We start from the raw sequence: 115,343 nt of genomic DNA, 5'->3' as shown, positions 1-115,343 counted from the left end.
CATGATCCCGATCTGCTTCGCGTCCGTGGTGCGCAGCAGCCGCGCGATTGCCGACCCCTTGACCGGCTCTCGGACCGGCCAGGGCCGGGTCACGACCGGCTTGGGTGCGACGGTGGTCACGAGTGGCCTCCGGTTCTGGGTTGTCCCGCTCGGCACGCCCTGGTTATCTGCGAGCCGTCATCCGCAAGGAGGATAGTCCCCGGCAGGTGGGGGTGCCGCGTGGGGTGGCCGGCTACGATCACGCCCCGTTCGCGCGCGCTCGCGCCGGCGCGACCGACCGTCCCGCGCGCCCGTCGTCGGCGTCAGGGCCGATGCGGCGGGCGGCCGACACGCGGGCGCGACCGACCGCCGCGCGCGCCGGGGCGACCGACGACCCCGCTCACACCGGCTTGACCAGCAGCCCGTAGTGCGCGCCGAAGATCTCCGCCCCGCGCCGGCGCAGGAACGGGTCGCGCAGGGCCGGCGGCACGTCGCGGGTGCGGTTGCGGTCCCGGGTCCGGTCCCGCACCCACTGGGTACGCGGGCGACGGCGGCTCTCGTACGCGACCAGGGCCTCCTCGACGGTGTCGGTGGAGGTCAGCGACTCGGCCAGCACCACGGCGTCCTCCAGGGCCATGGCGGTGCCCTGGGACAGGGTCGGCGCGGTGGCGTGCGCGGCGTCGCCGACGAGCAGCACCCGCCCCCGGGACCACCGGCCCAGCTCGACCTCCTCGGTGACGCCGACGTGCACCTGCTCCAGCGCGTCGAGGACCTCGGGCACCGGGCCGGCGTACGCGCCGAACAGCTCGGTCAGCCGCGCGACGGGGTCGGCGGGGGCGACGGTGCCCACCTCGTCGGCGTAGCAGTAGAGCCGGCCGGCCCCGAGCGGCACGACGAGGAAGCCGGCCTGCTGGCCGAGCAGCGCGGTCCACTCGTCGACCGGCGGGCCGCCCCGGACGACGCCCCGGTAGACGACGTGCCCGGCCGGGCGGGGCGCCCCGCCGAGCGCGGCCAGGGCGCGCACGGCCGAGCGGGGGCCGTCGGCGCCGATCACCAGGTCGTACTCGGCGGTGGCGCCGTCGGCGAAGGTGATGCCGACGGCGGCCGGCAGCAGCTCGACCTCCCGCACCTCGACGCAGTGGCGGACCTCGCCGCCGGCGCCGGTGAGCAGCACCCGGTGCAGTTCCGACCAGGGCAGCGCGCGGCACTCGCCGACGTCCGCCCAGAGCGACCCCAGGTCGACCTCGCAGAGCGGGTCGCCGGCGGCGTCGAGGAAGCACTGCCGGCGGATGACCTGCCCGAGGGGGCGCACGGGGCCGTCGAGGTCGAGCCCGCGCAGGGCGCGGGCCGCGTTGCCGGGCAGGTAGAGGCCGGTGTCGACGAGGGCCGACGCGGGCAGGCGCTCGGTGACGTCGGGCCGGAGACCCACCCTCCGCAGTGCCCGGGCCACGGCCAGACCGGCGATGCCCGCGCCGACGACGAGGATGCGCAGGGGGGAGCCACCCATCGTGGTGTACGCCTCCGGGGGGTAGCGGCACGCGTTGGAGGCAAGACACTACTCGGTGCGATCGACGCACGCCAGGGCCGTTCGTCTCGGGCGGGTCGACCCTCGACGGGTTGCGTCGATCGCCGGGGGACGCCCCACGGGCCGGCCGGGCGGGCGAAAAAGTTGTTCCGCGAGGTGAACTCCGTTCCACCGGTGGGCCGATCCATCGACGACCGCTAAAGTGTTCCGGGTGACGGCGGGCGACGCGCACCGGGCGGTGAAGTCGGCCGGCCGCGCGCTCGACGTGCTGGAGGCCCTCGCGGCGGCCGGCGGCCCGCGCCCGCTGGGCGAGCTGAGCCGGGCGCTCGGCATCCCCAAGAGCAGCCTGCACGCGCTCCTGCGCACCCTGCTGGCGCGGGGGTGGGTGGAGACGGACGACGGCGGCGGCCGGTTCGCGCTCGGCCTGCGGGCCCTGGAGGTCGGTGCGGCCTACCTGGGGCGCGACGGCGCGACGGGCCTGCTGGGCGGCGTGCTCGACCGCCTGACGGCCCGGTTCGCCGAGACCGCCCAGCTGTTCCGCCTCGACGGCGGGTCGGTGGTGCTGCTGGCCCGGCGGGAGTCGCCGCACGCGCTGCGCGCGTACCACCCGGTCGGCTGCCGGCTGCCGGCGCACGCCACGGCGGCGGGCCGGGCGCTGCTGGCCCAGCGGCCGGACGACGCGGTGGACCGGCTACTGAGCTGGCCGCTGCCGGCCCGGACGGCGAGCACGGCGACGGGACCGGCGTGGCTGCGCGCCGAGCTGGCGGCGGTACGCGAGCGGGGCTGGGCGGCGGAGGCGCAGGAGTGCGACCCGGGGCTGGCGGCGGTCGCGGTGGCGGTGCCGCTGCGGCGGCCGGCGACGGAGGCGATCGCGCTCTGCGCGCCGGTGGCGCGGCTGGGGCCGCAGACCCGGGCGCAGATGGCCGCCGCGCTGGTCGAGGCGGCCGGACGGGTGGGCGCGGGGCGCTGGCTGCTGGCCGGGGATTCGTGGCCGCCGTTCGACGGGCCGAACGCCGACTCCCCGCTAGCTTAACCGTTTCATTTGCGCAACGGTTTCAAACATGTAAATGTGTCGGCGGAGCGTGGGAGCGCTCCCGCACCCCCGACCACACCGCACCCCCGACCCGTCCCGAGCGTTTCGCCGTCGCAGCAAGGAGCATCATGAAACGTCCACTCCGCGCCCTCGCGGCCGCCGGCCTCCTCGCGGCCGCCTCGATCGTCGCCGTCGCCGTCGGCGGCACCGCCTCCGCCGACACCCAGATCTGCGAGCAGTTCGGCTCGACGGTCATCGGCGGCAAGTACGTCGTGCAGAACAACCGCTGGGGCACCACCGCCCAGCAGTGCATCAACGCCACCAGCACGGGCTTCGAGATCACCACCCTCAACGGCAGCAGCCCGACCAACGGCGCGCCGACCGCGTACCCGTCGATCTTCGTCGGCTGCCACTACACGAACTGCTCGCCGGGGACCAACCTGCCGGTGCAGGTCAGCCAGATCAGCAGCGCCCCCGGCAGCATCAACTACCGCTACGTCAGCGGGGCCATCTACAACGCCTCGTACGACATCTGGCTCGACCCGAGTCCCAAGCGGGACGGGGTGAACCAGATGGAGATCATGATCTGGCTCAACCGGCAGGGCCCGATCCAGCCGATCGGCTCCCCGGTGGGCAACGCCAACATCGCCGGCCGCAACTGGGAGGTCTGGCGCGGCAACAACGGCGGCAACAACGTGATCTCCTACGTCGCGTCGTCGGCGATCCCCAGCCTGAGCTTCGACGTGCTGCACTTCATCAACGACACCCGCAACCGCGGGGCGATCACCAACTCCTGGTACCTGACCAGCATCCAGGCCGGCTTCGAGCCCTGGCAGGGCGGCGCCGGGCTGGCCGTGACGAACTTCTCGCAGAGCGTCAACACCGGCGGCACCCCGCCCACCACCAACCCGACCCCGCCCCCGGGCACCGGCGCCTGCGCGGTGAAGTACACGGCCAACTCGTGGAACAACGGCTTCACCGCCGACGTGCAGATCACCAACACGGGCACGGCGACGCTCAACGGCTGGACGCTGAACTACAACCTGCCGGGCGGCCAGCAGATCACCGGCTCGTGGAACGCCACCGTGTCCCAGAGCGGCTCGGCCGTGACGGCGCGCAACATCAGCCACAACGGCACGCTCGCCCCGGGCGGCACGGCCAGCTTCGGCTACCAGGGCACGCTGAGCGGCGCGTACTCGTCGCCGAGCAGCTTCACCCTCAACGGCATGACCTGCACCCGCTCCTGACCACCACCGCAGGCGCGGGGGCGGCCCGGTTCCGGGCCGCCCCCGCGCCGTGTGCCGCCCCCACCCCGCGTGGACGTCAGCCGCCGAGGGCGTCGATGTCGTGCATCTCCTCGGCGGTCAGCGAGAAGCCCCAGATGTCGGCGTTGGCGCGGATCCGCTCCGGGGTGACCGACTTCGGGATCACCACGATCCCGTGGTCGACGTGCCAGCGCAGCACCACCTGGGCCGGCGACACGTCGTGCGCGGCGGCGATCCGGGTCAGCACCGGGTCGGACAGGTCGGTGGACTTGAACGGGCTGTACCCCTCCAGCACCACGCCCCGGTCCCGGTGCTCGGCGTGCCGCCGCCGGTCGTACAGCGCGGGACCCCAGCGGATCTGGTTGACCGCCGGGACCTCCCCGGTGGCCTGGATCAGCTCGTCGAGCTGGCCGGTGCCGTAGTTGCTCACCCCGACGGCGCGGGTCAGGCCCTCGTCCCGCGCGGCGAGCAGCTCCCGCCACACCGGGATGCTGTCCGACGCCGCCGACGGCGGCCAGTGGATCAGCCAGAGGTCGACGTGGTCGAGGCCGAGGGCCCGCAGGCTGGCCTCGATCGTCTCGCGCTCCCGGCCCACCCGGTCGGGCGGCAGCTTCGTGGTGACGAAGACGTCCTCCCGGCGCAGTCCGCTGTCGCGGACCGCCCGGCCCACCTCCGCCTCGTTGCCGTACATGGTGGCGGTGTCGACGTGCCGGTAGCCGGCGTCGAGGGCCGCGAGCACCGCCGCGTGCCCGGCCTCGCCGGTGGCCTGCCAGGTGCCGAAGCCGAGCAGCGGCATCCGCACGTCGCCGGGGAGCAGCACGGTGGGCTGGTCGAGAGTGTCCATGGCCGCTGTCGTACCCCTGATCGCGCCGGCCATGCCCGCCGCGGCACGCACGGCGCCCGCCTGCGCGACCGCCCGGTTCGGCGCAGAATGCGGGGGTGGCCGACCGCCTGGCGGAGCACCGCCGCCCTCCACCTCCGCGCCGGCGCGGCCACGACCACCGGCGTGACCTGAGAGCTCCGAGCCGAGGGCGGGAGGACGCACCGTGTACCTGACGCACCTGGAGTGCCCGCGCTGCGGGCGGGCGTACCCGGCCGCGGAGCCGCAGAACCTGTGCGCCTGCGGGTCACCCCTGCTGGCCCGCCACGACCTCGCGGCCGTGGCCGCCGCGGTCACCCCGGAGCGGCTCGCGCTGCGCCCGGCCGACCTGTGGCGCTACCGGAAGCTGCTGCCGTGGCCGACCCCCGGCACGTCACCACGCTGGGCGAGGGCTGGACGCCGCTGCTGCGCGCCCCGGCGTACGGGGCCCGGATCGGCATCCCCGACCTGATCGTCAAGGACGAGGGGCTCACCCCGACGGGGTCGTTCAAGGCGCGCGGCGCGGCGGTCGGCGTGAGCCGGGCCCGGGAGCTGGGCGTCCGGCGGATCGCCCTGCCGACCAACGGCAACGCGGGCGCGGCCTGGGCGACGTACGCCGCCCGTGCCGGTCTCGCCGCGACCGTCGTGATGCCGGTGGACGCGCCGGCCATCTGCCGACGGGAGGTGCTGGCCGCCGGGGGCGACCTGCGGCTGGTCGACGGGCTGATCGGCGACGCCGGGCGGCACGTGGCCGCGCTCGTGGCGGCGGCCGGCGGCGCGGTCTTCGACGCCGGCACGCTGCGCGAGCCCTACCGGCTGGAGGGCAGGAAGACCATGGGGTACGAGATCGTCGAGCAGCTCGGCTGGCAGGTGCCGGACGTGATCGTCTACCCGACGGGCGGCGGGGTGGGGCTGATCGGCATCCACAAGGCCATGCAGGAGCTGCACGGGCTGGGCTGGCTCACCGACCGGCCGCCCCGGCTGGTCGCCGTGCAGTCGACCGGCTGCGCGCCGATTGTGCGCGCCTTCGCCGCCGGGGAGGACCGGGCGCGACCGTGGTGCAAGGAAGGGCCCCTTGTTAACGCTTTCGGTAGAGGAAGGGCCCCTTCCTAACACGCCGCAGCCGGGCGGCCGACCCGCCGGGCGCGGCGGGTCAGCTCGTCGTCGGGTCGGTCAGCCGCCACGCGGCGTTGACCAGCCCGATGTGCGACAGCGCCTGCGGCGTGTTGCCGAGGTGGAGGCCGCTGCCCGGGTCGATCTGCTCGGGCAGCAGCCCCACGTCGTTGGCGTGCCCGAGGAGCCGTTCGAACAGCCGCCGGGCCCGGTCCCGCTCGCCGGTCAGCACCCGGCACTCCACCAGCCAGAACGAGCACAGCAGGAAGCCGGCGGGGTCCGTGGACCAGCGCCGCACCAGGCCGTCGCCGGCGCCCAGCTCGCGCTCGACCGCCTCGATGGTGGCGCGCATCCGGGGCTCGGTCGCGTCGGCGAAGCGCACCAGGGGCAGCAGCAGCGCCGAGGCGTCCAGCTCCGGCGAGCCGAAGGCCCCCGTGTACGCGCCGACCCGGTCGTTCCAGCCCTCCCGGAGCACAGCCGCGCGGATCTCGTCGCGGGTCGCCGCCCAGCGGCGCGGATCGGCCCGCCCGCCGAGCTGCGGGGCCAGCGCCACCGCCCGGTTCAGCGCCACCCAGCAGAGCACCTTTGACGACAGGTAGTGCCGGTCGGCGTCCCGGGTCTCCCACATCCCCCGGTCGGGCAGCCGCCACGTCGCGGCCACCTGGTCGGCGAGGCCGACCACCATCTCCGCCAGCTCGTCGGCGAGCGTGTCGCCGAGCTGCTCGTGCAGCCGCCAGACCGCCGAGATCACCTCGCCCGGCACGTCGAGCTGCCGCTGCCGCCAGGCGTCGTTGCCGAGGCGGACGGGCCGGCTGTCGGCGTATCCCCGCAGGTGGGGGCAGTCGTGCTCGGAGAGGTCCCGCTCCCCCTCCAGCCCGAACAGCACGGGCACCGGCGCGTCGCCGATGCGGCCGATCGAGCGGGCCGCCCAGGCGAACAGCCGGGACGCCTCCTCCGGGCAGGCCGCCACCCAGAGGGCGCGCATCGTCGAGGCGAAGTCGCGCAGCCAGGAGAACCGGTAGTCGTAGTTGCGGTCGCCGCCGAGGCGTTCCGGCAGCGACGTGGTCAGGGCCGCGGCGACCGCGCCGCTGCGGGCGTACGTGAGGCCGGTGAGCACCACCGCGCTGTGCCGCACCTGCGGGACGTACTCCCCCTCGTAGTGGTGGGACTCGCGGAACGCCTGCCACGCCCGGGTGGTGTCGGTGAGCGCGGCGACCGGGTCGAGGCGCACCGGCGGGCCGCCGTACGCCGGGGCGTACGCGAGGGTGAAGCCGACGGTCTCACCGGCCGCGACCGTGAACTCCTGCCGGACCCGGTCGCGGTCCGCGCGCAGGGCGGGCCCGGTGCCGGCCAGCACCAGCACCGCGGGGCCGGCGGCGGCCAGCACGCTGCCGTCGGCCTGCTCGTGCAGGTACGGCGTGAGCAGGCCGTGCTCCGGCCGGGGCGCGAGGTCCAGGCCCATCCGGACCCGGCCGGTGAGCCCCTCGACGACCCGCAGCAGCACGGCCGGGGAATTCATGCCCAGCTCGTGACCGCGCGCGCCGGACTCGGCGGCGAGCGCGTCGGTGACCGCGACGCTGCCGGCGGGCGTGTGGTGGACGGTGCGCAGCACCAGGGTGTCCGGCCGGTACGCCCGCTCGACCCGCGACGGCGCGAGCGGGGCGAGCCGCCAGTGCCCGGCCGCCGGGTCGAGCACCCGGCCGAGGACGGCGGCCCCGTCGAACCGGTCCGGGCACCACCAGTCGATCGAGCCGTCCCGGCCCACCAGCGCGCCGGAGCGGCAGTCGGACAGGAACGCGTAGTCGGAGATGGGCGGCTGGTCCACCCGCCCGGGGTACCCGCGCCGGCCCCGATCAGACAGCGGCCCCGGTCAGACAGCCGGCCCCCGACCAGGCAGCCGGCCTCGACCGGGCGGCGTGCCCCGGGCGGCGTGCCCCGGGCGGCAGCCCACGGCGGCGTGCCCCGGGCCGCCGCGCGGGCGGGCGGGCCCGGGCCGCGCGCCCGCCGGCCTCAGGCGGTGGGCGGCTCGTCCTCGCCGGCCGCCTCCGCCGCGTCGGCCTCCGCCTTGGTGTGGTGGACGGCCTGGTCGGCGTGCTCGGGCGGGCCGTAGACGGTGTAGAGCACCAGCGGGTTGGGGCCGGTGTTGACGAAGTTGTGCTTGGTGCCGGCGGGCACCACCACCAGGTCGCCCTGGGCGACCTCCTTCGTCTCGCCGGCGACCCGGGCCTCCCCGGTGCCGCTGACGAAGGTGAGGATCTGGTCGATGCCCTCGTGGACCTCCTCGCCGATCTCACCGCCCGGCGGGATCGTCATGATCACCAGTTGGGTGTGGTCACCGGTCCACAGCACGCGGCGGAAGTCCGGGCTCTTCTCGGCGACTGTCGCGATCGTGAAATGCTCCATGGCCCGCACATACCCGGTCCCGCCGCGCGTCACGCCGGGAACGACGGATGGTGCGATTTCCCACTGATCCGAGGTTTGGACCCGGGCGGACCGGGCATCGACACCTCGACCGGCGCACCCGCCCGGTCGAGCCAGGTCCCCGCCGGCGTACCGCCGTACGGCTGCGGTGGCGGGAGACGGCCGGAGCGCGGCGACGTTACGACCCCCGGGTCGCAGCGGCGCCGTGCGCTCCTGTCCGGGGCCGGCGACCGGTGCGCGGGGCGGGCGGCGGACGGCCCCCGCCGCGGGCTGCGACGGGGGCCGGGGTGCAGCGGCGCACGGGACGCCGGTGCGGGCGCGTCAGGACGCGATGGCGAGGTGGAACGCCCGGTCGGCGGGCGCCCCCGCCGAGGTGAACGTCTGCACGAACACCCCGTTGGGCACGCCGGCGCGGCCGACGACGGCGATCTCGCCGCTGGGCGAGGCGCCGACGCTGCCGGGCAGGCCGATGGTCCCGAGGTACGCGGACCGGGTCAGGTCGTGGGAGAAGACGACCTGGTAGGTCCCGACGCCGAGGCGGGTCGCCGAAACCGTGCCGAAGCCCCGGATCAGCGTCCCGTTGGCGTCGACCACCGCGAAGAAGATCTGCGCTGTCGGGGGCATCCCGTACAGCGTGGCGGGGACGGACAGCGCGGCCACCTCGGCGAGGGTCTCGGGGCTGGCGGCGGGCTGGTCGGCGGTCTTCTTGGACTCGGACATGATGACTCCTTCGCGGCCGCCCGGGCGGCGGACGGCCAAATAGAGGGATGTAGTGAAAAGTAGTGATCAGCACAGAAAGTAAGGTTTCACGCTGATCAATACCTTTTACGAGTAGAACGGTAGCCCCGCCACCCGCCGGCCAGCCATCCCCGCCGACTGTCCAATCATGGACAGCCGGCTATTTGATCATAACCCTGAGCTGGGCAGACTCTGTCCAATCACGGACTCCCGCCGCCCGCGTGGCCGCCCGGCCCGGTCAGCCGTCGCGGTGCAGCCAGGCCAGCAGGTCCGGCGGGGCGAGGGCGGCGCTCCGCGCCCGGTAGCGGGCCAGCGTCGCCGCGTCGAGCAGTTCCCGCCCCTGCCCCGAACGGCCGCGCCGGAAGAACGCGTGCCGGTTCCTCAGCACCCCCGCCGGATCCGGGACCAGCAGGTCCGCCCGCTCGCGCATCCGGTCGAAGGTGGCCGCCTCGACCAGCTCCGGCCAGCGCGGCTGTGCCACCTCGACGCCGAGCCGGCCGGCCAGCGCGCGCATCTGCCCCGCCAGGTCGGCCACCAGGTCGTCGTAGTGCACGAGGGTCACGTTGGGCCGGTCGCGACGCCGCCAGGCGTCGCCCAGGTGCCACCACACCCCCTGGAGCGAGTCCAGCTCCGCGCGCGGGTCGACCTCGCGGTCCACCCACCGCCGCAACGACTCCACCAACGGGGTACGCGGGGCGGGCGGCCCCGCCGGGGCGGGCCGGCCGGTCAGCTCCGCCAGCCGCGCCCGGTCCAGGTTGCCGCTCTGGTGCCAGAGCGACACCGCCATGTCCAGCGGGTGCCGGGCCACCACCACGTAGTGCGCCCGGCCGTCCAGCGGCACCCCGTCGAGCGGCGTGTGGGTCTTGACGAACCGGCGGTGCCGCTGGGCGGCGAGCCGGGCGTACACCTCGGCGCGGGGCTCGGCCAGCCAGTCCAGCCAGGGTGAGAGCCGCGACAGCGGGGCCGGCAGGTCGGGCGTGCCGAACACCAGCAGGGCACAGATCATCTGCATCCAGGTGGTGCCGCTCTTGGACCGGGTGCTGATGACGATGTCGCCGTCGCGGAACGGGAATCCGGCCCAGCGGGCGCTGTCTTCTTCGGACGATCGGTAGCGAAAGGGCGCGTCGGGCATCCGGGGATCGTACGAGCGCCCCCCGGCCGGACGCCCGGCATTTGCCGCAAGCCCTGTGACGAGGGCCGATGTGTCGCTACATTGAGGTATGGTGCCCGCCCACGGGGGCCGGGCGGCGGAACCGGTCTACCACCCCATCCTCGCCTGCCACCGCGGCGAACTGGAGGCGCTCCGCCACCTCGACAGCGCCACGGCCGCCCTGGTCGCCCCGGTCCTCGACGTGTCCATCGTGGACCGCGCCCTCGCGGAGGCGTTCACGCGGCTCCCGCCCGGGCTGTTGCCGGCGGTCGACGTCACCGCCCTGCCCGACGGACCGGACGCCGAGCTGGCCCGGTGGAACGTGCCGCTGGTGCCGGTGGCCGGGCTCGCGGACAGCGACGTGCGGCTGGCCGCGCACGGCGTGGCGGCCCGGGCGTACGCCGGGCGGTTGGTGGTGCGGCTGCGGGCCCGCAGCGACCGGTATGGCCCGGACGCCGCGACGGCCTCGGCGGAACGGATCTGGCGGCTCACCCGGCTCGTGCCCGAGCAGTGCGAACTCCTCGTCGACGCCGGGGACGTCTGCTGCCCCGCGGACGTCCGGCTGGCCGAGCCGCGCGTCCGGCGGCTGGTGGACTGGGCGCGGCGGCACGCCTGGCGGTCGGTGACGGTGGCGGCCGGTGGGCTGCCGCCGACCGGGTCCGGGTTCCCCACCGACGAGCCGGTCCGCCTGGAACGCTGGGACTGGCTGCTCTGGCTTCGGCTGGCCGATCTCGGCGTCCGGTACGGCGACTACGCGGTCGGCTGCGCGGTGCCCGGCGGCGAGCCGCTCTCCGACCGCCTGCCCACGGTCCGCTACACCACCGACCGCGAGTGGTGGCTCTACCGCTGGTCGCGGCGGGGCGGCCGGGGCGACGAGCGGGTGGCCGACCTGTGCCGGACGCTGGTGTCGGCGGCGCACTGGCCGGCGGGCGGGGCGACCTTCTCGTGGGGTGACCACGAGATCCTGCGTCGGGCCCGGCGGGTGGCCGGGGCCGGCTCGACGACGAACTGGGCGGCCTGGAGCACCTCGCACCACCTGGCCCACGTGCTGCACCAGCTCCGGCACGGCGGCGAACGCCGCCCCACCGCACGGCCCGCACGCGCGACGGGCCGGCGCGGCGAGGGGCCGGCTACTTCTCGGTGAAGCCGAACTGCACGATCCCCTCGTCGTCGACGGTGGCGTCGACCGAGGTGTCGGTGAGCAGGTCGGCGGCGTCGGAGTCGAGGAAGATCCGGGCGCCCTGGTGGTCGACCACCTGATCGCCCTGGACGGGCTCGGGCACCAGTTCGATGGTGAGCGAGCCCGCGTCGGTGTCGGCGGCGATGCGCAGGCCACCGCCCTCGGCGACGTCCTCCTGGGCGGCCAGGTCGCGGATCACCAGCACGGCGTTGTCGGTCATGGTCAGCATGGGGCACTCCTCGTGGATTCTCGGTGGCACCCGGGTGCGGACCGGGCTCGGCCCGCGGACGGTCACACGGGGGAGCTCGGGTGACGGCGGGGCCGTCACCGGGCGGAACGGGGCTGCTCGGCACGCGCCCCTGCACCCACCGTGCCCGCTGCGGTGGCATCCGTCAAATGGAACGAGTTCGATCGGGCCTTGCGACGGAACCGGCTCCGGGCTGCCCGGATGCTCCCTACGCTGGAGCCCATGGACGACGCGAGGCGGTACGCGGCCGAGTTCGTCGGCACCCTGCTGCTGGTCTTCTTCGGCGTGGGCAGCGCGGTCTTCGCCCAGGTCCAGGGCGGCGTGGTGGTGGTCGCGCTGGCCTTCGGCTTCATCCTGGTGGGGCTGGTCTACACCATCGGCCCGCTCTCGGGCTGCCACGTCAACCCGGCGGTGACCCTGGGGGTGCTGCTCTCGGGCAAGATCTCCCCGGTCGGCGCGGCGGCGTACTGGATCACGCAGTTCGCCGGGGCGACGGTGGCCGCGCTGCTCATCTGGGGGCTCACCCGCTGGGGTGGCGTGGCGGACCAGACCGGGGTGCTCGGCACCAACGGCTACGGCGCGCACATCAACCTGGGCGGCACTGCCGTGCTGGAGACGGTGCTGAGCTTCCTGTTCGTCCTCGTCGTGCTGGTGGTGACCAGCCGGGCCGAGCACGCCGGGTTCGCCGGGCTGGCGATCGGGCTGAGCCTGGCCGCCTGCCTCCTGGTCGGCCTGACCCTCGACGGCGTCTCGATCAACCCGGCCCGGTCGTTCGGCCCGGCGGTGTTCGAGGGCGGCACGGCCCTGCGGCAGCTCTGGGTGTTCGTCGTCTTCCCGCTGCTCGGCGGCGCGCTGGCCGCCCTCGCGGCGCCCCTCGTGGTGCGGCGCGACCCGCGCTACCGCGCCGATCCGGAGGCCCCCACCGGCCCCGCGCCCGGGACCGCCTGACGCGAGCCGGCGGGCCGGGGGACGGGGCCGGACCGGTCCGTCGGCGGGCCGGGGGACGGGGGCGGACCGGCCCGTCGGCCCGCCGCGGACCCCGGAACGCCGCCCGATCCGGCACTAACCTTCGCTCCATGGGCTTGGCCGGCAGAATTCTCCATGGCAGCATCAGCGCATGCAGCGTTGCGCCGCAGGCCCCGAGCGGGTGGAGGCGTCACCTGTCAGACCGGCCCGGGCCCCTTCCGGGTGCGGAGGAAGGGGCCCGGGCCCACGGGCGTCCCAGGGGCCGACGGGCGCGTCACGCGCCGGGGCGGTCCGGCGGGCGCACCGTGGCGGCCGGGTCGCCCCGTTCGATCAGCAGGTCTATCTCGGCGGCCCGCAGGCCGCGCAGGGCGAGCACGCGCCGGCCCCAGCGGTGCAGCCGGCAGGGGTGCGGGCTGGCGTCGTTGCGGCAGACCATTCCGCCGGACCAGCGCCGGGGCGCGTGCACGACGACCGCCCGCACCGCGAACTGGGCGTCCTCCCCCGTGACGTACGGCGGCAGCGGAATGTCCCACAGCCCCTCCCCGGACTCCTCTCGGGCGCCGGGGACGACGGCGGAACGGACGGCACGGGTGGGGGTGGCGGTGCGGCTCATCGGGCATGCCTCCACAGAGGACGGACGGACCAGGTAGGCGGACAACCTACGACCGTCCGGAGGCGGCCCGACGGACAAACTGTCCCGACCGGCAGGCGGGCCCGACCGCCCGCACCGGCTCAACGCAGCGCCACGGCCTGCAGGTTGACGTTGCCGCACCCGCCGAAGGTGGCCTCGACGGTCCAGGTGAGCAGCAGCTTCGTCCCCTTCGGGGCCCGGAACCGCACGGTGAACTCGGTGGTGTGCGTGGTGTGCGGGTCCTCCAGCCGGCGGACGGCCGTCCCGCCGCCGTCGGACAGCCGCGCCTCCAGCCGGCCGCGCGCCATCCACAGGCCGGCGTAGAGGCGCACGGTGCGGGCCTCGCCCCCACCGTCCACGGCGAGCGCGAAGCCGCTGCCGACGCCACAGGCGGAGACGCCTGTCGTGGTCGCCGTGGACGACGTCACCGGGGCACCGTCGCGCCAGCTGAACGTCTCCGGGCTGACGTCGTGGCCCACCCGGTCGCCGCGGCCGCCCTCGTCGGCGATCTCCCCCGAACCGTCACGCTTGCGGACCGTCGAGTCGGGGCCGCGCAGTCCCCAGTGGACCCAGTCCCGGGTGCCCGCCGCGGTCAGGTCGACGGCGGCCGGCACGTCGGCCTGGGCGACGTCGAGGTGGACCGCCGCCGGCTGCGGCGCCACCGGGCTCGACGGCGACGGCGGCGGCGGGGCGGTCGGGGTCCGCTGCCGGGGGCGCAGGCCGGGCGTGGCCGCGTCGGCGGGCGAGCCCGGCCGGTCCGCCACCGGGAACCCGCCGCTGGGCCGGCCCGCCGGGGCCGGCAGCACCGCCTCGTCGTCCGGGCCGGCGGCCGGGCCGTCCGGGGCGGCGGCATACACCCCGAGGGCGACGAGACAGGCGACGACCACCAGGCCCTCCACCGCCCACCGCCGGCGCTGCCGGGCCCGGGCCAGCCGGCGCTGCTCCGAGCGCGTCCGGCCGTCGACCGGCTCCCCGGCCCGGCGCAGCGGGCCGGACACCCCCCGCCCACCAGGATCGACGTCCCGCGTGAGGTCTTCCTGCGCCACCTGGCCTCCACTCCCCACCCGGTGTCCCGGTCCCGGCGACCGCCGCGCACCGGCGTGAGCCGTATCACGTTGGCACCACCCCCGGCCGGACGCCAGGGGTGTCCCGCCGGGCGTTTCCACTTCGTTACCGTCCGGTAGGAGCCGGCGCGCGACCGGCTCCCCAGCGACCGGGGCGGGCTGCGCCACGGCGCCGGGTCACCGGACGGGCGCGGGAACGTCGGCGGGGGTCAGCCGGGCGGGCGCCGACGTCGCGGCGAGACAGGCAGGGCGCACCGCGACGCGCCGAGGCGGTGGTGGCGCCGCCGGCTGCGCTGAGCGTACTGGAGGTCACGTTAAGCGCGAAAGCGGCGAAGTCCACGAACCGGGGCGGGCCCCGATTGAGTCGCCGGTCAGCCCACCTGGAAGCCGAGGGCCTGCGCCAGCAGCACCGCCTGCCCGGCGTCGACCAGCGCCCCGGCCCGCCGCACCGTCGTCGGATCCAGCGCCGACAGGTCGCTGCCCCGCAGGTCGGCGCGCACGAGACAGGAGCCGTGCAGCTGGGCCCCGGAGAGGTCGACGCCGGTGACCGTGGCGCCGGTCAGATCGGCGCCGGTCAGGTCCGCCTCGCGCATCCGGACGTCGGTCAGGCACACCCCGCGCAGGTCGGCGGCGGGCAGCGCCACGAACGACCAGTCGCCGCCGTCGACCCGCAACGGCCGCAGGTCACACTGGTCGAAGCTGCTGCCGACCAGCTTGCAGCCGGTGAACTCGGCCTCGAACAGGTTGCACCGCTTGAACACGCAGCGGGTGAAGGCCGAGTCGACGTGCCGGGAGGCGTTGAACGCCACGTTGCCGAAGACGCACTCCGTGAAGACCGCGCCGCGGCTGACCGCCTCGGTCAGGTCGACGTGGAAGAACTCGCAGCGCACGAAGTGCCGGTCGGCCAGGTCCTCGGCATACCAGTCGTCGTGGCGGAAGGTCGCGTCCTCGGTGGGCTCCGGCACCCGGCCAGCCTAACGGCGGCCACCGACGTCTTCCGCGCGGCGCGTACCGGCTAGTAGGTTCGGTGGGTGAGCCTGGCCCCCCGCACCGACCCCGACCGCATCGGCTTCGACCCCGCGCGGCTGGCGCGCATCGACGAGCACTTCGGCAGGTACGTCGACGACGGCCGGCTCGCCGGCTGGCAGATCGTCGTCACCCGCCGGGGCGAGGTCGCCCACGCCAGCACCTACGGGATGCGCGACCGGGAGGCCGGGCTGCCGGTCGAGCCGGACACCATCTGGCGCATCTACTCGATGACCAAGCCGATCACCTCCGTCGCCGCGATGATGCTGTGGGAGGAGGGCCGCTTCGAGCTCACCGACCCGATCGGCCGCTGGCTGCCCGAGTTCGCCGACGTCCGGGTCTACGACAAGGGGCCGGTGACCAAGCCGCACACGGTGCCGGCGGTCGAGCCGATCCGGATCTGGCACCTGCTGACCCACATGTCCGGCCTGACGTACGGCTTCGCCCAGGTCTCCGTCGTCGACGGCCTCTACCGGGCGGCAGGCTTCGACCTCGGCGTGCCCGCCGGCGCCGACCTGGCCGCCGCCAGTCAGGGGCTGGCCCGGCTGCCGCTGCTGTTCCAGCCCGGCACCGGCTGGAACTACGGGGTCTCCACCGACGTGCTCGGCCGGCTGATCGAGGTCGTCTCCGGGCAGCGGCTCGACGAGTTCCTCGCCGCCCGGATCTTCCGGCCGCTGGGCATGACCGACACCGGCTGGTGGGTCGAGGAGGCCGACGCCAAGCGGCTCGCCGCGCTCTACTTCCCGCACCCCGCGACCGGGCAGGCCATCCGCGCCGACGCGCTCGGCCGGCTCGCGCTTGCCGCGCCCGACTTCCTCTCCGGGGGCGGCGGGCTGGTCTCCACCGCCGCCGACTACCACCGGTTCACCCAGCTCCTGCTGCGCGGCGGGGAGCTGGACGGCGTGCGCCTGCTCGGGCCCCGCACGGTGCGCTTCATGACCCGCAACCACCTGCCCGACGGCCGCGACCTGGCCTCATACTCCCCGACCGGCTTCGCCGAGACGGTGCTCGACGGCATCGGCTTCGGCCTCGGCTTCGCCGTGGTGCAGGACCCGGTCCCGTCCCGGGTGCCGAGCAGCGCCAGCGAATACTACTGGGGCGGGATGGCCAGCACCGCGTTCTGGGTCGACCCGGTGGAGGAGGTCACCGCGCTGCTGTTCACCCAGCTCATGCCGTCGAGCACCCACCCGCTGCGACCCCAGCTGCGCCAGCTCGTCTACTCCGCCCTGGTCGACTGAGCCGGCCGGTGGTCCCGCCGCCGGCGGCGTCGGGCACGGCCGCGCGGCGGTATCGCGGGCGGCCGCGCCGGCGGTATCCGGGGCGCCTCGTCGGCGACGCCGAGGAAGCGCGGCCGGGATCGCCGGAACGCCGCCGCCGGGCCCGGCCGGCTCCTAGCCTGGGGCCATGAGCAACGTCGTGGTGTTCGGCGCCGGGGGCACGGCGGGGTCGCGGATCACCGCCGAGGCGGTCGCCCGGGGCCACCGGGTGACCGCAGCCGTACGCCGCCCCGAGGCGACCGGCTACCTGCCGGCCGGGGTCGACCTGGTCACCGGGGACGTCACCTCGGCGCACAGCGTGCGGGAGCTGGCCCCGGCCGCCGACGTCATGGTCGTCGCCGTCGGCGGCGACGAGGGCCGGGCGCTGTGGCGCGACGCGGCCGAGAACCTCGTCACCGTGCTGCGGGACGTGCCGAACCCGCCCCGGATCATCCACGTCGGCGGCGGGGCGACCCTGCTGACGCCCCGCGGCACCCCGTACCTGGAGGAGCCGGACTTCCCGGAGGAATACCGGGAGCCCGCCCTGGGCCAGGCCGACGCCCTGGCCTGGTACCGCTCGGCGGCCGACGGGGTCACCTGGACGTACGTCTCCCCGCCGCCGCTGGAGTTCCACCCCGGGGAGCGCACCGGCCACTACCGCACCGGCCTCGACGAGCCGGTGACCGACGAGCGGGGGCGCGCGGCGCTGAGCTACGAGGACCTGGCCGTCGCCGTCGTCGACGAGATCGAGAACCCGCGCTTCGAGAACATGCGCTTCACCGCCGGCTACTGAGCCGGCCGGGGTGCCTGCTCAGTCGGCGAGGCGGGCCGGGAAGCCGCCGGTGGCGATCGGTCCCCAGTCGTCGATGGTGACCCGGATCAGCGACTTGCCCTGCCGGACCATCGCCGCCCGGTAATCGTCCCAGTCCGGGTGCTCGCCCGAGATGCTGCGGAAGTATGCCACCAGGGGCTCCAGCGCCTCGGGCAGGTCGAGCACCTCGGCGGTGCCGTCCACCTGCACCCAGGGCCCGTCCCAGTCGTCGGAGAGCACGCAGGCCGAGACGCGGGCGTCCCGCCGGATGTTGCGCGCCTTGGCCCGCTCCGGATAGGTGGAGATCACCAGCCGGCCCTCGGGGTCCACCCCGCACGCCACCGGGGAGGACTGGGGGCGGCCGTCGGAGCGGGTGGTCATCAGCAGGACCCGGTGCCGGGGACGGATGAAGTCGAGCAGGGCGGCCCGGTCGACCCGGGTGTTGCTCGCGATGCTGCGTGCCATACCCGTTTCTACCAGCAGCGCCGTCAGCGGGGCCGGGCGGTGTTCCGCCCCGCCGTGGGCTGGGCGGGCACCCGGGGCCGCACGGTGGGCCGCCACGCCCGGCCGTTGGCGTAGATCACCCGGAAGCCCAGGTACGCCGCCAGCGGCGCCCAGTGCGCCGAGCCCATCCGCAGCTCGGCGGCGTTGTGCCGCTGCCCGTTGGCCAGCACGTCGAGCAGCACGGTCTCGAACGCCGCCGACTCCACCCAGTCGACCTCCCGGGTGAACCCGCAGATCAGGGCCGCGCCGGTCTCGTCGAGGAAGTCGCGCAGCACGGCGTCGGACGCCCGCAGCACCGAGCAGCTGCCGAAGTAGAGGCGGCGGCCGTCGCAGCGGCCGGCCATCCGTTCGGCGACGTCGGAGAGGTCGACCGAGTCCCAGTCGGTGAGGCAGAGGCGGCTCGGCTCACCGTGCATGGCGAAGAAGCCCACCCGGTAGTCGGCGTACTGCTTGAGCAGCCAGCGGTCGAGGAAGTAGAACAGCTCGTCGCGGGTCGCCGCGTCCTTGTGGATGAACCGGATCTTGCCCAGCCGTTCGAGGAGCTCCAGGGTCGGCAGGACCGACCCGCGCTCGTTGAGGTCACGGTGCCACTGCCCCTCGACACAGAAGACACCACCGCGCGCCACCAGCCACCTCCCCGAGCCCCCGCTGACGTTACCGCCAGCCGCCGCCACCTCGGGGATCACCCTCCGCACGAGTCGGCTGCGAGCTCGCCCCGTCCCGGCGTCCCGGTGTCCCGGTGTCCCGGTGTCCCGGTGTCCCGGTGTCCCGGCGTCGCGGCGTCGCGGCGTCGCGGCGTCCCGGCGCAAGATCGCGCTCGATCACGGATCGAGTGGCCTCCTGCGCCCCGCGAGACCACTCGATCCGTGATCGAGCAGGGCCTTGCCCGCACGGCGTCGGCCCGGTCGCGAGATGCAACCCCCACTACCGGGCCGACGCAACGTTCCCGGTCAGCTCGCCCGAGGCCAGGGCGGCGCGGCGGCGTTGGGCGGCACCGGCCGGCTGGGCAGGCCGGGCCGGGCTACGGGCCGCCCGGTGGGCACGGAGACCCGCCCAGGCGCAGGGGGCACCCGCCCCGGCGGCGTCGGCACCCGCCCGCCGGACGCGGAGACCCGACCCGGGGGCGTCGGCACCCGCCCCGGCGGTATCGGCATGCGCCCCGGCGGCAGCGGCGTGCGCCCCGGCGGCAGCGGCACCCGTCCGCCGGAGGCGGAGACCCGGCCCGGCGGCATGGGCGCGCGCCCCGCCGGGTTGCCCGCCCGGCCCGGGGGCGTCGCGCCCCGCCCGGACTGTGTGACCGCCGGGTGGGCGGCGGGCCGGTCGGCGCGCGACGGACCGGTCGCCGTGAACGGGAACGGCACGTGCACGAACGGGTTTCCGTGCCTGATCAGGGCATCGATCTGCCGCCCGTTGAGGCCGTGGGCCTCCAGCACGCGCCGACCCCAGCGGTGCAGCCGGCAGGGGTACGACGCCCCGTCGTTGCGGCACAACGCCCCCGACGGCCACTCCTCGGCGGCGTGCACCACCACCGCCCGGACCGCGAGCCGGACGTCCTCGGGTGTCAGGGACGCCGGGACCGGCACCTCACCCAGCACTTGGTCGATGGGATCCGTCGACTGCTCACCAACTCGCACGGCAGGCCTCCCGCAGCTCGGCAGCGGTGCGGCCGACCCGCCGCACCACATCCTCGCGCAGTGGTACGGCGCGCGGGGGCGATGAGTTCAATCGCGGTAGGCGGTCAGGAGATCCTCCGCCGACAGCGCCCGCACCCCGTCCACGTCGACACCGGCGCGCGACACCGCGACCAGTTCCGTCCGCTCGTCCGCGCCGGGCAGCAGCGACCGGTGCAGCAGCAGCCGCCCGAGGTCGTGACCGTCGAACGCACGCCGCTCCAGCCACTTGATCGAGCCCACGAAGGTCACTCGCCGGGCCACCGGCTCCCGGTCCGCGCCGACGAGGTCGATCTCGGGGTTGTTTGTCCTGGTCCAGAACCCGCCGATGGCCGATGTTCCCTCCGGCAGCCGGTCGGCGGGCAGCCGGCGCAACGCCTCCCGGACGGCGGGTTCGATCGCCCGCCCCCGCCAGGATGTCCAGGAGGTGGTGATCCGGGCCAGCGTCAGGTCGCCACGCCCCCGTTCGATCTCGGGCAGGTAGGGCCCGAGGAAGGACAGCCAGAACCGCAGGTACGGTTCGGCGACGACGTACCGGGTCTCCCGCGACGGCTGGGTCGACAGCGGAACGAGTGCCTCGACGATCCGCTTGCCCGTGAGCAGCCGGAGCGCGCGGGTCAGGGAGGCCTGCGGAAGGTCGCCCGCCGCCCGGGCGATCAACGAGAAGGTCCGCTCACCGGAGCCGATCGCCCGGAGCACCAGATTCGCCTGGGACTGGGGCGGAAACTCGGCGGCCAGGGCTCGTTCCGCGCTCACCAGCAACGCGGACGTCGGGTCGACGACGGCGTCGGCGAGGTACTCCGTCGGAGAGGCCCCTGGGGGCCATTCGTCCAGGATCAGCGGCAGGCCGCCGGAGACGAGATAGGCGTCGAACGCCTCCGGCGCCGGCAGATCGAGCATCTCGGCGACGTCCGCCGGGTTCAGCGGTGGCACGACCATCTCGGTTGCCCGCTGGTGGAACGGCCGGCCGTAGTCGTTGAGCGCCTCCATCATCGCGAGGTCGGAGCCGACGCAGATCAGCAGGACCGGCCGCCGGGAGAACTCCCGGTCGAACACCTTCTGCAACGTCCCCTCAAAGCCCGGGTCCGTCGCGATCAGGTAGGGCATCTCGTCCAGGACGACCACAGCGGGTCGGTCGGCGGGCAGAGCTGCCGCCAGGAGAGTGAGGGCGGCGTCCCAGGTGGCGGGTTGTTGCGCGGTGAACAGACCTGCGCCGGGCAGGGAAGATGCTCGGGCGGCCTCGACGAACAGGGCTAGGTCTGCGGCGACAGTGGGTTGAGCCGAGGCGGTGAAGAACAGGTGAGGGACGCTGGCACGTTCGACGAACTCCTCCACCAGACGCGACTTGCCGACCCGGCGACGCCCCCGCATCAGCAGTGCCCGGCCGGGCCGACCCGCGCGACCGCCTCGGCTGACCCGTCCCAACATCCCGTCGAGCGCGGTGAGCTCCCGCTGCCTGCCGACGAATCCGTGCACCCCGCACCCCCAAGACACTCATCCGTGAAACAACCAAGTTTGAGGGTATCAGGGACGACACCAAGGCCATGGCGGTCAGGTGGCGACATCCGGGGCGGATGATCACGCGATGTCGCCGACATGGAGTCGATCAAGTGCGCGCGGCCGGGCTGGTCCCGACGCTGCGCCGCGAGGTGCCCTGAGGTGCGGCGGGCCCCAGGCACGCGGCCGTGGGCAGCGGTTTCACCCCCGTAAAGTTTCCCGGCGCTCTCCCGATGTTCACACCAGCGCCGATAGCATCGTCGACCATGAATACAAAGAGCGTCACCCGCTCGCGATCCGGGCGGCTGATCACGGCGTTCGCACTGGCCGTCACGATGGTGGCACCCGTCGTGGCGAGCACCTCCGCGTCGGCGGCGACCACGCTGACCGTGGCACAGGCGCTGGCCGCCCAGGACGGGCGCACGGCCACCGTCACCGGGTACGTCGTCGGGCAGCCGACGGCGACGAACACGGTGATCACCTCCGGCTACACGGCGGACACGGCGATCGCCATCGCCGACAGCGCCGCCGAGACCGGCACGGGCAGGATGCTCTACGTCCAGGTGACTGCCGCGTACCGCAGCACCTTCGGGCTGCTGACCAACCCGGGGCTGCGCGGCAGGCAGGTCACCGCCACCGGGGCGCTGACCGCGTACTTCAGCCACGGCGGGCTGAAGAACCCCACCGCGATGAGCCTCGGCGGCGGCACCCCGAACCCGACGCCGTCGCCCACCGCGTCGCCCAACCCGTCGCCCAGCCCGACCGGCGGCGGCGGCCCGTACGACTCCACGTACTACGCCAGCGCGATCGGCAAGACCGGCGCCGCGCTGCGCAGCTCCCTGCACGCCATCATCAGGACGCAGACGAAGCTCAACTACGACCAGGTGTGGGAGGCGTTGAAGGACACCGACCAGGACCCGGCCAACGCCAACAACGTGCTGCTGCTCTACAGCGGCCGCTCGCAGAGCAAGACCAGCAACGGCGGCGACGCCAACGACTGGAACCGCGAGCACGTCTGGGCCAAGTCGCACGGCGACTTCGGCACCGCCACCGGCCCGGGCACCGACGTGCACCACCTGCGCCCCGAGGACGTCTCGGTCAACTCGACGCGCGGCAACAAGGACTTCGACACCGGGGGCAGCGGGGTGTCCGAGTGCGCCGGCTGCTATTCCGACGCCGACTCGTTCGAGCCGCGCAACGCGGTCAAGGGCGACGTCGCCCGCATGATCATGTATATGGCGATCCGCTACGAGGGCGACGACGGCTGGCCGAACCTGGAGATCAACAACTCGGTGTCCAACGGCACGTCCCCGTACCACGGGAAGCTGTCGGTCCTGCTCGCCTGGAACCTGGCCGACCCGCCGGACGCGTTCGAGAAGCGCCGCAACCAGGTCATCTACGATCGCTGGCAGGGCAACCGCAACCCGTTCGTCGACCACCCGGAGTGGGCCACCGCCATCTGGGGCTGACCCCGCCCGGGGCCACCCGGTTGTCGCGGATCACCCCGCCCCGGTCGTGAGATGGCGACCGGGCGGGGTAGGACAACCGGGTGGCACGGCCCGGCCGCGCAGCCTCCGCGCGCCCGGGCCCCTGACGATGGGAGAGACTGCCGACATGGCGAACACGGTTCCCGACATCGCGCTCAACGACGGCAACACCATCCCCCAGCTCGGCTTCGGCGTCTATCTGATCCCGCCGGAGGAGACCGCCGAGGCCGTCGGCCGGGCCCTGGAGATCGGCTACCGGCACATCGACACCGCCGAGATGTACGGCAACGAGGCCGAGGTGGGCCAGGCGGTGCGCGCCTCCGGCCTGGCCCGGGACGAGGTCTTCGTCACCAGCAAGCTGAACAACAGCTTCCACCGCCCCGACGACGCCCGCCGCGCGTTCGACGCCACCCTCGCCGCGCTGAAGATGGACCACATCGATCTGTTCCTGATCCACTGGCCGCTGCCCACCCGCTACGACGGCGACTTCGTCTCCACCTGGAAGGTCCTGGAGGAGTTCCGGCGCGACGGCCGGGCCCGCTCGATCGGCGTGTCGAACTTCCAGGTGCCGCACCTGGAGCGGCTGGCCGCCGAGGCCGACGTGGTGCCGGCGGTCAACCAGATCGAGGTGCACCCCTACCTCGGCAACGAGGACGTGCGCGCGTACGGCCACGCGCACAACATCCTCACCGAGGCATGGTCGCCGATCGCCCAGGGCGCGGTGCTCGACGACCCGAACCTCGTCGACATCGCCGAGCAGATCGGGCGCACCGTGCCCCAGGTGGTGCTGCGCTGGCACGTGCAGCGCGGCGACATCGTCTTCCCCAAGTCGATCGACCCGAAGCGGATGGCGGAGAACTTCCAGATCTTCGACTTCGCGCTGGACGACGCGACGATGGAGCGGATCACCGGCCTCGACCGGGGCGAGGCGGGCCGGCAGGGCCCGCACCCCGACACCTTCGACTGGTTGCCCGACTGACGACCACGTGCCCGACTGACCACCACGTGCCCGGCTGACGACCATGTGCCCGGCTGAGCGGGCGACCCCGGCGGCGGGCCTGCCACGGCAGGCCCGCCGCCGGCGCGTCCGGGCCGTCAGCGTTCGAAGGTGTCCGGCAGGTGGATGCGGTCGGCGGGCACCCCGGCGGCGAGCAGCCGCAGCCGCGCGCCGGCCACCATCGGCGGCGGCCCGCACAGGTGCACCTCCTGGTCGCCCGCGTAATGGCGCAGGGCCACGGTGAGCGCGTCGCCCCGCTCGGCGGGGCTGGCCGCCGGGTCGTGGGAGTACGCGGGCGCCACCGTCAGCCACTCGTGGGCGGCCTCCAGCTCAACGAGGGTGGCCCGGTCGTAGAGGTCGGCCGGGGTGCGCGCCCCGGCGACCAGCGTCACCCGCCGGCCGTCCGGGGCGGCGGCGAGCTGCTCGACGAGGGCGCGCAGCGGCGCCAGGCCGGTGCCGCCGGCGACGAGCAGCAGGTCGTGCCAGGGGCTCGGGTCGAGCAGCAGGCTGATCCCGCAGGGCGGGCCGAGCAGGAGCGGCCCGCCGGGGCGTACCCCGTCGACGAGGGTGCCCGAGACGGCGCCGGCGGCGACGGCGCGCACGTGCAGCTCGACGGTGCCGTCGGGGCGGGGCGCGTTCGCCGGGGAGTACCACCGCCAGGCCCCGGGCCGGCGCGGGTCGCAGACGGGCACCGCCTGCCCCGGCCGGTACGGCAGCGGCCGGCGCGGGCGCACGGTGAGCACGGCCACTCCGTCGGCGGCCCGGTCGTGGGCGACCACCTCGGCCCGCCACCACGCCGGCCCGTCGCCGACCCGGGCGGCGGCCCGGCGCACGGCGGTGACCGCCCGGCGCAGCCCGCGCTCCCAGCCGGCGGCGAGGGCGGCCGTCCACCGGGCCCGGTTCTCCCGGGCGACGGCGGCGAGCAGGGCGTCGCCGAGCACGTCGGCGTGCTGCGGCAGCAGGCCGACGCCCCGGTGGGCCCGGGCCAGCACGGCCAGCGCGGCGGCGCGCCCGGCCGGGTCGTCGACGCCACCGGCCAGCCGGCCGAGCGTGGCGAAGACCACGACGTGGTCCCGCTCGGCCAGCAGCCCGGGTAGGCGGTCACTCACGGTGTCCAGGAAGGTCGTGGCGGCCCGGTCGACGGCGGCGGCGGTCGCCGCCCAGGACGGGCCGAGGTCGGCGCTCACCGCCCGGATCGTCTCCGCCACCCTGACCGTCGGCCCCGCTCGCAGCTCCGTCGTCTCCACGGCGATGGGTACGGACGGTGACCATCGATGGTTCACCCCGTTGACCGAGGGCGATCGGCCGGTGACCGTCAGGGCGCCCGCGGCTCCGCCGCCCCTGGACGGTCGGCCGGTCGCGTCGGGCCGGTCGGCCATATCCATCGATAGTCATCTACTAATAGGATGCCGGCCATGCGTGCCCGTCGCGTCACCGCCGCAGCCGCCGTCGCCGGCCTGCTGAGCCTGCTCGCCGTCACCGCCGCCCGCGCCGCCGACGACCCGGCCCTCACCACGCCCGGCGCGCCGGTCGTCGTGGCCAACGAGCCGCACCAGCTCACCCTCGCCTGGACGCCGTCGACGTGGGTGGGCGAGCCGGGCGGCACCGAACCCATCACGTACGAGGTGCTGGTGCCGCTGGGCCCCAACACGTACCGGGGGCTGGGCAGCACGCAGACGCCCTCGATCACGTTGGCCGCCCTGCCGCCGGGCACCGAATACCAGGTGGCCATCCAGGCCCACACCATCGGCGGATACTCCGCCACGTCGGCGACCACCGACCTGCGCACCGCGTACGGCCGGGCGAAGGTCAGCTACCTCAACCTCGACTGGACGCCCACCGACAACCAGGTCCACTTCGTCGCGCAGGTCGTCAACACCGGCACGCAGCCGCTCGACCTGCGCACCGTGCGGATGGACTATCACCTGACCTTCGAGGGCGGCAACACGTCCCTCGTGACGGAGTGCGACTGGGCGGCGCTGGGCTGCGACCGGATCCAGCGGCAGCTGTTCTTCTACCTGCCGCCCGCGCCGCCGCCCCCGCCGCCGGGCAGCAGCCCCACGCCCGTGCCCACCGCGACGCGGTACCCGGTGCCGGGCACGCCCGTCCCCGGCCACGTCCGGCTCACCTTCACCGGCGGGACCCTCGCCCCCGGCGAGTCGAGCGGGCCCATCCAGCTCCGCTTCCACCGGCAGAACTGGACCGCCGTCGACGAGCGGGACGACCCGAGCTGGCGGGCCGCCACCGGCGTCTGGGCAGACAACAGCCGGATCACCCTCGACGTCGACGGCGTCCGCGAGTTCGGCGACCAGTACGCCGGCTGAACCCGGCCGGAACAACCTTCAAGTAGGTTGTCGGGCCGCTGCGCGTATCCCCCTGATTCGCCCCGCGCTGAGGTAGCTTCTACTCCGCGCGCGACACCCTTCTTGGACGACGCAATCCCGATCGTCCACATTCACTTTCCCTCGTGAAGGGCCCGACGGCGGACATGGGCGAACCCCTCGAACCTTACGTACCCGACCCCACGCTCAGGGCGGCGCTGGAGGACTTCGGGCAGCAGTGCGACCGGGAGATCAGCGTCCCGCCGCAGACGCGCCTCGACCGGGGCTACGGAGGCGGCACACTCTTCGTCGCGAGGCTCACCGAGCCTGCGCCGCCGGGCCGGGAGCCCACCCGGAAGGTCTTCGTCAAGGTCCTGCCGGCCCGTTCGCGGCAGCGGGAGGTGCGCGGCCAGCAGCGGCCGCGGGCCGCCCTGGGCGACTTCGCCCGGCAGCACCTCGCCGAGCAGATCTTCCCGCCCATCGACCTGCGCGACGGTCGCCGGCTGATGTTCCAGGAGACCACCGACGACGACGCCCGGATGCGGGGCCTCGACGAACTCGACGGCGAGGACCTGCTCGCCGCGTTCCGGGCCGTGCTGGAGGCGGTGCTGCACGAGTGGAACAGCGCCGCACCGGCCCCCGGACGCGCCGGCCCGCCGCACCGCGAGACCACCCTCGGCCCCTACCTCGAACGGGAGCTGCGGGCCGCCGGCGCGTGGGAGAAGATCCATCACGCGCTGGGCATCTTCGGCTTCCACAGTGACGCCGAGTCGCTGGTCATCGACTCGCGGCCCCTGCCGAACCCGCTGCGGACCGTCGACCCGGCATCGCCCCACCACCGCCGACCGGTCCGCTTTCACGCCGGCTTCGCCCACGGCGACCTGCACGGCGGCAACGTGCTCGTGCCCTGCGGGCCCGACGGCCGGCCGTACCCCGAGCGGTTCTCGCTGGTCGGGTTGAGCGCCGTCGACGCGGAGGCCCCGCTGACCCGCGACGTCGCCGCCCTGCTGCTGGCCACCGTGCTCCGGTACGTCCCGAGCCTCGACCACGACGGGTCCGAGGCGCTGGTCGACTACCTGGTCCACCCGCAGCGGGGGCGACCGGGCGCGCTGGTCGGGCCCGTCGCGGAACTCGTCCGGATCGCCGACGAGGTCGGCACCGCGTACGCCCAGCCGCTCGCGGGGCCGGCGACCTGGCGCAGGCAGGCCCGCCTATCCCTGATCGCCCAGGCGCTGACCTGCACGACCTTCGAGGACCTGCGACCCGACCGGGGCCTGTGGTGCCTCCGGCTGGCGGCGCGCGCCATGCAGGCGCACCTCGAGGAGAGCCCCGTCGCGCCCGCCGCACCGGCCACCGCCGTGGGCAGGTGGCCGGTGCGCCACCCGGCGACCCCCGGCCCGGGCATCGACGCCGCGCACCCCCACCGGCCGCCGGCCGCCGGCCCACCCGACCCCGACCCGAAGCAGGGCGGCTCGCCGTCCCGGGTGCTCGTGTGGTGCCTGCTCGTGGCAGCGCTGCTCGCCCTGGCCGGCGTCGCGGCGTGGGCGCTGGCCCCCGGGTCGGGCACGACCTGACCGGTCACGGCCACCGGCGGCCGGCGGCCGGTCAGGGCCGGCGCGGGTGGTGCAGGTGGTCGAGGATCGCCTGGTTGGCCTGCCAGCCGTCGGGGAACTTCACCGGCACGTCGAGGTGCACCGGCTCGGTCGACGGGTGGGCGTCGAGCAGCTCCGCGATGCCCGCCCGCGCCACCACCACGCACGCGTGCCGGTGCCGGGACGTCAGCACGCACAGCCGCCCCGACTCCAGGTGGAAGGCGGTCGCGTCCCGCCGGCCCGACAGCGGGTGCAGCACGATCGTCACGTCGTACTCGCGGCCCTGGAGCCGGTTGGCGGTGTCCACCGTGACGCCCGCACCGGCCGCGCCCAGGTGCGCGCGGATGGCCGCGACCTGGTCGCGGTGCGCCGCCCCCACGGCGATCCGGTCGGCGGTGACCGGCGCGCCGGCCGGCGCGTGCTCGGAGACGGCGACCGCGCCGCGCGCCAGCACCCGCAGCGCCAGCGCGGCGCACGCGGCGGCGGCCTCGGCGTCGGTACGCGGGGCGTGCCGCTGCGGCAGCTCGTACAGCGCCCAGCCCGTCGACGCCGCCAGCTCCACCGCCGCGTCGACGGCGTCCCCCGGCCCGGCGTCGGTGAACGCGAGCACCCGGTCGGCGCGGCCGGTGCCGGCGCGGAACCCGGTGAACGGATAGAACGCCGCAGCGACCACCGGGGCCGCCGACGCCGGCAGCCGCCACGACACCGGCAGCCGGTGCACCGGCAACTGCGGGTTGTGCCGCAGCAGCACCGCCACCGCCGACTGCATCGGATCCCAGGTCAGGCCCGTCCAGCGCACCGTCTCGACCGTGGAGAACGGGTCGAGCTGCCCGGGATCCCCCACGAACAGGGCCCGCTCGAACCTGCCGGCCACGCGCAACAACGCGTCGGACCGCATCTGGTACGCCTCGTCGACGATCGCCCACGGCCAGCAGCCCTCGGTGACCATGGCCCACTTGGCGGCCGTACCGATGACGACGGCCGGCCCGCCGAGGTCGGCGACCTTCGCGGCCACCTTGACCGTCGGGTGGTCCTTCACCCGGTCCGTCGGCCGGTATTCCGTGGCGGAGAGCCGGCCGATGCGCAGCCCCGGGGCCTTGCGGGCGAGCCGGTCGATGAGGTCGTCGACCTGCTCGTTGGTCTGCGCGACGATGATCAGCGGCTCCCCGGCGGCGGCCAGCTCGACGGCGGCGCGGACGACGAGGGTCGACTTGCCGGCACCGGGCGGCGAGTCGACGACGACGCCCCGGTGGTCACCGGAACGCAGGTCGGCCAGCACCGCCGTGACGACCCGCTCCGCCTCGACGGACGGCGGCACCTCCAGCCCGAGCATCGACCTCTCCCCCCGTGGTCACCGGAGATTACGCCCGGTCAGGCCGCGCAGGAACGCCAGCCCCTCGACGGCGAGGGCGTCGGGGTCGGCGGCGAGGGGCCGCCACACGGACATCGGCACGGCCAATCCCTCGGCGGTGAACGACTCGATGTTCACCTGGCCGCCGTAGCCGATGTCGCACAGGGCGTCGAACATCCCCGGCCAGTCGAGGTGGTCGCCGCCGGGCGTCCCCCGGTCGTTGCCGCACACCTGGACGTGCGCGAGGTGATCGCCGGCCAGCCGGATCGCGGCCGGCAGGTCGCGTTCCTCGATGTTCAGGTGGAAGGTGTCCAGCGCCAGGCCCAGCCCGGGGACGCCGTCCACCACCTCCAGCCCTTGTTCGACGGTGTTGAGCAGGCTCGTCTCGAACCGGTTGAGCGGTTCGAGGGCGATCGTCACGCCCTGCCCGGCCGCCTCGTCGGCCAGCGGCCGCAGCCGCGCCACGAGGCGGGCGGTGGCGGCCCGCCGGGCGTCCGCGTCGAGCAGCCACCGCCGGCCGGCCGGGGCGTAGAGCGGGCCCGCCACCACGGCCGCGCCCACCCGCCCCGCGACCCGCACGCAGTGCCGGACGAACTCTTCCGTACGCCGCAGCACCTCCGCGTCGTCGGCGAGCAGGTCGTGCCCGGGCAGCAGACCCGCGCAGACGGCGGGGGCCAGCTCCAGCCCGGCGAGCAGGTCGGCCGCCGACCCGGGATCCCAGTCGCCGGGCGCCTGGACGGTCAACTCGATGGCGTCAAAGCCCCACGCCCTGATCCGGGGTGCCAGCCGGGCGAGCGCCCGGTCGGTCAGCGGAGCCGCCCACGCCCACGTGTTGATGCCGATGCGCATCCGTACCCTCTCGCCGTCGCGATCATCAAGATCATCGACTGTAGAGGAACTCCGGTCAGGCGGCGACGCCGCGCCGGCCCTGGGCCGCGTCGCCCGGCGTCGGCAGCTCCTCCACGTGCTGCCACTCCAGGTCGCCGTTCCCCCGCAGCGCCGCCTCGCCCCAGCACACGCGGAGCAGACCGGCCTCCGAGTTGCAGGCGTACCCGATCAGCAGAACCTTCGGCTCGACAGGAAGCCGATCGAGGGCCTCCCGCAGCTCCGACCGACCGTCGGCCTCCTGATCGGTGAGCGGCATGAGCGGCAGGGTGTCCTGCTGGTAGCGCGGCTCCGGGCCGCACAGGGCGAGCAGGCCGCGGGCGAAGCGGCTGAGGGTGCGCCCCGGCCGGGTCCGCGCGATGTCGACGTCGCCCCTGCTGGAGTAGTGCCAGGGCAGCAGCAGGTGCCCCGCGCAGACCGTGATCCTGAACTGGGCACCCGGTGGCCGCAGGTCCGTCACGTCGGGCAGCTCCCGGAGATGATGGTGCAGTTCCTCGTACTGCACGAGCCAGCGCACGGACCCGAACGCGTGGTCGCTCGTCATCTCGGACGCCTCCCGGGCGTCCATGGCGCGCTCCACCGCCCGCTTGAGGGCCGCCGGGACGCGCTTGCGCAGCGCCACCGCCTGAGCGAACCCGAACCTCTCGATCGACCATCGCGACGGCCCGTCGGCAACACCCACACCGATCACCCCCCGTGTCCTGTCGCACACGTTCCGACATAGACGGTCTCACGAAGGTCGATGTCGGGCCAGGGGTCTCAGCGCATCCCGGCCACCTCCCGCCGATGGACGCGCAGCGCGGCGGCATCCGGGTGGTCCGCCGCGCGGGCCGGTGGGCGCAGCTTCCCGCCGTGCCAGCCCGCGTAGTGTCCCGCCTCCGCCTTGACCCGGACACGGAAGTCCTCGTCGACCCAGATCAGGCCCCGGTCGAAGAGGTTGTGCACGTCGGCCCGGAGCAGCAGACCGTTGGTCACCCGGTTCGTGGTCGGCCCGTCGTAGGGCGAGATGTGGGCAGCCTGGAGGGCGGCCTCGGTGTCGCAGCCGGTGATCGCGCAGCGTCCCCCGTACGCCTCGATGAGCCTGCGCCGGAAGTCGGCCTGCCCCTGGCGGGCGGTGACCTCCGCGAGCCGGCGGCGACGCCCCTCCGGCAGCCCGTCGGGCTGGGGTGCCCTGATCGCCTCCAGCGCGTCCGCGAGCCGGTCGCGCTCGGCCGCGCTCATCGCCCGCACGCCCCGCGCCGACCCGGCCGGCACGACGGGCACGCCCCGCTCGTCGTCGAGGATCCGACGGGTCAGTTCGGTGTCCCACCGGACCGCCACCCACCACTCCAGCCCGTCTTCCGCCGCCCGTCGACAGGGGTCGTCCCAGGCGACGCCCGCCGCGACGAGACGGGCGGACGGCTCGGCGGCGTACACCCAGATCCGGTCTCCGGTGGCGATCCGGTGATAGCCGGCGGAGAGCTGCCAGTCGACCACCGCCTCGGTGGAGAAGCACTCCCAGACGTCGCGGCTCCTCCCCGAAGGGCTGTCACCCATGTGCACCGGGTAGATCCAGTCGATCGGTTCGCGCCGGCCCAGCACCACGTCCGCGAGTGGCTGACAGTGCCCACGCGCGTGCAGGGTCCGGGATCGCAGCAGCGGCTCGGTGAGGGCGCGGGCGGCGAGGACGATCCGCTCGTCCCCGAGCGCCGCGATCAGGTCCTCAACGTCACCGGCGAGACATTCCTGGTCGGGCCCCGCATCGACGTACTCCGACCGCCAGGTGGTGAGGGCGGGATGGGCCGCCCGGAAGCCTGCGGGCGTCCAGTGCCGGTCGAGCACCGACCTGCGGACGACCAGGAAGCCCTCGGCCCCGGCACCGGCACCCGGCTCGGCCGGTTCGTGCAGCACGAACGTCTCCATCGTCTTCATGGAGATCGCCGACAGCCGTGGCGGGTTCGTTCTGGTGCTGGGCAGGCAGGAGAGCGCCCAGCGGTCCCGCTCCGTGGAAGCCGCGTCCGGCACGACCGCGTCGAGGTAGGCGCGGTTGGCGGCCACCACGGAGCTGAAGTACGGGCCGTCCGCCAACCGCTCGAAGCGGCTCACGGGATCGGTGGACGCGCCCCGCTGCCCCGAGCCCAGCCGGTTGAACCGTGGCGTGACCACGGTGAGCAACGCATCCTTGAGCGCCTTCGGGTCGGCCGCCTCCCGCCACCTGATCTCGCACCGGCCGAGCCAGGCGGCGATCTCGTCGGTGCTCGCCTGCCGGCCGAACTCCTCGTCGAGCAGCTCACCGACCTGCTTGTGCAGCACCGACGAGCCCCGGCTGCCCCGCAGGTGGGCGCGGAGCCGCTCCCGAAGGCTCCGCCCCGTCTCACCCACGTAGACGATGCCGCCGTCGAGGACGACGACGTGCGTTCCGGGCGCGAGCGGCGCCTGGGCGACCGTCTCCCGGGTGAACGGCATCGGGTCGGTGAAGGCGGCGAGCAGACTGTCGAGAGTGGAGTCCGGCATCCCGCGAGGCTACGCCGTCTGCTGCGGCAGGCTCCTTGTCAGGGCCGCCGGGTCGGGCAGGTGGAGGCGGCCCTCGGGCACCCCGGCGAGGGGCAGCCAGCAGCGGGCGATGTCGACCATGGCGGGCGGCCCGCAGACGTACACCTGCTGGTGCGGCCAGGGGTGGCGGCGACCTGCTCGACCAGGGCGCGCAGTGGGGCCAGCCCCGTGCCGCCGGCCACCAGCAGCAGGTCGCCGTCGCGCAGGTGCAGGCCGGTGTCCCGGGCCGGGCCGAGGCGCAGCAGGTCGCCGGGACGTACGTCCTGGACGAGGCCGCCCGAGACGGTGCCGGCGGCCACCGCGCGGACGTGCAGCTCGACGGTGCCGTCGGGGCGGGGCGCGTTGGCCGGGGAATACCAGCGCCACCGCCCGGGATGGCGCGGGGTCTGGACGGGGACGGCCTGGCCGGGGCGGTGGGGCAGCCGCGCCCAGGGGCGCAGGGTCAGGACGGCGATGCCGGCGCACGGCCGGTCGTGGCCGATCACCCTGGCCGGCACGCCGTCACCGGCCCACACCTCGGCGGCGCTCATCGGGCCACCGCCCGGCGCGCCTGGGCAATCCGCTCGCCCGGCAGGTCGGCCGCCCAGCACACCCCGACCAGGTAGTCACCGATCCGCCGGCGCTGCGCCTCCGACAGGCCGAGCCCACCCCAGGCGTCCGCCGGCTCATCGGCGAGCGCGGCGGTCAGGCTCGCCGTCAGGTGCGCGGCGATCCGATCCAGATCCACCCCGACGAGGTACGGGGACAGCTCCGCGTCCGCCGCCACCAGCCGCAGCCACCGACGGACGATCTCGGCCGGCGGCACGCCGTGACGCCCGTCGCCTGGTGGCCCCGTGGGGAGGTCTGCTGCGGTGCTGCCCATGGTGTCTGCGCCCCTGGATGTCGTGCCGGATGGAGTGGGTGCCGGGGCGGGCGGGGACGAGGTCGCGTCGTTCGGGTCGACACGCCCCGGAACCCGGCACCCGCCCCGGGCCATGCGGTCGACGATCGACGCTGGCCAGGGGTTCCACCATGTACTGATGATCGTGAGAGTCATGCGCGCTGAGCATTTGGCCGATCACTCGCAGCCGCCGAGCGTCCGGACGTCCTCGATATGCGCGCTACGTATACCGAACCCCCACGGAGCGGGTTGACTGGATACGCTCGACTTCGGACTCAGCCGCCCGCGATTGGCGAGGTTCCCGGTGACACCTGCGAACTGTCCACGCTGCGGCGGGCGACTCGCCCGCGACAACGACAGCGGACGCTGCACGCCCTGCCAGGCCGCCGAGCGAGACCGGCTCGGCACGCCGCCGGTGGTGCCCGCTTCCTTCTGGGAGCACCAGCCGGTACGACAGGCGCTCGCCGAGCGGCACCTCGGGCGGGTGATCAGGGCGTACCGGTGCCATCCCTACCACGGGCGGCACCCGCTGCCGCAGACCGTGGTGGGGGGATGGCTGGGGATCACCCAGGCGCAGTTGAGCCGGGTGGAGAACGGCCCACCGCTGGTGCACCTGGACCGGCTGGCCCACTGGGCAGGGGTGTTCGGCATCCCTAGGGCCTACCTGTGGTTCACCCCGCCAGGCCGGAGCCACATGACGGGTGTCGCCGCCGAACGCGAGCCACAGCCCCCGGGGCCGGACGAGGGCCGGCGAGCGCTGTTGGCTGGCATCGCCGCCGTAGCGGCGGGCGCGGGCCTGACCAGCAGCACGGACATCATGCAGCCCCGACGCATCGGCGCTGCGGATGTCGCGCGCCTGAACGCCGTGCTGACGCTCTATCGATCGGTGGACCGGGAATGCGGGGGCGGCCTGCTGTATCAGGAGGTGGCCCGCTTCGCCGAGTCGGTGTACCGCATGCTCGACTGGATGCACCCAGCCGGGCTCACCCCACGGCTGGTGGCAGCGGTCGCGGCAGCCCGCCAGTTGGCCGGCTGGACGGCTTTCGACGCGGGCAGGCACGCTGACGCCCAGCGGCACTTCGTCGCTGGTGAACGGGCCGCCGTCACCGCTGGCGATGCGCCACTGGCTGCGATGATCCGCTATGCGCAGGCCAAGCAGCTTCAGCACCTGCGACACAACCGGGACGCCCTCGCGACGCTCCAGTTCGCGCACGCCCAACTCGGATCGCAGGCCACCCCGGCGGTCAAGGCCCTTTTCTGGGGCGCGGAAGCCGCCTCCGTTGCCGCGCTTGGCGATCATCAGACTGCGGTGACCACCTTGGGCAAGGCCAATGATCAGTTCGATCGCATCAGCCACGAACGTGAGCCTGGGTGGATGGGCTTCTACGACCGGGGTGAGCTGCTCGCCCAGTACGGCCGCGTCTACCGGGACGGGGCGCGGCAGGACAGCAGACACGCACCCGAGGCGGTGCGTTGGACCGAGGACGCCGTCGCGGCGTTCGACGTGGCCAACGTGCGCAGCACGGTGTTGAACGAGGTCGGATTGTGCAGCGCGCTCTTCCTCGCTGACGAGCCAGAGCGAGCCCTCGCCGTGGGTGCCCGGGTGCTGGAGCAGGCACGTGGGATCAGCTCCCGACGGGTGATCGATCGTGTCGTCAACCTGCGTCGAGATCTGTCGCGGCATCGGGAACTGCCGGAGGTTGCCGCCTTCGAGCGGGCGCTCACAGCCCGCGCTGTGGCCGCTGCATGAGTGGGCGGTTCTCGGAGCAGGTGATGACGGAGGCGATGCGAGATGTCGCAGGCATCTTGGGTGTTCCCTGCGGGGACGCACAGTTGCTGCGGTTGACCAACAACGCTGTCTTCGCCCTGCCGAGTTCGGGCGTCGTTATCCGGATCGCCCGTACGCACCGGCTCCGCGACCGGGTGACGAAGGTCGTGCAGCTCGCGCGCTGGTTCGCCGACATCGAGGCACCGACCATCCGCCTGACACCGGGCGTCGAGCAGCCGGTCGAGGTCGGCAACCTGGTCGCTTCGGTGTGGGAGTACGTCCCACCAGGATCGCCCGCCCCGACGGTGAAAGACCTCGGCCTTGTGCTGCGGGAGTTCCATTCGCTCGGCGTGCCACCGTTTCCGCTTCCTGCCTGGGACCCGGTAGATGACGCACGCAGACGATTGGCCGACGCCGACGGCCTTCGCGGGAGTGACCGTGAATTCCTGGTGCGGTGGTGCGACCGCCTGGAGCCACAGATAGCCGCCCTGTACCAGCGCGCGGAACGGAATCTCATCCACGGGGACGCTCATGTCGGCAACCTGCTCCGACAGCAGTCGGGCCGGGTGGTGATGTGTGACTTCGACGCCACCTGTGTTGGCCCATGGCAGGTTGATCTGGCGGCGGTCGCGGTGGGCGAGGAGCGATTCGCACGCTCGGGGGTACACGAGGCGTTGACCACTGCCTACGGCTGCGACGTGACCTCCGACCCCTCGTGGCGGCTGCTACGGGAGGCACGCGAGTTGAAGATGATCGTCGCCGCCGTGCCTCTTCTTACCGCATCCGAGGAGGTAGCCGCCGAATTCGACCGGCGTCTCCATTCTGTCCGCGAGGACGATCGTGGGACGCGCTGGACACCGTTCGCTGATCTCACCACGTCGACCAAGAATGCGGCACGACGATGACTGACGTACGGCTCGCGCGACCAACGGCAGCTTCTTCCCGGTCCGGCGACGCGCCCGCAGGACGCGGGGGCATCCGCCGCAGGCGCGTGCCGCCTGTATCCGGTCGTCGAGCAGTTCTTCGAATCGCAGTGGCAGCGGGGCAGCAAGTATGAGCGAATACCGGCACCTGCTTCCGGTCGCGGAGGCGGCGGTAGCTCGGGCGGCCGAGACGATGCGGCACCGATCCCCTGGCCCGCTCACCGCCAAGGGTGAACGGGACTTCGCGACCCAGCTCGACTACGAGATCGAGCGGGAGGTCCGCGCCTTCCTTCAGGCCGCCACTCCTGAGATCGGCTTCCTCGGCGAGGAGGACGGGGTCCACGCCACCGGCGAGATGCAGTGGGTCCTCGACCCGATCGACGGGACGGCTAACTTCGTGCGCCAGATTCCGTTGTGCGCGGTGTCGCTGGGGCTGCTGCACGGAGACGACGCGGTCCTCGGTGTCGTCGAGGCGCCCTTCCTGGGAAACCGGTACGCCGCCGCCCGCGGCAACGGCGCGACAGTCGACGGGAAGCCCATCCGGGTGAGCGACACCAGCAGGCTGAGCGACGCGGTGGTGGCGATCGGCGACTACGCCGTCGGGCCGGACGCCGCAGTCAAGAACCGGTCCCGGCTCGCCCTGACGGCCCGGCTGGCCGAGGCGGTGCAGCGGGTGCGGATGACCGGGACAGCCGCGCTCGACCTGGCGTGGCTGGCGGAGGGGCGGATCGACGCTACGTTGACGTTGTCCAATCACCCGTGGGACATGACTGGCGGAACGGCTATCGCCCTGGAGGCAGGTGCGATTCTGGTCGACCGGGACGGAAGCAACCACTGCGCTCGGTCGGCCATGACCCTCGGCATCGCGCCCGGCCTGACTGATGAGGTGCTGACGCTGGTGGGAGCGGCCCTGAGTGAGGACTGATCAGCGACGCTATCGATCGGCACAACATTCGCGCTCGAACGGCGGCAGATCCGGATACCCGAGTGCGAGTCAGGCCGGCTCGGGATTACCGTACCGTGATGACCTTCGACTTCGGTATTACCGGCTACCAGCCTGCCTGGCTGAACGGAGCTGCTGAGGTCGCCGGTCGTCACGCGCATCGGCTGCGGGGCCTCGTCGGCCGGCGGCTGACGTCCAGTTGGGTGGTGTGGGATGACGATGACGACACCTGGTTTGCCGACTGCCCGGTGGTGTTCGACTTCGACGACGAGCGCCTTGAGGTCAATCATCAGAAGTTTGATGATCTGTCGATCACGTATGGGTCGATCGACGTGACGCGGAAGCCGGTGTGGCCGACCTCGGACGCGTTTCGGCTCCGCTGGCGCAGCGATGCTCCCGCACTGTTGGCTGCTCGGCACGGGCAGAGGCTTGAGGCGGTGGAGGTTCTGGAGTGGGCCGGGGGTGGCCTGGCGGACGGTGCCGTGGCGTTGGGCCTGCGATTCGTGAGCGGCTGGTTGACGATCTACAACGCGCTGGACGAGAACGGGATTGAGGAGGGCGATCCCTCCCTGCGGTACCGCCGACACCGACTGGGGTGAGCGTGCAACTGCATGGCTCGACCGAGCCGTCGGCGGCATGAGCGGATGTCAGTTCGGGCGTGCCGGGGTCCTTCTGGTGCTCCGTCAGGGGGCCGATAGGCTGCGGCGGCCGTCCCGCCTTCAGACAGCGATGGGAAGTATCGATCATGGCCACGGTCTGTGTCGAAGTCGCCATCGACGTGCCCGCACAGCGCGTGTGGGAGGCCATCGCGGATGTCGGCGCGGTACACCGGCGACTGTTGCCCGGCCGGGTGGTCGATGCCCGGATCGAGGGTGACGTACGCATCCTGACAATGCCGGACGGGGCGCAGGTACGGGAACTCATCCTGGCGGTCGACCACACCATCCGCAGGATGGCGTACGCAGTGGTAGAGGGCCAACGGCTGCCACTGACCTACCACCACGCGGCGTTCCAGGTGCTTCAAGAGGGCGACCACAGCCGGCTCGTCTGGCTGACCGATGTCCTTCCGCATGCGATGGCCGATGCGGTGAGGGCCCGGCTCGAACGAGGGATCGAGGAGATCAGAGAGGTGCTGGAACTCAACGGATCCGAGCGGTAGTGCCGCTCCTGTCGAACAGCGGCAGGACCCCACCAACCGCTGAACGCCGCACTGCTGGTTCAGCCCCGATGGTGCGCGGTGTTGATCACGTTGCCGTCTGGTGCCCGGACAAAGAACCGGCGTGCACCCCATGGCTCTGTGGTCAGCGGATGCACAGTCTCGTATCCGCGTTTCTGCGCATTCTCATAATCACCTTCCACGTCATCCACCTGGACGAAGATGGCCGGGTCTTCGGGTGCAGTTGCGTCGCGCGTCACGAGTTGGACGTTCGACCCGCTGTCGGAAGAGATCTATCGGGCCACCCATCCCAGGTTGTTCTCCGAACGCTGCGGCGATCCGACTCGCATACTTCGGTCGTGGCCGGTCTTTGGGGAGCACAGAGAAAATCACCGGGCGCGAAGCTCCATGCACTCAATTCGGCATGAGCGCTCGTCGAGCACGGGCACGTTAACCTCCGACCCATGGACGAGCCTGAGGTCGGCATCTACGAGCATCTGATCACCCGCCAGCTCGCCACCCGCCTCCACCACCTCGACCCGGCCCACGTCCAGCACCACCCCTTGGACCCGGCCGACGCCCACCAGCCCCTCACCCGGCACCTCGCCGCCCTGATCAGCCGCGCCCTGCAAGCCGTCCCCGGCGGCGACGACAGGCTGCACCGCCAGGTCGACCTGACCAACCGGATCGCCGAGGCCATCGCCACCCTCAGCCCCACCGCCACCGACGACCACGACCAGGTCACCGACGCCCGCAACCTGCTGCACGCCATCGCCGCGCCGCCCACCCCGCCCGCGCAGCCGACCTTCCCGGCCCGGCCGACCACCCCGCTCTCCACCGGCGCGCTGCTGGTCAACGGCCGCCACCAGCCGCGCATCGGTCACGAGGTCACCCACGAGATGGCCTCGGCCGACCGGGTCGACCTGCTGTGCGCGTTCATCAAGTGGCACGGGCTGCGCATCGTCGAGCCGGCCGTCCGCGAGCTGATCGGCCGGGGCGGGACGCTGCGGGTCATCACCACCACCTACCTCGGTGCGACCGACCAGCGGGCGCTGGACCGGCTCGCCGAGCTGGGCGCCGAGGTCAAGGTCTCCTACGAGACCAGGACGACCCGGCTGCACGCGAAGGCGTGGCTGTTCCGCCGGGGCAACGGCCTGACCACGGCGTACGTCGGGTCAAGCAACCTGTCGAAGGCAGCGCTGGTCGACGGGGTGGAGTGGAACGTCCGCATCTCCGACGCGGAGCAGCCGCACGTCATCGACACGTTCACCGCCACGTTCGAGGACTACTGGAACGATCCGGCGTTCGAGGCGTACGACGCCGGGCGGGACGGTGAGCGGCTGCGCGCCGCGCTCAGCGGGGAACGGCGGGAGGGATCGCCGACGCAGATCGCGAACCTGGACGTGCGGCCGTACCCGTACCAGGCGGAGATCCTGGCCGACCTGGACGCGGAGCGGCAGGTGCACGGCCGGCACCGCAACCTGGTGGTGATGGCGACGGGCACCGGCAAGACCGTCGTCGCCGCCCTGGACTACCGACGCCTGCGCCGCAGCGGCACGGTCGACTCGCTGCTGTTCGTCGCGCACCAGGAGCAGATCGTGCGGCAGAGCCTGTCGACGTTCCGGCAGGTGGTGGGTGACGGCAGCTTCGGCGAACTGCTGGTCGGCGGGAGCGAGCCGACAGGCTGGCGGCACGTCTTCGCCTCGATCCAGTCGCTGCACCGCCGGGAGATCGACCCCGGGGCGTACGACATGGTGATCGTCGACGAGTTCCACCACGCGGAGGCACCGACGTACGCCCGGTTGTTGGAGCGGCTGCGTCCGCGCGTGCTGCTGGGGCTGACGGCGACCCCCGACCGGGCCGACGGCGGCGACGTGCGGCGGTGGTTCGACGGCCGCGCCGCCGTGGAGCTGCACCTGTGGGAGGCCCTGGAGCGGCAGTTGCTGGCCCCGTTCCAGTACTTCGGGGTGCACGACGGCACGGACCTGTCGCACCTGCGGTGGCGGCGCGGCCAGGGGTACGACCCGGGCGAGCTGGGCGCGATCTACACCGGCGACGACGCGCGGGCGCGGCTGATCCTGCGGGCCGTGCGGGACACCGTGGACGTGGGGCGGATGCGGGCGCTCGGGTTCTGCGTGAGCATCGGGCACGCCGAGTTCATGGCGGACTGGTTCACGGGTCACGGCGTGCCGTCGGCGGCGGTGACGTCCCGGCTGGACCGGTCGGCGCAGCACGGGCTGCTGCGCGACTTCCGGGCCGGGAAGCTGCGGGTGCTGTTCACCGTCGACCTGTTCAACGAGGGCGTCGACCTGCCGATGGTCGACACGATCCTGCTCCTGCGGCCCACCGAGAGCGCGACGGTATTCCTCCAGCAGCTCGGCCGGGGCCTGCGCCTGGACGACGACAAGCCCTGCCTCACCGTGCTGGACTTCATCGGCGGGCAGCACGCGAACTTCCGGTTCGACCTGCGCTGGCGGGCCCTGACCGGGGTGAGCCGGCGGGCGGTCCGGGACGCGGTCGAGCAGGACTTCCCCATGCTGCCCAGCGGCTGCCACGTCGAGCTGGACCGGGTGGCGAAGGAGGTGGTGCTGGCCAACCTCCGCAGCGCCCTGCCCACGTCGAGGAGGGGCCTGGTGGCCGAGCTGCGGCAGCTCGGGGACGTCGACCTCGCCGGGTTCCTGCGGGAGACCGGCCTCGACGTCGAGGACGTCTACCGCTCGGCGGCGGTCGGCGGGTGGGCCGGGCTGCGGCGGCTCGCCGGGCTGGACACCCCGGCCCCCGGCCCGGACGACCGCGAGTTGGGGCGGGCCATCGGGCGGATGCTGCACCTGGACGACGCCGACCGGCTGGACCTGCTGGCCCGGGTCGCCGCCGGTGAGCGGCCGGGGCCGGGGCGGCTGTGGGACATGCTGCACTTCGACCTGTGGGGTCCGCAGGCCCCGTTGACCGACCGGGACGCGCGGCTGGCCCGGCTGTGGGCGGAGCCGGCGCGCTGCGCCGAGCTGCGGCAGCTCGCCGGGGTGCTGCGGGACCGCATCCACCGGGTCACCGTGCCCGTCGGCGCGCTGCGGGTGCACGCCCGCTACAGCCGCAACGAGGCGTGCGCGGCGTTCGGGATGCCGAACCCGGGGTCGCTGCGGGAGGGGGTGAAGTGGCTGGAGTCCGAGCGGGCGGACCTGTTCTTCGTGACCCTGGTCAAGTCGGAGCGGCACTACTCCCCCACCACGATGTACGCGGACCGGGCCGTCACCGACCGGCTGTTCCAGTGGGAGTCGCAGAGCACCACGTCGGCGGCGTCGGCGACCGGGCAGCGGTACGTCAACCACGAGCAATCGGGGTCGAGCGTGCACCTGTTCGTGCGGGAGACGCGGGTGCCGGACCGGGACCTCGGCGCGCCGGCCTACCTGTACGCCGGGCCGATGGCGTACCGGCGGCACACCGGGGACCGGCCGATGCGCATCGTCTGGGAGTTGGCGCACCCGTTGCCGGCCGACCTGTACGCGGCAGCCCGCGCCATCGCCGCATGAACGTCAGCTGTGCTGCGCCCGGTGGAACAACGGGCGGGTGACCGACGTGGTGAACTGCGGGCCCACGAGGTAGCGCTTCCCGGGGAGCCAGCCGTGGGAGTTGTCGCCGACCACGACACCGAGCCCGGTGTGGCGGTCGAAGTCCGCGAACCGCGGGCCGCCGCTGGAGCCGCCGCCCATCACGCACTCGGTGCCCCACTGGCCGGGCGGCTCCGGCCAGTCCTCGGTCGCCTGCTGCTCCACCGCCGGGCCCGCGCAGTAGGCGAGGCGTTCACCGGTGTACTCGGGCAGGCCCTCGCGGGCCTTGTCCGAGCTGGCCCGTGGGTAGCCGAACTGGTGCACCACCCGCGCGCCGGGCACGTCGTAGCCGATCCGCTGGGCCGCGCCGACGGCGTCCTGCACCCGACGTCCGTCGCTGTTCGGGTGGAGCACCACGAACGCCTGGTCGTACGAGTCGTAGCGGCTGTCGATCTGGTCGTTGCGCAGCCACGTCGAGGGGGCCACCGACAGCCGGCCGACGAACGTGCCGTACGGCGCGTGGCCGTCGCGGTAGCCGGGGACGAACAGCACGTTGCCCGACCACTGGTTGTCCTCACCGATCAGGTCGGTGTTGTTGACGCAGTGGGCGGCCGTCACCACGGTGCTGCGGTTGGCGCTGTCGAGCACGGTCGCCGTGCAGCTGCTGTCCTCGCCGTGGTCGGTGAAGAAGAGCCGCCCGACGGTACGCGGGACGGCGTTCGCCCGCGTCCACGGCGCGCCGTCCGGCCCGGCGACGGCCGGCACCTCCGCCGACGGGGTGGTGAGCGCGGCGATCCGCTGCGGCGTCCAGTACGCCAGGACGGCCTGCCGCTGCGCCGCGGTGACGGCGACGGCGTGGGTGGCGACGGGACCGGGCTTCGCGGCCACGGCCTGCGGGGCGGCCCCGGCCAGGGCGGTCGTCACGAGCACGGTGACCGCGCCCGCGACGCCGACGCTGCTGCGCCAGCCAGAAGTTGGCTTCGATGTCATGGCGGGAAGCGTAGGAACCGAATGTCAGGAACTCGTTGAGCGGCTACAGGTGAGCACGTTTCAGTCGACCGGGTCGTGGGTGCCCCGGGGCACGTGCGGCTTGCAGCGGCGCAGCCGCTCGGCGGCCATCCGCCCGCCCACGGCCAGGCCGTGCCGCTCCACGGCGGCCAGCCCGTACGCGCTGCACGTCGGGGTGTAGCGGCACTGGCCCGGCCAGCGGTGCGACAGCCACCGGCGGTAGCCGAGGATCGCGGCCCGGCCGGCCCGGTCGACGACCGGCGCGCGGGTCGCCCCGGCGGCCACCGAGCCGAGGGTGAGCAGGAACGAGAAGAGCCCGAAGTCGCAGCAGTCCGGGCCGTCGCAGTCGCAGTCGGTGCAGGAGTCGACGCTGCGCCGCTTCTTCTTGCGGTGCCGGTCCCGCTTGAGGCTGAACATGCCCACGATCATCCGACACCCGCGCCACCTGACCGAACGGAGGAGTCAGGACCAGACGATGCGGCGGAGCCCGTCGTGGGCGGCGCACACGTCGGCCCGGCCCCCGGTGAGGGTGAGCGCGCCGTCGCGGCACTGCACCAGGTACCCCGTCCCGGCCCAGAAGTCCTGGCCGCAGTCGAAGTAGTCGCACACCCGCACGTCGGGCCGGCGGATGCGGGAGCCGCCGCAGTAGTCGTACCCGAAGGGGTTGGCCGGCGCGCCGCAGAGCCGGTCGCGCGTCGCGGCCGGTGGGGCGGGGGAAGACGCGGCGGTGGACGACACGGTGCCGTGCCGCGGTTTCGACGCGGACGCCGCGGCGGCGCGGGCGGCGGGGAGCCCGGTCGGCCCGGCGGTGGGCGGCGCGGCCGTGGCGGCGGCGGCGACGTCCGAGCCGGGCCGCACCGGCGGGTCCGACTCGAACAGCACCGCGGGCACCAGCAGCGCCGCGGCGGCGGCCACCGCGACGGTACGCCGGCCGCCCGGCACGAGGGAGGTGATCCGGGCCTGCGCGGGGGTGGCGATGGCGGGGCGGAACGGCCGGGTCTGGTCGTGCTCGGCGATCAGCTCGTCGAGCTGGGCCAGCACCGCGCCGCGCTGCTCGATGGCCTCGGCGAAGGCCAGGGTGAGGGTGAACCGGAACTCGGCGGCGGCGTCGGCGGGCAGCAGCAGGCCGGAGGTGCGCCGCCGGTCGAGGACCTGGATCAGCGTGATCGGCGCCGCCGGGTCGTGGGCCAGGCCGGTCATCCTCCCGTACGTCCAGTCGCGCCGGCCCCGCCCGCCGAGCAGGACGAGGCGGCGGTCGGTGAGCACGGCGAGGCCGGCGTCGGTGACCTTGACCCCGTCGGGGCGGCGGTGGTGCAACGCGGACCGGCCGGGGTCGACGCACAGGTCGGGGGCGGGGAGCACGGCGGTGTGCCGCAGCTCGACCAGTTGCACGGCGGGCAGCGCCCAGAACACCCGCTCGCCGGGGGCGAGCTCCAGGGGCAGCCCGGCTCCGGCGTTGGCCTGGCGGCCGAAGTCGGCCGCCGCCGCGCGCCGCCGCCGCAGCTCGTCGTCGCGTCGCCGCCAGGCCCGCTCGGCGTCGCGGTACGTCCGCTGCCGCCGCTCGTTCTGCCGGTGCGCCCACCGGTACCGCCAGGTGGCACCGGTCGACTGCCGCCGGGTGAAGCCCGGCGAACTCCCTGTGGAACCCGTCGAATCAGTCTTCGCCACGCCGACTCCTTCGCCGCGCGAGCCACCAACCGGGGTGTCACCCGGATCAACGGCACCGACGGAGCCGACGGCCCCGTCGAAACGCGCTAATCACCCGATCGGTGGACCAATAGGCACAGTAGGGGGATGGCAGCACGTCGATTCACGTTCCCCGCCGGGACCCGTGTGCGGAGGTTGATCACTGGGTAACGCCTTCCGCAGCCCGGCGCGGGCAGGCGTGCCGGCGCCGCCGACGCCGAGGAGGAACCGTGGCCGACCCGGACCAGCACCCGCACGTGGTGATCGGGGTCGACATCGGCACCACCAGCACGAAGAGCGTCGCGTACGACACCGACGGGCGGCAGCTCGCCAGCCACTCGGTCGGCTACCCGCTGGACGAGCCGCAGCCCGGCTTCGCCGAGCAGGACCCGTCGCTGATCCTCGACGCGGTCGTGGAGACGATCCGCACGGTGGTGGCCGGGCTGCCGGGGCCGGTCGCAGGGCTGTCGTTCAGCACCGCGATGCACAGCCTGATCGGGCTGGACCCCGACGGGCAGCCGCTGACCCCGTCGGTGACGTGGGCCGACTCCCGCGCCAGCCGGCAGGCCGAACGGTTGCGCGCCGCCCGGTCGGGGCTGGCGCTGCACCGGCGCACCGGCACCCCCGTGCACCCGATGGCGCCGCTGCCGAAGCTGGTCTGGTTCGCCGAGCAGGAGCCGAAGCTGTTCGGGCGGGTCGCGCACTGGGTCGGCATCAAGGACCACGTGCTGCTGCGGCTGTGCGGCGCGTTGGTCACCGACCACTCGGTCGCGTCCGCCAGCGGCCTGATGGACATCCAGACCCGCGCCTGGGACGCCGAGGCGCTGCGCATCGCGGGGATCAGCGAGGAGCAGTTGCCGCAGCTCGTGGCGACCACCACGGTCCTGCCGGGGCTCACCGCCGAGTACGCCGCCGCCACCGGCCTGCCGGCGGACACCCCGGTCGTGGTCGGCGCCGGGGACGGCCCGCTGGCCAACCTGGGGCTCGGCGCGGTGCGGCCGGGCGTGGTGGCCTGCTCGATCGGCACCAGCGGGGCGATGCGGGTGATGGTCGAGCGCCCCGCCGTGGACCCGCTCGGCGGGGTGTTCTGCTATGCGCTGACCGAGGACCGCTGGGTCGTCGGTGGCGCGATCAACAACGGCGGGATCGTCCTCCAGTGGGCCGGTGACGCGCTCGCCCCCGAGCTGGGCGAGGACTCCGAGGAGGAGCTGCTCGCCCTGGCCGCCCGCGCCCCCGTCGGCTCCGGCGGGCTGGTCATGCTGCCGTACCTGCTCAGCGAGCGCGCGCCGCACTGGAGCGCGCTGCCCCGCGGCGCGTACGTCGGGCTGACCCACGGCCACCGCCGCGAACACCTGGTCCGGGCGGCGCTGGAGGGGGTCTGCCAGCAGCTCGCCCTGGTGCTGGCGTCCGTGCGGTCCGCCGGCAACGAGGTGCGGGAGGTGCGGGCCAGCGGCGGGTTCGCCCGCAGCCCGCTGTGGCGGCAGATGCTCGCCGACGCCCTCGGCATGCCGGTGCGTTTCCCCGCCGGGCACGAGGGGTCGAGCTTCGGCGCGGCGCTGCTGGGCATGCAGGCCCTCGGCCTGATCGCGTCGGTCGACGTCGCCGCCGACCTGGTCCGCATCGACGAGACGGTACGCCCCGACCCGGCCGCCGCCGCCACGTACGCCGCCCTGCTCCCCGTGCACGCGGAGCTCTACGAAGCGCTCGTCCCGACGTTCACGTCACTGCGGCGGCTGGCCCCGGACCTCCCGCCGGAGCCGCCACCCACCGCCCCACCCATGTGCTCGCCCGTGCCGCCGTCGGCACGGACGCCGTCCGAAGGTCGTGATACCCGTGGTCACACTCCTCGCCGCACCGGCGGAACCCCTCACCGACGCCGGTGACGCCCAACTGATCGTCGCGGCCCTGCTGGGCATCGCCGCGGTGGTGGTCCTGATCGCCTGGGGCAAGGTGCATCCGTTCCTGGCGCTGATCCTCGGCGCGGGCGTGCTCGGCGTCGTCGCCGGGGTGGGGGCCGAGGCGATCGTCACCTCGTTCAGCGGCGGCGTCGGCTCCACCGTCGGCGGGGTGGGGCTGCTGATCGCCCTGGGGGCGATGATCGGCGGTCTGCTCGCCGAGTCCGGCGGGGCGGACGGCATCGTCACCCGCATCGTCGACCGGGTCTCCGGCCGGGCCCTGCCGTGGGCGATGGCCGGGGTGGCCGCTCTGATCGGCCTGCCGCTGTTCTTCGAGGTCGGCGTGGTGCTGCTGGTGCCGATCGTGCTGCTGGTCGCGAAGCGCACCGGCATGTCGCTGATGAAGGTCGGCATTCCGGCGCTGGCCGGGCTGTCGGTGCTGCACGGCCTGGTGCCGCCGCACCCCGGGCCGCTGGTGGCGATCTCGTCGCTCGACGCCGACCTTGGCCTCACGCTGGGGCTGGGCCTGCTGATCGCCGTCCCGACGGTGATCGTCGCCGGGCCGGTCTTCGGCAACATGATCTCCCGGTACGTGCCGGCGACCATCCCCGAGGCGCTCCTGCCGACCCGCACGCCGGCCGCCGCCGGCGGAGCGGAGCGGGGGACGGCCGGGCCCGGGGCTGACGGGCCAGCGGCGGCCGGGCGGCGGCAGGCCGATGTGGACGGCGAGCTGCTCACCGAGGACGACCTGGTCAACCCGGGCACCGGCCGGCCCGGTGTGCCGGTGGACGACTCCGGCACCGAGACCGCCCGGCGGGCCCCGAAGTTCTGGCCGGCGGTGATCACGGTGCTGCTGCCGGTGGTGCTGATGCTGCTGCGCGCCATCGGCGAACTGGCCCTGGCCGAGGACACGCCGGGCCGCCGGGTCCTCGACATCGTCGGCACCCCGATGGTGGCGCTGCTGGCCGGGGTGATCGTGGCCATGTTCACCCTCGGCTTCCAGGCCGGATTCAGCCGTAAGCAGGTCTCGTCGGTGCTCGGCGGATCGCTGCCGCCGATCGCGGGCATCCTGCTGATCGTCGCGGCCGGCGGCGGGTTCAAGCAGGTTCTGGTGGACGCCGGGGTGGGCAACCTGGTCGCCGACGCCGCGAAGGACGCCAGCCTGTCGCCGCTGCTGCTGCTGGGCTGGCTGGTCGCCGTCGGCATCCGGGTGGCGACGGGCTCGGCGACGGTGGCCACGATCACCGCCGCCGGCATCGTCGCCCCGCTCGCCGCAACGATGGACCGGCCAGGGGTCGCCCTGCTGGCCCTGGCGATCGGCTGCGGGTCGCTGTTCTTCTCGCACGTGAACGACGCCGGCTTCTGGCTGGTGAAGGAGTACTTCGGGCTGACCGTCGGGCAGACCATCAAGAGCTGGTCGGTGCTGGAGACGATCATCTCGGTGGTCGGCTTCGCGGGCGTGCTGCTGCTCGACCTGCTGTGGTGACCTGCGGACGGCGGGCCTGCCCGCCGGTGTGGCGGCCGGCTCGCCGGTGTGGCGGCCGAAGGCGGGGAGGGTCGTCATGCGCCCTAGGGAGCTGATGTCGTGGATGACTCAGAGCGGGGTACCCGGACCGGTCGCCGGCCGGGAGCGCCTCGGGGCACACCGGAAAGCACCCGGAAGCGCCGGGGAGCGGACCCGGGACCCCGGTTGCGGGCGCTCGGAAGGGCCGAATGCCGGATGCTCGGCAGCGCCGGATGTCGGGGGCCGGGTGCCGGGTACCGGTGCCGGTGCCGGTGCCGGGTCATCGCAAGCGCCGGGTCCGGCACGCTCGGAAGTGCCGGGTGACGGGTGCCGGGTAATCGGGAGCGCCGAGTCCCGCACGCTCGGGAGCACCGGGTGCCGGGCTCGGGAGGCCGAGCGTCCATGCCGTGATGTCGTAGCTGACTCAGCTCGCTAGGGGCCCGAAAGCACCATGGGGGACGGAGCCGGAGGGGGAGGAAGAAAAGAAGCGCGCGGGCCGAGGGAACGAGGCCGGGCCGCCATCGACCGGCCGCCGGCACGCGCCGGACGACGGCACACGCCGGACGACGGCACACGCCGGACGACGGCACACGCCGGACGACGGCACGCTGGGCGACGGCCGAACCGATCGCCGAGCGGATGCCAGACGGGGGCAGGCTCGGGTCAGCTCGGGTCAAGCCCGGGTCAGGCTCAGTTGCGGGCCGCCGGGGCGAGGGCGGCGCGCAGGCCGGCGAGGCCGGTGGGGCGGCCGTACCGCCAACCCTGGCCGTGCACACAGCCGATGGCGGTGACCGCCTCGTGCTGCCGGTCGGTCTCCACCCCCTCGGCCACCACGGTCAGGTCGAACGCGTCGGCGAGCCGGGTCACCATCTCCACCGTGGCGTACGCGCGGGCGTCCTCGCCGAGCCGGGCCACGAACGACCGGTCGATCTTCAGCTCGGTGGCGGGGATGCGGTGCAGGTAGCTCAGCGACGAGTAGCCGGTGCCGAAGTCGTCGATGGCGATGCGGATGCCCAGCTCGCGGAGCTGGCGCAGCCGGTCCAGCACCGCGTCGCTGCCCTCGATCAGGGCCGACTCGGTCAGCTCCAGGGTGAGCGCGCGGGGGGCGAGGCCGGCGCCGGCGGTGGCCGCGGTGACCGTGGCGATGAGGTCGGGCCGGCGCAGGTGCGCGGCGGCGATGTTGACCGCGACGGTGGCGTCCGGGTTGCGGTCCCGCCAGGTGGCGGCGGCCCGGCACGCCTCGTGGATCACCCACCGGTCGATGGGCAGGATCAGCCCGGTCTCCTCGGCCAGCGGCAGGAACCGGGCGGGGGTGAGCAGTCCCAGCCGGGGGTGCCGCCAGCGCACCAGCGCCTCCGCGCTGCGCACCTCGCCGGTGGCCAGGTCGACGATCGGCTGGTATTCCAGGTGCAGCTGTTCCTCGTCGACGGCGCGGCGCAGGTCGGCGATCAGCTCGGCGCGGCCCACCGCCGCCTCCCGCAGCGCGGCCGTGCACGTGCGGTACGCGGACTTTCCGGCCGCCTTGGCCGCGTACATGGCGATGTCGGCGTCGCGCAGCAGGTCAGTGTGGGAGGCGTGCTGCGGGCCGTACTCGGCGATGCCGATGCTGGCCGAGGGGTGCACGCCGGCCTCCTCCTCGCCGGGCGAGGGTTGCAGGGCGTCGAGCAGCCGTTCGGCCAGGTGCTCCGGGCGGACCTGCCGGTCGCCGTCGACGAGGACGGCGAACTCGTCGCCGCCGAGCCGGGCGACGGTGCCGTCGTCGGCCACGGCCGCCTTCATCCGGCCGGCGATGCTGGTCAGCAGGTCGTCGCCGGTGACGTGCCCGAACCGGTCGTTGACCTGCTTGAAGCCGTCGAGGTCGAGCAGCAGGACGGCGACCGGCGGGCCGTCGCGCAGCGCCCGGCGCAGCCGGCGGGTGAAGGTCAACCGGTTGGGCAGGCCGGTGAGCTGGTCGGTGTAGGCGAGCCGGCGCAGCCGGGCGACGAGCCGCAGGTTCTCGTTGGCGGCCAGCCCCTGCCGCAGCGCGAGCACCCCGAGCAGGGCCATCATGCCGACGAAGACCAGGTGCGGGGTCTGCCCGGTGGGCTGGCGGGCCAGCACCACCGCCACGATCGCGCCACCCACCGGCAGGTACGGCAGGGCGACGCGCCACCACGGCGGCAGCGGCTGCTCGGCGGCCTCCTCGGAGGGGTCCCAGGCCGGCGGCGGCGGGTAGTGGGCGGCGACGCCGATCAGCAGGTAGCTCAGCGGCCAGCACACGTCGATCGGATGGCCGGGGGCGTAGCTGCCGTGGGCGAACAGGGAGACGTACGCGGCGTCGGCGAGCGCCCGGGTGCCCAGGCTCGCCCCGATCGCGGCGAGTGGCCGCCACATCGGGCGGGTCGTGCCGGCCACCGCGACGAGGACGGTGAGCTGCATCAGGTCGAGCATCGGATAGAGCAGCCCGAAGGTGCGCAGCGGGTCGGCCAGGTCGGCGTCGGCGACGTCCCGGAACACCACCACCCAGCCGATCGGGATGAGGGCCAGCCCGACGATCACGCCGTCGAGCACGGTGCGGGCCCGGCCGACGGCGTTGCGGGGCGCGGCGGCACAGCAGAGCAGCGCGGCGGTGCCGGTGCCGATGCCCAGGGTGAACAGCACGCCGATGAGCATCGTGTGGGGCAGGGCGTCGTCGCCGAGCCGCTGCACCGTCCACACCGTGCGGCCGAGGGCGGCGAGGCCCATGGTGACCGCGAGCAGCACCCAGAACCGGCGCAGCGGCGCCGGGTGCCGGCGGGCGGCCCGGACGCAGGCGTGCGCGGCCCAGCCCGCCACGGCGATCGCGGTGAGGTCGCTGGCCAGGGCCGCGCCGGGCAGGGCGGCGATCAGCCAGGTCAGCTCGACGAGCAGGATCGCCGCGGCCACGGCGAGGCCGACCCGGCCGGGCCGAACCGCCCGGGCGGGAGCCGCGCAGGCGGGACGTGCGTCGTGGGGCAGCACAGTGTCGTCCGGCTCTCTCTCCTGCGCGCACCCTCGACGGCGAGGACCGGTGATTGACGGCGAACCACGAAAGCGTAGCCAGCCGCCGGGCGGGCCGCCAGGCCGGTGCACAGAGGACGGTGGCGCGCCCCGGATCGGAGCGACGGCTCAGGCCCACTCCTCCGCCGGGTCGCCGTCCGCCGGCCCCGCCAGCGGGCCGGGGGCGGGAGCGGGGAGGACGGGGGCGGCCGGCGGACCGCCGTGCGTCCACGGGGTCTCCTCCGGGGCGGGGAACGACCCCGCCGGCAGGAAGCCGTCCGACAGGGTGGTGAGGCAGAGCCGCTCCCCCACCTCCGGCACCGAGCCCGGCGGGGCGGTCAGCCCCCGGCCCATCCCGCCGGAGAGCTCCAGCACCACCTCGGTCTTGCCGTCGGCCGCCGGGGTCAGGAAGACCACCCGCGCCTTCTGTCCGGGCCGGGCCGGCGAGTGGAGCGTCGCGCCGACCGGCACCGCCACCGGCTCGGTGGTGACCACCTGGATGCGGGGGCGCAGCACCGGCCGCTTGCCGGTGTCGTCGACCCGCGCGGGGTCGGCGAGCGTCACGTCCCCGACGAACGCCTCCCCGGTGAGCCGGTGCTCGGCCATCACCAGCGGGTCGTCGTAGGCGCGCTGCACCGCGTACGAGGCCGCGGCCCGCTCCAGCCGGTGCAGCCGCACGGCCGCCGCCACCGCGCCGTCGCGGCGCGGCTGCGGCCCGCCGCCGGCGTCGACGTGCTCCGCGTGGCCGGTGAAGGCGTCCCGGTCGCCGGCCCAGCGCCCCGCCACCCGCGCCCCCGCCGGCAGGGCGGCGAGCAGCCCCAGGCCGCGCCACACCAGCTCCCAGGTGGGCGCGAGCTGGCCACGCAACGCCAGCTCCAGCTCCGCGTACGCGGCCCGCCGCGCCGCCTCGTCGTCGGCCGCGTCGGCGTAGGCGGCGATGGCCGGGGCGAGCACCCGGTTGTCGAACTCCGGGTCGGTGGCCGGGCCGGCGGGCGGGCAGCGCGCCGGGTCCTCGGCGCGGGCCGCCGCCTGCGCGCCGGTGAGCCCCGGCGGCGGGTCGAGCCAGCCCAGCACCGCCGGCAGGTGCTGGTCCTCCACCGCGCTCTGCCCGGTGGCCCAGTGCAGGGTCAGCGCGTCGGTCAGCGCCAGCAGCGCCGACGAGCCGGGGTGCTCGGCCCGCTCGGCGAAGAACGTCAGCCAGCGCCCGAGCAGGGGCACCGCCGGGTGCACCGGGTAGTCGCCGTCGGTGCGGCGGAACCGGGTGGAGCGGCCGAACAGCCGCAGGAACGTCACCCCGGCCGGGTTCGGCACGACGAGCTGTGGCGCGTCGACGTACCGGTGCCGGACGTCCCGGCCCCGGTCGACCGCGACCGCCTCCGTTTCTCCCCGGAACGAGTCCAGGTAGGGCAGCACGATCCCGGCCAGCTCGGCGGCGAACGCGAACCGCTGGTCGCGGTTGCGCGGCTGCGGCACGATCAGCAGCCGCGCCGCGTCGGGAGCGTCGCCGACCAGCGCCGCGAGGGGGGCGTTCGCCTCGCCCGCCATCGTCAGCGGCACCAGCACCAGCGGCCGGTCCGACAGGTGCAGGTGCCGGACGGTGGCCACCGGCTGCGCCACCCCGGCGGCGAGCGCCTGGGCCTTCGCGAGCGCGCGCAGCGTACTCATGCGGGCTGACCGGCCAGGGCGTCGGCGCGCAGCCGGGCCGCGGCCCGCAGCAGCGCGGCGGCCTCCGCCTGCTCGGGCGCGCCGGGGTCGGAGCCGGCGGCCAGCGCGAGGACCTCGGCCACCGTCGCGACCCCGCCGAGCGCCTCGCGGACTGGCCGGCCCAGCGCGGCCGTCTCGGCGCGGGTCTCGGCGCGGCAGAAGTATGCCAGCTCGCAGGCCGCGAGGCAGTCGGGGGCGTAGCGGGCCGGCACCGACGCCAGCGACCGGCGCAGCCGCTCCGGGTCGGCCGACGGGTCGGCGGTGAAGTCGGCGGGCAGCCGGGCCAGCAGGTCGTCGACGCGGGCCATCCGGTCGAGCTGGCGGCGCAGCACCAGCAGTTGCTTGCGCACGTCGACCAGGCTGGCGACGGGCCGGTTGGCGAAGTCGCGCGGGCAGACGAGCACCACGTCGGAGGAGACCAGCGCCGCGTCGTGCCCCTCGGCGGCGAGCAGCTCGCGCAGCGCGAGCACGTAGACGGCCGACTGGATCGCGGCGGCGGCCACCTTGCCCGGGTCGGCCTGCCCGTCGATCACCGGAAACGACTTGATCTCCACGACGTGGAACCGGCCGGCGAGGCGGGCCGCCACCAGGTCCGGTTCCAGGTGCACCCGCTGGCCGGCGACGTCGAGGCCGAGCAGCGGGTGGTCGAACAGGGCCGCCGGGTCGTCGACGCCGGCCGGCGCGGCGGCGGCCAGCGCGGCGCGGGACCGCGCGGCCCGGCCGGGCTGGCCGGCGGCGTCGGGCCGCTCGCCGTGGTCCTCCGCGCCCAGGTCGGTCCAGGTCGCCGGGCCGGTCGGGTCCACGCCGAGCCGCTCGGCGACCAGCCGCAGCAGCTCGGCCCCGCCGTCGGCCTTGACCTGCGCCTCGAAGGCGTTGCCCCGGGTGATCGCGAAGCGGGACTGCCCGAACCGGGCCGGGAACCCGACCCGCTCCGCCAGCCCCGGCTTGTCGGCCCCCGCGCTGTCCAGCACGGCCCGGCGGTCACAGCCGGGGTTGCCGGTCAGCGCGGCGATCGTCCGGGCGTTGTGCCGGCGCGGCGGCCCGCCGCCCCGGATCTCGGCCAGTCGCCGCGCGGTGCTCGTCACGACACGCCACCTTAGGCGGTCCGCGCGCGTTCGGCGCGGGCCGCGCCGCGACGGACCAGCACGGCCACCGCGACCGTGGCGGCCAGCGCCGCCCCGGCCATCGCCCAGAGCACCGTACGCAGCCCCGAGGTGAAGCCCGGGTCGGCGAGCCGGCCGGCGGTGGTGCTGGCCAGCACCGCCCCGACCACCGCGATGGCGATCGTCTCGCTGGCCAGCCGGGCGGTGTTGATCATTCCGGCGCCGGTGGCCGCCCGCCCCGGCTCGACGCTGCCGATCGCGATCGCGTCCAGCAGCCCGATCGACAGGCCGATGCCCACGCCGATCGTCAGCAGCGGCCCGGCCAGCGACGCGGTGCCGCTGTCCGGGGCGATGACGGTGGCCCAGGCCGCCCCGGCCGCGACCAGCGCCACGGAGCACACGATGACCGCCGGGGCCGGCACCAGCCGGGTCAGCGCGCCGCTGAGCAGGGGCAGCGCCAGGGTCGGCGCGGTGAGCAGGATCAGCGTGCCGCCGGCCGCCCCGGGGCTCAGCCCGACGACGGTCGTCAGGTAGGACGGCAGGTAGACCAGCAGCGGCACCAGCACCGCGACGATCGTGGCCGCCGCCAGGCAGACGCCGACGAAGCGGGGGTTCGCCAGCAGGGCCAGGTCGAACATCGGCGCGGCGCGGCGGCGCTCCACCCGCACGAAGAGCACCAGCAGGGCGACCGCCACGACGAAGGCCGCCACGATCACCGGGGCGGACCAGCCGAACTCGGGGCCCTGCACGAAGCCGAAGATGAGCAGCAGCAGCGCGGCCGTGAACGACACCGTGCCGGGCCAGTCGACCCGCCCGGCGTGCGGCTGGCGGGACTCCGGCAGCAGCGGCACGAGGCCGAGGACCGCGCAGGCGACAAGCGCGGGGACGACGAACACGGCCCGCCAGCCGAACGCCTCGATCAGCAGCCCCGCGATCGACGGGCCGAACGCGAGGCCCGCGCCGATGGCCGTGCCGAACAGGCTGAACGCGCGGGCCTGCCCCGCCCCCTGGAACGCGCCGGCCAGCAGGGCGGCGGCGCTGGTCGCGGCGGCGGCCGCGCCGATGCCGGCGAGCACCCGGGCCGCGTCGAGCAGCACGATGTCGTCGACGAACGCGCCGGCCAGCCCGGCGACGGCGAAGACCGCCAGGCCGGTGGCGTAGACGCGGCGGCGGCCGAGCAGGTCGGCGAGCGCGCCGGTGGCGAGCATGAAGCTGGCGAAGGTGGCGTTGTAGCCGTTCACCACCCACTGCACCCCGGCCAGCCCGGCGTCGAGGTCGCGGCCGATGTCGGGCAACGCGACCGACGCGCCGGTCAGCGAGATCGGCAACGACATGGTGGACAGCAGGACGGCGACCAGCACGACGGCCGGATGGTTGCGCACGCTTCTCCCCGTTCTTCGCGGCGGCCCCAGCCTAGGTGGCGCGGGCGGGGCGGCACCGGGTTCGGGGCGGAGATCACAGCGCATCGCCGCAGGCCGGAGGCGGTCGGGTGGGATCATCCGGCCGGCGGGCAGCCGGCGGCGGACGGGCGGGTCGACGGGCGGCGGCCCGGCCGGTGGTCAGCGGTCGGCGGAGCGGTTCCAGGGCGAGCGGGGCAGGGCGGTGCCGGCCAGCGGGCGGCGGGCGCGGCGGCGGGGCCGGCGACCCGGGGTGCAGGGCGGACGGGAGGCGGTGGGAGCGGGCATTTCCGGCACGGGGGCCCCGGGCACGGTCCCGGCCCGGGGGTCGGTCACCGGCTCCGGGTCGGTCCCGGGCCGGAGGTCGGTCACGGGCGCGGGATCGCTCACGGGGTGGCCGCCGGTCAGGGGACGGCAGCCGATCAGCCAGCAGAGGAAACGGGCCATCGGCGGATCAGCCGACCGGGAGGCGCGCGGCCTCGGCGGCGGAGATGTCGTACTGGGCGCCGCAGAAGGTGCACTGCTGGACGTGGCGGGTGCGGATCGGGATCAGCGGGACGAAGAAGAGGGTGAACTTCGTCGACCGGCGACTGATCACCTGGGCGGCGTGGTTGCCGCAGTTTCGGCACACCTGCTGCGTCACGCCCGACCGGTCGACCTTGGTGCGGAGCCCGAATATGAAGAACATCGCCCCGCAGTACCCACCCGCGCCCGCTTCTGCACCTGTGATCCCTGCCAACGGGAGAAACAAGATCGTGCTCAATCCGGGAAAGAGTGGTCTCGTCCGGGGTCGGAAGCCACTCGATCCCTGATCGAGCACGATCTTCAGCCTGCGCGGCTGGTCACCACTGCTACGTCGACGCCGCTATCGGAGCGGGCTCCTCAGGAGACCGGGGTCGGGTCCGGCAGCCAGATCGGCTGCCAGTCGGGCAGCTCGTGGAACCGGACCAGCTCGCCGAACCCCGCGACCGTGCCGCTCCACGCCGCGTACGGCGGGTTCTGCTCGTCGAAGCCGCTCTGCACGAAGGTGAGCTTGGTCCTGCCCTGGGACTCGGCCAGCTCCCAGGTGGTGACGCCCGTCGGGCCCCAGTCGATCGACATCCGGCGGCCCGGCTCCAGGTCGACGACCTTGGCCGCGTAGCCGGACTCGAAGCCGCCCATGGCGTACCGGCCGCCGACCCGGGGCTCGATGCCGATCGGGTAGCCGAACCAGGCGCTGGCCTGCGCCGAGTCGGTCAACGACTCGTACACCTTGGCCAGCGGGGCGGCGATGAGCAGCTCACCGCGCAGGTCGGCGGAGGTGAAGTCGGTGCGCGGCAGGAGCTGGCGGCCCTCCAGGTGGGCGGCCAGGTTGGCGACCGCCAGCGCCCAGTACGTCTGGAGCACACCCCGGATCGTGCTGCCGCTCATCGCCTCGGCGAAGTCGAAGTGGCTCTGCCGGAGGGTGAGGATCGTCGCGTCGCCGTCCGGCTCCAGGGTGAACTCGGTGGTGGTCTCCACCCCGTCGAGCAGCCAGCCGAAGCGCAGCGTGCGCTCGTCGGCGTGTAGCAGCCGCTGGTGCGGGGCGTCGCCCTCGGGCGTGTAGCGCCCCCAGAACGCGTACCGGTGGGGCAGCTCCACCTCGGCGTGCTCGGCCAGCCAGGCGCGCAGCTCCGCCGGGTCGGTGAGCGCCCGGTGGACGGTCTCGACGGGCGCGGCGAGGCGGGCGCGCACGGTCATCGGTTCAGTCACGGTCTTCCCCCTTGGGATAACAGGCCACGGCGAGCTTGAAGGCGTCTCCCTCGGCGCCCCCGTAGCGGGTGAACAGGTCTTCCAGGGCGGTGCGCAGGTCGGCGAGGAACTCCTGCCGGCGCTCGGCCGGCACCCGGATCTCCCCGGAGACGCCGATCGACGGCAGCTCGGGGGCCGCCCGGTCCAGGGCCGCGACGTCCGCCTGGACCTCCTCCATGAGGTCGAGCAGGTGACCGAGGCTCAGCTCGTCGCGGGCCCGGCGCAGCCCGCCGATGCGCCCGACGAGCCGGGGCGAGAGCCAGTAGGACCGGGCGGCGGCCTGGTAGATGCCTTCACTGATGCCGCGCACCTTGCGCTCGGACACCTGCTCGGCCAGGCCGGCGGCGACGAGCTGCTTGACGTGGTAGTAGACCCGCTGCGGGGTCTGGCCGAGCCGGGCGGCGACCTCGGTGCAGGTGCCGGGCTCGGCGAGCTGCCGCAGCACCTCGATCCGCTGCGGCTTGAGCAGGGTCTCGGCCTGCGACATCTCTTCGAGGTACAGGACGTCTCTCATGGCAAAACCAGTTTGTACGTACAAAACTTCTTGTCAATAGGTTCGACGAGAGGGGACGGCCGGGCGGCCGTCCCCTCTCGTCAGTGCCCCGCGGTCAGGCCGACCAGTCAGGCCGCAGCGGGTAACCATTCGCCCCGCGCGGGCCGTTGCGGGTGGCCAGCACCTGGTGGAGCTGGATCTCGTTGCGCTCGAACGCCAGCCGCGACCCCGCCATGTAGAGCCCCCACACCCGGGCGGTGCCCTGGCCGACCTCGGCCACGCACTCGTCCCAGTGCTCGACCAGGTTGCGGCACCAGCCGGCGAGGGTCAGCGCGTAGTGCTGGCGCAGGTTCTCCTCGTGGTGCACCTCCAGCCCCGCGTCGTGGATCTCGCTGATCAGCCGGCCCGGACCGGCCAGCTCGCCGTCGGGGAAGACGTACCTGTCGATGAACGCGCCGGAGCGGTGCGGGGCCCGGTTGTCGGCCCGGGTGATGCAGTGGTTGAGCAGCCGCCCGCCGGGGCGCAGCCGGCCGCCCAGCGCCCGGAAGTAGGCCGGGTAGTTGCGCACCCCGATGTGCTCGGTCAGGCCGATCGAGGAGATCACGTCGAACTGCTCGCGCGGGGCGTCCCGGTAGTCCAGGTGCCGCACCTCGGCCAGCTCCGACAGCCCCTCCCGCTCGATGGCCGCCTGCGCCCACTGCGCCTGCGCCCGGGACAGGGTCACGCCCAGCGCCTTCACGCCGTATTCCCGGGCCGCGTGCCGGACCATGCCGCCCCAGCCGCAGCCGACGTCGAGCAGCCGCATCCCCGGCTTCAGCCCGAGCTTGCCGGCGACCAGGTCGTACTTCGCCGCCTGGGCCTGCTCCAGCGTGTCGTCGGGGCTGCGGTACACCGCGCACGTGTACGTCATCGAGGGCCCGAGCACCAGCTCGTAGAAGGCGTTCGACACGTCGTAGTGGTGGGAGATGGCGGTGCTGTCCCGGACGCGGGAGTGCCGCAGCCCGTTGACCACCCGCTTCCAGCGCGGGGCGGCCTCCTGCGGCGGGGGCGGCGGGGGCAGCAGCCGCTCCCAGCCCAGCCCGCGCACCAGGGCCAGCCCCTCGGCCAGCGACGGCGGGCGCAGCTTCAGCTCGTCTTTGAGCACCCGCAGCGCCTCGTACGGGTCGCCGGGGTGCACGCCACCCAACTCCAGGTCGCCGCTGACGTAGGCCCGCGCCATGCCAAGGTCGCCTGGGGCGGTCAGCAGGTAGGACAGGCCCCGCTCGGAGCGGACGGCCAGGGTGATGCCGGCGTCGGCCGGGCCGACGGCGCTGCCGTCGTACCCCGTGATCCGGACCGGCAGGGCCCCGGCCGTGACGGCACGGACCACGTCGGCCACGGTCGGGGTCGCGCGCCGGCCCCCGGCCGGCGGGACGGACGGGACGTCGGCCGCCCCCTGTTCTCGGTCAATCAGGCTCATTTTCGCGCTACCGCCTTCTCGTAAAGTCCGGTGAGCCGGTGGTCCGGGTCGTAACGGTCCTTCACCGCGCGCCAGGTGTCCCCGCCGTAGAGCCGGTCGAACGCCTCGCGGTCGTAGTACGCGTCCGAGTAGAGCGACTTGTGGCCGCCCGCGTCGGACACCGCGCGCTCGACCAGCCGGTTGACGTCGCCGTCGGCGGCGCCCCCGGCGATCGGCACGGTCCCCCAGAAGCCGATGTTGACGTAGTTCTGGCCGGGACGCAGCGGATATAGCGGCCAGGCCCGTGCAGAGCCGGGGCCGGCGGGCTCGCGCAGGCGTAGCGGGCAGAGCCAGACCGGGGACATCCGCACCTCCCGGGCGAACCAGCGCAGGAAGTCGGCGGTGCCCTCCAGGGGGATCTCCACGTCCTGCACCACCCGCTCGCGGGCCGGCTGGCCGCGCAGCCGGTCGATGCGGGCCGCCACCTGGTGCCGGTGCTCCAGCCGGACGAGCCGGTGGTAGACGTCGCTGCGCCGCAACCGGGCAGGCCAGAGCCTCCGCACGACCGGGTGCTGCGCGCCGAACGCCGCCGAGCACCAGAACCAGTCGGTGTCCCAGCGCCACAGGTAGTCGTGGGTGGTCAGCCAGTCGCGGGTGCGCCGGGGCAGCGAGCGGTAGTAGATGCCCTGGCCGGTGTAGTCGCTCACCTGCGGCGCGTCGTCGGTGAAGGTCGCCAGCACGAGGTACGCCTCGCCGGGGCTGAACATCACCCCGTCCATCGCGTCGACCGGCTCGCCGGCCCAGGCACCGGTGGCGGTCACCTCGCCGATCGCCGCGGTCAGCGCGTCGAGGTCGGTGAAGCGGACGTTGCGCAGGGCCACGTAGGTGCGGACCGGGGCGAGCTCGATGCGCAGCCGGGTGGCGTAGCCGAGGCTGCCCAGCGAGTTGGGGAAGGCCGCGAAGAGGTCGGCGTGCTCCCCGTCGGGCCGGGCGGTGACGATCTCGCCCGCGCCGGTGAGGACGTCCAGCTCCAGGACGGACTCGTGCGGCAGGCCGTGCCGGAACGAGGTGGACTCGATGCCGAGCCCGGTGACCGCGCCGCCCAGGGTGATGGTGCGCAGCTGCGGCACCACCAGCGGCATCAGCCCGTGCGGCAGGGTCGCGGCGACCAGCCGCTCGTAGGTGCACATGCCCTGCACCTCGGCGGTGCGGGTGACCGGGTCGACGTCGATCACCCCGCCGAGGCCGCTGACGTCCAAACCGGGGGCGCTCGGGGCGGATCTCGGGCGGAACAGGTTGGAGGTGCGTTTGGCCAGTCGAACGGTCTCGCCGGCAGGCACCGCGGCATAGGACCGCCGCAGCAGGTCCACCGCTCCGTCGTGGTCAACACCATGATCCACACGACCCGCGCGCATGAGATCACTGTACGCGCGAACGATCGTTCCGGTGGGACGTCCACGGTGGCCTTTACCACGTCACAGGCCCGCGCGGGCACCCGGTCCGCGTCCGCCCGCGCTAGCGTGGGGCGTATGCCGAAAGCCGTCTGGAACGACCTGGTGATCGCCGACAGCGACGACACGGTGGTGGTCGAGGGCAACCACTACTTCCCGCGCGCCGCCCTGCGCGACGACGTGCTCCGCGACTCGGGGACGCACACGTTCTGCCCGTGGAAGGGCACCGCCTCCTACTACTCCCTGGAGCACGGCGGGCACACCAGCGCCGACGCGGTCTGGTACTACCCGGATCCGCTGCCGGCCGCCGAGATGGTCCGCGACCGGGTGGCCTTCTGGAAGGACGTCTCGGTCGTCGACTGAGCCGCCCCACGCCGGCGCAGCAGCAGGGAGAGCCCGGCCGCGCCGATCGACAGCGCGCCCGCGACGTACCAGGCGACGGCGTAGTCGCCGAGCCGGTCGCGGACCAGCCCCGCCCCGGTCGCGGCGAGCGCCGCGCCGAACTGGTGGGCGGCGAAGACCCAGCCGAAGACCACCGCGCCGGACGCGCCGAACCACTCCCGGCACAGGGCCACGGTCGGCGGGACGGTGGCCACCCAGTCCAGGCCGTAGAACACGACGAAGACCAGCATGCTCGGTTCGGCGGTGCCCGCGAAGAGGCTCGGCAGCACCAGCAGCGACGCGCCGCGCAGCGCGTAGTACGCCCCGAGGAGCAGCCGCGCGTCGAACCGGTCGGTGAGCCAGCCGGAGGCGATCGTGCCGACGATGTCGAAGAGCCCGACCAGGGCGAGCAGCCCGGCGGCGGTGGTCTCGGCCATGCCGTGGTCGTGCGCCGCCGGCACGAAGTGGGTGCCGACCAGCCCGTTGGTGGTCGCGCCGCAGATCGCGAAGCCGCCGGCCAGCAGCCAGAACGGCCGGGTCCGCGCGGCGGCGGCCAGCACGGACACGGCCCGCGCCCCGGCCCCGCCGGCGGGCGGCGCGGGCGCGACCACCTCCGCCGCGCCGTAGGCGGGCACGCCGAGATCCGCCGGGTGCTCCCGCAGCAGCCATCCCACCAGGGGTACGACCGCCAGCGCGGCCCCGGCGACGACGAGCGCCGCCGCGCGCCAGCCGTGGTCGCGCACGAGCACGGCGACCAGCGGGAGGAAGATGAGCTGGCCGGCGGCCCCGCCGGCGGTCAGCACCCCGGTCACCAGGCCCCGCCGCGCCACGAACCAGCGCCCGGTGACGGTCGCCACGAAGGCGAGCGCCATCGACCCGGTGCCCAGCCCGACCAGCACGCCCCAGCAGAGGACGAGCTGCCAGCTCGCCGTCATGAAGACCGTCAGCCCGCTGCCGAGGGCCACCAGCACCAGCGCGGCAGCCACCACCCGGCGGATGCCGAAGCGGTCCATCAGCGCGGCGGCGAAGGGGGCGGTGAGCCCGTAGAGCAGCAGGTTGACCGAGACGGCGGCGGAGACGGTGGCCAGTGGCCAGCCGAACTCGGCGTGCAGCGGGTGCAGCAGCACCGACGGGGTGGCGCGGAAGCCGGCCGCGCCGACCAGCGCGACGAAGGCGACGGCCGCCACGGCCCAGGCAGGGTGGAGACGACGGATGCGGGTCACGCACCGAGTCTCGGGCCGCCGCTGCCCCGCGACGAGTGGCCGGAACGCCATGGTGCGCAATAATCGGGCCATGACGTTCGTTCCGCACCGGGTCGCGGTGCTCGCCGTGGACCGGGTGGTCGGCTTCGACCTCGGCACCCCCGCCCAGGTCCTCGGCGCGGCCCGCACCCCCGACGGCGACCCCCTCTACGCGGTGGACACCTGCACGGCCGGAGGTCGCCCGGTCCGCAGCACCGCCGGCTTCCAGGTGCTGCCCGACCACGGGTTGGAGCTGGTCGCCGCCGCCGACACGGTGGTCGTGCCCGGGGTGCACGGCGGCGGGCCGATGACCGACGGCACGGTGGAGCCGGCCGTCGCGGCGGCGCTGCGCGACGCCCACGCCCGGGGCGCCCGCGTCATGTCGATCTGCACGGGCGCGTTCGTGCTCGCCGCCGCCGGCCTGCTCGACGGCCGGCGGGCCACCACCCACTGGGCGTACGCGGGGCTGTTCCGCCGGCTGCACCCCGCGATCGAGCTGGACCCGGAGGTGCTGTTCATCGACTCCGGAGACGTGCTCACCTCCGCCGGGGTCGCCGCCGGGATCGACCTCTGCCTGCACGTCGTCCGCACCGACCACGGCAGCGACGTGGCGAACCGGGCGGCCCGGCGCTGCGTGGTGCCGCCGTGGCGCGACGGCGGGCAGGCCCAGTACATCGAGCGCCCGGTGCCCCGGGACCCGGCCCACGGCACCGCCGCCACCCGCGAGTGGGCCCGGCAGCGGCTGCACGAGCCGGTGACCCTGCGCGACCTGGCCGGGCACGCCCGGATGAGCGTGCGCACCTTCACCCGGCACTTCCGCTCGGAGACCGGGGTCAGCCCGGCCCAGTGGCTGCTCCAGCAGCGCACCGACCACGCCCGGCTGCTGCTGGAGACGACGGACCTCAGCGTCGAACAGGTGGCCCGCCGGTCCGGCTTCGGCACCGCCACCGCGCTGCGCCAACGCCTGCACGGACGGGTCGGCGTCTCGCCGTCGGCGTACCGCAGGGCTTTTCGGGCCCGCGCCTGACCGGCCCCTCTGGTTTCCCTCTCGGCCCGACCCGCCGGCCCACCTGGCCCCCGCCGACTGGCGACCACCGGTGGCCGGCCGCCAACCTGGGCAACGACGCGGCTGACCCAGTCCGGTTACACAGTGCGACTCCTTGACCGCCGCGCACGCCCGGTCAGCCAATCTGACGCTGAGTTATCCGTCGCCCACCTCGCCTCACCCCGACCATCCCCTTTGCTCTGCACCCACCCACGCAGCACCGCCGTCGAGCTGGTCAAATGCCCCGGGCGGGAATCGTCGGACGAGGGCGAGCCGATCGCGCAGCGTAGGCGTTGCGTATGCGGGTGCAGAGCAAAGGGAGGCGCTCGGGTGTGTGTCCCTGGCGGCTGCGGTTGCAATCTGTCACCTGTTGGTTGGTGGGGGGAGCGTGGCCGAAGGCGATCCGGCTCGGCGCTCGGGCGCAACTCCTGGCCCAGCCGAACCTGCCGGGCTGCCGGGCCCGCCGGGCTGTTGGGCTGTTGGGCTGTTGGGCTGCCAGGCCGCCGGGCCGTCGCCGGGTCAGGCGCGGTGGGCGTGGAACTGCGGGCGCAGGGCCCGGAGCTGGGCGAGATGCTTAGGCAGGTGGACCCGGGCGTGCAGGTCGAGGGTGCGGGCCCAGGGCAGGGTCTCGTCGACCCGCAGGTCGACGTCCTCGTGCAGCCTGGTCTCGACCGGCGTCTGCGCCGCCGGGCCCAGCCGGTCGACGAGCGCGCAGAGCCGCCGGCTGGTCTCCCGCAGCCGGTCGGCCAGCCCACCCAGCGCCGCCGGCCCGCCCGACACCGCCAGCCCACCCGACGCCGCCGGGCCGCCCGGCGTCGGCGGGCCGGGGCCGGGTGCCCCGGGGCCGGCGTACTCGGCGACGAGGGCGTCGAGCTGCGGGCGGTGGATGGCGTCCAGGTCGTAGTACGCGACCGGGGAGCCGGCGAGCACCGCCTCGGTCGCCTCGCTCATCAGCTCGTCGTTGGCCACCAGGTGCGCCACGATCTGCTCGGCGCTCAGCTCCCCGTCGCCGGGCGGCCCGAACCCGCCGGCCGCCACCTCGGCGAGCACCTCGTCGTACGCCCGCCGCAGAACCTCGCTGCCCACCGTCCCAGTCAACCCCGGCGCCGGCCCGGCCGGGCGGCGCTACCGCGCCCGGGTCACCCGGACGGGACCGGGTCGCCGGCGCGGCCGGGCGGGCGGGCGGGCGTTCAGCGGCGGCCCCGGCGGGCGCGCAGGTAGTCGCTGACCACGTACTCGCCGAGGTCGCCGAGGTCGGGGGTGAACATCCGGCCCCGGGACCGGCGGGCCACCGCGTCGACGAAGCGGCGCAGGCCCGGATCCTCGCCGAGCATGAACAGGTTGAGCATGGCACCGGCCCGGGTCAGCCGGTCCACCTCCCGGATCGTCGCCGCGACCGTCTCCGGCAGCGGCGGCCAGTGGAAGTACGCCTCGCCGTCCTCGGGGTCGAGGTGGGCGGTGGGCTCGCCGTCGGTGACCACGAGGACCACCGGCTCCGCGCCCGGGTGCCGGCGTAGGTGCCGCCCCGCCAGCCGCAGCGCGTGCTGGAGGTTGGTGCCCTGCTCCAGGTCCGGTTCGACGGCCGCCAGCTCCGCCTGGGTCAGCGGCGCGGCCTGCCGGCCGAACCCGATGATCTGGAGGGCGTCCTGGGGGAACCGGGTCGCCATCAGGTGGGACAGGGCCAGGGCCGTCTGCTTCATCGGCCCCCACCGCCCCTGCGAGATCATCGAGTACGACAGGTCCACGCACAGCGCCACCGCCGCCGAGGCCCGGCGTTCGGTCTCCGCCACCTCGAAGTCCTCGGCGGCGAGCTGGACCGGCACCGACGGCCCCGCCCGGCGGACCGCCCGGTGCAGGGTGCGCACCACGTCGATCGGCTGCTCGTCGCCGTACTCCCACTGCCGCGACGCCCCGCTGACCTCGCCGGCCGCGCCCGCCGTACGCAGGTCGTGCTGGCCACGCGGCCCGGCCGTCAGGTCGGCGAAGACCTGGCGCAGCGCGGTGCCGGCGAGCCGGCGCAGCGCCTTCGGGCTGAGCGTCAACCCGTCGGCGTCCCGGGTCACCCAGCCCTGCCGGCGCAGCTCCCGCTCCAGCTCCCGCAGCCGGCGCACGTCGTCGGCGGCGTCGCGGCCCAGCGTGCGGGCCACCGCCTCGACGTCCACGTCGTCCAGGGTCGCGCCGGGGTGCTCCTGGTCCAGGGCGTCGAGCAGCTCGTCCAGCTCGGCGATCTCGGCGAGCGCCCCGGCCGCCTCGCCGTAGCCGAGCGGTTGGTCGCCGCGCACCCGCTCGCCCCCGCCCCGGTGCAGGTCGGGGCGCAACGCCCGCAGGTTCGCGTCGAGCACGGCCAGCTCGCCGGCCAGCCGTTCGCCGAGAGACTCGCGCATCAGCCCGGCCAGCTCCTCGCGCTGCCGGTCCGACAGCGACCGCATCAGCCGCTCCCCGGCCGCCGCCCGCCGGGCCAGCACGTCGACCAGCTCGTCGACGTCCCTCGGCTGCTCCGGGAAGAACTCGCCGTGGCGGCGCATGAACTCGGCGAACGCGTCGGTGGTGTCCTCCGACCGGGCGTGCCGGGCCAGCAGCTCGTTGAGGTCGCGCATCATCTCCGCGAGCTGCCGCTGGACCTGCGGGTCGCCGGCGGCCCGCGCCGCGTCGCGCAGGCCGGCGAAGCGCTGCTCCAGCACGTCGCCGCGCAGCCCGTCGAGGATCCGCCGGTACGCCTGCCGGGCCTCGTCGCTGGCCCACTCGTAGCCCGCCAGCTCCCGCACGGCGCGGGCGGTGGACCGGGGCAGGTTGTCGAGCACCGCCTCGGCGAAGCGGGCCGCCTCGTCGTCGCGCCCGCGCAGCTCGTCCCGTTCGGCCGCGAGGGCCTGGTCGAGCAGCGCCCGGGCGCGGGTCACCGCCCCGTCGAGGTCGCCCCGGCGCAGCGCCTCGCGGCGCAGCCGCCGGGCCCGGGCGGCGAGGTCGTCGAGGCCGCCGCGCCCCTGCGGGCCGCGCCGCAGCAGGTCGCGCAGCGCCTCGCGGAGGCTGCCGCCGGCCAGCACCTCCGCGCCGACCGAGTCGACGGCGGCCCGCACGTCGTACGGCGGGGCGAGCGGGTCGGGGCCGCCGCGCCACTGGCCGTACCGGAACCGGTTGCCGGCCATCTCAGCCCCGGCCGCCGTAGACTGTGCGCCCGGAGTCGGTGACGTCCTTGCCCAGCCGGCGGGTCAGGTGCAGCCCCTCCAGCACGAACTCGACGCCGGCCGCCGCCTGCTCGGGCGTCGGCGCGTCGCCCAGCCCGAGCCGGTCGAGGGCCTTGGCGAGCCCCGGCACGGTGCCGACCTGGCGCAGCAGCTCGGCCGAGGCGACCAGTTCGCCGGTCTCCACGACCCGGCCGTCGTCCACCAGCGCGGTGAAGCCGGACAGGTCCAGCCCGGCGAGCCGGGCCCGGAACGTGTCGGCGGTCGCGGTACGCAGCAGGTGGGCGAGGATCTCGACCTCCCGCCCGTCCTCGCCGCTCTCGAACTCGACCTTGCCGCGCAGCGTGGAGGTCACCGACACCGCGTCGCCGACCCGGGCGACGGGCGTCTCCTCGCGTGCCCCGTCGGGGGTGGCACCGGCCGCGAGCAGGCCGGAGCGGCGCAGCGCGGCGGCGGCGACGGTCTCGGCGGCGGCGATCGCGAACCGGGCCGAGACGCCGGAGCGCTGGTCGACCGACGGGGAGTCGCGCACCGCGCGGGCGAACCGGGCCAGCACCTCCAGCACGTGCTGCGGCACCTCGGCGACCAGGTCGGCCTCCTGCCGGATGAGGGCCAGCTCCAGCTCCAGGCCGAGCGGGTAGTGGGTGTGGATCTCCGCGCCGAAGCGGTCCTTCAGCGGGGTGATGATCCGGCCCCGGTTGGTGTAGTCCTCCGGGTTGGCGCTGGCCACCAGGAGCAGGTCCAGCGGCAGCCGCAGCTGGTAGCCGCGCACCTGGATGTCGCGCTCCTCCAGCACGTTGAGCAGCGCCACCTGGATGCGCTCGGCCAGGTCGGGCAGCTCGTTGACGGCGAAGATGCCCCGGTTGGTGCGCGGCACCAGCCCGAAGTGGATGGTCTCCGGGTCGCCGAGGGTGCGCCCCTGGGCGATCCGGATCGGGTCGACGTCGCCGATCAGGTCGCCGACGCTGGTGTCGGGGGTGGCCAGCTTCTCGCCGTACCGCATGCTGCGGTGCAGCCAGGCGACCGGCAGGTCGTCGCCGGCCTCGGCGGCCAGGGCGCGGGACGCGGGGGTGAGCGGGTGCATCGGGTGCTCGTTGAGCACCGAGCCGGCGATGACCGGGGTCCACTCGTCGAGCAACGCCACCAGGGAGCGGATCAGCCGGGTCTTGCCCTGGCCGCGCTCGCCGAGCAGCACCATGTCGTGGCCGGCAAGCAGCGCCCGCTCGACCTCGGGCAGCACCGTGTCGTCGTAGCCGACGATGCCGGGGAAGCGGTCCCCGCCGACGCGCAGCCGGGCGAGGAGGTTGTCGCGGAGTTCCTGCTTGACCGTGCGGTAGTGGTGCCCGGCGGCCCGCAGCGCGCCGAGGGTGGCGGGCAGGTCGGCGGGCGGGACCGGGAGAACCTGGTTGGGCTCAGTCACCCGACCCACGCTAGCGCGGCCGTGTTGCAAGGAGGGGCCCCCTGTTAACGCATTCTGTATGGGAAGGGCCCCTTCCTAACCGACGGCGGAGGCTCCGGGGCGACGGCGGGCCTGCCCCGGGGGCACGGTGGACGGCGGGTGCGGCGTGACGAGACGGATCGCCGATTGACAAGACAATAGGCGTACATCGATGGTTGGAGCGCTCCCAACCCACCACCTGCCGCTCCCGTCCCGGAGGCTGCCATGAACCGTCCGCGTCCCAGACTCCGCACCGGCCTGCTGGCGCTGGCCGGCGCGCTGCTGCTCGTGCCCGCCGCCGGCCTCGCCTCGGCCGCCGAGGCGGCGGAAACGGCCGGCGCCCCCGGAGCCGCCGCCCTGGGCATCCCGGCGCCGCTCTGGACGCCGGCCCCGACACCACCCGCGACGCCGAGCCCGCGCCCGACGCCGACCACGGGCGCACCGCACCCGACGGACTACCCGACCCCCACGCCGACCACGGGCCCGCCGTACCCGACCGACTCCCCGACCCCCACGCCGACGCACCCGACCGATCCGCCGAGCCCCACGCCGACGACCGCCATCCGCTGCTCGGCGACGTGGCGGCTGGTCAGCGACTGGCCGGGGCCTTCCACGCCGAGGTGACCGTGCACAGCACCGGCACCGCGCCGGTGGCCCGCTGGGCGGTGCGCCTGCCGCTCGCCGACGGCCAGGGGGTACGCGACATCTGGAGCGCCACGATCTCCTCGACCATCGACAACGTGGTCACCATCGGCAACGCCGACTGGAACGGCCGGATCGCCCCGGGGGCCAGCACCGCCTTCGGGCTGATCGGCACGGGCCCCGCCACCGCACCCACCCTGAGCTGCATCGCCGTCTGACGGCCACACGACGGCCGGGGCAGCGGCGACGAGCTGTCGCTGTCCCGGCCGCCGGCGCGGCGATAGGGTCGGGAAGTGACCTACCTTGCCTCGGACGAGCGCTACCAGACGATGACCTACCGGCGCAGCGGGCGGAGCGGGCTGCGGCTGCCGGCCGTGTCGCTCGGGCTGTGGCACAACTTCGGGCCGGACCGGCCGTACGAGCGGCAGCGGGACATCGTCCGGCGCGCCTTCGACCTCGGCATCACCCACTTCGACCTGGCCAACAACTACGGCCCCCCGCCCGGATCGGCGGAGGAGAACTTCGGCCGGATGCTCGCCACGGACCTGAAGCCGTACCGGGACGAGCTGGTGATCTCCAGCAAGGCCGGCTACGACATGTGGCCCGGCCCGTACGGCGAGTGGGGCTCCCGCAAGTACCTGATCGCCTCGCTCGACCAGTCGCTGCGCCGGATGGGGCTGGACTACGTCGACATCTTCTACTCGCACCGGTTCGACCCGGACACCCCGCTGGAGGAGACGATGGGCGCGCTCGACGCGATCGTCCGCTCCGGCAAGGCCCTCTACGTCGGCATCTCCAACTACGACTCGGAGAAGACCGAGCGGGCCGCCGCGATCCTGCGGGACCTCGGCACGCCGCTGCTGATCAACCAGCCGTCGTACTCGATGCTCGACCGCTGGACCGAGCGCGACGGCCTGCTGGACACGCTGGAGCGGGTGGGGGCCGGCTGCATCGCGTTCAGCCCGCTCGCCCAGGGGCTGCTCACCGACCGCTACCTGGGCGGCATCCCCGAGGACTCGCGGGTGCGCACCAGCGTCTTCCTCAACGAGAGCGACCTCGACGAGCGGAAGATGGCCACCATCCGGGCGCTCGGCGGGGTGGCGGAACGGCGCGGGCAGTCCCTGGCCCAGCTCGCGCTCGCCTGGGCGCTGCGCGACCCGCGCATGACCAGCCTGATCATCGGCGCGAGCAGCGTCGCCCAACTGGAGGCGAACGTCGCCGCCCTGGACAACCTGGACTTCACCGCCGAGGAACTGACCGAGATCGACGGTCACCTCGGCTGAGCGTCGCCATCGGCCCCGCCGCGCTCCCCACGGTGGCGAGTACCCGCTGTTAGCCTAAGTGGACACTCGGCAAGGACGTCCGCCGCGCGGGCCCGTCCAGGCAACGGCCCCAAGGTGCCGACACGCTCACCGGCCGGGTATGGCAGGCGGCGAGGGGATGCGCGGCGTGGGCTTGGTCGAGACGGCACTGTTGCGCACTGCGGGCTCGGTGGTCACGCCAGCCGTGAAACGGTGGCTGGGAAACCGCCGCGCACAACGGGAACGCGACACCTCCCTGATCGAGCTGATCGGCTCGGGAATCGCCGACGACCTCGGAGTACGCCGGGCCGGCCGGCGGTTGGACGACATCGTCGACACCGTCTACGAACGGCTCCAGCCGCTGGTCCGCCGCGGCGAGCAGGCGCTGCCCGACAACGAGGTCGCCGCGGCCCTGGACGCGGTGTCCGACACGCTGCGGGCCGCCGATCTGTCCGACGCGGCGGTGTTCGCCGACGACGTCGACCCCGCGCTGATGGCCACCCGGCTGCGCCGGCAACTGCCCGACGTGCCCGATCGGGCCGGGCTGAGCGAGGGCGCCGCCCACCTGTACGGCAGGGTCCTCGACGAATGCTGCACCTGCCTGACCCAGTTGGTCGTCCAGCTCGGCCCGTTCCAGGCCCGCGCCACCGTGCAGGCCCTGGAACGGCTGACCACGGTCGCCGACGGCCTCTCCCAGGTCCTGGCACGGCTGCCGGTGACCAGCCTGGACGCCCCGACCGGCACCAGCCACGACACCCAGTTCCGGGCCCGGTACCTGGCCCATCTCCTCACCATGCTGGACCAGCTGGAACTGTTCGGCATCGACGTGCATCGTTACCGGCTGCGTACCCCGCTGAGCATCGCCTACATCAGCCTGGCCGTCACCGGGGCCAACGCCCGCAGCCTGCGCCGTGGCGGGTTCCGCTGGGATCCCGGCCGGCTGCGCTCCGACGGCGGCGGTGACAGTTCCTCGGTACGGGCCGAGCAGGCCCTCGGCGCTGCCGAGCGGGTCCTGCTGCGCGGCGATGCCGGCTCCGGCAAGACCACCCTGCTGCAGTGGATCGCGGTCACCGCAGCCCGGCAGGGGTTCACCGGAGACCTCGACAGCTGGAACGGGCGCACCCCGTTCCTGATCCGGCTGCGTGACCACGTCGGCCAGTCCCTGCCTCCCCCGGAACGGTTCCTCGACCTGATCGCCGCCACGGTGGCCGGGCTGATGCCTCCCGGCTGGGCGCACCGCCAACTGGACGCAGGGGCGATCCTGTGCGTCGACGGCGTCGACGAGGTGCCCGAAGCCCAACGGCGGGCGGTGCGGGACTGGCTGCGCGGCCTGCTGGCCGCCTACCCCGACCTGCGGGTCGTGGTCACCTCCCGGCCCGCCGCCGCGTCCGCCAAGTGGCTGAGCTCCGAGGGCTTCACCTCGGTGTTCCTGGAACGGATGGGACCGGCCGACGTCAAGGCCCTGATCCGCCACTGGCACGAGGCCGTCCGCCGCGCCGGGGACCTGCCCTGCGAGCCGCACCTGCTGCCCGGCTACGAACAACGACTGCTCGCCCAGCTCGACGGCAGCGCCCACCTGCAGAACCTCGCCGGCAGCCCACTGCTGTGCGCGATGCTGTGCGCACTGAACCTCGACCGCGACAGCAACCTGCCGCGCAATCGGATGGACATCTATCAGGCCGCGATCGACATGCTGCTCCACCGCCGCGACTCACAGCGCGGCGTCTTCACCGACCTGCCGGATCTCACCAGCCGCGACCAGGCCCAGATCCTGCAGGAAGTCGCCTGGTGGCTGACCCAGAACAACCGTACCGAGCTCACCCGCGCCGAAGCTGAACAACGCTTCGCCCATCGGCTGGCCGGGATCCGGCGTATCACCGCACCCACCAATGCCGTACTCGACCACATGATCCACCGCAGCGGCATCCTGCGCGAGCCGATCCCCGACCGCATCGACTTCGTCCACCGCACCTTCCAGGAATACCTGGCAGCCCGCGAAGCCGCCGACCAGGGACACACCGGCGCGCTTCTCGAACACGCCCACCTCGACACCTGGCGCGAGACCATCATCCTGGCCGCCGGCCACGCCAACGCGCCCATCCGCACCCAACTGCTGACCGGCCTGCTCGCCCTCGCCGACGAGCAACCGAAGAAGGCCCGCAGGCTGCGGCTGCTCGCCGCGGCCTGCCTGGAAACCGCGCCTGCGGTCGAGCCGGAGATCCTCACCCGCATCCGCTCGCACCTGCGCAGCCTGCTACCCCGGTCCGTGGCCGAGGCCCGATCCCTGGCCGCCGTCGGAGAACCGCTGCTCGCCGAGCTGCCCGCCGACCTCGGGACGCTGAGCGAGGCCCAAGCCGCAGCGACCGTGCGAGCCGTCGCCCTGGTCAACGGGCCCGCAGCGCTGGCCAGCCTCGCCCGGTACGCCGCCGACCCTCGCCCTCGCGTCCAACGAGAACTCATCACCGCCTGGGAATACTTCGACCCCCACGAGTACGCCGAGAAGGTCCTCGCCGATGCACCACTCGAAAACGGCGCGGCAACAATCGGCAGCGCAAGCCTGCTGCCAGCGCTGCCCCGGCTCCGCCACCTCACTAACACCACATTCTGGTCTTCTGACAACATCGATCTCGAAATTCTTGCTGACGCGCCAGATCTAGTGGTGCTATCCGTGAACTCAAGGTTCGTCGGAAGCCTCGAACACCTCGCCAAACAAACCGACCTGGGCTTCCTCCAGCTTTCGGCCGGTGGCAGGCAGATAGACCTGCGCGCCTTCGCCACCCTGCCAAACCTCACTCACCTACACCTTCACGACCTCGCGGCCAATCAAGATCTAGCGGCCTTGGCTGGCCTCAGCAAATTAACCACCCTCGGTGTCTCGGGCACACCAGTCACCCGAGAACTCTTCGCAAGCCTCCCGTCGCTGAAAGACCTAAGCATTTCTCCGCAGTCCTCGTGGGGCGTGGACATCCTTGCCCCGCTACCCCACCTAACCGGGCTAACCCTGACGGCGGCCGCAGAGCCTGCCGGCGGCTTCTCTGCACTTGTGGGCCAGCTCAGCTGGCTTGATCTCACCAAGCTGGGCCTCTTGCGGTGCCAATGGGTGACAGACATTCAGCCGCTTTCGCGATTTCCGTCACTAACCAACCTGGATATCGAAGGCACGTCGGTAACCGACTTGACACCGCTGTCGAACCTCACCCGACTGCGGCAGCTGTACATCGGCAACACCGAGCACGTCCTCGATCTCATGCCGCTCGGCGACCTGTCAGAACTAAGAGATCTGTGGATAGAGGCTCCGCCACCCGGGATCGACCTGATGCCGCTGCGCGGGAAACGCACCACCGTGCATCTGCCACGGGAGTTCAAGCTGGACGACACGGCAAGGCCCCACGGCATACGCATCAAGCGCTTCTGAACGCTCAGTCACATCTCGGCAAACCAGAGCGGGCGGCCTGATCCGTCGTGGTCCGCCCACGCCACGAAGGGCGCTACAGCGCCGAGTCGGCCTTCAGCCCGGCCAGGAAGCTGGACCACGAGCCACCGTCGAAGGCGAGCGTCGGGCCGGTGCGGTCCTTGGTGTCGCGGACGTCAACCACGCCGCCGACGAACCGCACCTCCACGCAGTTGGCGTTGTTGGCGCTACGGGAGGACTTGAACCAGCCCTCCCCGGAGTTGTACGACGGACTCACGTCATCTCCTTGGCGATCTGGCGGACCAGGTCAATCGAGTCCTCGGAGCGTAACGCCCGCTCACAGGCTTCCTCGAGGGTCACCTGGTAGTCGTTCACCAGCGTGGATTGATCAATGATGTCGATGGACGTAAGCACCTCCTGCCAGACCAGGTCAGGCAGCCTGGGCGACGGGAACGAAAGGATCTGGAAGGAGCCACCTAGCGCAGGGTGCGCCCCGGCGGCGAAGGGCAGCACGCGGATGTCGATCTGCCCGGGCCGCTCGGTCGCCATCTCGACCAGGTGCTCAAGCTGTGCCCTCATCACAGCCGGGCCGCCCACCTGCTGGCGTAACGCGCCCTCGCCGAGCAGCGCCGCCACTCGGATGGGGGGCTCGGTGTGGAGTCGCGCCTGCCTGGCCATCCGGGCTGCCACCCGCCGCTGCACCTCGGTGAGCCGAATGGTGGTGGTCCCGCCGGCGATGACCGCTCGGGCGTACCCCTCGGTCTGCAACAGGCCGGGCACCAGCTCGCTGTCGTAGAAGCGGATCTCCTCGGCCCCGGCCTCGTAGCCGAGGAAGCGGATGAACTCGGCCGGGAAGAGCTGGGAATACTCGTGCCACCAGCCGCGCCGGCTCGCGCCGATCCGCAGCTCCTCCAGCTCTGCCGCCTCCTCCGGCTCCAGCTCGTAGACGTCGATGATTCGGGCCAGCCGGGCAGCGGGGAGTTTCACCCTGCCCGCCTCCACTCCCGAGACGTATGTCTGGATGATGCCGATGGCGCGCCCGGCTGCCGATGCGGTCAAGCCGATCTCTTCGCGGCGCTGACGCAGCCGCAGTCCCAGTTCCCAGGCTTGCACGACCGGCGACGGCTCCACACGGGCCGACGATCCGCGCGGTGGCGTTGCACTCGATGACGTGACGGGCATTGCTTCTGCCTCTCCCTCGAAGAACACCCTCAGTATTCTCATCACCACTCTTGATAGCAAGAAGAATCTGGTGCAACCTCAACTACGACCACTGAACATGGATGAGCAAGAGGAGGCAGCATGCTGAACGAGGCCAGGTGGTTTGCTCCGGAGCCGGAGGTGCGGCACGCGTTCTCGCTCTGCCAGGTGCGCGAAGCGGGCACGCCCGACGAGTGGTACGACCTGCTCGGGGTCGTCCGGGTGCCCGTCGACCGGCACGCGCCGGACAAGCTGCGCGCCGGGCTGCTGCCCTGGGCCCTGGCCACCCTGGCGGCCGGCGAGTACGGCTTCGGCCGCTACCACGCCGGCTATTCCACGCTCGATGAGGACGGCGAGCCGGACAAGTCCCTCGCTGGCGAGCACATCGACTGGTCCGGCAGCGGTGTCCTGGTCCCCGCCGACGAGCAGCCCAACTCATGATCCGCGCCAACGTGGCATGCGGCAGCCCGGCCTTGACCCCGCGCGCCATTCGAACATATGTTCGACCGATGACCTTCGTCGGGAATTCTCACCAGCGACAACGGCCGGGAGGTCCGAGCCAGGAGGGCAGACCAGGGCCTACGATCGTCCGCATGGACACGGCGATGGTGGAACGGGCTGCACTGGTCGCCCTGCTTCGCCGCCCTCGCGTGAACTGGTCGGAGACGGCCCTGGACATCCAGGACAACGGCAGCGCCAGGGCCGTCCTGGACCGCACGGTCGGCCACTCCGACACCCTCTTTCCGGACGCGGATTCGACCGCCGACCTGATCGACGCCGCCGCCGCCGAAATCGCCGGCTGGCAGGCGGACGGGATTGGCGTCCACGCCTTCTTCGACGCCGCCTACCCGGCCCAACTGCTCGGCATCCGGGAGATGCCGCCGCTTCTGTTCAGCCGAGGTGACCTGCGCCTCCATGATCGGGCGGTGGCCGTTGTCGGCAGCCGCAGGGCAAGCGCGGACGGGCTACGAATCGCCCGTGCCGTCGCCACCACCCTCGCCGGGCGCGGGGTGACCGTGGTCAGCGGGCTCGCCAGCGGCATCGACACGGCCGCTCACTCCGCCGCGCTGGAGGCAGGGGGGCGCACCGTCGCCGTCATCGGCACCGGCATCCGTCGGTACTACCCGCCGGACAATCGGCGCCTACAGGACCACATCGCCGATGTCGGGCTGCTGATCTCCCAATTCTGGCCCGATGCCCCGCCCAGCCGGCAGAGCTTTCCCATGCGCAATGCCGTGATGAGCGGATATGCGGTCGCGACTGTCGTCGTCGAGGCAGGCGAGACCAGCGGAGCAAGGATCCAGGCCCGACTCGCCCTCCAGCACGGCCGCCCCGTCGTCCTGACCAGTCAGGTCATGCAGTGCGACTGGGCCAGGGCGTTCGCCGAGAAGCCCGGCGTCTACGTCGTCCACGGCACCGCGCAACTGTTGGAAGCCGTCGACGACATCCTCAGCTATCAGCCCACCGAAGCCGGTCTGGAGAACTTCCCTGACTTCGCCCTCCGCTGACCAGCGTTGGAGCACCATTCACCGGTACGTCGAAGTCCAGCGCGGTTACCTGCGGAATCCACTGCCCGCGTGCCCCTGGATCTGTCCCACCTGCCGTGGGGTGCGAGGCGAGGGTTACCCGCTCTGCTTCCGGTGCCAGTCCCACCTGAGTCGCTCGGCCGGCGTCCTCGCGGACCTCGTGCTACCGATCTCCTACTCGCCACGCACCTGGCAGCACCATCACAACCTCAGGGCATACAAGGGCACGGCCCGTTCCGAGCAGGCTCGACGAAGCCTGCTCGCCGTCCTGCTGCTCTTCCTGCGCGACCATCTTGGCTGTGTGGCGGCCCGCACCGGCGCACCGCCAACTCATGTGATCACCGTCCCCAGCACCCGCCGCCCCGGCATTCATCCGCTCACCGACCTCGTCGGCAGTCGGCTCCACCTGCCCTGGATCGACAGCGCGGTCAACCCGAGCTACGGGCCGGACGACCACGACTTCCACGCCGACTGGTTCACCCCGGCCATTCCCTCGTCCCCATCGCCGATCCACGCACTGATCCTTGAGGACACCTGGACGACCGGTGCCCGCGTGCAGTCACTGGCCCACGCCCTTAAGGTCGCGGGTGTCGCCACGGTCGCCGCGATCGTTCTCGGCCGCCATGTGGATCCGACCTACACGCCGGCAAAGCGGCTGATGGAGGCCATCGCCGATCCGGTCTTCGACCCCGCCCGCTGCGCAACGGAGAACGGCTGACAGCACGCCGAAGCCCAACCTCGGCTGAGGCGGCTCACCAGACCCGGCGGCGGCCGGCGCGGTGGTTGCGTACCCCGCAGGGGCGGCCGGGTGGCGGGGCGGCGGGGCGACGCAGGCGTACGACCAGGGCGGCCAGCAGCACGACCAGCGTGACCGCCGCACCGGCCGCGACCGGCCACCCGCCCGGGCCGAGCCGGCTCACCGACGCGACCGGCACACCGGGCGTGCCCCCGACGGTCTCACCAAGCGTGCCCGCGTCGGCGGCCAGCACCTCGGGCGCGTCGGCCGGCCCCGACTCCCCCGCGGAGGCGGCGGTGGTCTTCGGCTTCTCCGCCGCCGGGCCGCCGCGAGGGGCCGCAGCTTCGCGGTAGCTGACGTCGGAGCAGGAGTAGTAGGTGTCCTGGGTGTCGGAGTTCTGCCAGATCGTGTAGATGAGGTGCCGCCCGCTGCGGCCCGCCGGCAGCCGGCCCGTCATCGTGTACGCCCCGTCGCGGATCGGCGGGTCGGTCGCCGTGAGGAACGGCTCCGTCTCCAGGTCCACCCAGGTCAGCCGCCGCTTCGGGTCGTAGTCGTCGACCGTCGAGTAGAGCCGGAACGTGCCCCGGTGCGGGATCGTCGTGCGGTAGCGGAAGGTGAACTTCGCGCCCGCCGTCAGCTCGGTCGCCGGCCAGTCGGAGCGCGCCAGGTCCAGCCCCCGGTAGGCCGACAGCCCGCCGCTGCACAGCTCCCCGTCGGGGATGCGCTGCCGGTCCCGCCCGTCGATGCGGGCCACCCGGATGTTGTCCCACTCGCGGACCGCCGCGCCCGCCGACACGGCCGCCCGGCAGGCGGGGGTCGCGGCGTGGGGGCCGCCGGGCCGGCACGCGGCGGCGCGGCTCAGCGGGTCGGTGGGGGCCCCGTGGGCGTACGCCGGGGGCGCGGCGAGCGCCACGGTCGCGGCGGCGACCGCGACGGCGGCGAACATGCGGCGTACGGCCATGGTGTCGACCTCCCGCGCAGTGGTACGGACGCGGGGCGGCAAAGGTTCGACGGGCGGCCCGGTGTTACCTGCCCGTGCCCGCCGCGCGGAACGGCTGGGCCTGCCAGGCGGCCGGGTCCTCGGGCCGGCGGGGCGGGTGGGCGCAGAGGACGTACGAGTCGGGGGCGGTCGCGCCGTGCCGGCCGCCGAGCGTCGCCATGATCGCCCGGTGCACGTCGCGCGGGTCGACGCGCGGGTCGGCCGGGGCGGCGTACCCGACGAGCGACCGGGTGCCGACGGGCCCGTCCCGCAGGACGACCCTGGCGGTCGGGTCGCCGGTCGCCTCCCGGAGCACCCGCTCGCTTTCGGCGAGGTCGATCCAGGCGGAGTCGATCTCCACCCAGTTGTCGCCGCGCTCGACCCGGTCGAGCCCGACGAGGTCGCCGAACCGGTCGTAGTCGATGTCCCCCTCGGCGGCGGTCAGCAGGATCCGCTCCATCGACCACAGCAGCTCCGCCGCCTCGTCGGTGGTGACGTGCCGTACGTCGTGGGTGAGGCCGACCACGACGGTGGGCCGGGTACGCAGGATGACGAGCTGCACCGGGCCGGTGGCCTGCGTCTCCAGGCCGCTCTCCACCTCGGTGCCCCGCACCGGCGCCCCGGCCCGCCCGTCGAAGACGCCGCCCCGGGAGGTGCTCATGTCGTTGATCACGAGGTCCCGGTGCCGTTGGCAGCCCCGCTGGGAGCCGATCGACTGGACCAGCTCCTCCACGGCGGTCGCGTCGAAGTAGGCGTACTGGTAGGCGTTGAAGATGTTGAGGTGCGTCTGCCGCAGCGTCTCGTGGAACGAGGGGGCCGGCGCGAACGGGACCAGCGCGCTCTGCGCGATGCTGCCGACGAAGCTCTGCATGCGGGGCAGCGCCCGGTTGCTGTAGAGGGCCTCCAGCATCGCCCGGTCGGTGTCGGTCCACCAGCACAGCAGCGTCGCCGTGGTGGTGACGAGGACACTGGCCGGGGTGACCCTGGCCCGCCTGGCGATCTCGGCGAGGGCGGCGGCGACGGGGGCGGAGCGCAGCGTCGCGAGCCGGTGCTCCGGCTCCCCCTGCCGGCGGGCCGGGGTGGAGACGAGGCACGGCGGCAGGGTGTGCAGTTGCCGGCGCCAGTAGTCGAGCGTCCTCGCCATCCGGCGGCGGGCCTCGGGGGTCCGCTCGTACTCGGCCTGGTCGGCGGGCTGCCAGACCGGCGGGGCCGCCGCAGCGTCGGCGGGCGACGCGACCAGCCCGACGAACTCGTCCAGCACGATGTTCGCCGCCACCAGGTCCGCGGCGGTGTGGGAGAACTCGAAGACGGCCCGCACCGGCACCCCGGCGTCGGTGGCGACCGCCATCCGGACGGGGAAGTCGGCGGCGTGGTCGAACGGGCGGGGCGGATCGGTGATCCAGGTGCGCTCGCGCGCCTGCGGCCCGAGTTCGAGCAGCGTCACCTCGACGTGGCCGGACCGGCACACCACCTGGGCCCGCTCGACGCCCGGGCCGACCTCGTAGACCGTCCGCAGCCCCTCGTGGCGGGACACCAGCGCGCCGACGGCGTCGAGCACGTCGTCGACGGTGTGGCCGTCGGGCAGGTCGGCGTGGACGACGAACACCGCGCCGGTGCCCTCGTGCGGCATCCAGTCGAAGACGTTGCTCTGCCCGTGGGGCATCGGCCAGCGGCCCGCGCGGTGCCCCGCGAAGGGCACCCGCACGGTCCGGTGGGCGGTCGAGCTCTCGACGGTGGTCACGGCGCGACCTCCAGCTCGGTCTGGTCGGCCTTCTCCTCGGCGGGCCCGGGCGTCGGCTTCGGGCGGGTCAGCAGCCGCAGCCCGGACAGCAGGATCACCAGCGACAGGACGGCCAGCAGGACGCGGTAGTCCACGACGCCGATGAGGACGGCGGCCACCCCGATGCACGCCGTCTGCGGGACCGTCACCAGCATGCCCGCCGTGGTGAAGACCCGGCCCAGCAGCCGCGAGGGGGTGTGCCGCTGGAGCAGGGTGTTCCAGCCGATCGCGAACCAGGTGACCGCGAGCCCGATCCCGATCGCCCCGCCCAGCACGACGGGGGTCGCGCCGACGGCCAGGGCGGCGCAGCCGATCCCCAGGCCGACCAGCGCCCCGCCGATGGCCCGGGCCTCGCCGACGCGGCGCAGCAGCCACGCCCCGGTGAAGCCGGCGGCGATCGAGCCGATGCCCTGGACGCTGACGATCACCCCGAAGAACGCGGCCGGCCGGTGCAGCCCGTCCTCGACCACCACGAAGATGATCGGCTCCAGGAAGCCCACCGCCCCGAACGCGACGGCGCTGACCAGGGTGACCTGGGACAGCAGCGGGACCGACCGGATGTGCCGCAGGCCGGCGAGCAGCTCCGTGCCGAACCGTTCGCCGGTGGGTTCCGGCGGCGACTCGGCGACGCGTACGGACGCGAGCGCGGTGATGGCGGCGAGGAAGGTCAACGCGTCGATCAGCGCCAGCAGGTGACCGCCGAACGCGGCGTAGATGCCGGAGCCGACCAGCGGCGCGAGGATGCGGGTGAACCCGAACAGCGTGCCGAACGCCGCGTTGGCCGACGGCAGGTCACGGTCGGGCAGCAGGTCCTTGAGCAGGGCGTTGCGCCCCGCCGTGAGCACCGTGGCGACGCAGCCGTGCACGATGGCGACGGCGTAGATGATCCAGGTGTCCTCGGCGCTGCGCACGCCGAGCAGCGCCAGCACCACCAGCCCGGCGATGCCGTTGGTGACCATCAGCAGCGTCTTGCGGCGTACCCGGTCGATCTGCCGCCCGGCCAGCGGGGCGAACAGCACCGGCAGGCCCATGGCCAGGAACACCACGCCGGCCGCCGAGTTGCTGCCGGTGAGGTCCTTGACCCAGATGCCGAGGGCCAGCAGCAGCGCGGTGTCCCCGAAGCCCGACAGGGCGTCGCCGATGTACAGCCGGCGAAACCGGCCGTCCCTGAACGCGGTCACTCAACTCAGCGCCTCTCGGTGGTTGACGGGACGGCCGACGGGTTCCAGCCGCACCTGAAGGTGGCGATAGCCGTGCACCAGGTTGGAGCGCAGCGGCACGGGCTCCCCGAGCACGGCCACGGCCCCCGCGAACTCGGCCAGGGCCAGCAGCAGCGCCCGCAGCTCCAGCCGGGCCAGTGCCGCGCCGAGGCAGTGGTGCGGGCCGTACCCGAAGCCCAGGTGGTTGGCGGTGCGACCGGGGCGGAACTCGTCGGGGGCGGCGAAGTGGCGGGGGTCGCGGTTGGCCGCCGGCAGCCACGCGACGACCGCCTCGCCGGTCGACACCCGCTGGCCGGGCAGGTCGACGTCGGCGGTGGCGACCCGCAACACGTGCATCGCGGGCGACGTCCACCGGATGACCTCCTCGACGACCGGCCCGACGAGGCCGGGGTCGGCCCGCAGGCCGGCGAGGGTCCCCGGCGACGTGGCCAGCGCGTGGAAGCAGCCGGCGATCGCGTGGCGGGTCGTCTCGTTGCCGCCGACGAGGACGTTGTCGCAGTTGAGGAGCACCTCACGCAGGTCGAAGCGGCTGTCCGCGGCGAGCGCGCTGATCAGGTCGTCGCCCGGGTTGCGCCGCCGGTCGGCCACCAGGTCGGCGAGGTAGAGGATCATCTCCGAGTGGGCCGCCTCCGGCGACATCCGGTCGAAGGTGTCGTCCGCGCCGCCGAAGGCGTGGTTGGTCAGGTCGATGAGCATGTCGCGGTCGTCGGCCGGCACGCCGAGGATCCGGCAGACGACGCTCGCCGGGATCACCGGCCCGAGCGAGGCGGCGACGTCCACGCCGCCGGCCGAGACGGCGTCGGCGACGAGCCGGCGCACCTCCTGCCGGACGACGTCGTCGAGGGACTCGGCCATCGCCCGGGACAGGAACGGCATGATCACGCTGCGCAGCCGGCCGTGCTGGGGCCCGTCGGCGACCACGAGCATCCCGCCGCCCGCCTTGTCGGGGTGGTCGCGGTCGAAGCCGATCATCATCCCGTACTCGGAGGTGAACGGCGCCTTCGGCGCGAGGATCGCGCGGCACGCGGCCAGCGAGAACACCGACCAGAAGCCGCCCGGCGACGTGCCGGCCTCGCTCCACAGCACGGCGTCGGCGGCGGCGTGGCCGCGCCAGCGGGCGAACCGGCCCGGGTCGAGGTAGAGGTCAGGGTCGCCCAGGTCCATCGCCGTGCCCCCTCCGCTCGGTCCCGGCCGGGCCGGTGCTCTCCCCGGCCAGGTCGATCGCCTCACGGGCCGGGTCGGCGGCCACCCCGGCCAGGTCGGTGATCTCCCGGGCCAGGTCGGCGAAGGCGGGCCGGCGGAACACGGTGACGATCCGCAGGTCCACGCCGAAGCGCCGGTGCACCGCGCCGACCAGGTGCAGGGCCTTGATGGAGGTGCCGCCCAGGGCGAAGAAGTGGCTGTCGGCGTTGACGTCGGCGATCCCCAGCAGGTCCCGCCAGATGTCGGCGAGCCCGGCGGCGACCGGGTCGACCGACGCCACCCCAGCGGGTGTCGGGGCCGGATCCGGGACGGAGGCGGCGGCGCGGCCCAGCTCCGCCAGCAGCGCCGGCCGGTCCACCTTGCCGTTGTTCGTCGTCGGCAGCCGCCGCACCCGGTGGCACCGCGCCGGCACCATGTACGCCGGCAGGTTGGCCCGCAGGAACTCCCGCACCTCGCCGGGGTCGGCGGGGCCGGTCAGCACGGCGACCAGCTCCACGGCGTCGGCGTCGGCGACCGCCAGCACCGCGCACTCGCCCACCCCGGGGCAGTCGCCGAGGACCCGTTCCACCTCGCCGAGCTCCACCCGGAACCCGCTGACCTTGACCTGGTCGTCGCGGCGGCCGAGGAACACGACGCCGCCGTCGGGCAGCAGCCGCACCAGGTCGCCGGTGCGGTAGAGCCGCGCCCCGGGCTCGACGGCGAACGGGTCGGCGGCGTACGGGTCGGCGACGAACGCGGCGCTGGTGCGCCCCGGGTCGCCCACGTAGCCGTCGGCCAGCCCCTGACCCCCGACGTACAGCTCGCCGGCGCCGCCGGGCGCGACGGGGGCCAGCCGGTCGTCGAGCACCCGCAGGTACGTGCCGTCGATGGCCCCGCCGATCGGCAGGACCCCCCGGTCCAGGTCGGCGGCGGTCACCTCGTGGGCGGCGGAGAAGGTGGTGTTCTCCGTCGGCCCGTACGCGTTGACGAGGTGCTGCGGCGCGCCGGCGGCCAGCATCCGCCGGACCGGCTCCAGCGCGTACTGGTCGCCGCCGATGAGCAGCACCCGCAGCCCGGCGAACGCGTCGGGCACGTGCGCGACGATGGCGTTGAGCAGGGCGTTCGTGGTGAACATGACGCTCACGCCGGTGTCAGCGAGGAACCGCCCCATCCGGTGCGGCGACAGGGCCACCTCGCGCGGCACCACCGCCAGCGTCGCGCCCGCGCACAGCGCGCCCCAGACCTCCAGGGTGGCCGCGTCGAAGGCGGTGTTCGACAGGTGCGCGACGACGTCCTCCGGGTGCAGGCTCAGGAAGTTGGACCGCGGCACCAGCCGCAGGATCGCCTCGTGCGGGACCACCACCCCCTTCGGCGTCCCGGTGGAGCCGGAGGTGTACATGACGTACGCGGGATGCCGGACGGTCACCGGCACCGGCGGCGGGGCGGGCCGGTCGGCGGCCCCGGCCAGCGCGGCGGCCAGGTCGACGGTCGGCACCCCGGCCGGCACGTGTCCCCGCGCGCCCGGCTGGCACAGGGCGAGCCGCACGCCGCTGTCGCGCAGGATCGTCCGGCTGCGGGCGGTCGGCTGGGCCACGTCGACGGGCACGTACGCCGCCCCGGCGCGCAGCACGGCCAGGAACGCGGTGACCGCGTCCGCGCCCCGCTCGGCGGCCACGGCGACCCGGTCCCCCGGCCGTACACCCGCCTCGACCAGGTGCCCGGCGAGCCCGCCGGCGGCGGCGTCCAGCTCGCCGTAGCGCAGGCTCTTCCCGCCGTGCCGGACGGCGACCGCGTCCGGGTAGGTCCGCGCCCGGTGCGCCACCACCTCGTGCACCGGCCGGTCGGCGGGCTGGCGGACGTATCCGCCGGGGGCCCGGCCGGCGGCGCGGTCCGGGGCCGACGCGACCGGCGGGGCCGGGTAGGTCGGCTGGGCCGGCGCGGGCGGGTGAGCCGGCGCGACGGGGGCGTCCGGGGCCGCGCTGAGCAGGGCGAGGTCGGCCAGCAGCCGGCCGTGCAGCTCCTCGGCCCGGCCATGGGTGAACAGGTCGGCGGCGGCCTCCAGCGCCGACGTCGCCGACGCCGCGCCGGTGGTGACCGTCCACAGCAGCTCGTACTTGGCGGTGCCGGTCGACAGGACGTCGCGGGCGGCGGTGGCCCCGGCCGGGGCCCAGTGCCAGGCGCGGTCGTCGACGTGCGAGATGCTGACCTGGGTCAGCGGGTGCCCGGCCGGGCCCGCCGCGGCGGTCGCGTCGGCCACCAGCTCCTGCAACGGCGTCCACTGGTAGGCCAGCGCCGCGCTGACCTGCCCGCGCACCTGCGCGACGAGCTGCCGGAAGGTGGTGTCGGGCCCGATGCGCACCCGGACCGGCAGGACGTTGACGAACATGCCGACGGTGTCCTCGTCGTCGGCGGTCCGCCCGCCCAGCGGCGCGCCGACCACGACCGGCGCATGCGCCGCGCCCCCTTGCGCGGCGACCCGGGCGAGGAACGCCGCGTACGCGGCGAGCAGCACCATGAACTCCGACGCCGCGCAGGCCGCCGCCAGTTCGGTGAGGCGGGCCACCAGCGCGGCGTCGACCGGCGCGGTCACCACCTCGCCGGCCGGGCCCACCACGTCGGGGCGCGGCCGGTCGGCCGGCAGCGCCATCCGGCCGCCCAGCCCGGCGAGCTGCCCCCGCCAGTGGGCGCGCGCCGCCGCCGCGTCGGGGCGGCCGGCCAGGCCACGGCGGCGCAACGGCGGCAGGTCCCGGGCCAGGCCGACGCGTTCGCCGTACGACTGCTGGAGCTGGCGGTCGAGCAGGTCCAGCGAGTGCTGATCGGCGATCAGGTGGTGCAGGGTGAGCAGCAGGACCGCGCGGTCGCCGGGCTCGGTGACGAGGCAGGCGCGCGCCAGGGGCGGCACGTCGGTGGGCACCGGGCGGCGGGCCTCCTCCGCGACGTGCCGGCGGGCCTCGGCGGCGGCCCGCGCGGGCTCCTCCCCGGACAGGTCAACGACCGTCCACGGCAGGGCGGCGGCCGACCGGACCAGCCGCCGGCCGTCCGCCGTGAAGCAGGTGCGCAGCGCCTCGTGCCGGTCCACCAGGTCCTGCAACGCGGCGCGCAGCGCCTCGGCGTCGAGCTCGCCGGCGAACCGGTAGCGCACCGGGACGCAGTACAGCGGCGAGCCGGGGTGCAGCCGGTCGAGGAACAGCAGCCGCTCCTCGGTGGGCGACATCGGGGTCTCGCGCGCCGCCGGTGCGTGCCGGGCGAGGTGCGCGGCCACGTCGACGGGCCGCCGGCAGGTGAACAGCAGGTCCAGGTCGACGGCGATGCCGGTGCGCCGGCGCAGTTCGAGGGCCACCTCGACGGCCTGGAGGGACTGCCCGCCGAGGTCGAAGAAGTCGGCGTACGGGTCGATCCGGTCCCGCCGCAGCACCTGGCCGAGGGCCGCGTGCACGATCTCGGCGTACGGCGCGGCGTCGGCCGTCGCCGGCTCGTTGTCGATGCTCACGCGGCCCGCCCCGCGTCGACGCCCGCATCGTCACCGACGGTGGCGCGCCGGACCAGGTGGTCGCCGAGGACCAGCGCGTCCAGGGTGGACCGGGCGAACGTGGCGACCGCCTCGGCGGGGGTGCGGACGATCGGCTGGCCCCGCAGGTTGAACGACGTGTTGACCAGCACCGGCAGCCCCGTGCGGCGGCCCATCTCGCGCAGCAGCGCCCAGAACAGCGGCGCGGACTCGCGCTGCACCACCTGCACCCGGGCGGACCCGTCGACGTGGGTGACGGCGGGCAGCCGGTCCCGGTAGGGCTCCCGTACGCCGGTGACCATCAGCATGTGCCGGAACGCCGCCGCCGTCCCCGGCGGGATGTCGAAGTAGGTGGCGGCGTCCTCCACGGGCACCGCCGGGGCGAAGGGGCGGAACTCCTCGCGCTGCTTGACCACGGTGTTGAGGTGGGCGCGCATCGTCGGCGAGCGCGGGTCGGCGAGGATGCTGCGGTTGCCCAGGGCGCGCGGGCCGAACTCCATCCGGCCCTGGCACAGCGCCACCGTGGCACCGCCCTCGATCAGCGCGACGGTCTCGCGGACCAGGTCCTCCCCGGCGTGCCGCGCGACGGTGAAGCCGGGGCCGAGGTCGCGCAGCGCCGCCGCGACGTCGGCGTCGGCGAGGTCGTCCCCCCAGTACGGCATGTCCATGCCGGCCGGCGCCGCCGGCCGCGCCTCGCGCAGCGCGGCCAGGGCCGCGCCCAGGGCGGTGCCGTCGTCACCGGCGGCCGGCTGCACGAACACCTCGTCGAAGAGGCCGCTGCGCAGGATCACCCCGTTGGCGGAGCAGTTGAGCGCGACGCCGCCGGCCAGGCAGAGCCGGCGCAACCCGGTGCGGCGGCGGTACTCGGTGAGCACGTGCAGCAGCGTCCGTTCCAGCGCGTCCTGGAGGGCGGCGGCCACGTCCATGTGGTGCTGCGCCAGCTCGGCGTCGGGCTCGCGCGCCGGGCCGAGCTTCTCCTCCAGCCGACGCAGCACGCCCTGGTGCGTCTCGCGTTCCAGCGGGGACTTGTTGGCCGACAGCAGCGGCACGGCGAACCCGCCGTCGGGGTCGAGCCGGACGAACTCGTCGAGCGGCCCCCGGTAGCGCTGCCGGTCCCCGTACGGGGCCAGGCCCATCACCTTGTATTCGTCCATGCCGGGCTGGAAGCCCAGGTAGTGCGTGAAGACGCTGTAGAGGATGCCCAGCGAACTCATGATCGGATAGCTGCCGCACTGGTCGAGCGCCGCGCCCCGGCCCTCGAACACGGTCAGCGACTCCTGCTCGCCCATGCCGTCGGCCACGACCACCAGCGCCTCGTCGAAGCCGCTGAGGTAGTAGCTGCTGGCGGCGTGGGCCACGTGGTGCCGCACGTGGACGAAGCGGGGCTCGGCGACGGCGGGCGGGTAGTGGGCGCGGAAGGTCTCCCGCTGGACGCGCTGGGCGTACACCTCCTCGTACCACCGGGCCGCGAGGTGGTCGAGCTGCCAGACGGGGGACGGCTCGTAGCGGAAGCCGTGTGCGACGACCTCGACGTCGCGCATCGTCGCCCCGGCCGCCCGCAGGCAGGCGTCGATCGCGTCGTGGGGGAAGCGGCCGGTGCCCTTGTCGCCGTCGTAGCGTTCCTGCGCGGCGGCGGCGATCACCCCGGTCTCGTCGACCAGGGCCGCCGCGGCGTCGAGGCCCTGGACGATCCGTTGTTCCCGCCGCCACCCGTCGCCGAGTATCGCGCGCTTGAGCGCCGTGCCGCGGTCGAGGCCGCTGAATCCCAGCGTCAGCATTGTCGTCAACCTTCGTTCGCAGGGGTGGGGGCGGAACCTTCGTGCGCAGGGGTGCGGGTGGCAGGCACCGGTTCGGGCAGGTGCGCGGCCAGCCGGCCGGGGGTGGGGTGCAGCATCAGTTGCAGGACCTCCAGGTCGACGCCGAGCGCCTCGACGCCGTGCACCAGCCGCATCGCCGTGAGCGAGTCCCCGCCGAGGTCGAAGAAGTCGTCGTCGACCCCGGCGGGCACGCCGAGCACCTCGCCGAACAGCGCGCACAGCCGGGCCTCCCAGGCGGTGACCGCCCCGGCGTCGGCTTCCGCTTCGGCGGCCGGTGCCGGCGGCGCGGGCAGGGCCGCGCGGTCGAGCTTGCCGTTCGGCGCGAGCGGCAGCGCGGCGAGTTCGACGATCGCCGCCGGCACCAGGTACGCCGGCAGGCCCGCCGCCAGCTCGGCGCGCAGCAGGGCCGGGTCGAACGGCGCCGCCGGCTGCGGCACCACGTAGCCGACGACGCGGCGGATGCCCGGCACGTCCTCCCGGACCGTCGTCGCCGCGGCGGCCACGCCCGCGCAGCGGGCCAGCGCCGCGTCGATCTCGCCCAGCTCGACGCGGAAGCCCCGCACCTTCACCTGCTGGTCGTCGCGCCCGTGGAACACCACCTGGCCGGCGGCGTCCCACGCCGCCCGGTCGCCGGTGCGGTACATCCGCTCGCCGGGGCCGCCGGACGGGTCGGCCAGGAACCGCTCGGCGGTCAGGGCGGGCCGGCCCAGATAGCCCCGGGCCAGGCCGACGCCGGACAGGTAGAGGTCGCCCACCACGCCCGGCGGTACGGGGCGCAGGCAGCCGTCGAGCACGTGCACCCGGGTGTTCCAGATGGGCCGGCCGATCGGCACGTACGCCGGGCGTGCGCCGGCCGGCACGGGCCAGTGCGTGACGTCCACGGACGCCTCGGTGGGCCCGTACAGGTTGTGCAGCTGTGCGCCGCAGGCGGCGTGGAAGCGGTGCGCCAGGTCGGGGTCGAGCGCCTCACCGCTACAGATCACCCGGCGCAGGCCGGCGCAGTACGCGGCGACCGGCTCGGCCAGGAACGCGGCGAGCACCGACGGCACGAAGTGCGCGGTGGTGACCCGGTGCCGGGCGATCAGCCGGGCCAGCCGGGTCGGGTCGCGCTGCTCCTCGGCGTCGGCGACGACGACCGCCGCGCCGGTGGACAGCGGCCAGAACATCTCCCACACCGACACGTCGAAGCTGAGGCTGGTCTTGTGCAGGACCCGGTCGGCGGCGGTCAGCCCGTACTCCTCCTGCATCCAGCGCAGCCGGTTGACGATGCCGGCGTGCGGGACGACCACCCCCTTGGGCCGCCCGGTCGAGCCGGACGTGTAGATGACGTAGGCGGGGTGTCCGGGGCGCAGCGGCGCGCGCCGGTCCCGGTCGGTGGGCGCGGTGGCGGGTTGCCGGTCGAGCAGGTCCGCCACGGCCGGGTCGTCGACGGCGAGGCACCGGTCGGCGGGGCAGCCGTCGGCGACGAGCTGACCGGCGGTGTCCCGGGTCGCGACGACGCAGACGGCCGCGCTGTCGCGGACCATCAGCGCCCGCCGCGCGGCCGGGTAGTCCGGGTCCACCGGCAGGTACGCCGCGCCCGCCTTCACGGCGGCGAGGATCGCCACGAGGCTGGCCGTGGAGCGGGGCAGCCCGACGGCCACCACCCGCTCCGGGCCGGCCCCGCGCGCGATCAGCAGGTGCGCCAGCCGGTTGGCGGCGGCGTCGAGGCCGGCGTAGCTCAGCTCCTCGTCGCCGCAGCGGACGGCCACCGCGTCGGGGGTGCGCCGCGCCTGCGCCTCGACCAGCCCGGCGAGGGTGCCCGAGGCCGGATCACCGAGCGGGTGGGCGGTGTCGTTGGCGTCTGCGAGCAGGCGCAGCTCCGCGCCGGTGAGCGGGGCGAGCCGGGCCACCGGGGTCGCCGGGTCGGCGACGACCGCCCGCAGCAGCGCCGCCAGCCGCTCCAGCACCGCCGCCGCCGTCGCCGCGTCGACCAGGTCGGGCTGGTGGCTGACGCGGACGCGCATCCGGCGGCCGGGCAGCACGACGACGGCCAGCGGGTAGTGGGTGGCGTCGCGGCCCGTCACGGCGGTGATCCGGGCGTCGCCCACGGCCGGCGTGCCGTCGAGCGCGACGGGGTAGTTCTCGAACACGTACAGGGTGTCGAACAGGGCGCCCTGGGTGCCGGCGAGCCGCTGCACCGCGCCCAGCCCGAGGTGCTGGTGCGGCACCAGGGCCGACTGCTCGCCGTGCAGCCGGGTCAGCAGGTCACCGAAGGTCTCCCCCGGGCCGGCGCACACCCGCACCGGCAGCGTGTTGAGGAACAGCCCGACCATCTGCTCGACGCCCGGCAGGTCCGGCGGGCGTCCCGCGACCGGGGTGCCGAACACCACGTCGGCGCGGCCGGTGAGATAGCCGAGCAGCACGCCCCACGTCCCCTGGAGCACGGTGTTGACGGTCACGCCACGTTCCCGGGCCAGGGCGGTCAGCGCCGCCGTCAGCTCCTCGTCCAGCTCCAGGTCGACGTCGCGCGGCAGCGCCGTCGGGTGCGCCGCGCCCGGCCCGGCCAGCAGGGTCGGCTCGGTCAGGCCGGCCAGCGCCGCCCGCCACGCCGACTCGGCGGCGGTCCGGTCCTGCCGGGCCACCCAGGCCAGGTAGTCGCGGAACGGCGCGGGCGGCGGCGGGGCGGCGGCCCCCCGGTGGTGCTCGTAGCCGGCGATGAGGTCGCGCAGCACCAGCGACAGCGACCAGCCGTCGAGGAGGATGTGGTGGTGGGTGAAGTCGAGGCGGTGCCGCTCGGCGTCGAGCCGGACCAGGCTGAACCGCAGCAGCGGCGGCCGGGCCGGGTCGAAGCGCCGCCGCCGTTCGGTGTCGGCGATCCGGGCGGCCTCGGCGTCGCGTTCCGCGGCGGGCAGCGCCGACAGGTCGGTCTCCTGCCACGGCAGCTCCACGCCGTCGCCGAGGACCTGCACCGGCGGGCCGGCGAGCCGCTGCCGGAACGCCGCGCCGAGGTGCGGGTGCCGGGTGAGCAGGCCCTGGGCGGCGCGGCGCAGCGCCTGCGCGTCGAGCGGGCCGGTCAGCTCCAGGGTGAGCTGGGCGGTGTAGACGTCCGCGCCGGCCTCGGCGTACGTGGCGTGGTAGAGGATGCCCTCCTGCAACGGCGCGAGCGGCAGCAGGTCCGTCAGGCGCGGATACTCGGCCCCGATCGCGTCGAGTTCGGCCTGCCCGACGGCGACCAGCGGGAAGTCCGACGGGATCCGGCCCGCCGCCGGTGCCGCCGCGCTGTCGGCCAGCACCTGTAGCGCGCGCAGCCACGCGTCGGCCAGCTCGCGGACCCGGGGCTCGGGCACGGCGTCGCCGGCCCACGTCCAGGTGGCCCGCAGCCGGGGCCCGTCGGCGGTGTCCACGGTCACGGCGTTCAGCGACACGGCGTGCGGCAGCGGCATGTCCGCGTCGACGTCGCCGCCGAGGGCGTCGCCCGCGACGGGCGTCCAGTCGGCCTCCGCCGCGCCGCCGCCGAGCCGGCCCAGGTAGTTGAAGCCGAGCTGCGGGCGGCCCAGCCCGGCGAGTTCGGGGCCGGTGGCCGGGTTGAGGTAACGCAGCAGCCCGTAGCCGATGCCGTTGTCGGGCACGGCCCGCAGCCGCTCCTTGACCTCCCTGACGACGGTGCCGGCGGCGGGTCCGGCGGCCCATACGTCCGCCCAGTCCACGCCGGCCGGGTCCACCCGCAGCGGGAACAGGCTGGTGAACCAGCCGACGGTGCGGGCGAGGTCGACGTGTTCGGTCAGCGGCTGCCGGCCGTGGCTCTCGACGTCGACGAGCAGCCCGCCGGGCCGCTCGGACGCGACCGCGATGGTCAGCGCGGCCAGCAGCACCTCGTCGACCCCGGCGTGGAACGCGTCGGGGACGCGGCGCAGCAGCGCCGCCGACAGCTCCGCCGGCACGGCCTGGGCCAGGCTGCGGGCGGTGCGGGCGGTGTCCCGGGCCGGGTCGGCCGCTCGGGTGCCGACGGGCGGCGGGGCCGCCGCCAGCGCCCCGCGCCACAGGTCCAGCTCGGCGGCGCGCGCCGGCCGGGTCGCCTCCTCGGCGAGCAGCGCCGACCACCGCCGGTACGAGGTGGTGACCGGGGCCAGCTCGGGCCGGGCCCCGGCCGACACCGCCGCCCACGCGGCGGCCAGGTCGGGCAGGAGGATCCCCCAGGAGGTCGCGTCGACGGCGAGGTGGTGGGCGGCCAGCAGCAGCCGGCCCCGGGCCTGCGGGCCGGCGTCGAACCAGACGGCCTGGAGCATGACCCGCGCGGCCGGCGCGAGCCGGGACTGCGCGGCGCGGGCGTGCGCGGCCACGACCGCCCGCAGGGCCGGCTCCTCGTCGGCCGGGTCGACGGGCACCCGGGTCAGCACCGAGGCGGCCGGCACGCTGCCCGGCGCGGCCACGTCGAGCCGCCACGGGCCGTCGGGGCAGGACGGCCGGTCCAGCCGCATCCGCAGCGTGTCGTGCCGGTCGAGGACCGCCTGCACGGCGGCGCGCAGGTCGGCCTCGGTGAGCCCGGCGGGCACGCGCACCACCATGGACTGGTAGTAGCCGTCCACCGGCCCGCCGGCCGCCCGCAGCCACTCCATGATCGGCGTCGGGTCCAGCTCGCCGACCCCGTCGGCGGCGCGGGCGACGGCGGCGTCGCGGGTGCGGTCGGCGGCCACGTCGGCGGCCAGGTCGGCGGCGGCGGCCAGCCGGGCGACGGTCGGGTGGGCGACGACGTCCCGGGGCCGGATGGCCAGCCCCGCGCTCTGCGCCCGGCTGACGAGCTGGATCGACGAGATGCTGTCGCCGCCGAGGCCGAAGAAGCTGTCCCCCACCCCGACGGTGGGCACCCCGAGCACCTCGGCGAACAGGTCGCAGAGCAGCTTCTCGGTGGCGGTGCCCGGCAGGTCGTCGCCGGGGGCGGGCTCCTGGCCGGGCGCGGGCAGGGCCAGCCGGTCGACCTTCCCGTTGGGGGTCAGCGGCAGGGCGGCGAGCCGCACGAAGATGTTCGGCACCATGAACTCGGGCAGGTGGGCGGCGACGAAGGCGCGCACGGCCGCCGGGTCGGGGGCTGGTCCGCCCGCCGCCCCGACGAGGTACGCGACGAGCTGCCGCCCGCCCGTGCCGACCTCGCGGACGACCACCGCCGCCTGGGCGACGGCGTCGTGACGGGTCAGCACCGCCTCCACCTCGCCGGGCTCGATCCGGTGGCCCCGCACCTTCACCTGGTCGTCGACCCGGCCGACGAACTCCAGTTCCCCGTCGGGACGCCAGCGCACCAGGTCGCCGGTGCGGTACATCCGCTCGCCCGGCCCCGAGTACGGGTCGGCGACGAACCGGGTCGCGGTCAGCCCCGGCCGGCGCAGGTAGCCGCGGGCCAGCGCCCGCCCCGACACGTACAGCTCGCCGGCCACCCCGGCGGGGACGAGCCGGAGGCTGTCGTCGAGGACGTACACCTGGCAGTTGCGCACCGGGCGGCCGATGGGCACGGCGGCCCCCGCCCCGACCCGGTCGGCGCGCAGGTCGGCGCTGATGGTGGCGCACACCGTCGTCTCCGTCGGGCCGTACGCGTTGACCATGCGGCGGCCCGGCGCCCAGCGGGTCACCAGCTCGGCGGGCAGCGCCTCGCCGGCCAGCACCAGGGAGCGCAGGGTCGGCAGTGGCTGCACGGCGAGCTGGGTGAGCACTGCCGGGGGCAGCGTCGCGTGGGTGACCCCGTGCGCGCGGACGCACTCGGCGAGCGGCTCGCCGACGAGCAGCCGCTCGGTCGGCACGACCAGCGCCGCGCCGTTGGTCAGCGCCATGCACAGCTCCCAGAAGGAGGCGTCGAAGCTGGGCGAGGCGAACTGGAGGACCCGGGCCCGCCCGTCGACGCCGAGGTGGGCGGCCTGGGTGGCGGCGAGACTGCTGACGCCCCGGTGGGTGACGACGACGCCCTTGGGGCGGCCGGTGGACCCCGACGTGAAGATCACGTACGCGGGGTGGGTCGGCAGCAGCGGGACCCGACGGTCCCGGTCGGTCGGGTCGCGGTCCGGGCGGCCGGCCAGCTCCGCCGCCAGCGCCGGGTCGCGCAGGTCGAGGCGGGGCAGGCCGGCGGCCTCGGCGGCGGCGCGGGCCACCGGCGCGGCGTCCGCCCCGGCGAACACGACGCAGGCCGGCTCGGCGTCGGCCAGCATCTGCTCGACGCGGGGGCGCGGGTATTCCGGGTCGACCGGCAGGTAGCCGCCGCCGGCCTTGGTGACGGCGAGGATCGCGGCGACCAGGTCGACGCCGCGCGGCAGGGCGAGCGCGACGAGCCGCTCCGGGCCGATCCCCCGGGCGACGAGCGCGTGGGCGAGCCGGTTCGCGTCGGCGTTCAGTTCGGCGTACGTCAGCCTCCGCGCGCCGCAGCGCACGGCGACCGCGTCGGGCGTGCGGGCGGCCCACGCCTCCACCAGGGCCGGCAGGGTCGCCACGGGCACCGGGTCGGGGTTGCGGGACTGGGTGGACAGCCGGTGCCGCTCCTCGACGCCGAGCAGGTCGAGCCGCCCGGTGCGGGTCGCCGTCGCGGCAGGCAGGTCGGTCAGCAGCCGGGTGAACCGGCGCAGCAGTCCCCGGGCGAAGGCCGCCGGGAACAGGTCCGGCCGGTACGACAGCCGCAGCCGCAGCCGGGTGCCGGCCGCCGCGTTGAGGCTCAGCGGATAGTGGGCGGCGTCGTCCGCGCCCGCCTCGACGCGCAGCGGCCCGCAGCGCAGCTCCCCGGACTCGGGGAAGTTCTCGAACGCGACGCAGGTGTCGAACAGCTCGCCCGTCCCGGCGACCTTCTGCACGTCGGCGAGGCCGAGGTGGTGGTGTTCGATGAGGTGCGCCTGCTCGTGCTGGATCCGCGTCAGCAGCGCCGACAGCGGTTCGTCGCGGCGCAGCCGCACGCGCACCGGCACGACGTTCATCAGCAGGCCGACCATGCTCTCCGCGCCGGCCAGCTCGGGGGGCCGCCCGGACACGGCCGCGCCGAACGTCACGTCGGAGCGGCCGGTGAGCTGGCCGACGAGCAGCGCCCACGCGGCCTGGACGACGGTGTTGACGGTGAGGTCGTGCCGGCGGGCGAACGCGACGAGGTCCGCCGTGTCCTGCGGCCCGAGTTCGCCGGGCAGGCTGCCCGGCCACACGGGGGCGCGGGTGGGGTCGGCGGGGGCGACGAGGGTCGGCCCGTCGAGGTCGGCCAGCGCCGCCCGCCAGGCCGCCTCGGCGCGCGGCCGGTCCTGCGCGGCGAGCCAGGCGAGGAAGTCCCGGTACGGCACCGGCGGCGGCAGCGCCGCGCCGTCGCCCCCGTGCTCGTAGAGGGCGCACAGCTCGCGGATGAGCAGGGACGTGGACCAGCCGTCGAGCAGGATGTGGTGGTACGTGACGACGAGCCGGTGCCGGTCGCCGTCGACGCGGATCAGCCGGAACACGATCAGCGGGGCCCGCCGCAGGTCGAACCGGCGGCCCTGGTCGGCCTCGGTGTGCCGGGCGAGGGCGGCGTCGGGGTCCTCCCCCGGCTCGACGGTCACCTCCGTCCACGACAGGCCCGCCCCCGTGGTGATCACCTGCACGGGGGCGCCGGAGCGGCGTTCCCGGAAGCTGGCCCGCAGGTTGGGGTGCCGGCGCAGCAGCCCTTCCGCCGCCGCCTTCAGCGCGGCGGCGTCGAGGGGGCCGTGCAGGTCGAGGATGAGCTGCGCGGTCTGCACCTCCGGGCCGGCGCTGCCCTGCCAGGAGTGGAACATCATCCCGGCCTGCAACGGCGCCAGCGGCAGGATGTCCTCGATGTTCGACGTCGTCATGACACCGCTCCCTGTTCCGCCGCGAGCTCCTGCTCAAGGTCGTCGATCTCGTCCTGGGTCAGCGAGACCAGCGACAGGTCCGCCGGCGTGTGACCGCCGACGGACGGCGTCGCCGAGCTGGCCACGACGGCCTCCAGGGCGGCGTGCCAGTCGTCGGCCAGGTCGGCCACGTCGGTCTCGGCCAGCAGCCCTGCCGGCCACGACCAGGTGGTACGCAACTGCGGCCCGGCCGGGCCGTCGACGGTGACGGCCCCGATCTCCAGGGCGTGCGGCACGGGGTCACCCGCGTCGGCCCCGCCCCGCAGCACGAGGCCCTCCTCCGCCGGCCCCCAGTCGTCCGGCTCGGCGGCGGGGAACCGGCCGAGGTAGTTGAAGGCCACCTGCGGGGCCGGCAGCCGGGCGAGCGCGGGGCCGGTCCGGGGGTCGAGGTAGCGCAGCACGCCGTACCCGCCGGCCGGGGGCAGGGCGGTGAGCTGGTCCCTGACCCGCTTGACGGCGGCGCTGACGGCCGGGCCGCCGGTGCGCGCCTGCGCCCCGTCGACGGGGCCCGGGTCGAGCCGCACGGGGTGGATGCGGGTGAACCAGCCGACGGTGCGGGACAGGTCGGCGTCGGGCACGAGCCCGTCGCGGCCGTGCCCCTCCAGGGCGACCAGCACCCCGTCGGAGCCGCCCCGACCCCGCCGGGCCAGCCACGGCGGCAGTGCCAGCGCCAGGGCGCTCAGCAGGATCTCGTCCACCCCCGTCCGGTACGCGGCCGGGGCCGTGGTCAGCGCGGCCAGGGTGCAGGCCGTCGACGCGGTGCGGGTGACGCTGCGCAGCCGCCCGTGGACGTCGACGCGGCGGTCGAGGGGCCGGTCGCCCAGGGGCGGGTCGGGCCGGTCCAGCAGCCGCGTCCAGGCGGCCAACTCGTCGGCGCGGGTCGGCCCGTCAACCAGCGCCGCGACCTGCCGCGCCCAGGCGCGCAGCGTGGTGCCCGCCGGCTCCAACTCCGGCCGCCGCCCGGCGTCGAGCGCGGCGCAGGCCGCGCGCAGGTCGGCCAGCAGGATCCGCCACGACACCCCGTCGACGGCGAAGTGGTGCACGACCAGCAGCAGCCGGTTCCCGACGTGCGGGCCGGCGGCGAACCAGACGGCCTGCACGAGGACGCCGTCGGCGGGGCGCAGCCGCTCGCGGGCGGCCCGCGCCTGCGCGGCGATCAGCGCCGGCCGGTCGGCCGTGTCGGCGTCGGCGAGGTCGACGACGCGCAGGCAGTCGTCGGCGCGTACCGCCCCGGCGGGCGGGATCTCCAGCTCCCACGGCCCGTCGCCCGGCCCGGTGCGGGCCCGCATCCGCAGCGCGGGGTGGTGGTCGAGCAGCGCCTGCACGGCCTCGCGGACCCGCTCGACGGTCTGCCCGGCGGGCACCCGCACCAGCATCGACTGGCTGAACGCGTCCAGCGGGCCGCCGAGTTCCTCCCGGGCCCAGGCCATGATCGGCGTCAGCGGCACCGCCCCGGTGCCGTCGTCGGCCGGGCCGGCGTCGACGCCGTCCACGGTGGTCGCCACGGCGGCCAGGGCGCGCACGGTGCGCTGCTGGTAGACGTCCTTCGGCTTGAGGCGCAGGCCGGCGCGGCGGGCCCGGCTGACGAGCTGGATGGACATGATGCTGTCGCCGCCGAGGCCGAAGAAACTGCCGTCGATGCCCAGCTCGGGCACCCCGAGCAGCTCGGCGAAGAGGTCGCACAGGATGCGTTCGGCCGGGGTACGCGGGGCCGGGCCGGTGAGCGACCCGTCGAGTTCGGGCTCGGGCAGCGCCGCCCGGTCGACCTTCCCGGTCGGGGTCAGCGGCAGCGCGTCGAGCACCACGAGCCGCGCCGGCAGCAGGTACTCGGGAAGCTGGTGGCGCAGCCACTCGCGCACCTGCGCCGCCGTGAGGGTGGCGGGGCCGGCGGGGGTGACGTAGCCGACGAGCCCGGCGCGTCCCGCCTCGTCGGGGCGGGTCACCACGACGGCCGCGCCGACGTCCGGGTGCCGGGCGATCGTCGCCTCGACCTCCCCGGGCTCGACCCGGAAGCCCCGGATGTTGACCATGTTGTCGACGCGGCCGGCGTACTCCAGGTCGCCGTCGGGGCGCAGCCGCACCCGGTCGCCGGTGCGGTAGAGCCGGCCGCCGGGCGGGCTGGCGTACGGGTCGGCGACGAACCGCTCCGCCGTGAGCCCGGGCCGCCCGACGTACCCGCGCGCCAGCCGCGCGCCGCCGACGTAGAGTTCGCCGACCGCGCCGGGCGGCACGGGCACGAGCATCGGGTCGAGGACGTGCGCGGTCAGGCCGGCCACCTCGCGGCCGATCCGGCTGAGGCCGTCGCCGACGTCGTCGGGCCCGAGGGTGCGGGCGGTGACGTGCACGGTGGTCTCGGTGATCCCGTACATGTTGACCAGTCGCGGCCGGTCCCAGCCGTGCCGGGCGGCCCACCGCCGCACCGAGGCGTGCTCCAGGGCCTCGCCGCCGAAGACCACCCAGCGCAGCGCGTGGGGCCGGTCGGCGCGGGAGTCCACGTCCTCGAACTGGGCGAACGAGGAGGGGGTCTGGTTCAGCACGGTGACCCCGGCGTCGGTGACGAGGCGGTGGAAGTCCTCGGGGTTGCGGGAGACCCAGTAGGGCACCACGACGACCCGGCCGCCGGTGCTCAGCGCGCCCCAGATCTCCCACACGGAGAAGTCGAACGACGAGCTGTGGAACATGGACCAGACGTCGTCGGGGCCGGCGGTCAGGAACTCCTCGCCCCAGTGCAGCAGGCGGGCGACGGCGGAGTGCGGGACGGTGACGCCCTTGGGGCGGCCGGTCGAGCCCGACGTGTAGATCACATACGCCGCGCTGTCGCCTGTCGTCGGCACCGGAGGAACCGCCTCCACCGGCTCCGCAGCCTCCGCGTCGACCTCCACCACCCGCCACGGACCCGACGGCAACCGACCCGCCGCACCCGCAGCACCCAACACCACCGACACACCCGAATCGGCCAACATCCACGACAACCGCTCCGCCGGATAATCAACATCCAACGGCACATACGCCCCACCAGCCTTCAACACCCCCAGACACCACACCACCAACTCCACCGACCGCCCACCACACACCCCCACCAACGAACCCCCACCAACCCCCAACCCCCGCAACAACCCCGCCACCACATCCGACCGCACACCCAACTCCCCATACGTCAACACCACCTCCCCACACACCACCGCCACCGCACCCGGCGACCGCTCCACCCACCGACCCACCAACTCGTGCACCAGCAGCGCGCGGTCGGCCGGCTCCGGTTCCCGGGCCGCCGCCGACCAGGAGGCGAGCAGGGACCGCTCCGCAGCGCCGGCCAGCGGCTCGCGCAGGTACCGGCGGTCCGGCGCGGTCACCATGTCCCACAGGGCGGCCACGAACCAGTCGCGCAGCAGCCGCACCTGTTCGGCCCGGACGGCGTCGGTGTGGAAGTCCATGGCCAGCAGCACCCGGTCGGAGACGGGGTCGCGGACGACGCCGATGTTGAGCGGGAAGTTCGTCGGCTCGGCGCGGACGGTGGAGAAGCTGCCGATCTTGCCGTCGAGGATCTCGGTGCCCCGGCCGGAGAGCATCTCGGCCATCACGTGGAAGTGGTTGTAGACGAAGTTGACGTTGACCGGCTGGTCCATGCCGAGCCGGCGCTGCATCTCGGCCATGGGGAAGCGGCGGTGCGGCAGCATGTCGCGCTCGGCCGCGAAGACCGCGGCGATCAGGTCCGTCCACGTGCCGTCGGGCAGCGCCAGCCGGAACGGCAGCGTGTTGAGGAACAGCCCCCGCACGTCGTCGCCGCCGGCCTCCTCCGGCCGGCCGTTGGCGGTCACCCCGACCAGGACGTCGGTCGCGCCGGTGGCGTAGCCGACCGTACGCAGGCAGGCCGCGACGAAGAGGGCCTTCAGCGGGGTGCCGCACCGGTTGGCCAGCTCCCCCAGCGCCGCGCAGAGCTCGGGGCTGAGCACGGTCTCCACCGAGCCGTAGCGCTGACGGGCGTCGGTGGCATACCACCACTCGCCCGCGAAGCGCTGCTCGCCGGGCAGCTCCGGCACGGGCCCGTCGGGCCAGCGCAGCAGCCGGGTGTCCGGCGGCTCGGCCAGCCGCTCGCGCCAGAACCGTTCGGTCTCGGTCGAGGTGAGGGCGGCGCGTTCCAGCTCGACGAAGTCGCGGTACTGCGCGGTCAACGGCGGGTCCGCCGGCTCGACGCCGTCGCGCAGGCCCTGGTAGACCCGCATGATCTCGCTGAGCGTGGAGTGCAGGCTCCAGCCGTCGAAGACGGCGTGGTGCTCGGTGAGCGTCCACTGGAACACGTCGTCGGTGCGGCGGTGCACGTGCATCCGCAGCAGCGGCGGGCGGTCGTGGTCGAACGGGGTGACCCGCTGGTGCTCCAGGTAGGCCCGGACGATCTCGTCCTGCGCCGCCTCGTCGAGGTCGCGCAGGTCGTCGCAGCCGACCGGCAGGACCGCCTCGGCGTGCACGAGCTGGAGCGGCTCGCTGTAGTCGGTGAGCGCCAGCGCCGTACGCAGGATCGGGTGCCGGCGCACGACGTGCGCGACGGCCCGGGAGAAGGCGTCGGCCTCGAACGGCGCGCGCACCTTCATGCTGTCGACGTTGTGGTACGGCAGCCGCTCCGGGTCGCGGGTCATCTCGTAGACCATGCCGACCTGCAACGCCGTCATCGGGTACGCGTCGACGAGCCCGCCCGGCAGGTGGGCCCGGTCGGCGGCGTCGACCAGCTCGAACGGGCGGCGCGTCGGGGCGTCGGGGACGTCGACGACCGTGCAGGCGGCGGCGAGTTCGGCGATCGTGGGGCGGTGGAACAGCTCCTGCAACTCGAAGGTGATGCCGCTGGCGCGGGCCGCGCCGAGCACCCGGATGCTGCGGATCGAGTCGCCGCCGAGGTGGAAGAAGTTGTCGTGCCGGCCCACCTGGACGGGGCCGAGCGCGTCGACCCAGATCTCGGCGAGCCGCCGCTCCACCGGGCCCTGCGGGGGGACGTAGTCGCCGCTGCCGGCGGGGCGGGCCTCCTCGACGGGGTCGGGCAGCCGCCGGTGGTCGGTCTTGCCGCTCGGCGTCAGCGGGATCGCCGCCAGCTCCACGAAGCGCGCCGGCACCATGTAGTCGGGCAGCCGGTCCGCCAGCCACTGCCGCAGCTCGGCGACCGGCACCGCCGACCCGGCCTCCGGCACCACGTACGCGATGAGCTGCGGGGCCCCCGCGTCGTCGGGCCGGATGGTGACGGCCGTGCCGGTGACGCCGGGGAACTGGTGGGCGACGGCCTCGATCTCGGTCAGCTCCACCCGGAAGCCCCGGATCTTGATCTGGCTGTCGGCGCGGCCGGCGTACTCCAGGGTCCCGTCGGGACGCCACCGGGCCAGGTCGCCGCTGCGGTAGAGGCGCGCGCCCGGCTCGTCGCCGACCGGGTCCGCCACGAAGCGTCCGGCGGTCAGCCCGGGCTGGCCGAGGTAGCCCCGGGCGACCCCGGGCCCGCCGACGTACATCTCGCCGATGACGCCGACCGGGCAGGGCCGCAGGTTCCCGTCGAGGACGTGGATCGCCAGGTCCGCCAGCGGGCGGCCGATCTGGGTGAGGGCGCGGGTCAGGTCGTCGGCCCCGACCTCGCGGAACGTGTTGTGCACGGTGGTCTCGGTGATCCCGTACATGTTGACCAGGCGCGGCCGGTCCCAGCCGTGCCGGGCGGCCCACCGGCGCACCGACCCGTGGTCGAGGGCCTCACCGGCGAAGACGACGTAGCGCAGCGCCAGCGGGTTCGACTGCCGGTGCGGGTCGGCGAGGCGGGCGTCGGCGGCCTCGAACTGGACGAACGCGGACGGGGTCTGGCTGAACACGGTCACGCCCGCGTCCCGCACGAGCGCGTGCAGGTCGTCGGGGCTGCGGGAGACCCAGTAGGGCACCACGACCAGCCGACCGCCGGTGCCCAGCGCGCCCCACGTCTCCCAGACGCAGACGTCGAACGACGAGCTGTGGAACATGGACCAGACGTCGTCGGGGCCGAAGCTGAAGTCGCGGGCGGCCGAGGCGAACAGCCGGACCGCGTTGCGGTGGGTCACGGTGACGCCCTTGGGGCGGCCGGTCGACCCCGACGTGTAGATCACATACGCCGCGCTGTCGCCTGTCGTCGGCACCGGAGGAACCGCCTCCACCGGCTCCGCAGCCTCCGCGTCGACCTCCACCACCCGCCACGGACCCGACGGCAACCGACCCGCCGCACCCGCAGCACCCAACACCACCGACACACCCGAATCGGCCAACATCCACGACAACCGCTCCGCCGGATAATCAACATCCAACGGCACATACGCCCCACCAGCCTTCAACACCCCCAGACACCACACCACCAACTCCACCGACCGCCCACCACACACCCCCACCAACGAACCCCCACCAACCCCCAACCCCCGCAACAACCCCGCCACCACATCCGACCGCACACCCAACTCCCCATACGTCAACACCACCTCCCCACACACCACCGCCACCGCACCCGGCGACCGCTCCACCCACCGCCCCACCAACTCGTGCACCGTCAGGTCGGCGTCGTCACCCGCCGCCGACGTCTGGGCCGCCGACCAGGACCGGATCAGCGACCGCTCGGCGGCGTCCGTCGCGGCGAGCTGCCCGATCGCCAGCCGGGGCTGGTCGAGCGCGCTCGACAGCAGGCACGACCAGTGCCGGAAGAAGTACTCGACCGAGTCGCGGCCGAACAGGTCCGTGCAGTACTCGATCTCGATGTCGAAGCGGTCGCCGTCGTCGTAGACGGTGAACGTGAGGTCCAGCTTCGCAGTGTCCGTGGGCACGAACTCGCGGGTGAGGAACGACGCGCCGGCCCCCGCCCCGGCTCCGCCCGCGACGCCGGCCCCGGCCGCCGGCCCGGTCTCGTGGAACGCGAACAGCACCTGCACGAGCGGGCCGTGGCTGGGCACCCGCTGCGGCACGAGGCGGTTGACCAGCCGGTCGAACGGCACGTCGAGATGCTCCAGGGCGTCCAGCACCGACTCCTGGGTGCGCGCCACGACGGCCTCGAACGTCGGCTCGCCGCCCACGTCGGTGCGGGCCACCATCGTGCCGGCGAACAGGCCGACCACGTCCAGGAAGCGGCTGTCCCCCCGGCCGGCGACCGGCGAGCCGACGACGAGATCGGTCTGCCCGGTCTGCCGGTGCAGGAAGACGTGGAAGGCCGCCAGCAGCACCACGTACGGCGTGACGCCGCTGGCCGCCGCCAGGGCCCGCACCCGGTCCCGGACGTCGGGGTCCACGGTGAACCGCAGGGTCTCGCCCCGGTAGGTGAAATCGCGGGGCCGGGGCCGGTCGCGGCCGAGTTCGAGCAGCTCCGGCGCGCCCCGCAGCTGCTCGACGCGCCGGTCGAGGTCCCGCTGCGCCCGCGGCCCGGCCAGCCATTCCTGCTGCCGGGCGCAGTGCTCGACGTACGTGGCCTCCGCCGGGGGCGGGACGGGAGCGCCGCCCAGGCCGGCGGCCAGGTCGCGTTCGACGATCTCCAGCGAGAGGCCGTCGACGGCGATGTGGTGGAACGTGAGGTGGAGCAGCCGCACCTGGTCGTCGACGGCGAACACCGCCGCGCGGACCAGGGGCCCGGCGCTCAGGTCGAACGGCCGGCGGGACACCTCCCGCACCACCTCGGCGCACCGGGCGTCACGCTCGGCGGCCGGGCAGCCGGTGAGGTCGTGCACCTCCAGGGGCACTTCGCGGGCCCGCAGCAGGCGCTGCACCGGCTCGCCGTCGATCTCCGCGAAGGCCGTGAACAGCGCGTCGTGCCGGGCCAGCAGGCGGCCGACGGTGGCGACGACCTCCGGCAGTGGCACGGCGTCGCGCAGCCGCCACGACACCGGCACGTGGTAGGCGGCGCTGGCCGGCGTCAGCCGGTCGATGAACCACAGCCGCTGCTGCTCGCTACTCAGCGGCCAGTGCCGGTCGTCCTCACCCATGGGACGCGGCGTTCTCGGCCTGGTCCATGTTCCCGGCCTGGTCCATGTTTCCGGCCTGGTCCATGGCGAGGGCGAGGCTCTTCGGCCGCATGTCCTGCCAGTTCTCCTCGACGAAGCGCAGCGCGTCGTCGCGCCCGCCCGGCCCCCATGCCACGGTCCAACCCGCCGGCGCCTCGGCGAATTCCGGCCACAACGAGTGCTGCGACTCGGCGTTCACCACCACCAGAAACGTGCCGTCCGCATCGTCGAATGGATTCATGATCCGCCTCCGGTCCACATCGATGCCGCAGGGAGTCCACATAGCCCCCGGAAGCGGCCGTGCAGAATCCTGCCGGGCGATAGCGGCGGCAGCCAGAAATTGCCACTTTCACCAAGTGGCAGTTGGTGTAAACGGTTTCCGCAGGGGCGCGCGGACAGCCGGATGCCGGCGGCGGCGAAAAACGCCGCGGGGCAAGCGGGAGATGAAAGGCGGCTACGCGGCCTCGGCCACCGGAATCAGCGAGACGATCTGCAGCTCACTCGCGCTCGGATCGGTGAGGGTCACGACGTCGACAAGCGTCGTGCGGTGCTCGCTGAGCCGGATGCCCCGCCTGGACCGCAACGCGCACCCGTACGCGGCGTGGGCGTTCCACAGGCAACGGGCCTCGGGACTGGTTTCCAGGCAGGCGTCCACCAGGGCGGCGATCCCCGCGTCCTGGGGGTGCAGCGCCTGGGCGATACGCATCTGGGTGAGCAGCGGCGCCGCCCAGTCGGTCTCCCAGTTGACCAGCCGGCGGCGCGCGTCGGCGTCGGTCAGCAGCCAGCGGGGATAGCTGGGATCGCTGCGCAGCCAGGGATAATAGGCCTCGCACACCTCGTTGTGCAGCACCACCCGCGCATACCGGTCGAGGACGTAGGTCGCCCAGCGCTGCCCCTCGACGAACTGGCGCAGGGCGGGGCCGAGGACGACGGCGGTCGCGCCGACCGTCGACGGCGCCGGCATCCGGCCGACCGCCAGGAGGTACAGCAGCTCCCGCTCGCGCCGGTCGAGGCGCAGCGCCTCGGCGACCGCGTCGAGGAAGGCGTCCGAGTAGTTGGCCCGCACCCCGCGTTCCAGGTTGCTGTACCAGACGACGCTCACCCCGACGATCTCCGCGATCTCCTCCTGGGTGACGGTCGACCGACGGGCCCGACGCCTGCGGACAACCTGCCGGTCCTCGGGCACCAGCCGGTGCCGCCAGGCTCTGACGCAGGCGGCCAACTCGCTGTTCTGATCCGCCGAGACCTGCCGGATGGCAACCATTTCTACCTCGTTCTGGCGCAGCCGTGAATGATTGTTCCACGCATTTGGACCTGCACCGAAATGGAACACCGGCCACCGGTCACCCGGCTCTGCCAAGAGCCGGAAGCAGGGCGGATCGATCGGTCGACGGCTGCCCGTCGCCGGGACCGAGTGATCCTGTGTACGCCACATTCGGCCGAATAGGCCAAAGCCAGCTCGCGACGACACCGACACAATCGCGCCCAGCGACCGTCACGAATGTGGATGCTACCGCTCGGGGACCCGGACACCAATAGCTGCGTATCGAGAAGATCACGGTCCGGTCATCTACCCGAAATCTTTCCACCGACCTGCACCAACTCGTCACGGACTTGGCCACCCTGCCCCCTTGGCCACGTGCACGGGCGTGCGCACTACTTGCCCGTGATGGCCCTGTTGCGTAGATCGTGACCCGGGCCGAGGCCCGCGCGGCACACCCCCGCGCCGACCGACGACCGCAATACATTCAAGTACGGCTCTCCATTCGCGCGACCGCAATTCACAACGGATTGCACCGACCCGCAGCACACCGTTCGGCACGCCGTTTCCCGGCACGGATATGAGTCGCGAAGAGCCCCGGAGTCCCAATCGCCGCAGTTGCGGCCGACTTCCCGTCAGGAACGCATATCCCCTGGTAGAGGCGGGTTCTCCAGCGCCGCGAGACGCATGTCATACGAAACGCAGGAGAAACGAGAGCTGGTTAGCGTCCCGCTCGTTGAACATTTCCACTCCTTTCCGGGGAGACACTTTGAAGGTACGAACATCGAGGAGCGTGCGTATTCTCCTCGCGGTGGCCGTCTCGTTGACGGCCCCGGTCGCGCTGGCCGCCCCGGCCATGGCGGCATCCCCCACGCCCGCCGCGCCGCCCCCCGCCGCGCCGGCGGGCCTGCCCGACCCGACGGCGCGCGGACCGTTCGGTCACCAGGCCGTCCAGGAGGCCAAGTTCGGCCTCGCCGACATCCAGGAGCCCAACTCCGCCGGGGCCGACCCGACGCCGGGGACGGCGCAGGCGGCGGAGCAGGTCGAGATCCGCGGCCAGCTCTACACACCGGACTGGGCCAAGCGCACCACGCCGTCGCCGCTGATCGTCCTGGTGCACGGCAACCACGGCTCGTGCGACTCCGGGCAGAACAGCGCCCAGCTCACCTGCGCCCAGTTCAAGCACAACGAGAACGGCTACGCCTACCTCGCGGAGAACCTCGCCACCTGGGGTTACACGACGTTCTCGGTGTCGCAGGACCAGCTGATGATGCGGCAGGACAGCAGCAAGGGCAAAGGCATGCACAGCCGGCGCATGCTCATCGCCGCCACCCTGGACGCGCTCAGCGCGGCCAACCGCGCCGGGGGCCTGCCGGTCGACGAGCACACGACCGTCGGCACCACGCTCTCCGGCCGCCTCGACCTCACCCGCATCGGCCTGATGGGCCACTCGCGCGGCGGTGACGCCGTGTCGAGCTTCATCGACTACAACCGCATCCGCACCGACGGCCCGCGCTACCCCCTGCGCGGCGTCATCTCCCTCGCCCCGGTGGACTACGAGCGCAAGGCCCCGTACGGCATGCCGTACCTGACGATCCTGCCGATGTGCGACGGCGACGTGTCCAACCTCCAGGGCGCGCGGCTGTTCGAGCGCAGCCAGTACGTCAACCCCGGCGACCCCTTCCCCCGCATCCAGGTCGAGCACCTCGGCGCGATCCACAACTGGTACAACACCGTCTGGTACGCCGACGGCGGCGCGGACGGCCAGGGCAACAACGACGCCGCCTGCGGCAACTCGGCCCCGTTCGCGACGAACAACATCCACCCGAACAACCTGCGGCTCAGCGGCGCGGCCAGCTACACCGACCCCGACCTGAACTACGCCATCGACAACTCGGACCCGCTGAACCCGGCCGTGAACACCAAGTTCTCCGGCGACGCGGCCCGCATGGGCGACCAGGAGAAGCTGGGCCTGGCCACGATGGCCGCCTTCTTCCGCCGCTACGTCGGCGGCGAGGGCGCGTTCCAGCCCTGGCTGACCGGCGAGCTGGCCAACACCGCCAGCGGCCTCCAGGTTCCGGCGACGGCCTGCCCGACCAGCCCGTCCGGCACGGCCATCCCCTGCAACGAGCGGGTCAACACCAGCTACTTCGCCGCGCCGCAGGAGCGGGTGGACGTGATCCGCCCCGAGGTGGAGAACCCCCTCGGCCTCAACGCCCTCGGCGGCCCGCTGACCGGCAGCGGCTTCGCCGACCCGTACGCCCAGGCGGCCGGCGTCACGCCGAAGCCGGCGGCGACGGCCGGCGGCTACGACTGGTGCAACCCGGAGCCCCAGGACTTCGCGCCCGCGCAGCTCGGCAAGACCGGGCTGCCGACCGCCGCCAAGCCCTGCCCGCTGCCGGCGGCCGGCGCGCTCGGCGGGCAGAACGCCACCCGCGAGAACAGCCCGATCAACCACTCCTACGGCCGGCAGCTCACCCTCGCCTGGGAGCCGACCTCCCCCGCCACCCTCACCGCCGCGATCCCGGCCGCGTCCAAGGACGTACGGGGCCTCAAGGCGCTGGCCCTCAGCGCCGCCGTCAACTTCTTCGACACCCGCAACCCGGGCGCCGACAACCGGGGCGACAACACCCGCGACACCACCGTCAACGGCACCCCGACCAGCCCGGTCTGGCCCAACGAACTGCCCACGTCGTACGACCCGACGTCGACCACGCAGCGCTTCGTCATCGCGCTGAGCGACACGGCCGGGCACGAGGCCACCGTCGACGCCGGTGACCCGCGCTGGGGCAACGCCCTGCACATGTCCACCGGCACGAACACGCCGAACACGCACATCGTCCTCGACCAGATCCGCGTGCCGCTGAGCGAGTTCGCCGCGCAGGGCGTCGACGTCGGCTCCCTGGCCAAGCTCGAACTGCGCTTCGGGGCGGGCGACCTGCCGAAGTCCGGCTCGATCCAGCTCGCCGACGTGCGCTTCCAGGAGAGCGCGGCGGGGGCGCGGCTGCTGTCCGACGGCAACCACGCCAACGGCGCGGGCCACGGCAAGTCGGCCCTCGGCGGCCCGGACCCGGCGACCTACCTCGCCGCGTACGACAACACCCCCGGCAAGGTGGCGCTGGTCGACCCGGTCGCGAACCCGCGCGGGAACACCACCTGGACCGTCGACGACGACGGGAAGCAGTGCCCCACCGCCCAGTTCACCTCGATCCAGGCGGCCGTCGACCACGCGTCGCCGTGGGACACGATCGTGGTCTGCGCGGGCGTCTACCGGGAGTCCTCGACGCCGGTGCACCACGCGTCCAACCCCGTGCAGGCCGGCGCGCGCAACGGCCTCACCATCACCAAGCCCCTGAAGATCAAGGGCGCGGGCGCGGACAAGGTGACCATCGAGCCCGACCAGTCGCTCGGCACCCTCGCGGGCGACCAGCCCTACCTGCGCGACGGCGGCGGCAACGTGATCACCGTGTCGCGGCAGTCGCTCGGCTCCACCGACACCAACGAGATGTTCGTCGACATCTCCGGCGTGACCGTCACCTCCGGCGACGTCTGGGCCGAGGCGGGCATCGCCTTCTTCGGCGCGGCCGGTCGCGTCGCGGACAGCGTCGTCGGCCCGCTGCGGGCCGCCACCACCGCACAGGAACTGGCCGAGCACCCGCACGGCTGGGGCATCGTCAAGACCGGCGTGATCCGGGGGGCGGGCGTCGCCACCGTCGAGAGCGAGGTGACCGTCACCGGCAGCGTCGTCAGCGGCTACCAGTCCGGCGGCATCCTGTTCGACGGCGCGCGGGGCACCGACGGCAGCCCGGACAACACCGCCCGGACCGGCATCCGCCACCACGGCTACGTGACCGGCACGGTCGTCACGGGCGCGTCGAGCAGCGTGTTCCCGCAGGTCGGCATCCAGTACGCCAGCGGGGCAACCGGCTTCGTCGACGACAGCCGGATCACCGGGAACTACCACCGGCCCGCGCCGGAGAAGTCCTACGGAATCCTGCTGACCGACGCCGGCACCGACACCGCCGGGGCGCTCACCGTCTCCGGCGACATCATCACCGGCAACGGGTTCGCCGTCTACAACGCCAACGCCGACAACACCGGCGTACGCGAGGCCGCCCCGGTCACGGTGACCGGCAGCTACCTCGGCAAGCGCGCGCCGCTCGCGGGCGGCCCGGCGGACCCGCGCGCCGGGGTCGAGGCGATCTCCGGCCCCGACAGCACCGGCGCGGCCACCGTCGCCCTCGCCAAGCGGCTGCCGAAGCCGCCGAAGGCGGTGCCGACCGGGGTGGGCCGCGTCGCCGACCACGCCCCGTGGGCCCAGGTCGCCGACCCGGGGCAGGGCGCGGTGTTCCAGGTCGGGACGACGGTGCATCCGCTCATCCGGGGCACCGACGACTTCGCCATCGCGTCGGCGACCCTGCTCGTCAACGGCGTCAGGGTCGGCACCAGCACCGTCTCCCCGTACCTGTTCGACTGGACGCCCGGCGCCAGGGACGCCGGCCGGCAGGTCAAGCTCCAGGCGCTGGTCGTCGACTCGGCCGGGCGGGCGACGCTGTCCAAGGCGGTGGTGGGCAAGGTCGCCCCCGTGACGCCGCCGCCGACGGTGCAGCTCGGCAAGGTGACCACCGACGCCAAGGCGGGCACGGCGACGATCGCCGCCACCGTCAACACGGCCGGCACGCTCACCCTCACCGGCGACAAGGTGGTCGCGGTGACGAAGCAGGTGAGCAGGGCGGGCACGGTCACGCTGACCGTGACGGTCGCGCCCGCGTACCGGAAGGAGCTGGTGAAGGCGGGGCGGCTCGACGTGACGGTCACGGTCGCGTTCGGCAACGCGACGGGGCAGAGCGCGAGCAGGACCGTGCAGGTGCGACTGCTCAAGAAGTGACGCTCCGCCATCTCGGACACTGACCGGAGGGGTCCCGCAGCAGGGGCCCCTCCGGCGGTGTCCGCTGCGGCCTACCCGCCGTCGGGCTCCCGCCCCGGCCGGTGCAGGGCGTCGGCCAACTCCGCCGCCACCCGCTCCGGCTCGGCCAGGCAGCGCCATGCGGGCACCCGACGCACCGGGGCGGAGCCTGCGGTGACGTCGAGCCGGGCGAGCACCTTGCGCAGCACCCTGCCGTCGGGATCGCCGGCCGGGTCGTCGACCACGACGGCCAGCTCGGCGTCCTCGCGTCGCACCACGAGGTCGACGGGGTGCCCCGCCACGGGAACGTCCCGCCGCACCGTGAGGCCGGCGTTCCGAAGGGCGCGGTGCAGTCGGTCGGCCGGCACGTTCCCGGCGTCCGGCGGCGTGTCGGCGGCGGCACCGGCCAGCGCCAGGGCCGCCAGCAGGCCCCGCTGACCCGACCACCACGACCGGTCGCCGACCACGACGAGCTGTGACCGGGCCCGGGTGATGGCGACGTTCCACAGGTTGGTCTGGTGCGCCAGCCAGCCCCGGGTGCGGTCCGGGACGCCGTGCGCGCCGACCGGCGAGACGACCATGACGTCCCGTTCGCTGCCCTGGAACTTGTGGATCGTCGCGCAGAGCAGGTTCTCGGTGAGACCGGCGGCGCGCAGGGCTGCCGCCAGGCGACGCTGGTGCGCGGCGAGCGGCGTGACCACCCCGATCGAGGCATCGGGGTACGCCGCCCGCAGGCCCGCCACCTCGGCGACGACCGCCTCGGCCTCGACCGGGTTGAACCCGGAGCCCGTCGTCCCGGGGCTGAACCTGCCGGGCACGTCGCGCCAGCGCACCGCCGGTTCGGCCGGGGCGGCCAGCCGGGCCGGATCGGTCAGCACGGTGAGCCGGCCCTGGTAGACCTCCCGGTTCGGCACGTCCACGATGTCCGGGTGGCACCGGTAGTGCTCGTCGAGCAGCTGCGTCGTGCCCGCTGCGGCGGCGAACGCGTCGTACGCGGAGTGGGCCGTGTAGGTCAGCCGGCGGGCGGTGAGCCAGCCGGTGCCCAGGCCGGCCCGGGCCCGCTCGGTGACGTCGTCGGACTCGGGCAGGTCCACCACGGGCGCGAGCTGGCGCGGATCGCCGATGAGCAGTGCCCGCTTCGCCCGGTAGAGCATCGGCAGGATCGCAGGCACGTCGCACTGCGCGGCCTCGTCGATCACGACGAGGTCGTAGAGGGCGGGGCTGCGCTTCAGGCGTCGGGCGGAGAGCGCCGTCACCGCCCAACCCGGCAGCACCCGCAGCAGCTCCGGGAAGTAGGACCAGCTGTCCGACTGCGGCCGGGCCATCTCGTCGGCCCGGTCCTGGAGCACCCGCGCCCCGGCGGCCACCCGGCGGGCGATCTGGGCCCGTAACAGGTCGATGCTGCGGGCGGGCCGTTCGGTGGCGATCAGGTCGACGAGCCGCCGCCAGGAGGCTTCGGCGTCGGGCAGGGCGGCGAGCCGATGCAGGCGTTCCCGCCAGCGCAGCTCGATGACCGCCCGCTCGGCGAGCGCCGCGACGGCGTCCCGGTCGACGACCTGGTACGCCCGCAGCCGCCACCGGTACCACCAGCCGAACCACCGGCTCGCGAGCGCCCGGTCGGTCAGGTGGACGAGGTGCGCCAGCTTCGCGTCGTCGGCCGGCAGCGGGACCGCGCCCCGGCCCGGCTCGACGACGCGTTCGGCGGCCAGGTCGGCGAGGTCGCGTTCGAGCAGTCGCCGCTCGTCCAGCGCCGCGCGGAGCCCGGCGACCTCCTCGGCCAGCAGCCGCAGCTCGTGCAGCGGGGTCCGGTCATCCACGGTGGTGACCCGCTCGGCCGACGGGTAGGTGGCCAGGATGTCGGCGAGGTGCTTCGGCTCCTGCATCCGGTGTTCCTTGTTGCCCGTACGCAGCAGCAGGCCCGGGCCGATCAGGTCGGTCACCCGGTCGAGCACCGAGTCGACCGCCTGATTGCTGGTGGAGCCGATCAGCACGCTCTGGCCGGCGGCGGTGGCGGTGGCCAGCAGGGCGGTGACGAGCTGGCTCTTGCCGGTGCCCGGCGGCCCCTGGGCCACCGTCAACGGCTGCGACATCGCCGCCCGGATGACCTCCTCCTGCGCCTCGTTCGTCGCGCTCATCGCCACCGTCACCACGGGCGTCGCGCCTGCCCCACCTGGGCTCGCCGCGTGCTCGTCCGGCCGGCGCGCAAGCGCGCCCAGCGCCGTCCCCTCGATGAGCTTCGGATTCTTGATCATGGCGCGCAGGTCCTCGACGAGCTGCCGCTGCGGCGAGTCGGCGGCGTCGACGGTGTAGAGGATCGCGGCGTTCTGCACCCCGTTGACCGGCCCCGGCCGGATGGTGCCGCCGAGCACCGCCGGGTCCAGCTCCGTCACCGGGTTCAGCCCGAACGTCTTCACCAACAGGTCGACGGTGGCGGTGAGGGAGGCCGGGTCGCCCGGCACAAACGCCTGCTCGACGCGTTGCAGCAGCTCGTCGCCCTCCACCTCGGAAAGCTGGAGCAGGTCGACGAGGGCCGCGCTGGGACGGGGCGGGAAGGAGGCGTGCAGGACGTCGTCCGCGCCGACGGTGACGTCGCAGACCAGAAGCGGCGCGAGGCGGATCGCCTTCTGCCGGGCCGGCCGCACGGCGACGACGGGGTAGCCGTATTGCATCCCCCTGCCGTCGGCCCGGGCCCGCGCGGCGAGCCTGGCCGCCGTGCCGCCCAACTGGACGGGCGTCTCCGAGGTGAAGACGGCCTCGGACCCGGGCGGAGCCGCGACGTACGCGGTGGTCGCCCGGGGGTCGACGAACGACTGCAACACGGTCGACCGCTGCATGCAGTTGACGTAGTAGGTCACCAGGCGACGCCACTGGTCCGCGTCGAACGCCGCCTCGTCGGCCGGGCTCGCCGTGACGGCGGCGGCGCGCGTCGCCTCGGCGGCGGAACCCGGCGCGGTCGCCAGCCGGATCGGCTCGGTGACGCCCTCGCTCGACTCGACAGTCTTGTGCTGGCGGCGGCGGGCCATCTCGGTCGGCACGTACCGCGAGAGATCGTTGGTGGTGATCCACCCGTCGTCGGTCGGTCCCTCGGCCGCGCCCCGCAACCCGTCGAGGAGCACCTCGGTGAAGACCGACGGGCGGTCCGGGCCCTGCGCCTTCGACGCCTTCTGGTGGGTGCTGGAGGTCAGGATGAAGGTGCCACGCTGACGCTTGAGGCGGCGCGGTTCCTCCCGCACCCCGCCCCGGAACCGGTTGCGGGCCGTGAACGCGCCGGAGAAGCAGCAGTCGAGCAGGACGACCTTCTGGCTGGCCTTGGTGTCGTTGAGCAGGTGGCGCAGCATGCCGTCGGTGTCGAACGCGGTCGCGTGCAACTGCCCGCCGACCGTGTCGGTCGCCGCCAGGAACAGCGACTGCCCGTCGCCGTGCAGCACCCCGTGGCCGGAGTAGTAGAACAGCGCCAGGTCGCCCGTGCGCCGCGCGCCGTAGAACTCCTCGACGACCTGACGCAGGTGCGCCGCCGGCAGGTCCAGTGCCGCGCGTACGCTGTCGAACTCGCCTGCGCCGTCGAGCAGCGCCTTGAGCTGCGCGACATCCTGGCGCACGGAGGGCAGGGGCGCGAGTTCGCGGTCGGCGTGGCAGGTGGCCGTGCCGAGCAGCAGGGCATGCCGACCCATCAGGGGCGGGCCCGCTCGATCGCCGCCCGCACCGCGGCGACCAGTTCGTCGGTCTGCTTGTGGGTCGGCCGGTCGATGGTCAGCTCGATGTCGCCGACCCTCAGGTGCACCCGGCGGCCCGTATGGCGCTGGAGGAACGCCAGGACCACGTCGACGAGCGCCTGCACGTAGCCGGGGTCCGACCCCGCCAGCACGGTCACCACGCCGAGCGCCAGCTCCGCGACGCCCTTGGCGTGCGGGTCTGTCACGGGCTGCTCGACGCGCTCCACCTCCCCGATCTCGCGGAGGTCGTCCGCCAGCTCGTCGGTCAGCTCGCCGAGGACGAACTCGTCGTCGTCGGTGAGTGGAGTGAAGTCGATCCGGATGCGGACGTGGGACATCCAACCTCCTGGCTGCGCGGTGCCGATCAACCTACGGAAGAAGGGCCGCGTCGGGATCCTGTCTGTCGGTTTGCCGATCGAACGTCAGGCGATGAGCTCCTATGTGGAGCATCGCTCAGTCTCACGTGGAACTGCACACGCTCCGGCCCATGCTCAGGAAACCAGGGCCGTCGAGTGCGCGGCGTCGACTTGGCGCTCGCCACCGAACGCGCGCTCGACCGGAAGCCGCACGAGCAGGTCCCGGCATCTGTCAGGGTGTCTCGGACGGGCCGGGTGGCGACCAGGGATCGACGGGCACCTCGTACACGAGCCGGTAGCGGTCACCGGGGAAGACGATGTCGGCGGTCTCCACGGCGGTCTGTCCGGCGTAGTAGGTGCGCTCGACCGCGATTACCCACCTGCCGCCTCGCCGGTCGAGTCCGAGGGCCTCCGCCTCTTCGGGCATCGCCGGCCGGGTGGTGACCTCCTCCACGAACCGGTCGATGGCCACGCCGATGAAGTCCATGCGGGCAACCACACCGATGACCGGGCCTTGCTCCGGGTACTCGACCTGCGTACCGCCGGTGATGGCCAGCGGCTCGTACGAGTAGGCGAGCTGGATGGGGACCCCGTCAGCCAGGTAGCGGTACCTGGTGAACATGACCGGCTCGCCGGGCTGGATGCCGAGGCGGTCGGCGGTGTGCGGTGCTGCCGGAATCTTCTCGCTGTGCGCTTCCCAGCTCGGTCGCCTGCCCGCCGCTTCACTGTCCCGGGTGAACGGCGACGTGCTGCCGATGCGCTTGCGCATGTCCCGGGCGTGGGCGCGACGCACGAGCCGTGTCCGGTCGCGAGCGTAATTGCCCGACCCGCGCCGCCGTTCAAAGTGGACGGTTCCTTGCCGGTCATGGAAGACCCCTCAGGTTTCACGCACCGGCTTGCGTCAAAGTAACCACGGCAGTGATTCCGTTACGCGCGGGTGCCGTCGGCCTTCAGGCTGTCGGCGAAGGTCACCCATGCAGCTGGGTCGAAGCTCAGCACGGCGTCCGCAGGGAACTTGGAGTCGCGTACATCGACCAGAACGCCCCGGTCGCACACCTCGACACACTGGCCGTTGTTGCCCGATCGGGTCGACTTGCGCCAGACGTCACGCTCCATGCTTGCTCAGCTCCTTGATGAACTTCACGGAGTCGGCCGGCGAACGCGCCAGCGTCTTCAGATTGTCGTACGCGTCGGTCAGCCGCGCCAGGTCGCGTGCGGATTCAAGGAACAGCTCGCCGGCCAGGGTTTCGACGTAACCCAATGGTGGCTCGTCCTGCTCGAAGGCGAGCATGGCTAAGCCGCTGCTGACCGCAAGGTGAGCGCCTGCCTCGAAGCGCAGGACCTGGATGGTCACGTTGGGCAGGCGACTCATCGTGACCAAGTGGTCGAGTTGCTCGCGCAGGACCTCCGGGCCGCCGACCTCCGTGTGTACCGCCGCCTCAGACAGGATGGCGTGCAGCCCGAAGCGGCGCGGGCTCGCGGTGCACACCTTCTGTCGGGCACCTTGCGTGGGCCAGCCCCGATCACGCACCTTCACGCAGAGCCCGTCGCTCCCCCTGGACAGGCAGCCGCTGCGTCAACTCCTGCCCCAGCGGCCACGACTGGTCGAGGATGGACTGAGCCATGCAGGCCAGGCCGAGGGCCAGGGGCCATGACGCTGATCCTCTGATCTCTTCCGGCAGCATGGCCAACGGCTTCCTCGGGTTCCATCTCGTGATCGGTGCCAGGTCGACCGCCAGCACCTCGGTGACGTAGGGGCGCTCGACGAGCCGGACAGCCCGATCGAGCACCTCGTCGCTGGTGAGTAGGAGCAGGGTGACCACGCAGAATTCCGGCATGGCACCCCGGCTGACCCACCGACCGTGCCCCACGATCGCGCTGACCTCGATGTCCTGCTCGCTGATGTGGCATTCCTCCCGCAACTCCCGCTCCGCACCGCGGCGGACGATGTCTCCGAGCGTCAGCCCGGTGCCATCCTGTGGCACGTCGCGGGGTTCAAGAGCGCCAGAGCCGGACGGGGCGATGAGGCCAGGGCTGCCCACATTGTCCTTGGCCTGGGCCACGAGGATCAGTTGGCCGTCCGCCGTGAAGGCCAGCGAGGACACGCCGACAGTGTTGGCGAGTCGGCTACGCCGAAAGGTCAGCAGTTTCCCACCCTGGTCGAGAATCAACTCCCTTCCCCGCAAAAGCGGCAGTTTCCTACCCGTCCCCCATACGTCGAACGGAGCCAGCAGATTGCTGCAAAAGAAGTCAAAATAGCGGCCGGGCCTCAGCTTGACAGCCGCGTCCTCGTCACCGGATGGCACATCGGAGGCCAGGCCGATAATGTCACCGTTGTACATGGCGGCGACGCGGGCACGACGCGCAAGAAAGTCGAACGACCAGACCCTGAGCTCGCGAGGGAGGCGATACGGTGTAGTTTCAAGCTCGGCCCTGACGGGCTGGTCGCGGAGCCGCGCGCACTCTTTCGCCATGACCACGCCGACGTCGTGTGCGCTTTTGACGATGGTTCCCAGACTGCTGAATTGACTCGACAGGTCGCTGTAGTCGTCGCCGTCCCGCGACTGGAACCGCACCAACCGGGCGCGGCGACGATTGGCGCGGATTTCCAGCACGGAAACGAAACAGCCGGCAGTTGCCGCCAGCACGCTGACTGCAACAGGAGGGTTGTGGATAGCGGTGGCGGCACCGAAGGAGGTCAGCGCAATTCCCGCAGTGGTGACCCGATAGCGCCACAGACTTCTACGCCAGATGCTCATCGTCGTCACGACTTTCCTCGCAATTCCCAGCATCCGCGCCTCTCCCCGGTGCGCCCTGACAGCGGCAGCCGCATTGTAGCTACGCGACGAAAGAACCTCTGGGGCATGACGTCCGCTTAAGGAGAGCGGAATGCATTTGTCACTATTGATAGAAATCGGAGTCACCGACTTCAGCATGTCGCCCTGTCAACG

At 74.0% G+C, this 115,343-nt stretch carries 88 protein-coding genes (1 of these 88 only partly in view); 30 read left to right on the top strand and 58 right to left on the bottom strand.

Annotated features, from left to right (window positions below):
- Together ctaD and O7628_RS19750 are read right to left on the bottom strand one after the other, a co-directional pair.
- Positions 1–120, bottom strand: partial view of a cytochrome c oxidase subunit I gene (ctaD, locus tag O7628_RS19755; RefSeq protein ID WP_278132640.1) — the 5' end (the start) only. Its footprint begins 1,638 nt before the window's first position; only the first 120 of its 1,758 coding nucleotides appear in the window; the start codon lies at positions 118–120; its stop codon lies off the left edge, out of view.
- A 259-nt stretch (positions 121–379) separates the two neighbouring features.
- The gene (locus tag O7628_RS19750) at positions 380–1,486 is read right to left on the bottom strand and encodes an FAD-dependent monooxygenase (protein ID WP_278132638.1); all 1,107 of its coding nucleotides are present in this window, start codon (positions 1,484–1,486) and stop codon (positions 380–382) included.
- 229 nt (positions 1,487–1,715) lie between these two features.
- Here O7628_RS19750 and O7628_RS19745 point away from each other — a divergent pair, with 229 nt between their 5' ends.
- Both O7628_RS19745 and O7628_RS19740 read left to right on the top strand, forming a co-directional pair.
- Positions 1,716–2,537, top strand: coding sequence for an IclR family transcriptional regulator (locus O7628_RS19745; protein ID WP_256095363.1), 822 nt, complete (start codon positions 1,716–1,718; stop codon positions 2,535–2,537).
- Between the two features lie 128 nt (positions 2,538–2,665).
- Positions 2,666–3,784, top strand: a complete 1,119-nt coding sequence (locus O7628_RS19740; protein ID WP_074473634.1) for a cellulose binding domain-containing protein — start codon at positions 2,666–2,668, stop codon at positions 3,782–3,784.
- Positions 3,785–3,860: 76 nt separating this feature from the next.
- On the opposite strand, the gene O7628_RS19735 is transcribed toward O7628_RS19740, so the two are convergent.
- On the bottom strand, positions 3,861–4,646 hold the full coding sequence (locus O7628_RS19735; protein WP_074473632.1) for an aldo/keto reductase: 786 nt from the start codon (positions 4,644–4,646) through the stop codon (positions 3,861–3,863).
- Between the two features lie 202 nt (positions 4,647–4,848).
- On the opposite strand from O7628_RS19735, the gene O7628_RS19730 reads away from it, so the two are divergent.
- A complete protein-coding gene (locus O7628_RS19730) occupies positions 4,849–5,133 on the top strand; it encodes a hypothetical protein (RefSeq protein WP_278132633.1) in 285 nt (94 codons plus the stop codon).
- Positions 5,037–5,774 (top strand): threonine synthase, encoded by a 738-nt coding sequence (locus tag O7628_RS19725; RefSeq protein WP_278132631.1) that lies wholly within the window; start codon positions 5,037–5,039, stop codon positions 5,772–5,774. The genes O7628_RS19730 and O7628_RS19725 overlap by 97 nt, the downstream gene beginning before the upstream one ends.
- Before the next feature lie 40 nt (positions 5,775–5,814).
- Here O7628_RS19725 and O7628_RS19720 read toward each other — a convergent pair whose 3' ends face one another.
- The 4 genes from O7628_RS19720 to O7628_RS19705 all read right to left on the bottom strand — a co-directional run bounded on the left by O7628_RS19720 (position 5,815) and on the right by O7628_RS19705 (position 10,065).
- Positions 5,815–7,599, bottom strand: a complete 1,785-nt coding sequence (locus tag O7628_RS19720; protein ID WP_278132629.1) for a glycoside hydrolase family 15 protein — start codon at positions 7,597–7,599, stop codon at positions 5,815–5,817.
- A 185-nt stretch (positions 7,600–7,784) separates the two neighbouring features.
- Positions 7,785–8,177, bottom strand: a complete 393-nt coding sequence (locus O7628_RS19715; protein ID WP_178063652.1) for a cupin domain-containing protein — start codon at positions 8,175–8,177, stop codon at positions 7,785–7,787.
- 339 nt (positions 8,178–8,516) lie between these two features.
- Complete coding sequence (locus tag O7628_RS19710) at positions 8,517–8,915, bottom strand: hypothetical protein (RefSeq protein WP_278132626.1); 399 nt, start codon at positions 8,913–8,915, stop codon at positions 8,517–8,519.
- A gap of 256 nt (positions 8,916–9,171) precedes the next feature.
- Positions 9,172–10,065, bottom strand: a complete 894-nt coding sequence (locus O7628_RS19705; protein WP_278132624.1) for a sulfotransferase domain-containing protein — start codon at positions 10,063–10,065, stop codon at positions 9,172–9,174.
- An 88-nt stretch (positions 10,066–10,153) separates the two neighbouring features.
- On the opposite strand from O7628_RS19705, the gene O7628_RS19700 reads away from it, so the two are divergent.
- Complete coding sequence (locus O7628_RS19700) at positions 10,154–11,227, top strand: hypothetical protein (protein WP_278132622.1); 1,074 nt, start codon at positions 10,154–10,156, stop codon at positions 11,225–11,227.
- Here O7628_RS19700 and O7628_RS19695 read toward each other — a convergent pair.
- Entirely contained in the window at positions 11,214–11,492 is a 279-nt protein-coding gene (locus O7628_RS19695) for an adhesin (RefSeq protein ID WP_278132621.1), read from the bottom strand. The two genes, O7628_RS19700 and O7628_RS19695, sit on opposite strands and share 14 nt — an antisense overlap.
- Positions 11,493–11,732: 240 nt before the next feature.
- On the opposite strand from O7628_RS19695, the gene O7628_RS19690 reads away from it, so the two are divergent.
- Positions 11,733–12,458, top strand: a complete 726-nt coding sequence (locus O7628_RS19690; protein ID WP_278132620.1) for an aquaporin — start codon at positions 11,733–11,735, stop codon at positions 12,456–12,458.
- 292 nt (positions 12,459–12,750) lie between these two features.
- Here the strand turns inward: O7628_RS19690 and O7628_RS19685 are convergent, their stop codons facing one another.
- The 3 genes from O7628_RS19685 to O7628_RS19675 all read right to left on the bottom strand — a co-directional run bounded on the left by O7628_RS19685 (position 12,751) and on the right by O7628_RS19675 (position 15,136).
- On the bottom strand, positions 12,751–13,089 hold the full coding sequence (locus tag O7628_RS19685) for a hypothetical protein (protein ID WP_278132619.1): 339 nt from the start codon (positions 13,087–13,089) through the stop codon (positions 12,751–12,753).
- A gap of 119 nt (positions 13,090–13,208) precedes the next feature.
- Positions 13,209–14,153, bottom strand: a complete 945-nt coding sequence (locus tag O7628_RS19680) for a hypothetical protein (RefSeq protein ID WP_278132617.1) — start codon at positions 14,151–14,153, stop codon at positions 13,209–13,211.
- A 389-nt stretch (positions 14,154–14,542) separates the two neighbouring features.
- Complete coding sequence (locus O7628_RS19675; protein ID WP_278132615.1) at positions 14,543–15,136, bottom strand: pentapeptide repeat-containing protein; 594 nt, start codon at positions 15,134–15,136, stop codon at positions 14,543–14,545.
- A 66-nt stretch (positions 15,137–15,202) separates the two neighbouring features.
- Here O7628_RS19675 and O7628_RS19670 point away from each other — a divergent pair, with 66 nt between their 5' ends.
- Together O7628_RS19670 and O7628_RS19665 are read left to right on the top strand one after the other, a co-directional pair.
- Positions 15,203–16,435 (top strand): serine hydrolase domain-containing protein, encoded by a 1,233-nt coding sequence (locus O7628_RS19670; protein WP_278132614.1) that lies wholly within the window; start codon positions 15,203–15,205, stop codon positions 16,433–16,435.
- Between the two features lie 166 nt (positions 16,436–16,601).
- Positions 16,602–17,246, top strand: coding sequence for an NAD(P)H-binding protein (locus tag O7628_RS19665; RefSeq protein WP_178063643.1), 645 nt, complete (start codon positions 16,602–16,604; stop codon positions 17,244–17,246).
- An 18-nt stretch (positions 17,247–17,264) separates the two neighbouring features.
- Here O7628_RS19665 and O7628_RS19660 read toward each other — a convergent pair whose 3' ends face one another.
- From O7628_RS19660 to O7628_RS19645, 4 genes are all read right to left on the bottom strand, one after another.
- Positions 17,265–17,729: a PPOX class F420-dependent oxidoreductase gene (locus tag O7628_RS19660; protein WP_278132612.1), complete on the bottom strand. Its 465-nt coding sequence runs from the start codon at positions 17,727–17,729 to the stop codon at positions 17,265–17,267.
- 23 nt (positions 17,730–17,752) lie between these two features.
- On the bottom strand, positions 17,753–18,394 hold the full coding sequence (locus O7628_RS19655; protein ID WP_074473608.1) for a hypothetical protein: 642 nt from the start codon (positions 18,392–18,394) through the stop codon (positions 17,753–17,755).
- A gap of 324 nt (positions 18,395–18,718) precedes the next feature.
- Complete coding sequence (locus O7628_RS19650; protein ID WP_178063641.1) at positions 18,719–19,402, bottom strand: hypothetical protein; 684 nt, start codon at positions 19,400–19,402, stop codon at positions 18,719–18,721.
- Between the two features lie 87 nt (positions 19,403–19,489).
- Positions 19,490–20,914, bottom strand: coding sequence for a DUF234 domain-containing protein (locus O7628_RS19645; protein ID WP_178063640.1), 1,425 nt, complete (start codon positions 20,912–20,914; stop codon positions 19,490–19,492).
- A 287-nt stretch (positions 20,915–21,201) separates the two neighbouring features.
- Here O7628_RS19645 and O7628_RS19640 point away from each other — a divergent pair, with 287 nt between their 5' ends.
- On the top strand, positions 21,202–22,404 hold the full coding sequence (locus O7628_RS19640; protein ID WP_278132608.1) for an endonuclease: 1,203 nt from the start codon (positions 21,202–21,204) through the stop codon (positions 22,402–22,404).
- Positions 22,405–22,549: 145 nt separating this feature from the next.
- A complete protein-coding gene (locus O7628_RS19635) occupies positions 22,550–23,401 on the top strand; it encodes an aldo/keto reductase (RefSeq protein WP_278132607.1) in 852 nt (283 codons plus the stop codon).
- Positions 23,402–23,517: 116 nt separating this feature from the next.
- Here O7628_RS19635 and O7628_RS19630 read toward each other — a convergent pair whose 3' ends face one another.
- A complete protein-coding gene (locus tag O7628_RS19630) occupies positions 23,518–24,606 on the bottom strand; it encodes an FAD-binding oxidoreductase (protein WP_278132605.1) in 1,089 nt (362 codons plus the stop codon).
- A gap of 228 nt (positions 24,607–24,834) precedes the next feature.
- Between O7628_RS19630 and O7628_RS19625 the strand changes: the two genes are divergently transcribed.
- Together O7628_RS19625 and O7628_RS19620 are read left to right on the top strand one after the other, a co-directional pair.
- Positions 24,835–25,743 carry a cellulose binding domain-containing protein gene (locus tag O7628_RS19625; RefSeq protein ID WP_278132603.1) on the top strand — a complete coding sequence of 303 codons (909 nt, stop codon included), beginning with the start codon at positions 24,835–24,837 and terminating at the stop codon, positions 25,741–25,743.
- Positions 25,744–25,886: 143 nt separating this feature from the next.
- Complete coding sequence (locus tag O7628_RS19620; RefSeq protein ID WP_278132601.1) at positions 25,887–27,314, top strand: hypothetical protein; 1,428 nt, start codon at positions 25,887–25,889, stop codon at positions 27,312–27,314.
- Positions 27,315–27,345: 31 nt separating this feature from the next.
- Here the strand turns inward: O7628_RS19620 and O7628_RS19615 are convergent, their stop codons facing one another.
- From O7628_RS19615 to O7628_RS19590, 6 genes are all read right to left on the bottom strand, one after another.
- Complete coding sequence (locus tag O7628_RS19615) at positions 27,346–28,665, bottom strand: AAA family ATPase (RefSeq protein WP_278132599.1); 1,320 nt, start codon at positions 28,663–28,665, stop codon at positions 27,346–27,348.
- 18 nt (positions 28,666–28,683) lie between these two features.
- Positions 28,684–29,532 carry a sugar phosphate isomerase/epimerase family protein gene (locus O7628_RS19610; RefSeq protein ID WP_278132596.1) on the bottom strand — a complete coding sequence of 283 codons (849 nt, stop codon included), beginning with the start codon at positions 29,530–29,532 and terminating at the stop codon, positions 28,684–28,686.
- Between the two features lie 55 nt (positions 29,533–29,587).
- Positions 29,588–30,190 (bottom strand): hypothetical protein, encoded by a 603-nt coding sequence (locus tag O7628_RS19605; RefSeq protein ID WP_278132594.1) that lies wholly within the window; start codon positions 30,188–30,190, stop codon positions 29,588–29,590.
- A gap of 137 nt (positions 30,191–30,327) precedes the next feature.
- On the bottom strand, positions 30,328–32,061 hold the full coding sequence (locus O7628_RS19600) for an HNH endonuclease (RefSeq protein ID WP_278132592.1): 1,734 nt from the start codon (positions 32,059–32,061) through the stop codon (positions 30,328–30,330).
- Positions 32,062–32,099: 38 nt separating this feature from the next.
- Positions 32,100–32,630 carry an FAD-binding oxidoreductase gene (locus O7628_RS19595; protein WP_278132590.1) on the bottom strand — a complete coding sequence of 177 codons (531 nt, stop codon included), beginning with the start codon at positions 32,628–32,630 and terminating at the stop codon, positions 32,100–32,102.
- Positions 32,627–32,962 carry a hypothetical protein gene (locus O7628_RS19590; protein ID WP_278132589.1) on the bottom strand — a complete coding sequence of 112 codons (336 nt, stop codon included), beginning with the start codon at positions 32,960–32,962 and terminating at the stop codon, positions 32,627–32,629. The genes O7628_RS19595 and O7628_RS19590 overlap by 4 nt, the downstream gene beginning before the upstream one ends.
- Before the next feature lie 322 nt (positions 32,963–33,284).
- Here O7628_RS19590 and O7628_RS19585 point away from each other — a divergent pair, with 322 nt between their 5' ends.
- From O7628_RS19585 to O7628_RS19565, 5 genes are all read left to right on the top strand, one after another.
- Positions 33,285–34,730: an XRE family transcriptional regulator gene (locus O7628_RS19585; protein WP_278132587.1), complete on the top strand. Its 1,446-nt coding sequence runs from the start codon at positions 33,285–33,287 to the stop codon at positions 34,728–34,730.
- Positions 34,727–35,653, top strand: a complete 927-nt coding sequence (locus O7628_RS19580) for an aminoglycoside phosphotransferase family protein (RefSeq protein WP_278132585.1) — start codon at positions 34,727–34,729, stop codon at positions 35,651–35,653. The genes O7628_RS19585 and O7628_RS19580 overlap by 4 nt, the downstream gene beginning before the upstream one ends.
- A gap of 148 nt (positions 35,654–35,801) precedes the next feature.
- A complete protein-coding gene (locus O7628_RS19575; RefSeq protein ID WP_278132583.1) occupies positions 35,802–36,596 on the top strand; it encodes an inositol monophosphatase family protein in 795 nt (264 codons plus the stop codon).
- A 98-nt stretch (positions 36,597–36,694) separates the two neighbouring features.
- Entirely contained in the window at positions 36,695–37,213 is a 519-nt protein-coding gene (locus O7628_RS19570) for a hypothetical protein (protein WP_278132580.1), read from the top strand.
- Positions 37,214–37,359: 146 nt separating this feature from the next.
- Positions 37,360–37,773, top strand: coding sequence for an SRPBCC family protein (locus O7628_RS19565; protein WP_278132578.1), 414 nt, complete (start codon positions 37,360–37,362; stop codon positions 37,771–37,773).
- Between the two features lie 59 nt (positions 37,774–37,832).
- On the opposite strand, the gene O7628_RS19560 is transcribed toward O7628_RS19565, so the two are convergent.
- Positions 37,833–38,030 (bottom strand): VOC family protein, encoded by a 198-nt coding sequence (locus tag O7628_RS19560; RefSeq protein WP_278132576.1) that lies wholly within the window; start codon positions 38,028–38,030, stop codon positions 37,833–37,835.
- A 204-nt stretch (positions 38,031–38,234) separates the two neighbouring features.
- Between O7628_RS19560 and O7628_RS19555 the strand changes: the two genes are divergently transcribed.
- The gene (locus O7628_RS19555) at positions 38,235–41,297 is read left to right on the top strand and encodes a DEAD/DEAH box helicase (RefSeq protein WP_278132574.1); all 3,063 of its coding nucleotides are present in this window, start codon (positions 38,235–38,237) and stop codon (positions 41,295–41,297) included.
- Positions 41,298–41,300: 3 nt separating this feature from the next.
- On the opposite strand, the gene O7628_RS19550 is transcribed toward O7628_RS19555, so the two are convergent.
- The 3 genes from O7628_RS19550 to O7628_RS19540 are packed head-to-tail and all read right to left on the bottom strand — an operon-like array spanning position 41,301 to position 43,991.
- The gene (locus O7628_RS19550; RefSeq protein WP_278132572.1) at positions 41,301–42,305 is read right to left on the bottom strand and encodes a hypothetical protein; all 1,005 of its coding nucleotides are present in this window, start codon (positions 42,303–42,305) and stop codon (positions 41,301–41,303) included.
- Between the two features lie 60 nt (positions 42,306–42,365).
- Positions 42,366–42,740: a membrane protein insertion efficiency factor YidD gene (gene yidD / locus O7628_RS19545; protein ID WP_278132570.1), complete on the bottom strand. Its 375-nt coding sequence runs from the start codon at positions 42,738–42,740 to the stop codon at positions 42,366–42,368.
- A 45-nt stretch (positions 42,741–42,785) separates the two neighbouring features.
- Positions 42,786–43,991 (bottom strand): hypothetical protein, encoded by a 1,206-nt coding sequence (locus O7628_RS19540; RefSeq protein ID WP_278132569.1) that lies wholly within the window; start codon positions 43,989–43,991, stop codon positions 42,786–42,788.
- A gap of 248 nt (positions 43,992–44,239) precedes the next feature.
- Between O7628_RS19540 and O7628_RS19535 the strand changes: the two genes are divergently transcribed.
- Positions 44,240–45,892: a gluconokinase gene (locus O7628_RS19535; RefSeq protein ID WP_278132567.1), complete on the top strand. Its 1,653-nt coding sequence runs from the start codon at positions 44,240–44,242 to the stop codon at positions 45,890–45,892.
- Positions 45,843–47,390: an SLC13 family permease gene (locus O7628_RS19530; protein ID WP_278132565.1), complete on the top strand. Its 1,548-nt coding sequence runs from the start codon at positions 45,843–45,845 to the stop codon at positions 47,388–47,390. Before O7628_RS19535 ends, O7628_RS19530 begins: the two co-directional genes overlap by 50 nt.
- A gap of 708 nt (positions 47,391–48,098) precedes the next feature.
- On the opposite strand, the gene O7628_RS19525 is transcribed toward O7628_RS19530, so the two are convergent.
- The 10 genes from O7628_RS19525 to O7628_RS19480 form a co-directional block, all read right to left on the bottom strand.
- Positions 48,099–50,312 carry an EAL domain-containing protein gene (locus tag O7628_RS19525; protein WP_278132563.1) on the bottom strand — a complete coding sequence of 738 codons (2,214 nt, stop codon included), beginning with the start codon at positions 50,310–50,312 and terminating at the stop codon, positions 48,099–48,101.
- Between the two features lie 222 nt (positions 50,313–50,534).
- Positions 50,535–52,070 carry a hypothetical protein gene (locus O7628_RS19520; RefSeq protein ID WP_278132561.1) on the bottom strand — a complete coding sequence of 512 codons (1,536 nt, stop codon included), beginning with the start codon at positions 52,068–52,070 and terminating at the stop codon, positions 50,535–50,537.
- A complete protein-coding gene (locus O7628_RS19515) occupies positions 52,067–53,194 on the bottom strand; it encodes a hypothetical protein (protein WP_278132559.1) in 1,128 nt (375 codons plus the stop codon). The genes O7628_RS19520 and O7628_RS19515 overlap by 4 nt, the downstream gene beginning before the upstream one ends.
- Before the next feature lie 11 nt (positions 53,195–53,205).
- Positions 53,206–54,594, bottom strand: coding sequence for an MFS transporter (locus O7628_RS19510; protein WP_278132557.1), 1,389 nt, complete (start codon positions 54,592–54,594; stop codon positions 53,206–53,208).
- A gap of 177 nt (positions 54,595–54,771) precedes the next feature.
- Positions 54,772–54,897 carry a hypothetical protein gene (locus O7628_RS19505; RefSeq protein ID WP_278132556.1) on the bottom strand — a complete coding sequence of 42 codons (126 nt, stop codon included), beginning with the start codon at positions 54,895–54,897 and terminating at the stop codon, positions 54,772–54,774.
- 166 nt (positions 54,898–55,063) lie between these two features.
- Complete coding sequence (locus tag O7628_RS19500) at positions 55,064–55,297, bottom strand: zinc-ribbon domain-containing protein (protein ID WP_074473568.1); 234 nt, start codon at positions 55,295–55,297, stop codon at positions 55,064–55,066.
- 194 nt (positions 55,298–55,491) lie between these two features.
- Complete coding sequence (locus O7628_RS19495; RefSeq protein ID WP_278132554.1) at positions 55,492–56,340, bottom strand: SRPBCC domain-containing protein; 849 nt, start codon at positions 56,338–56,340, stop codon at positions 55,492–55,494.
- Complete coding sequence (locus O7628_RS19490; protein ID WP_229403885.1) at positions 56,333–56,893, bottom strand: helix-turn-helix domain-containing protein; 561 nt, start codon at positions 56,891–56,893, stop codon at positions 56,333–56,335. The genes O7628_RS19495 and O7628_RS19490 overlap by 8 nt, the downstream gene beginning before the upstream one ends.
- A 94-nt stretch (positions 56,894–56,987) precedes the next feature.
- On the bottom strand, positions 56,988–58,331 hold the full coding sequence (locus tag O7628_RS19485) for a class I SAM-dependent methyltransferase (protein ID WP_278132550.1): 1,344 nt from the start codon (positions 58,329–58,331) through the stop codon (positions 56,988–56,990).
- On the bottom strand, positions 58,328–59,725 hold the full coding sequence (locus O7628_RS19480; protein WP_278132548.1) for an FAD-binding oxidoreductase: 1,398 nt from the start codon (positions 59,723–59,725) through the stop codon (positions 58,328–58,330). Before O7628_RS19480 ends, O7628_RS19485 begins: the two co-directional genes overlap by 4 nt.
- A gap of 114 nt (positions 59,726–59,839) precedes the next feature.
- Here O7628_RS19480 and O7628_RS19475 point away from each other — a divergent pair, with 114 nt between their 5' ends.
- Positions 59,840–60,124, top strand: a complete 285-nt coding sequence (locus tag O7628_RS19475; protein ID WP_278132546.1) for a DUF427 domain-containing protein — start codon at positions 59,840–59,842, stop codon at positions 60,122–60,124.
- Here the strand turns inward: O7628_RS19475 and O7628_RS19470 are convergent.
- Positions 60,046–61,365: an MFS transporter gene (locus O7628_RS19470; RefSeq protein ID WP_278132544.1), complete on the bottom strand. Its 1,320-nt coding sequence runs from the start codon at positions 61,363–61,365 to the stop codon at positions 60,046–60,048. The genes O7628_RS19475 and O7628_RS19470 overlap by 79 nt on opposite strands.
- A gap of 70 nt (positions 61,366–61,435) precedes the next feature.
- On the opposite strand from O7628_RS19470, the gene O7628_RS19465 reads away from it, so the two are divergent.
- Positions 61,436–62,410 carry a DJ-1/PfpI family protein gene (locus O7628_RS19465; RefSeq protein WP_278132542.1) on the top strand — a complete coding sequence of 325 codons (975 nt, stop codon included), beginning with the start codon at positions 61,436–61,438 and terminating at the stop codon, positions 62,408–62,410.
- A gap of 537 nt (positions 62,411–62,947) precedes the next feature.
- On the opposite strand, the gene O7628_RS19460 is transcribed toward O7628_RS19465, so the two are convergent.
- The 3 genes from O7628_RS19460 to O7628_RS19450 form a co-directional block, all read right to left on the bottom strand.
- Positions 62,948–63,514, bottom strand: coding sequence for a hypothetical protein (locus tag O7628_RS19460; protein WP_278132541.1), 567 nt, complete (start codon positions 63,512–63,514; stop codon positions 62,948–62,950).
- Between the two features lie 104 nt (positions 63,515–63,618).
- The gene (locus O7628_RS19455; protein ID WP_278132540.1) at positions 63,619–65,571 is read right to left on the bottom strand and encodes a VWA domain-containing protein; all 1,953 of its coding nucleotides are present in this window, start codon (positions 65,569–65,571) and stop codon (positions 63,619–63,621) included.
- A gap of 1 nt (position 65,572) precedes the next feature.
- Positions 65,573–67,036, bottom strand: coding sequence for a sigma 54-interacting transcriptional regulator (locus tag O7628_RS19450; RefSeq protein ID WP_278132539.1), 1,464 nt, complete (start codon positions 67,034–67,036; stop codon positions 65,573–65,575).
- Positions 67,037–67,270: 234 nt separating this feature from the next.
- Between O7628_RS19450 and O7628_RS19445 the strand changes: the two genes are divergently transcribed.
- The 4 genes from O7628_RS19445 to O7628_RS19430 all read left to right on the top strand — a co-directional run bounded on the left by O7628_RS19445 (position 67,271) and on the right by O7628_RS19430 (position 72,403).
- On the top strand, positions 67,271–67,669 hold the full coding sequence (locus O7628_RS19445; protein ID WP_278132537.1) for a hypothetical protein: 399 nt from the start codon (positions 67,271–67,273) through the stop codon (positions 67,667–67,669).
- Positions 67,666–67,905 carry a cellulose binding domain-containing protein gene (locus O7628_RS19440; RefSeq protein WP_278132535.1) on the top strand — a complete coding sequence of 80 codons (240 nt, stop codon included), beginning with the start codon at positions 67,666–67,668 and terminating at the stop codon, positions 67,903–67,905. Before O7628_RS19445 ends, O7628_RS19440 begins: the two co-directional genes overlap by 4 nt.
- A 75-nt stretch (positions 67,906–67,980) precedes the next feature.
- Positions 67,981–68,970, top strand: a complete 990-nt coding sequence (gene mgrA / locus O7628_RS19435; protein WP_278132533.1) for an L-glyceraldehyde 3-phosphate reductase — start codon at positions 67,981–67,983, stop codon at positions 68,968–68,970.
- 166 nt (positions 68,971–69,136) lie between these two features.
- The gene (locus O7628_RS19430; RefSeq protein ID WP_278132531.1) at positions 69,137–72,403 is read left to right on the top strand and encodes an NACHT domain-containing protein; all 3,267 of its coding nucleotides are present in this window, start codon (positions 69,137–69,139) and stop codon (positions 72,401–72,403) included.
- Positions 72,404–72,476: 73 nt separating this feature from the next.
- On the opposite strand, the gene O7628_RS19425 is transcribed toward O7628_RS19430, so the two are convergent.
- Both O7628_RS19425 and O7628_RS19420 read right to left on the bottom strand, forming a co-directional pair.
- Complete coding sequence (locus tag O7628_RS19425) at positions 72,477–72,677, bottom strand: DUF397 domain-containing protein (protein WP_278132529.1); 201 nt, start codon at positions 72,675–72,677, stop codon at positions 72,477–72,479.
- Positions 72,674–73,609 carry a helix-turn-helix transcriptional regulator gene (locus O7628_RS19420; RefSeq protein ID WP_278132527.1) on the bottom strand — a complete coding sequence of 312 codons (936 nt, stop codon included), beginning with the start codon at positions 73,607–73,609 and terminating at the stop codon, positions 72,674–72,676. The genes O7628_RS19425 and O7628_RS19420 overlap by 4 nt, the downstream gene beginning before the upstream one ends.
- Positions 73,610–73,702: 93 nt before the next feature.
- On the opposite strand from O7628_RS19420, the gene O7628_RS19415 reads away from it, so the two are divergent.
- The 3 genes from O7628_RS19415 to O7628_RS19405 all read left to right on the top strand — a co-directional run bounded on the left by O7628_RS19415 (position 73,703) and on the right by O7628_RS19405 (position 75,844).
- Positions 73,703–74,041: a hypothetical protein gene (locus O7628_RS19415; protein ID WP_278132525.1), complete on the top strand. Its 339-nt coding sequence runs from the start codon at positions 73,703–73,705 to the stop codon at positions 74,039–74,041.
- Between the two features lie 152 nt (positions 74,042–74,193).
- Positions 74,194–75,108 carry a DNA-processing protein DprA gene (locus O7628_RS19410; protein WP_278132523.1) on the top strand — a complete coding sequence of 305 codons (915 nt, stop codon included), beginning with the start codon at positions 74,194–74,196 and terminating at the stop codon, positions 75,106–75,108.
- A 178-nt stretch (positions 75,109–75,286) separates the two neighbouring features.
- On the top strand, positions 75,287–75,844 hold the full coding sequence (locus O7628_RS19405) for a hypothetical protein (RefSeq protein ID WP_278132522.1): 558 nt from the start codon (positions 75,287–75,289) through the stop codon (positions 75,842–75,844).
- A 34-nt stretch (positions 75,845–75,878) separates the two neighbouring features.
- Here O7628_RS19405 and O7628_RS19400 read toward each other — a convergent pair whose 3' ends face one another.
- From O7628_RS19400 to O7628_RS19355, 10 genes are all read right to left on the bottom strand, one after another.
- Positions 75,879–76,823 (bottom strand): lytic polysaccharide monooxygenase, encoded by a 945-nt coding sequence (locus O7628_RS19400; protein WP_278132520.1) that lies wholly within the window; start codon positions 76,821–76,823, stop codon positions 75,879–75,881.
- A gap of 64 nt (positions 76,824–76,887) precedes the next feature.
- Positions 76,888–78,582 (bottom strand): condensation domain-containing protein, encoded by a 1,695-nt coding sequence (locus tag O7628_RS19395; protein WP_278132518.1) that lies wholly within the window; start codon positions 78,580–78,582, stop codon positions 76,888–76,890.
- The gene (locus O7628_RS19390) at positions 78,579–79,802 is read right to left on the bottom strand and encodes an MFS transporter (protein ID WP_278132516.1); all 1,224 of its coding nucleotides are present in this window, start codon (positions 79,800–79,802) and stop codon (positions 78,579–78,581) included. Before O7628_RS19390 ends, O7628_RS19395 begins: the two co-directional genes overlap by 4 nt.
- Positions 79,803–81,005, bottom strand: a complete 1,203-nt coding sequence (locus O7628_RS19385; RefSeq protein ID WP_278132515.1) for a cytochrome P450 — start codon at positions 81,003–81,005, stop codon at positions 79,803–79,805. It lies immediately after the preceding gene.
- Positions 80,986–84,513 (bottom strand): amino acid adenylation domain-containing protein, encoded by a 3,528-nt coding sequence (locus O7628_RS19380; RefSeq protein WP_278132514.1) that lies wholly within the window; start codon positions 84,511–84,513, stop codon positions 80,986–80,988. The genes O7628_RS19385 and O7628_RS19380 overlap by 20 nt, the downstream gene beginning before the upstream one ends.
- Complete coding sequence (locus tag O7628_RS19375; RefSeq protein WP_278132513.1) at positions 84,510–86,309, bottom strand: carbamoyltransferase C-terminal domain-containing protein; 1,800 nt, start codon at positions 86,307–86,309, stop codon at positions 84,510–84,512. Before O7628_RS19375 ends, O7628_RS19380 begins: the two co-directional genes overlap by 4 nt.
- Positions 86,310–86,314: 5 nt before the next feature.
- The gene (locus O7628_RS19370; protein ID WP_278132512.1) at positions 86,315–94,147 is read right to left on the bottom strand and encodes a non-ribosomal peptide synthetase; all 7,833 of its coding nucleotides are present in this window, start codon (positions 94,145–94,147) and stop codon (positions 86,315–86,317) included.
- Positions 94,144–102,138 carry a non-ribosomal peptide synthetase gene (locus O7628_RS19365; protein ID WP_278132511.1) on the bottom strand — a complete coding sequence of 2,665 codons (7,995 nt, stop codon included), beginning with the start codon at positions 102,136–102,138 and terminating at the stop codon, positions 94,144–94,146. Before O7628_RS19365 ends, O7628_RS19370 begins: the two co-directional genes overlap by 4 nt.
- Positions 102,131–102,397 (bottom strand): MbtH family protein, encoded by a 267-nt coding sequence (locus O7628_RS19360; protein WP_278132509.1) that lies wholly within the window; start codon positions 102,395–102,397, stop codon positions 102,131–102,133. Before O7628_RS19360 ends, O7628_RS19365 begins: the two co-directional genes overlap by 8 nt.
- Positions 102,398–102,610: 213 nt before the next feature.
- The gene (locus O7628_RS19355; protein ID WP_178063601.1) at positions 102,611–103,420 is read right to left on the bottom strand and encodes a helix-turn-helix domain-containing protein; all 810 of its coding nucleotides are present in this window, start codon (positions 103,418–103,420) and stop codon (positions 102,611–102,613) included.
- A 790-nt stretch (positions 103,421–104,210) separates the two neighbouring features.
- On the opposite strand from O7628_RS19355, the gene O7628_RS19350 reads away from it, so the two are divergent.
- The gene (locus tag O7628_RS19350) at positions 104,211–108,305 is read left to right on the top strand and encodes an alpha/beta hydrolase (protein WP_278132506.1); all 4,095 of its coding nucleotides are present in this window, start codon (positions 104,211–104,213) and stop codon (positions 108,303–108,305) included.
- A 71-nt stretch (positions 108,306–108,376) separates the two neighbouring features.
- Here O7628_RS19350 and O7628_RS19345 read toward each other — a convergent pair whose 3' ends face one another.
- The 6 genes from O7628_RS19345 to O7628_RS19320 form a co-directional block, all read right to left on the bottom strand.
- Complete coding sequence (locus O7628_RS19345; protein ID WP_278132504.1) at positions 108,377–111,994, bottom strand: AAA domain-containing protein; 3,618 nt, start codon at positions 111,992–111,994, stop codon at positions 108,377–108,379.
- Positions 111,994–112,374, bottom strand: a complete 381-nt coding sequence (locus O7628_RS19340) for a hypothetical protein (protein ID WP_278132502.1) — start codon at positions 112,372–112,374, stop codon at positions 111,994–111,996. Before O7628_RS19340 ends, O7628_RS19345 begins: the two co-directional genes overlap by 1 nt.
- 250 nt (positions 112,375–112,624) lie before the next feature.
- The gene (locus O7628_RS19335; protein WP_278132501.1) at positions 112,625–113,161 is read right to left on the bottom strand and encodes a UTRA domain-containing protein; all 537 of its coding nucleotides are present in this window, start codon (positions 113,159–113,161) and stop codon (positions 112,625–112,627) included.
- Between the two features lie 158 nt (positions 113,162–113,319).
- Positions 113,320–113,508 (bottom strand): DUF397 domain-containing protein, encoded by a 189-nt coding sequence (locus tag O7628_RS19330; protein ID WP_278132499.1) that lies wholly within the window; start codon positions 113,506–113,508, stop codon positions 113,320–113,322.
- Entirely contained in the window at positions 113,498–113,923 is a 426-nt protein-coding gene (locus tag O7628_RS19325) for a DUF5753 domain-containing protein (RefSeq protein WP_347405242.1), read from the bottom strand. The genes O7628_RS19330 and O7628_RS19325 overlap by 11 nt, the downstream gene beginning before the upstream one ends.
- Complete coding sequence (locus tag O7628_RS19320; RefSeq protein WP_278132495.1) at positions 113,916–115,160, bottom strand: hypothetical protein; 1,245 nt, start codon at positions 115,158–115,160, stop codon at positions 113,916–113,918. Before O7628_RS19320 ends, O7628_RS19325 begins: the two co-directional genes overlap by 8 nt.
- Positions 115,161–115,343: the final 183 nt, after the last annotated feature.

This window comes from Micromonospora sp. WMMD956 (assembly GCF_029626125.1).
Classification (GTDB): Bacteria; Actinomycetota; Actinomycetes; order Mycobacteriales; family Micromonosporaceae; genus Micromonospora; species Micromonospora carbonacea.
This window is presented reverse-complemented; position numbering and strand designations above follow the sequence as displayed.

What these genes read in the sequence shown, in the direction of transcription:
- O7628_RS19640 (WP_278132608.1), top strand. Translation starts at nt 21,202, where the DNA reads ATGAATACAAAGAGCGTCACCCGCTCGCGATCCGGGCGGCTGATCACG.
- O7628_RS19555 (WP_278132574.1), top strand. Translation starts at nt 38,235, where the DNA reads ATGGACGAGCCTGAGGTCGGCATCTACGAGCATCTGATCACCCGCCAG.
- O7628_RS19345 (WP_278132504.1), bottom strand. Translation starts at nt 111,994, where the DNA reads ATGGGTCGGCATGCCCTGCTGCTCGGCACGGCCACCTGCCACGCCGAC.
- O7628_RS19690 (WP_278132620.1), top strand. Translation starts at nt 11,733, where the DNA reads ATGGACGACGCGAGGCGGTACGCGGCCGAGTTCGTCGGCACCCTGCTG.
- O7628_RS19635 (WP_278132607.1), top strand. Translation starts at nt 22,550, where the DNA reads ATGGCGAACACGGTTCCCGACATCGCGCTCAACGACGGCAACACCATC.
- O7628_RS19475 (WP_278132546.1), top strand. Translation starts at nt 59,840, where the DNA reads ATGCCGAAAGCCGTCTGGAACGACCTGGTGATCGCCGACAGCGACGAC.
- O7628_RS19590 (WP_278132589.1), bottom strand. Translation starts at nt 32,962, where the DNA reads ATGGGCAGCACCGCAGCAGACCTCCCCACGGGGCCACCAGGCGACGGG.
- O7628_RS19355 (WP_178063601.1), bottom strand. Translation starts at nt 103,420, where the DNA reads ATGGTTGCCATCCGGCAGGTCTCGGCGGATCAGAACAGCGAGTTGGCC.
- O7628_RS19735 (WP_074473632.1), bottom strand. Translation starts at nt 4,646, where the DNA reads ATGGACACTCTCGACCAGCCCACCGTGCTGCTCCCCGGCGACGTGCGG.
- O7628_RS19665 (WP_178063643.1), top strand. Translation starts at nt 16,602, where the DNA reads ATGAGCAACGTCGTGGTGTTCGGCGCCGGGGGCACGGCGGGGTCGCGG.
- O7628_RS19715 (WP_178063652.1), bottom strand. Translation starts at nt 8,177, where the DNA reads ATGGAGCATTTCACGATCGCGACAGTCGCCGAGAAGAGCCCGGACTTC.
- O7628_RS19575 (WP_278132583.1), top strand. Translation starts at nt 35,802, where the DNA reads ATGAGCGAATACCGGCACCTGCTTCCGGTCGCGGAGGCGGCGGTAGCT.
- O7628_RS19520 (WP_278132561.1), bottom strand. Translation starts at nt 52,070, where the DNA reads ATGAGTACGCTGCGCGCGCTCGCGAAGGCCCAGGCGCTCGCCGCCGGG.
- O7628_RS19610 (WP_278132596.1), bottom strand. Translation starts at nt 29,532, where the DNA reads ATGCGCATCGGCATCAACACGTGGGCGTGGGCGGCTCCGCTGACCGAC.
- O7628_RS19485 (WP_278132550.1), bottom strand. Translation starts at nt 58,331, where the DNA reads ATGAGCCTGATTGACCGAGAACAGGGGGCGGCCGACGTCCCGTCCGTC.
- O7628_RS19660 (WP_278132612.1), bottom strand. Translation starts at nt 17,729, where the DNA reads ATGGCACGCAGCATCGCGAGCAACACCCGGGTCGACCGGGCCGCCCTG.
- O7628_RS19570 (WP_278132580.1), top strand. Translation starts at nt 36,695, where the DNA reads ATGACCTTCGACTTCGGTATTACCGGCTACCAGCCTGCCTGGCTGAAC.
- O7628_RS19685 (WP_278132619.1), bottom strand. Translation starts at nt 13,089, where the DNA reads ATGAGCCGCACCGCCACCCCCACCCGTGCCGTCCGTTCCGCCGTCGTC.
- O7628_RS19695 (WP_278132621.1), bottom strand. Translation starts at nt 11,492, where the DNA reads ATGCTGACCATGACCGACAACGCCGTGCTGGTGATCCGCGACCTGGCC.
- O7628_RS19445 (WP_278132537.1), top strand. Translation starts at nt 67,271, where the DNA reads ATGAACCGTCCGCGTCCCAGACTCCGCACCGGCCTGCTGGCGCTGGCC.
- O7628_RS19580 (WP_278132585.1), top strand. Translation starts at nt 34,727, where the DNA reads ATGAGTGGGCGGTTCTCGGAGCAGGTGATGACGGAGGCGATGCGAGAT.
- O7628_RS19400 (WP_278132520.1), bottom strand. Translation starts at nt 76,823, where the DNA reads ATGGCCGTACGCCGCATGTTCGCCGCCGTCGCGGTCGCCGCCGCGACC.
- O7628_RS19500 (WP_074473568.1), bottom strand. Translation starts at nt 55,297, where the DNA reads ATGTTCTTCATATTCGGGCTCCGCACCAAGGTCGACCGGTCGGGCGTG.
- O7628_RS19480 (WP_278132548.1), bottom strand. Translation starts at nt 59,725, where the DNA reads ATGCGCGCGGGTCGTGTGGATCATGGTGTTGACCACGACGGAGCGGTG.
- O7628_RS19370 (WP_278132512.1), bottom strand. Translation starts at nt 94,147, where the DNA reads ATGACGACGTCGAACATCGAGGACATCCTGCCGCTGGCGCCGTTGCAG.
- O7628_RS19415 (WP_278132525.1), top strand. Translation starts at nt 73,703, where the DNA reads ATGCTGAACGAGGCCAGGTGGTTTGCTCCGGAGCCGGAGGTGCGGCAC.
- O7628_RS19340 (WP_278132502.1), bottom strand. Translation starts at nt 112,374, where the DNA reads ATGTCCCACGTCCGCATCCGGATCGACTTCACTCCACTCACCGACGAC.
- O7628_RS19550 (WP_278132572.1), bottom strand. Translation starts at nt 42,305, where the DNA reads ATGACATCGAAGCCAACTTCTGGCTGGCGCAGCAGCGTCGGCGTCGCG.
- O7628_RS19365 (WP_278132511.1), bottom strand. Translation starts at nt 102,138, where the DNA reads ATGGGTGAGGACGACCGGCACTGGCCGCTGAGTAGCGAGCAGCAGCGG.
- O7628_RS19385 (WP_278132515.1), bottom strand. Translation starts at nt 81,005, where the DNA reads ATGGACCTGGGCGACCCTGACCTCTACCTCGACCCGGGCCGGTTCGCC.
- O7628_RS19565 (WP_278132578.1), top strand. Translation starts at nt 37,360, where the DNA reads ATGGCCACGGTCTGTGTCGAAGTCGCCATCGACGTGCCCGCACAGCGC.
- O7628_RS19625 (WP_278132603.1), top strand. Translation starts at nt 24,835, where the DNA reads ATGCGTGCCCGTCGCGTCACCGCCGCAGCCGCCGTCGCCGGCCTGCTG.
- O7628_RS19615 (WP_278132599.1), bottom strand. Translation starts at nt 28,665, where the DNA reads ATGCTCGGGCTGGAGGTGCCGCCGTCCGTCGAGGCGGAGCGGGTCGTC.
- O7628_RS19700 (WP_278132622.1), top strand. Translation starts at nt 10,154, where the DNA reads ATGGTGCCCGCCCACGGGGGCCGGGCGGCGGAACCGGTCTACCACCCC.
- O7628_RS19490 (WP_229403885.1), bottom strand. Translation starts at nt 56,893, where the DNA reads ATGAGAGACGTCCTGTACCTCGAAGAGATGTCGCAGGCCGAGACCCTG.
- O7628_RS19360 (WP_278132509.1), bottom strand. Translation starts at nt 102,397, where the DNA reads ATGAATCCATTCGACGATGCGGACGGCACGTTTCTGGTGGTGGTGAAC.
- yidD (WP_278132570.1), bottom strand. Translation starts at nt 42,740, where the DNA reads ATGTTCAGCCTCAAGCGGGACCGGCACCGCAAGAAGAAGCGGCGCAGC.
- O7628_RS19705 (WP_278132624.1), bottom strand. Translation starts at nt 10,065, where the DNA reads ATGCCCGACGCGCCCTTTCGCTACCGATCGTCCGAAGAAGACAGCGCC.
- O7628_RS19710 (WP_278132626.1), bottom strand. Translation starts at nt 8,915, where the DNA reads ATGTCCGAGTCCAAGAAGACCGCCGACCAGCCCGCCGCCAGCCCCGAG.
- O7628_RS19330 (WP_278132499.1), bottom strand. Translation starts at nt 113,508, where the DNA reads ATGGAGCGTGACGTCTGGCGCAAGTCGACCCGATCGGGCAACAACGGC.
- O7628_RS19505 (WP_278132556.1), bottom strand. Translation starts at nt 54,897, where the DNA reads ATGCCCGCTCCCACCGCCTCCCGTCCGCCCTGCACCCCGGGTCGCCGG.
- O7628_RS19455 (WP_278132540.1), bottom strand. Translation starts at nt 65,571, where the DNA reads ATGGCCGGCAACCGGTTCCGGTACGGCCAGTGGCGCGGCGGCCCCGAC.
- O7628_RS19375 (WP_278132513.1), bottom strand. Translation starts at nt 86,309, where the DNA reads ATGCTGACGCTGGGATTCAGCGGCCTCGACCGCGGCACGGCGCTCAAG.
- O7628_RS19750 (WP_278132638.1), bottom strand. Translation starts at nt 1,486, where the DNA reads ATGGGTGGCTCCCCCCTGCGCATCCTCGTCGTCGGCGCGGGCATCGCC.
- O7628_RS19600 (WP_278132592.1), bottom strand. Translation starts at nt 32,061, where the DNA reads ATGCCGGACTCCACTCTCGACAGTCTGCTCGCCGCCTTCACCGACCCG.
- O7628_RS19465 (WP_278132542.1), top strand. Translation starts at nt 61,436, where the DNA reads ATGACGTTCGTTCCGCACCGGGTCGCGGTGCTCGCCGTGGACCGGGTG.
- O7628_RS19595 (WP_278132590.1), bottom strand. Translation starts at nt 32,630, where the DNA reads ATGAGCGCCGCCGAGGTGTGGGCCGGTGACGGCGTGCCGGCCAGGGTG.
- O7628_RS19410 (WP_278132523.1), top strand. Translation starts at nt 74,194, where the DNA reads ATGGACACGGCGATGGTGGAACGGGCTGCACTGGTCGCCCTGCTTCGC.
- O7628_RS19335 (WP_278132501.1), bottom strand. Translation starts at nt 113,161, where the DNA reads ATGCGCAAGCGCATCGGCAGCACGTCGCCGTTCACCCGGGACAGTGAA.
- O7628_RS19740 (WP_074473634.1), top strand. Translation starts at nt 2,666, where the DNA reads ATGAAACGTCCACTCCGCGCCCTCGCGGCCGCCGGCCTCCTCGCGGCC.